At 42.7% G+C, this 115,343-nt stretch carries 116 protein-coding genes, 5 pseudogenes and 2 riboswitches (2 of these 123 running past the window's edge); of the genes and pseudogenes, 50 read left to right on the top strand and 71 right to left on the bottom strand.

The window, feature by feature from the left end:
- Positions 1–60: the 3' end of an oxygen-dependent tRNA uridine(34) hydroxylase TrhO gene (trhO, locus tag MUN89_RS04300; RefSeq protein WP_244711705.1), read on the top strand. The gene continues 882 nt to the left of window position 1, outside the view; the window shows 60 of its 942 coding nt (coding positions 883–942); its start codon lies beyond the left edge, outside the window; it ends in the stop codon at positions 58–60.
- Positions 61–76: 16 nt separating this feature from the next.
- Here the strand turns inward: trhO and MUN89_RS04295 are convergent, their stop codons facing one another.
- The 3 genes from MUN89_RS04295 to thiD (MUN89_RS04285) form a co-directional block, all read right to left on the bottom strand.
- Positions 77–508, bottom strand: coding sequence for a YrvL family regulatory protein (locus MUN89_RS04295; protein ID WP_244711703.1), 432 nt, complete (start codon positions 506–508; stop codon positions 77–79).
- A gap of 34 nt (positions 509–542) precedes the next feature.
- Positions 543–1,067 carry a Type 1 glutamine amidotransferase-like domain-containing protein gene (locus tag MUN89_RS04290; RefSeq protein WP_244711701.1) on the bottom strand — a complete coding sequence of 175 codons (525 nt, stop codon included), beginning with the start codon at positions 1,065–1,067 and terminating at the stop codon, positions 543–545.
- Between the two features lie 120 nt (positions 1,068–1,187).
- A complete protein-coding gene (gene thiD / locus MUN89_RS04285; RefSeq protein ID WP_244711699.1) occupies positions 1,188–1,997 on the bottom strand; it encodes a bifunctional hydroxymethylpyrimidine kinase/phosphomethylpyrimidine kinase in 810 nt (269 codons plus the stop codon).
- 107 nt (positions 1,998–2,104) lie between these two features.
- On the opposite strand from thiD (MUN89_RS04285), the gene MUN89_RS04280 reads away from it, so the two are divergent.
- The 4 genes from MUN89_RS04280 (at position 2,105) to MUN89_RS04265 (ending at position 5,513) form a co-directional block, all read left to right on the top strand.
- Positions 2,105–2,413, top strand: a complete 309-nt coding sequence (locus MUN89_RS04280; protein WP_244711698.1) for an MGMT family protein — start codon at positions 2,105–2,107, stop codon at positions 2,411–2,413.
- 23 nt (positions 2,414–2,436) lie between these two features.
- Positions 2,437–3,378: a PD-(D/E)XK nuclease family protein gene (locus MUN89_RS04275; protein ID WP_244711696.1), complete on the top strand. Its 942-nt coding sequence runs from the start codon at positions 2,437–2,439 to the stop codon at positions 3,376–3,378.
- A 91-nt stretch (positions 3,379–3,469) separates the two neighbouring features.
- Positions 3,470–4,102, top strand: coding sequence for an SDR family oxidoreductase (locus MUN89_RS04270; RefSeq protein ID WP_244711694.1), 633 nt, complete (start codon positions 3,470–3,472; stop codon positions 4,100–4,102).
- A gap of 148 nt (positions 4,103–4,250) precedes the next feature.
- Entirely contained in the window at positions 4,251–5,513 is a 1,263-nt protein-coding gene (locus MUN89_RS04265) for a helix-turn-helix domain-containing protein (RefSeq protein WP_244711692.1), read from the top strand.
- A gap of 49 nt (positions 5,514–5,562) precedes the next feature.
- On the opposite strand, the gene MUN89_RS04260 is transcribed toward MUN89_RS04265, so the two are convergent.
- Positions 5,563–6,441, bottom strand: a complete 879-nt coding sequence (locus MUN89_RS04260; RefSeq protein ID WP_244711691.1) for a 5'-3' exonuclease — start codon at positions 6,439–6,441, stop codon at positions 5,563–5,565.
- 241 nt (positions 6,442–6,682) lie between these two features.
- Between MUN89_RS04260 and exaC the strand changes: the two genes are divergently transcribed.
- A complete protein-coding gene (exaC, locus tag MUN89_RS04255; RefSeq protein ID WP_244711689.1) occupies positions 6,683–8,203 on the top strand; it encodes an acetaldehyde dehydrogenase ExaC in 1,521 nt (506 codons plus the stop codon).
- Between the two features lie 25 nt (positions 8,204–8,228).
- A complete protein-coding gene (locus MUN89_RS04250; RefSeq protein WP_244713564.1) occupies positions 8,229–8,597 on the top strand; it encodes a DUF779 domain-containing protein in 369 nt (122 codons plus the stop codon).
- A 23-nt stretch (positions 8,598–8,620) separates the two neighbouring features.
- On the opposite strand, the gene MUN89_RS04245 is transcribed toward MUN89_RS04250, so the two are convergent.
- The 4 genes from MUN89_RS04245 to MUN89_RS04230 form a co-directional block, all read right to left on the bottom strand.
- Entirely contained in the window at positions 8,621–9,448 is an 828-nt protein-coding gene (locus MUN89_RS04245) for a DUF4037 domain-containing protein (RefSeq protein WP_244711687.1), read from the bottom strand.
- A gap of 17 nt (positions 9,449–9,465) precedes the next feature.
- Complete coding sequence (locus MUN89_RS04240; protein WP_244711685.1) at positions 9,466–9,813, bottom strand: hypothetical protein; 348 nt, start codon at positions 9,811–9,813, stop codon at positions 9,466–9,468.
- A gap of 21 nt (positions 9,814–9,834) precedes the next feature.
- The gene (locus MUN89_RS04235) at positions 9,835–10,566 is read right to left on the bottom strand and encodes an alpha/beta fold hydrolase (RefSeq protein ID WP_244711683.1); all 732 of its coding nucleotides are present in this window, start codon (positions 10,564–10,566) and stop codon (positions 9,835–9,837) included.
- Between the two features lie 98 nt (positions 10,567–10,664).
- Complete coding sequence (locus tag MUN89_RS04230) at positions 10,665–11,372, bottom strand: GNAT family N-acetyltransferase (RefSeq protein WP_244711681.1); 708 nt, start codon at positions 11,370–11,372, stop codon at positions 10,665–10,667.
- Between the two features lie 142 nt (positions 11,373–11,514).
- On the opposite strand from MUN89_RS04230, the gene MUN89_RS04225 reads away from it, so the two are divergent.
- The gene (locus MUN89_RS04225; RefSeq protein ID WP_244711679.1) at positions 11,515–12,522 is read left to right on the top strand and encodes an NADP-dependent oxidoreductase; all 1,008 of its coding nucleotides are present in this window, start codon (positions 11,515–11,517) and stop codon (positions 12,520–12,522) included.
- A gap of 112 nt (positions 12,523–12,634) precedes the next feature.
- Here the strand turns inward: MUN89_RS04225 and MUN89_RS04220 are convergent, their stop codons facing one another.
- The 4 genes from MUN89_RS04220 to MUN89_RS04210 all read right to left on the bottom strand — a co-directional run bounded on the left by MUN89_RS04220 (position 12,635) and on the right by MUN89_RS04210 (position 15,358).
- On the bottom strand, positions 12,635–13,003 hold the full coding sequence (locus MUN89_RS04220) for a thiol-disulfide oxidoreductase DCC family protein (RefSeq protein ID WP_244711677.1): 369 nt from the start codon (positions 13,001–13,003) through the stop codon (positions 12,635–12,637).
- Positions 13,004–13,035: 32 nt separating this feature from the next.
- Positions 13,036–13,590 carry an aminotransferase class IV gene (locus MUN89_RS21950; RefSeq protein WP_318036115.1) on the bottom strand — a complete coding sequence of 185 codons (555 nt, stop codon included), beginning with the start codon at positions 13,588–13,590 and terminating at the stop codon, positions 13,036–13,038.
- Positions 13,591–13,652: 62 nt separating this feature from the next.
- A complete protein-coding gene (pabB, locus tag MUN89_RS21945; protein WP_318036114.1) occupies positions 13,653–14,759 on the bottom strand; it encodes an aminodeoxychorismate synthase component I in 1,107 nt (368 codons plus the stop codon).
- Positions 14,756–15,358: an anthranilate synthase component II gene (locus MUN89_RS04210; RefSeq protein ID WP_244711675.1), complete on the bottom strand. Its 603-nt coding sequence runs from the start codon at positions 15,356–15,358 to the stop codon at positions 14,756–14,758. The genes pabB and MUN89_RS04210 overlap by 4 nt, the downstream gene beginning before the upstream one ends.
- Positions 15,359–15,546: 188 nt before the next feature.
- Here MUN89_RS04210 and MUN89_RS04205 point away from each other — a divergent pair, with 188 nt between their 5' ends.
- The 3 genes from MUN89_RS04205 to MUN89_RS04195 all read left to right on the top strand — a co-directional run bounded on the left by MUN89_RS04205 (position 15,547) and on the right by MUN89_RS04195 (position 18,355).
- Entirely contained in the window at positions 15,547–16,902 is a 1,356-nt protein-coding gene (locus MUN89_RS04205; protein WP_244711673.1) for a sensor histidine kinase, read from the top strand.
- Positions 16,880–17,500: a response regulator gene (locus MUN89_RS04200; protein ID WP_244711671.1), complete on the top strand. Its 621-nt coding sequence runs from the start codon at positions 16,880–16,882 to the stop codon at positions 17,498–17,500. Before MUN89_RS04205 ends, MUN89_RS04200 begins: the two co-directional genes overlap by 23 nt.
- Before the next feature lie 129 nt (positions 17,501–17,629).
- Positions 17,630–18,355, top strand: a complete 726-nt coding sequence (locus MUN89_RS04195) for a Bax inhibitor-1/YccA family protein (RefSeq protein ID WP_244711670.1) — start codon at positions 17,630–17,632, stop codon at positions 18,353–18,355.
- 39 nt (positions 18,356–18,394) lie between these two features.
- Here the strand turns inward: MUN89_RS04195 and MUN89_RS04190 are convergent, their stop codons facing one another.
- Both MUN89_RS04190 and MUN89_RS04185 read right to left on the bottom strand, forming a co-directional pair.
- The gene (locus tag MUN89_RS04190; protein ID WP_244711669.1) at positions 18,395–19,507 is read right to left on the bottom strand and encodes a DUF1648 domain-containing protein; all 1,113 of its coding nucleotides are present in this window, start codon (positions 19,505–19,507) and stop codon (positions 18,395–18,397) included.
- A 1-nt stretch (position 19,508) separates the two neighbouring features.
- On the bottom strand, positions 19,509–19,901 hold the full coding sequence (locus MUN89_RS04185) for a GntR family transcriptional regulator (protein ID WP_244711668.1): 393 nt from the start codon (positions 19,899–19,901) through the stop codon (positions 19,509–19,511).
- Between the two features lie 208 nt (positions 19,902–20,109).
- Here MUN89_RS04185 and MUN89_RS04180 point away from each other — a divergent pair, with 208 nt between their 5' ends.
- Positions 20,110–20,205: a putative holin-like toxin gene (locus MUN89_RS04180; RefSeq protein WP_145956075.1), complete on the top strand. Its 96-nt coding sequence runs from the start codon at positions 20,110–20,112 to the stop codon at positions 20,203–20,205.
- A 140-nt stretch (positions 20,206–20,345) separates the two neighbouring features.
- Here MUN89_RS04180 and MUN89_RS04175 read toward each other — a convergent pair whose 3' ends face one another.
- Together MUN89_RS04175 and MUN89_RS04170 are read right to left on the bottom strand one after the other, a co-directional pair.
- A complete protein-coding gene (locus tag MUN89_RS04175) occupies positions 20,346–20,813 on the bottom strand; it encodes an NUDIX hydrolase (protein WP_244711667.1) in 468 nt (155 codons plus the stop codon).
- A gap of 12 nt (positions 20,814–20,825) precedes the next feature.
- Positions 20,826–21,865 (bottom strand): annotated as a pseudogene (locus MUN89_RS04170) (ATP synthase beta subunit C-terminal domain-containing protein).
- 383 nt (positions 21,866–22,248) lie between these two features.
- On the opposite strand from MUN89_RS04170, the gene MUN89_RS04165 reads away from it, so the two are divergent.
- From MUN89_RS04165 to MUN89_RS04155, 3 genes are all read left to right on the top strand, one after another.
- Positions 22,249–22,968, top strand: coding sequence for a class I SAM-dependent methyltransferase (locus MUN89_RS04165; RefSeq protein WP_244711666.1), 720 nt, complete (start codon positions 22,249–22,251; stop codon positions 22,966–22,968).
- Between the two features lie 62 nt (positions 22,969–23,030).
- Entirely contained in the window at positions 23,031–23,546 is a 516-nt protein-coding gene (locus MUN89_RS04160) for a P-loop NTPase family protein (RefSeq protein ID WP_244711664.1), read from the top strand.
- 262 nt (positions 23,547–23,808) lie between these two features.
- The gene (locus tag MUN89_RS04155; protein ID WP_244711662.1) at positions 23,809–24,441 is read left to right on the top strand and encodes a hypothetical protein; all 633 of its coding nucleotides are present in this window, start codon (positions 23,809–23,811) and stop codon (positions 24,439–24,441) included.
- Here MUN89_RS04155 and MUN89_RS04150 read toward each other — a convergent pair.
- Both MUN89_RS04150 and MUN89_RS04145 read right to left on the bottom strand, forming a co-directional pair.
- Entirely contained in the window at positions 24,421–25,122 is a 702-nt protein-coding gene (locus MUN89_RS04150; protein ID WP_256464025.1) for an aminoglycoside adenylyltransferase domain-containing protein, read from the bottom strand. The genes MUN89_RS04155 and MUN89_RS04150 overlap by 21 nt on opposite strands.
- Positions 25,123–25,236: 114 nt before the next feature.
- On the bottom strand, positions 25,237–25,872 hold the full coding sequence (locus MUN89_RS04145; protein WP_244711658.1) for a bifunctional 4-hydroxy-2-oxoglutarate aldolase/2-dehydro-3-deoxy-phosphogluconate aldolase: 636 nt from the start codon (positions 25,870–25,872) through the stop codon (positions 25,237–25,239).
- Positions 25,873–25,962: 90 nt separating this feature from the next.
- On the opposite strand from MUN89_RS04145, the gene MUN89_RS04140 reads away from it, so the two are divergent.
- Positions 25,963–26,703, top strand: a complete 741-nt coding sequence (locus MUN89_RS04140) for a LysE family translocator (protein WP_244711656.1) — start codon at positions 25,963–25,965, stop codon at positions 26,701–26,703.
- A gap of 50 nt (positions 26,704–26,753) precedes the next feature.
- Here MUN89_RS04140 and MUN89_RS04135 read toward each other — a convergent pair whose 3' ends face one another.
- Together MUN89_RS04135 and MUN89_RS04130 are read right to left on the bottom strand one after the other, a co-directional pair.
- Positions 26,754–27,542: a CAP domain-containing protein gene (locus MUN89_RS04135; protein ID WP_244711654.1), complete on the bottom strand. Its 789-nt coding sequence runs from the start codon at positions 27,540–27,542 to the stop codon at positions 26,754–26,756.
- Between the two features lie 295 nt (positions 27,543–27,837).
- Positions 27,838–28,275 (bottom strand): SRPBCC family protein, encoded by a 438-nt coding sequence (locus tag MUN89_RS04130; RefSeq protein WP_244711652.1) that lies wholly within the window; start codon positions 28,273–28,275, stop codon positions 27,838–27,840.
- A 187-nt stretch (positions 28,276–28,462) separates the two neighbouring features.
- Here MUN89_RS04130 and MUN89_RS04125 point away from each other — a divergent pair, with 187 nt between their 5' ends.
- Positions 28,463–29,881 (top strand): Na+/H+ antiporter NhaC family protein, encoded by a 1,419-nt coding sequence (locus tag MUN89_RS04125; RefSeq protein ID WP_244711650.1) that lies wholly within the window; start codon positions 28,463–28,465, stop codon positions 29,879–29,881.
- Here MUN89_RS04125 and MUN89_RS04120 read toward each other — a convergent pair.
- Complete coding sequence (locus MUN89_RS04120; protein WP_244711649.1) at positions 29,873–30,727, bottom strand: protein phosphatase 2C domain-containing protein; 855 nt, start codon at positions 30,725–30,727, stop codon at positions 29,873–29,875. The two genes, MUN89_RS04125 and MUN89_RS04120, sit on opposite strands and share 9 nt — an antisense overlap.
- A 229-nt stretch (positions 30,728–30,956) precedes the next feature.
- Here MUN89_RS04120 and MUN89_RS04115 point away from each other — a divergent pair, with 229 nt between their 5' ends.
- Entirely contained in the window at positions 30,957–32,297 is a 1,341-nt protein-coding gene (locus MUN89_RS04115) for a sugar porter family MFS transporter (RefSeq protein WP_244711647.1), read from the top strand.
- Between the two features lie 58 nt (positions 32,298–32,355).
- Here MUN89_RS04115 and MUN89_RS04110 read toward each other — a convergent pair whose 3' ends face one another.
- The 8 genes and pseudogenes from MUN89_RS04110 to argC form a co-directional block, all read right to left on the bottom strand.
- Positions 32,356–32,847, bottom strand: a complete 492-nt coding sequence (locus MUN89_RS04110; protein ID WP_244711646.1) for a GyrI-like domain-containing protein — start codon at positions 32,845–32,847, stop codon at positions 32,356–32,358.
- 636 nt (positions 32,848–33,483) lie between these two features.
- On the bottom strand, positions 33,484–34,437 hold the full coding sequence (argF, locus tag MUN89_RS04105; protein WP_244711644.1) for an ornithine carbamoyltransferase: 954 nt from the start codon (positions 34,435–34,437) through the stop codon (positions 33,484–33,486).
- A pseudogene (gene carB / locus MUN89_RS04100) lies at positions 34,434–37,465 on the bottom strand (carbamoyl-phosphate synthase (glutamine-hydrolyzing) large subunit). The gene argF and the pseudogene carB overlap by 4 nt, the downstream one beginning before the upstream one ends.
- Positions 37,458–38,522 carry a carbamoyl phosphate synthase small subunit gene (locus tag MUN89_RS04090; RefSeq protein WP_244711642.1) on the bottom strand — a complete coding sequence of 355 codons (1,065 nt, stop codon included), beginning with the start codon at positions 38,520–38,522 and terminating at the stop codon, positions 37,458–37,460. The pseudogene carB and the gene MUN89_RS04090 overlap by 8 nt, the downstream one beginning before the upstream one ends.
- 98 nt (positions 38,523–38,620) lie before the next feature.
- Positions 38,621–39,799, bottom strand: coding sequence for an acetylornithine transaminase (locus tag MUN89_RS04085; protein WP_244711640.1), 1,179 nt, complete (start codon positions 39,797–39,799; stop codon positions 38,621–38,623).
- The gene (argB, locus tag MUN89_RS04080) at positions 39,796–40,605 is read right to left on the bottom strand and encodes an acetylglutamate kinase (RefSeq protein ID WP_244711638.1); all 810 of its coding nucleotides are present in this window, start codon (positions 40,603–40,605) and stop codon (positions 39,796–39,798) included. The genes MUN89_RS04085 and argB overlap by 4 nt, the downstream gene beginning before the upstream one ends.
- Positions 40,574–41,800, bottom strand: a complete 1,227-nt coding sequence (gene argJ, locus MUN89_RS04075) for a bifunctional ornithine acetyltransferase/N-acetylglutamate synthase (protein WP_244711636.1) — start codon at positions 41,798–41,800, stop codon at positions 40,574–40,576. Before argJ ends, argB begins: the two co-directional genes overlap by 32 nt.
- A gap of 21 nt (positions 41,801–41,821) precedes the next feature.
- Positions 41,822–42,859: an N-acetyl-gamma-glutamyl-phosphate reductase gene (gene argC, locus MUN89_RS04070; RefSeq protein WP_244713560.1), complete on the bottom strand. Its 1,038-nt coding sequence runs from the start codon at positions 42,857–42,859 to the stop codon at positions 41,822–41,824.
- A 257-nt stretch (positions 42,860–43,116) separates the two neighbouring features.
- Between argC and MUN89_RS04065 the strand changes: the two genes are divergently transcribed.
- On the top strand, positions 43,117–43,665 hold the full coding sequence (locus tag MUN89_RS04065; protein WP_244711634.1) for a GNAT family N-acetyltransferase: 549 nt from the start codon (positions 43,117–43,119) through the stop codon (positions 43,663–43,665).
- Here MUN89_RS04065 and MUN89_RS04060 read toward each other — a convergent pair.
- The 9 genes and pseudogenes from MUN89_RS04060 to MUN89_RS04020 form a co-directional block, all read right to left on the bottom strand.
- The gene (locus tag MUN89_RS04060) at positions 43,659–45,170 is read right to left on the bottom strand and encodes a cell wall-binding repeat-containing protein (RefSeq protein WP_244711632.1); all 1,512 of its coding nucleotides are present in this window, start codon (positions 45,168–45,170) and stop codon (positions 43,659–43,661) included. The genes MUN89_RS04065 and MUN89_RS04060 overlap by 7 nt on opposite strands.
- 130 nt (positions 45,171–45,300) lie before the next feature.
- Positions 45,301–46,239: a hypothetical protein gene (locus MUN89_RS04055; RefSeq protein ID WP_244711630.1), complete on the bottom strand. Its 939-nt coding sequence runs from the start codon at positions 46,237–46,239 to the stop codon at positions 45,301–45,303.
- A 14-nt stretch (positions 46,240–46,253) separates the two neighbouring features.
- Positions 46,254–46,700, bottom strand: a complete 447-nt coding sequence (locus MUN89_RS04050) for a DUF4385 domain-containing protein (protein WP_244711628.1) — start codon at positions 46,698–46,700, stop codon at positions 46,254–46,256.
- 53 nt (positions 46,701–46,753) lie between these two features.
- On the bottom strand, positions 46,754–47,260 hold the full coding sequence (locus tag MUN89_RS04045; RefSeq protein WP_244711626.1) for a hypothetical protein: 507 nt from the start codon (positions 47,258–47,260) through the stop codon (positions 46,754–46,756).
- A gap of 94 nt (positions 47,261–47,354) precedes the next feature.
- Positions 47,355–48,041, bottom strand: a complete 687-nt coding sequence (locus tag MUN89_RS04040) for a response regulator transcription factor (protein WP_244711624.1) — start codon at positions 48,039–48,041, stop codon at positions 47,355–47,357.
- 9 nt (positions 48,042–48,050) lie between these two features.
- Positions 48,051–48,962 (bottom strand): sensor histidine kinase, encoded by a 912-nt coding sequence (locus MUN89_RS22070; protein ID WP_396266095.1) that lies wholly within the window; start codon positions 48,960–48,962, stop codon positions 48,051–48,053.
- 770 nt (positions 48,963–49,732) lie between these two features.
- On the bottom strand, positions 49,733–50,140 hold the full coding sequence (locus MUN89_RS04030) for a DUF1259 domain-containing protein (protein WP_244711620.1): 408 nt from the start codon (positions 50,138–50,140) through the stop codon (positions 49,733–49,735).
- A gap of 84 nt (positions 50,141–50,224) precedes the next feature.
- Positions 50,225–51,096 (bottom strand): annotated as a pseudogene (locus MUN89_RS04025) (PhzF family phenazine biosynthesis protein).
- A 63-nt stretch (positions 51,097–51,159) separates the two neighbouring features.
- On the bottom strand, positions 51,160–52,473 hold the full coding sequence (locus MUN89_RS04020; RefSeq protein WP_244711616.1) for a lysine N(6)-hydroxylase/L-ornithine N(5)-oxygenase family protein: 1,314 nt from the start codon (positions 52,471–52,473) through the stop codon (positions 51,160–51,162).
- A 239-nt stretch (positions 52,474–52,712) separates the two neighbouring features.
- Here MUN89_RS04020 and MUN89_RS04015 point away from each other — a divergent pair, with 239 nt between their 5' ends.
- Entirely contained in the window at positions 52,713–53,186 is a 474-nt protein-coding gene (locus tag MUN89_RS04015; RefSeq protein ID WP_244711614.1) for a GNAT family N-acetyltransferase, read from the top strand.
- Position 53,187: 1 nt separating this feature from the next.
- On the top strand, positions 53,188–53,475 hold the full coding sequence (locus tag MUN89_RS04010) for a YciI family protein (RefSeq protein WP_244711612.1): 288 nt from the start codon (positions 53,188–53,190) through the stop codon (positions 53,473–53,475).
- A gap of 51 nt (positions 53,476–53,526) precedes the next feature.
- On the opposite strand, the gene MUN89_RS04005 is transcribed toward MUN89_RS04010, so the two are convergent.
- A complete protein-coding gene (locus tag MUN89_RS04005) occupies positions 53,527–54,543 on the bottom strand; it encodes a Gfo/Idh/MocA family protein (protein WP_244711610.1) in 1,017 nt (338 codons plus the stop codon).
- A gap of 173 nt (positions 54,544–54,716) precedes the next feature.
- Here MUN89_RS04005 and mgrA point away from each other — a divergent pair, with 173 nt between their 5' ends.
- The gene (gene mgrA / locus MUN89_RS04000; protein WP_244711609.1) at positions 54,717–55,706 is read left to right on the top strand and encodes an L-glyceraldehyde 3-phosphate reductase; all 990 of its coding nucleotides are present in this window, start codon (positions 54,717–54,719) and stop codon (positions 55,704–55,706) included.
- Between the two features lie 41 nt (positions 55,707–55,747).
- On the opposite strand, the gene MUN89_RS03995 is transcribed toward mgrA, so the two are convergent.
- Entirely contained in the window at positions 55,748–56,047 is a 300-nt protein-coding gene (locus MUN89_RS03995) for a hypothetical protein (RefSeq protein ID WP_244711607.1), read from the bottom strand.
- A gap of 153 nt (positions 56,048–56,200) precedes the next feature.
- On the opposite strand from MUN89_RS03995, the gene MUN89_RS03990 reads away from it, so the two are divergent.
- The 7 genes from MUN89_RS03990 (at position 56,201) to MUN89_RS03960 (ending at position 64,645) form a co-directional block, all read left to right on the top strand.
- Complete coding sequence (locus tag MUN89_RS03990) at positions 56,201–57,742, top strand: spore germination protein (RefSeq protein ID WP_244711605.1); 1,542 nt, start codon at positions 56,201–56,203, stop codon at positions 57,740–57,742.
- The gene (locus MUN89_RS03985; protein WP_244711603.1) at positions 57,743–58,945 is read left to right on the top strand and encodes a Ger(x)C family spore germination protein; all 1,203 of its coding nucleotides are present in this window, start codon (positions 57,743–57,745) and stop codon (positions 58,943–58,945) included. It begins immediately after the preceding gene.
- A 5-nt stretch (positions 58,946–58,950) separates the two neighbouring features.
- Entirely contained in the window at positions 58,951–59,178 is a 228-nt protein-coding gene (locus MUN89_RS03980; RefSeq protein WP_244711601.1) for a hypothetical protein, read from the top strand.
- 25 nt (positions 59,179–59,203) lie between these two features.
- Entirely contained in the window at positions 59,204–60,355 is a 1,152-nt protein-coding gene (locus MUN89_RS03975; RefSeq protein ID WP_244711599.1) for a GerAB/ArcD/ProY family transporter, read from the top strand.
- Between the two features lie 65 nt (positions 60,356–60,420).
- Positions 60,421–62,466 (top strand): molybdopterin-dependent oxidoreductase, encoded by a 2,046-nt coding sequence (locus MUN89_RS03970; protein WP_244711597.1) that lies wholly within the window; start codon positions 60,421–60,423, stop codon positions 62,464–62,466.
- 69 nt (positions 62,467–62,535) lie between these two features.
- Complete coding sequence (locus MUN89_RS03965) at positions 62,536–62,727, top strand: PspC domain-containing protein (protein ID WP_244711596.1); 192 nt, start codon at positions 62,536–62,538, stop codon at positions 62,725–62,727.
- 136 nt (positions 62,728–62,863) lie between these two features.
- Complete coding sequence (locus tag MUN89_RS03960; protein WP_244711594.1) at positions 62,864–64,645, top strand: methyl-accepting chemotaxis protein; 1,782 nt, start codon at positions 62,864–62,866, stop codon at positions 64,643–64,645.
- Between the two features lie 651 nt (positions 64,646–65,296).
- Here MUN89_RS03960 and MUN89_RS03955 read toward each other — a convergent pair.
- The 3 genes from MUN89_RS03955 to MUN89_RS03945 all read right to left on the bottom strand — a co-directional run bounded on the left by MUN89_RS03955 (position 65,297) and on the right by MUN89_RS03945 (position 69,896).
- On the bottom strand, positions 65,297–66,190 hold the full coding sequence (locus tag MUN89_RS03955) for a vanadium-dependent haloperoxidase (RefSeq protein ID WP_244711592.1): 894 nt from the start codon (positions 66,188–66,190) through the stop codon (positions 65,297–65,299).
- Between the two features lie 171 nt (positions 66,191–66,361).
- Positions 66,362–68,182, bottom strand: a complete 1,821-nt coding sequence (locus tag MUN89_RS03950; protein ID WP_244711590.1) for an ABC transporter ATP-binding protein — start codon at positions 68,180–68,182, stop codon at positions 66,362–66,364.
- A complete protein-coding gene (locus MUN89_RS03945) occupies positions 68,175–69,896 on the bottom strand; it encodes an ABC transporter ATP-binding protein (protein WP_244711588.1) in 1,722 nt (573 codons plus the stop codon). The genes MUN89_RS03950 and MUN89_RS03945 overlap by 8 nt, the downstream gene beginning before the upstream one ends.
- A 362-nt stretch (positions 69,897–70,258) precedes the next feature.
- Between MUN89_RS03945 and MUN89_RS03940 the strand changes: the two genes are divergently transcribed.
- From MUN89_RS03940 to MUN89_RS03930, 3 genes are all read left to right on the top strand, one after another.
- A complete protein-coding gene (locus MUN89_RS03940) occupies positions 70,259–70,450 on the top strand; it encodes a hypothetical protein (protein ID WP_244711586.1) in 192 nt (63 codons plus the stop codon).
- A gap of 27 nt (positions 70,451–70,477) precedes the next feature.
- Positions 70,478–70,840 carry a winged helix-turn-helix transcriptional regulator gene (locus tag MUN89_RS03935; protein WP_244711584.1) on the top strand — a complete coding sequence of 121 codons (363 nt, stop codon included), beginning with the start codon at positions 70,478–70,480 and terminating at the stop codon, positions 70,838–70,840.
- A gap of 169 nt (positions 70,841–71,009) precedes the next feature.
- Positions 71,010–71,699 (top strand): Dph6-related ATP pyrophosphatase, encoded by a 690-nt coding sequence (locus MUN89_RS03930; RefSeq protein WP_244711583.1) that lies wholly within the window; start codon positions 71,010–71,012, stop codon positions 71,697–71,699.
- Between the two features lie 66 nt (positions 71,700–71,765).
- Here the strand turns inward: MUN89_RS03930 and MUN89_RS03925 are convergent, their stop codons facing one another.
- The 9 genes from MUN89_RS03925 to MUN89_RS03885 all read right to left on the bottom strand — a co-directional run bounded on the left by MUN89_RS03925 (position 71,766) and on the right by MUN89_RS03885 (position 81,586).
- On the bottom strand, positions 71,766–72,758 hold the full coding sequence (locus MUN89_RS03925; RefSeq protein WP_244711581.1) for a Gfo/Idh/MocA family protein: 993 nt from the start codon (positions 72,756–72,758) through the stop codon (positions 71,766–71,768).
- A 55-nt stretch (positions 72,759–72,813) separates the two neighbouring features.
- Positions 72,814–73,518: a GDSL-type esterase/lipase family protein gene (locus MUN89_RS03920; protein ID WP_244711579.1), complete on the bottom strand. Its 705-nt coding sequence runs from the start codon at positions 73,516–73,518 to the stop codon at positions 72,814–72,816.
- Between the two features lie 102 nt (positions 73,519–73,620).
- A complete protein-coding gene (locus MUN89_RS03915; RefSeq protein ID WP_244711578.1) occupies positions 73,621–74,337 on the bottom strand; it encodes a CAP domain-containing protein in 717 nt (238 codons plus the stop codon).
- Between the two features lie 154 nt (positions 74,338–74,491).
- Positions 74,492–75,940, bottom strand: coding sequence for an aldehyde dehydrogenase family protein (locus tag MUN89_RS03910; RefSeq protein ID WP_244711576.1), 1,449 nt, complete (start codon positions 75,938–75,940; stop codon positions 74,492–74,494).
- Positions 75,941–75,951: 11 nt separating this feature from the next.
- The gene (locus MUN89_RS03905; protein WP_244711574.1) at positions 75,952–77,004 is read right to left on the bottom strand and encodes a homoserine dehydrogenase; all 1,053 of its coding nucleotides are present in this window, start codon (positions 77,002–77,004) and stop codon (positions 75,952–75,954) included.
- 6 nt (positions 77,005–77,010) lie between these two features.
- Entirely contained in the window at positions 77,011–78,195 is a 1,185-nt protein-coding gene (locus MUN89_RS03900; RefSeq protein ID WP_244711572.1) for a M20 metallopeptidase family protein, read from the bottom strand.
- Between the two features lie 13 nt (positions 78,196–78,208).
- Positions 78,209–79,402, bottom strand: coding sequence for a cystathionine gamma-synthase family protein (locus tag MUN89_RS03895; protein ID WP_244711570.1), 1,194 nt, complete (start codon positions 79,400–79,402; stop codon positions 78,209–78,211).
- Positions 79,399–80,367 carry a cyclodeaminase gene (locus tag MUN89_RS03890; protein WP_244711568.1) on the bottom strand — a complete coding sequence of 323 codons (969 nt, stop codon included), beginning with the start codon at positions 80,365–80,367 and terminating at the stop codon, positions 79,399–79,401. Before MUN89_RS03890 ends, MUN89_RS03895 begins: the two co-directional genes overlap by 4 nt.
- A 16-nt stretch (positions 80,368–80,383) precedes the next feature.
- Positions 80,384–81,586 carry a M24 family metallopeptidase gene (locus MUN89_RS03885; protein WP_244711566.1) on the bottom strand — a complete coding sequence of 401 codons (1,203 nt, stop codon included), beginning with the start codon at positions 81,584–81,586 and terminating at the stop codon, positions 80,384–80,386.
- 211 nt (positions 81,587–81,797) lie between these two features.
- Between MUN89_RS03885 and MUN89_RS03880 the strand changes: the two genes are divergently transcribed.
- Positions 81,798–83,021 carry a threonine synthase gene (locus MUN89_RS03880; protein WP_244711565.1) on the top strand — a complete coding sequence of 408 codons (1,224 nt, stop codon included), beginning with the start codon at positions 81,798–81,800 and terminating at the stop codon, positions 83,019–83,021.
- Between the two features lie 472 nt (positions 83,022–83,493).
- Here MUN89_RS03880 and thiE read toward each other — a convergent pair whose 3' ends face one another.
- From thiE to thiW, 5 genes are all read right to left on the bottom strand, one after another.
- Positions 83,494–84,111, bottom strand: coding sequence for a thiamine phosphate synthase (gene thiE / locus MUN89_RS03875; RefSeq protein WP_244711563.1), 618 nt, complete (start codon positions 84,109–84,111; stop codon positions 83,494–83,496).
- Positions 84,112–84,885, bottom strand: a complete 774-nt coding sequence (gene thiM / locus MUN89_RS03870) for a hydroxyethylthiazole kinase (protein ID WP_244711562.1) — start codon at positions 84,883–84,885, stop codon at positions 84,112–84,114.
- Positions 84,882–85,685 carry a bifunctional hydroxymethylpyrimidine kinase/phosphomethylpyrimidine kinase gene (thiD, locus tag MUN89_RS03865; protein ID WP_244711560.1) on the bottom strand — a complete coding sequence of 268 codons (804 nt, stop codon included), beginning with the start codon at positions 85,683–85,685 and terminating at the stop codon, positions 84,882–84,884. Before thiD (MUN89_RS03865) ends, thiM begins: the two co-directional genes overlap by 4 nt.
- On the bottom strand, positions 85,682–86,368 hold the full coding sequence (gene tenA / locus MUN89_RS03860) for a thiaminase II (protein WP_244711558.1): 687 nt from the start codon (positions 86,366–86,368) through the stop codon (positions 85,682–85,684). Before tenA ends, thiD (MUN89_RS03865) begins: the two co-directional genes overlap by 4 nt.
- A 48-nt stretch (positions 86,369–86,416) precedes the next feature.
- Positions 86,417–86,524: riboswitch (TPP riboswitch) on the bottom strand.
- A gap of 6 nt (positions 86,525–86,530) precedes the next feature.
- Positions 86,531–87,016: an energy coupling factor transporter S component ThiW gene (gene thiW / locus MUN89_RS03855; protein ID WP_244711556.1), complete on the bottom strand. Its 486-nt coding sequence runs from the start codon at positions 87,014–87,016 to the stop codon at positions 86,531–86,533.
- Between the two features lie 87 nt (positions 87,017–87,103).
- A riboswitch (TPP riboswitch) is annotated at positions 87,104–87,213 on the bottom strand.
- Between the two features lie 112 nt (positions 87,214–87,325).
- Between thiW and MUN89_RS03850 the strand changes: the two genes are divergently transcribed.
- Positions 87,326–87,817: a DUF3221 domain-containing protein gene (locus MUN89_RS03850; RefSeq protein ID WP_244711554.1), complete on the top strand. Its 492-nt coding sequence runs from the start codon at positions 87,326–87,328 to the stop codon at positions 87,815–87,817.
- Between the two features lie 28 nt (positions 87,818–87,845).
- Here the strand turns inward: MUN89_RS03850 and MUN89_RS03845 are convergent, their stop codons facing one another.
- From MUN89_RS03845 to ku, 4 genes are all read right to left on the bottom strand, one after another.
- On the bottom strand, positions 87,846–89,525 hold the full coding sequence (locus MUN89_RS03845; protein WP_244711552.1) for a PucR family transcriptional regulator: 1,680 nt from the start codon (positions 89,523–89,525) through the stop codon (positions 87,846–87,848).
- Positions 89,526–89,542: 17 nt separating this feature from the next.
- Positions 89,543–90,508, bottom strand: a complete 966-nt coding sequence (gene eutB, locus MUN89_RS03840; protein WP_244711550.1) for a hydroxyectoine utilization dehydratase EutB — start codon at positions 90,506–90,508, stop codon at positions 89,543–89,545.
- A gap of 189 nt (positions 90,509–90,697) precedes the next feature.
- Entirely contained in the window at positions 90,698–92,203 is a 1,506-nt protein-coding gene (asnB, locus tag MUN89_RS03835; RefSeq protein ID WP_244711548.1) for an asparagine synthase B, read from the bottom strand.
- A 307-nt stretch (positions 92,204–92,510) separates the two neighbouring features.
- Positions 92,511–93,344: a non-homologous end joining protein Ku gene (gene ku / locus MUN89_RS03830; RefSeq protein WP_244711546.1), complete on the bottom strand. Its 834-nt coding sequence runs from the start codon at positions 93,342–93,344 to the stop codon at positions 92,511–92,513.
- A 102-nt stretch (positions 93,345–93,446) separates the two neighbouring features.
- On the opposite strand from ku, the gene MUN89_RS03825 reads away from it, so the two are divergent.
- Positions 93,447–95,216 carry a DNA ligase D gene (locus tag MUN89_RS03825; RefSeq protein ID WP_244711545.1) on the top strand — a complete coding sequence of 590 codons (1,770 nt, stop codon included), beginning with the start codon at positions 93,447–93,449 and terminating at the stop codon, positions 95,214–95,216.
- A 97-nt stretch (positions 95,217–95,313) separates the two neighbouring features.
- On the opposite strand, the gene menE is transcribed toward MUN89_RS03825, so the two are convergent.
- The 4 genes from menE to MUN89_RS03805 are packed head-to-tail and all read right to left on the bottom strand — an operon-like array spanning position 95,314 to position 100,017.
- On the bottom strand, positions 95,314–96,870 hold the full coding sequence (gene menE / locus MUN89_RS03820) for an o-succinylbenzoate--CoA ligase (protein ID WP_244711544.1): 1,557 nt from the start codon (positions 96,868–96,870) through the stop codon (positions 95,314–95,316).
- A gap of 60 nt (positions 96,871–96,930) precedes the next feature.
- Complete coding sequence (locus MUN89_RS03815) at positions 96,931–97,698, bottom strand: 3-hydroxyacyl-CoA dehydrogenase (RefSeq protein ID WP_244711543.1); 768 nt, start codon at positions 97,696–97,698, stop codon at positions 96,931–96,933.
- A gap of 3 nt (positions 97,699–97,701) precedes the next feature.
- On the bottom strand, positions 97,702–98,856 hold the full coding sequence (locus MUN89_RS03810) for a thiolase family protein (protein WP_244711542.1): 1,155 nt from the start codon (positions 98,854–98,856) through the stop codon (positions 97,702–97,704).
- Positions 98,857–98,868: 12 nt separating this feature from the next.
- Entirely contained in the window at positions 98,869–100,017 is a 1,149-nt protein-coding gene (locus tag MUN89_RS03805; protein ID WP_244711541.1) for an acyl-CoA dehydrogenase family protein, read from the bottom strand.
- A gap of 179 nt (positions 100,018–100,196) precedes the next feature.
- Here MUN89_RS03805 and MUN89_RS03800 point away from each other — a divergent pair, with 179 nt between their 5' ends.
- From MUN89_RS03800 to MUN89_RS03765, 8 genes are all read left to right on the top strand, one after another.
- A complete protein-coding gene (locus MUN89_RS03800) occupies positions 100,197–100,439 on the top strand; it encodes a spore germination protein (protein WP_244711540.1) in 243 nt (80 codons plus the stop codon).
- Between the two features lie 15 nt (positions 100,440–100,454).
- Positions 100,455–100,697: a spore germination protein gene (locus MUN89_RS03795; protein ID WP_244711538.1), complete on the top strand. Its 243-nt coding sequence runs from the start codon at positions 100,455–100,457 to the stop codon at positions 100,695–100,697.
- A gap of 22 nt (positions 100,698–100,719) precedes the next feature.
- Positions 100,720–101,166 carry an Hsp20/alpha crystallin family protein gene (locus MUN89_RS03790; protein WP_244711537.1) on the top strand — a complete coding sequence of 149 codons (447 nt, stop codon included), beginning with the start codon at positions 100,720–100,722 and terminating at the stop codon, positions 101,164–101,166.
- Positions 101,167–101,181: 15 nt separating this feature from the next.
- Positions 101,182–101,619, top strand: a complete 438-nt coding sequence (locus MUN89_RS03785; RefSeq protein ID WP_244711536.1) for an Hsp20/alpha crystallin family protein — start codon at positions 101,182–101,184, stop codon at positions 101,617–101,619.
- Positions 101,620–101,636: 17 nt separating this feature from the next.
- Entirely contained in the window at positions 101,637–102,080 is a 444-nt protein-coding gene (locus MUN89_RS03780; RefSeq protein WP_244711534.1) for a hypothetical protein, read from the top strand.
- Positions 102,081–102,305: 225 nt separating this feature from the next.
- Positions 102,306–103,505 carry a S8 family peptidase gene (locus tag MUN89_RS03775; RefSeq protein WP_244711532.1) on the top strand — a complete coding sequence of 400 codons (1,200 nt, stop codon included), beginning with the start codon at positions 102,306–102,308 and terminating at the stop codon, positions 103,503–103,505.
- Between the two features lie 156 nt (positions 103,506–103,661).
- The gene (locus tag MUN89_RS03770) at positions 103,662–104,891 is read left to right on the top strand and encodes a helix-turn-helix domain-containing protein (RefSeq protein ID WP_244711531.1); all 1,230 of its coding nucleotides are present in this window, start codon (positions 103,662–103,664) and stop codon (positions 104,889–104,891) included.
- Between the two features lie 13 nt (positions 104,892–104,904).
- Complete coding sequence (locus tag MUN89_RS03765) at positions 104,905–105,048, top strand: hypothetical protein (RefSeq protein WP_244711529.1); 144 nt, start codon at positions 104,905–104,907, stop codon at positions 105,046–105,048.
- A gap of 36 nt (positions 105,049–105,084) precedes the next feature.
- Here the strand turns inward: MUN89_RS03765 and MUN89_RS03760 are convergent, their stop codons facing one another.
- Positions 105,085–105,831, bottom strand: a complete 747-nt coding sequence (locus MUN89_RS03760; RefSeq protein ID WP_244711527.1) for a Cof-type HAD-IIB family hydrolase — start codon at positions 105,829–105,831, stop codon at positions 105,085–105,087.
- Between the two features lie 325 nt (positions 105,832–106,156).
- Positions 106,157–107,293, bottom strand: a complete 1,137-nt coding sequence (locus MUN89_RS03755; RefSeq protein ID WP_244711525.1) for a cysteine desulfurase family protein — start codon at positions 107,291–107,293, stop codon at positions 106,157–106,159.
- A 102-nt stretch (positions 107,294–107,395) separates the two neighbouring features.
- Here MUN89_RS03755 and MUN89_RS21935 point away from each other — a divergent pair.
- The 5 genes and pseudogenes from MUN89_RS21935 to MUN89_RS03735 form a co-directional block, all read left to right on the top strand.
- A pseudogene (locus MUN89_RS21935) lies at positions 107,396–108,447 on the top strand (FAD-dependent oxidoreductase); the annotation flags it as partial.
- A gap of 198 nt (positions 108,448–108,645) precedes the next feature.
- Positions 108,646–108,954 carry a hypothetical protein gene (locus MUN89_RS21930; RefSeq protein WP_318036134.1) on the top strand — a complete coding sequence of 103 codons (309 nt, stop codon included), beginning with the start codon at positions 108,646–108,648 and terminating at the stop codon, positions 108,952–108,954.
- Positions 108,935–109,801: a carboxylating nicotinate-nucleotide diphosphorylase gene (gene nadC, locus MUN89_RS03745; RefSeq protein ID WP_244711523.1), complete on the top strand. Its 867-nt coding sequence runs from the start codon at positions 108,935–108,937 to the stop codon at positions 109,799–109,801. The genes MUN89_RS21930 and nadC overlap by 20 nt, the downstream gene beginning before the upstream one ends.
- The gene (gene nadA / locus MUN89_RS03740) at positions 109,788–110,894 is read left to right on the top strand and encodes a quinolinate synthase NadA (protein ID WP_244711522.1); all 1,107 of its coding nucleotides are present in this window, start codon (positions 109,788–109,790) and stop codon (positions 110,892–110,894) included. The genes nadC and nadA overlap by 14 nt, the downstream gene beginning before the upstream one ends.
- A 321-nt stretch (positions 110,895–111,215) precedes the next feature.
- On the top strand, positions 111,216–111,674 hold the full coding sequence (locus tag MUN89_RS03735) for a DinB family protein (RefSeq protein ID WP_244711521.1): 459 nt from the start codon (positions 111,216–111,218) through the stop codon (positions 111,672–111,674).
- A gap of 54 nt (positions 111,675–111,728) precedes the next feature.
- Here the strand turns inward: MUN89_RS03735 and MUN89_RS03730 are convergent, their stop codons facing one another.
- Both MUN89_RS03730 and MUN89_RS03725 read right to left on the bottom strand, forming a co-directional pair.
- Positions 111,729–112,439: a DNA alkylation repair protein gene (locus MUN89_RS03730; RefSeq protein WP_244711520.1), complete on the bottom strand. Its 711-nt coding sequence runs from the start codon at positions 112,437–112,439 to the stop codon at positions 111,729–111,731.
- Positions 112,440–112,527: 88 nt separating this feature from the next.
- A complete protein-coding gene (locus MUN89_RS03725) occupies positions 112,528–112,842 on the bottom strand; it encodes a YrhK family protein (RefSeq protein WP_244711519.1) in 315 nt (104 codons plus the stop codon).
- 172 nt (positions 112,843–113,014) lie between these two features.
- Between MUN89_RS03725 and MUN89_RS03720 the strand changes: the two genes are divergently transcribed.
- The gene (locus MUN89_RS03720; RefSeq protein WP_244711518.1) at positions 113,015–114,151 is read left to right on the top strand and encodes a CapA family protein; all 1,137 of its coding nucleotides are present in this window, start codon (positions 113,015–113,017) and stop codon (positions 114,149–114,151) included.
- Between the two features lie 105 nt (positions 114,152–114,256).
- Positions 114,257–114,595, top strand: coding sequence for a winged helix-turn-helix transcriptional regulator (locus MUN89_RS03715; protein WP_244711517.1), 339 nt, complete (start codon positions 114,257–114,259; stop codon positions 114,593–114,595).
- Between the two features lie 158 nt (positions 114,596–114,753).
- On the opposite strand, the gene MUN89_RS03710 is transcribed toward MUN89_RS03715, so the two are convergent.
- Both MUN89_RS03710 and dgoD read right to left on the bottom strand, forming a co-directional pair.
- Positions 114,754–115,017 (bottom strand): HPr family phosphocarrier protein, encoded by a 264-nt coding sequence (locus tag MUN89_RS03710; protein WP_244711516.1) that lies wholly within the window; start codon positions 115,015–115,017, stop codon positions 114,754–114,756.
- 31 nt (positions 115,018–115,048) lie between these two features.
- Positions 115,049–115,343 (bottom strand): annotated as a pseudogene (dgoD, locus tag MUN89_RS03705) (galactonate dehydratase) (it continues 853 nt past the right edge of the window).

The raw sequence follows: 115,343 nt of genomic DNA, 5'->3' as shown, positions 1-115,343 counted from the left end.
AACCGCTGGGATTCCGTACGCAAAAAACAAATTGATAAGTACGATCGTATTTATGACTAGCATTTAAAAACCTCGCCTAACGAAGCGAGGTTTTTTGATTCTTTTTTTTATCATCAAAAAGGTAATCAACTACTACTAATAGGACCGCAAATATCCATTCGCTGACTGCTGTAAGACTTACATGTTTGACAAGTTCATCAACCGTATAGATTGTGAGCCAAGTGAACCCTGTGTCGACGATAGGTTTCCAAATACGCAGTACATAAGGAGAGGGCTTTGCAAGGACACTTAATGCTTTAACCATTTTAGCCATGATTTCAAAGAAAAACCCCAGCAGAAGAACAAGGATAGCAAATAACAAGAGTGACCATGCTGATGTATAGGAAACACCAATAACTTCAAATAACCCTACCATTCCAAAGAAAAAACCGCCAAATATTGCCCCGGCTGTTAGAAGAATGAGGAGAACCACACTCAAAATGGTGATCAAACCAGGATTTTGTTTCAATTCCCTCTCCTCCTTCTGGATCAACGATCGTTTATCAGCCGTTTGTGATAAATTCTACATAACCTTCACATTTCCTCATCTGCTGGTCCTTAAAATAGATGCCTGATTGTTCAGCAATTCCGTATCCTATTTCAGAATTAGTGCGCAAAACAGCTTGTTGTAATGGCTCCGTCTCATTCCACTCTAAATAATGAACGGCGATTACACCATGATGTAACAACCCTAATCCTTTGAGGTACAATTGCCGCTTCTGCTCATTATCTTTAGCAGAAATGACACACTCCTCAGGTGTAAGCAAAGCCCCGGCGGAAAACCCAGCAACGGGAACACCTTCAGAAAATAAAGTGTGAATCATTTTACTAAGCCTGTTTTTTACTATGTAATCATGATAGCGAGCTGTATTTCCTCCTCCTATAATGACCCCTTTACACTTTTTAAGCATACGCCACTCAGCAGCTGTATATGTCATTTGTAAAGGAAGATAAAAAACATCATTTTCTCTAATTTGTAAATTTATAATGTATCTTGTCAGGTATTCTTCAGCCCCTTCACGATCCATATAAAGAACTGCAACTGGACCATTTTCGACTAAAGCTGAAAACTCTCTAGCTAATTGCTCGGTAAAAGGCGGGCTCCCGCCAAATAAAAATAAGTGTGTATTCAAATGTTCCCTCTCCCCTTAAGCAATCCTATGAAAAAAGGCGTGTCGCTGCTTGGTTAATTGAGCCAATCCCCGATTAAAGTCAAGGGCATAACGGATGGCTTGTGTTACAAAGGCTTTAGCCGTCCTTACCGCCCCTTCTACTGTATCTCCTTTAGCAAGCTGGGCTGTAATAGCAGCTGAATACGTACACCCCGCCCCACTGGTATGAATCGTAGCGACTCGTTCTTCTTCTAATACCAACATTTCATTTCCATCAAACATGACGTCAATGGCTGGAAGTCCCTTTAATGCCCCTCCTTTTATTAAGATATACTCCGGCCCCAGTTTATGAAGTTCATAGGCACATTCCTCCATATCCTTCAGGGACTCAGGAGTAGACGTATGTAATATTCGTCCTGCCTCCTCTACGTTTGGTGTGAGTATTTTCGCAGAAGGAAGCAAATAGTTTATTAAGGCATCAACGGCCTCATCCTTTAATAATTGCGATCCCATCTTTCCAATCATTACAGGATCTACGACAATATTGGAAACGCCAGACTCTTCCAAAAGAACTGCTACCGTTTTAATAATATCTTCAGTAAATAACATTCCTGTTTTAACTGCGTCTGCCCCAACGTGCTCTAAAGAGGAGTACACTTGGGCCTTGACCGCATCCAGCGATTGAGTAAAAATACTTTGATCAAGCGTTTGATTAGTGGCAACAAATGCAGTAATCGCACTCATCCCATAAACGTTCAACTCTTGAAATGTTTTTAAATCCGCCTGGACCCCTGCACTGCCCTGAGATGCCGATCCAGCTATCGTTAACGTGCGCGGAAACTTCATATCATTCTCTCCTTCCAAAGAAATTGTATCAAACTTCCATTTGCAATTCCTAACGAATGAAACTTTGTTTGAATTATCATAAACTAAAGAAAGAAGGAGTAAACATTATGCAGCCTTTTACAAAACGAACCCTAACGATCATCAAGCAGATCCCAGAAGGTAAGGTCATGACGTACGGCCAAATTGCAGGTCAGGCAGGGAACCCGAGAGCTGCAAGACAAGTGGCACGGATTCTGCATTCTATGAGTGCTAAGTATTCTCTGCCGTGGCATCGTGTAATCAATTCAAAAGGGCAAATTGCCTTAGGAGACCCTGATGGAGCAGAAATCCAAAGACTGTCCCTTGAAAGCGAAGGAGTCACGGTTATTCATCGAAAAGTTAATTTAGAAGACTTCCAGCTTAAGGACGAGCGCTGAATCTTGGGAATATGGAGGTACCTATGTTTGAAATCAAGCATTACCCGGAATTATCCTGGTCTTTATCCAGGCATAAAACCTTTCTTACCTGTTTAAGAAAGTATTGTTATGACTACTATACTTCTCACAATGGGTGGTTAAGAGATGCGGACTCTCTTGCCCGCCAAGCCTACAGGCTTAAAAAAATTACGAACCTGGAGATGTTCTTCGGGAGTATCATTCACGATATGATCTATCAAACCATTCAAGATGTTCTTTCAAATCGGTCCGTCATTGATGAATCAAAATTCGTAGAAGAAGTCCGCCGCCACCTCAACCGCGGGTTTATTGAATCTACCAGAAAAGAACATCTTTGGCAGAACCGTCCTAAACATTACACGATGTTTCACGAAATTTATTACAGTCAGTCGGACACACTACCCGATAAAAAAGTTAAAAAAATCACCGATCGCCTTCACAAGACAATTCAAAATTTCTACGCAAGCAAGTCCTTTGCTGAAGTGCTCAATAAAGAGCGTATGCAATTTATGGAGTCGGAAAAGTTCCGGTATATGACAGTCAACGGCATAAAAATTTTCGTTGTGATGGACTTGTTATATAAAGACTTACAAAACAATAAATGGATTATTGTTGACTGGAAAACTGGTAAATCTTCAGACGAAGACCGTAACCAGTTAGCACTGTATGCTTTGTATTTACGTCAAAAATTCAACATTGGGTCCTTGGATGATATCATTATTCGAAATGAATATTTACTCGAAGGAACGCATATTGAACACAAGCTTACCGAACAAGATTTAATAAATGTCCAGCACCTTTACCAAATCAGCATGGAACAAATGCAGATGCAGCTCATGGATCCGGAACAAAACAAACCCAAAAGCTTCGAACAATTCCCGATGCAGGAGGATCCTAGAATCTGTTCCCAGTGTAATTACCAGGAACTTTGTTTCCCTTCTCTCTAACGTCATTCCCTATCCTCTATGTTTAGTTTTGACTGCAATCGGCAACATAATGGGTGAAGGAGAACTATAGACGGAAGGAGCTTGAGAGTTTATGGAAGTACTCGTAGCAGGAGCAAATGGCCACACGGGCCGTTTACTGATTCAATATTTAAAAGAAGATGGTCATGTCCCTTATGGCATGGTCAGAAAGGAAGAACAAAAGGCTAAAATTGAAGAACTAGGAGGCATTCCTGTTCTTGCCGACTTAACGGGAGACGTCGGCCATGCGGTAAAAGGAAAAGAAGCTGTCATTTTTGCCGCCGGCTCAGGCTCCAGCACCGGACCTGAGCAGACGGAGCTCGTGGATCGTGATGGAGCGATAAATTTAATTAAGGCAACAGAAAACTTTGGAATGAAAAAATTCATCATGCTCAGCGCCATTGCGGCAGGACAGCCAGAGCGCGGCAAAGAAGAACTACAGCATTATCTTAAGATGAAAGGCGAAGCTGATGAATATCTTCAAGGTACCGAGCTCAATTATACAATTGTACGACCCGGCGGCTTAACGCATGAAGAAGGAACTAGTAAAGTCAATGTTGGAGAAACCGTAGACCGCGGTACGATTCCAAGAGCGGACGTCGCTAAAACGATGATCGCCTGCCTGAGAGAACCAAACACTTATAACAAGACGTTTGAATTAGTCTCCGGCGATACCCAGATTGAGGAAGCTCTTAAAACGATATAATTCTAATAAGCAGCAGCCATCCCCTCTACTGGATGGCTGTTTGTTTTATTTTTACAAATTTTGGATCAGTCGACTATAATTGTATTTTTTCTCGGTCTATTATATTGTGTATACTTGAGTGCTTTAAAGAAGAGGGGAACGGTTGACAATGAAGGGCACATTAATTAAACAGCACCGAAAATATAAAAATATGACATTAGAAGATTTAGCTTCAGGCATCTGTTCTGTGTCCTATTTAAGTAAGATCGAGCACAATTCTATTAATGCCAGTGATGAAATCTATCGTCTGATCGGGGAGCGGCTGAAGATTACCCTCACAAACATTAATGAAGAATTTGACGAGGACATCTATCAGAATCTCCATGATTGGCATGAAACCATTCAATTAAGAGATTTTACTCTGATGAAAAAACTTAAATCCGAGATAGAAAAAGCGTTAGCCAATAACCAAAATATTGAATTAGGGAATTTATACAAAGTCATTCTAACCCGTCATAAAATGACTTTAGAGGAGATCTTAATCCCTGATGACACTCTAAAAGAGTTTGATGCCATCTTCCCTCAGGCAACAAAGGAATTTCAATTTTTCTATTATAAGACGGTCGGCCTCCACTTATTTTTAAAAGCAGAATTGCGTCAAGCCCTGAACTATTTTAGAAATGCATCACAAAAGATGAACGAGCTCCCACTCGAAGACAGTGAAGTTTATTTCCATTTAGCACTAACGTACTCTCAAACAAGAGCAGCTGTAGAATCTACCTACTACGCGGAAAAAGCATTAAAAGGGTACAAGGATTCCCTTCAATATTCCAGGATTGTAGATACTTATATGATTATTGCGATCAATTATCGTTTTCTCAATATCCACGATATTGCTCAAGAATATTTTTTAAAAATATTAAAAGTTGCCAAGTATCATTTAACTTTTTTAGAAAAAAGAAGAATTTATCATAATTTAGGCTATATCAACATCAATATGGAAAATTATGATAAAGCGATCGAGTTTTTAGAACAAGCGGAAGGTATTGAAACGGATGATACCTACTTCCAGTCAGGAACCATCTACCTTCTAGCTTTAGCGCACTACTATAATGAAAACATTGAGGAATGCTGGTCTTATATCTTGTCAGGAGAAAAAATGGCGGACAAGCAAAATGACCTACAATTCAAGCACAAATTTTATATATTAAAGCATAATTTGAACAAATCAACTCAAGAAGAAGAATTCATACACGAACTAGAACATGTAATCATCCCCGACCTGAGGGAATTAAATATTTACGATGATTATAAAGATGCTCTGGAACTGCTCGCAAACCTTTACTACAACAAACGGATGTACAAGAAATCTTCCATGTATTACAGAGAAGCGAACCAATATAAATTCACTCAGAAAAAAGATCTTCTTTAAAAGAATCGTGTGCATAAGAAAGTCGGTAGCATAAGCTACCGACACACCGTTAAGATACCCCTATAATGTTCTTTCTCCAATTTCTAAACTCAAGTTCTTCAAATTTATCTCTCATTCGCTCGTCATCAATGTAAAACAAAGCATCTTCCAATGAACAATTAACGTCTGCTTCACAATGAATACGGGCAAGTTTCCGCGACAAATGAAGCATTTCCAGTCCTTCTTCTATTTTTGACCGCTGGCCTTTGGTCAAGGCATCTAGATTTCCCAAAATTCCTTCGATTGTTTGGTGCTTCATAAGCAGCTTGAGGGCTGTTTTTTCCCCTATCCCTTTAACACCGGGATAATTGTCGCTCGTGTCCCCCATCAAAGCTTTTAAATCTACCATTTGAGCAGGTGTAATCCCCTTCTCTTCATAAAAAGAATCCTCGTAATATTCCGCATAATTGCCATACCCTTTTTTAAGCAGCACGACAGTCGTATTTTGCTTTAAAAGCTGAAGCATGTCCTGATCACCGGTAAGGATAAAAACCTGGGAATGCTCGCTGTATTCTTTACTAAGTGTACCAATACAGTCATCTGCTTCAAAACCCGCAACCCCGACATTAGGAATATTTAATGATTCTATCGCTTCTTTTGCAAGGTCAAATTGGGGAATTAATTCAACAGGAGGTTCTCCTCTGTTTGCTTTATAGTCAGGAAACATGTCATTACGGAATGTTTTGCTCCCCATATCCCAGCAGCAGACGACATGGGTAGGCTGATAATGATTAATAGCAGTAAATAAGTGCTTCAACATTCCATAAACTCCATTGGTAGGCGTACCTTTACTATTTACCATAAAATAATTGCTCATTGCAGTAGCATAGAAGGCCCTGAACAAAAGAGCCATACCATCGACAAGCATAATTCGATTTGTACTGGTCATCGTTTAGAATCTCCTTCTTTTCCAGATGAACTTATTATAACAAAAAACCCTTCTCCCTACATATAGATCTCATATGGAAGAAACTTATCTAAAGGTAAAAAATTGTCAATATTTTTATAAAAAGTCAAATAATTGACAAAATTCTGTGATGGTGGTAGCTTCAAGTTAAGTGTAGCGTATGTTTACATACCACCATTTGTAAGCGCTTGCACTAATAGTACGTACAGGAGGAATCAATCAAATGGTTTATGCATTTCCAAACACTGAAGGAGCTATAGTCCAGTTCAAAGACCGGTATGACAACTTTATTGACGGAAAATGGACAGCTCCTGTAAAAGGACAGTATTTCGATAATGTCACCCCTGCTACAGGAAAACCTTTCTGCCAGGTAGCGAGATCTACGGAAGAAGACATCGAGCTTGCCTTGGATGCTGCTCATAAAGCTAAGGATGCATGGGGAAAAACCTCTGTCACTGAGCGTTCGCTTATATTAAATCGAATTGCTGATCGCATGGAGGAAAACCTCGAAAAACTGGCAGTAGCAGAATCGTGGGAAAATGGTAAAGCAGTCCGTGAAACCTTGAATGCGGATATTCCTCTAGCAGTCGATCATTTCCGCTATTTCGCTTCTGTGATCCGCGCTCAGGAAGGTTCAATTGGAGAAATTGACCAGGATACCATTGCTTATCACTTTCATGAACCTCTTGGCGTAGTCGGTCAGATTATTCCTTGGAACTTTCCAATTCTCATGGCCACTTGGAAAATCGCTCCTGCTCTTGCAGCTGGAAACGCGATCGTATTAAAACCAGCCGAACAGACGCCTGCTTCACTTATGTATTTAATTGATATAGTTGGAGACCTGCTTCCTGATGGTGTATTAAACATTGTGAACGGGTATGGGTTAGAAGCAGGGAAGCCATTAGCCTCCAACCCCCGGGTAAACAAGGTGGCTTTTACCGGTGAAACAACTACCGGAAGAATGATCATGCAATACGCTTCCCAAAATATTATTCCAGTCACATTAGAGCTTGGCGGCAAATCGCCTAATATTTTCTTTGAGGATGTCATGAGTAAAGATGATGACTTTCTGGATAAAACAATTGAAGGGATGGTTTTATTTGCTCTTAATCAAGGTGAAGTCTGCACCTGCCCTTCCCGCGCATTGATCCACGAGAGTATATACGATAAGTTCATGGAGCGTGCTCTTGAACGAGTAAAAGCTATTAAGACAGGGAACCCGCTTGATCCTGAAGTGATGATGGGAGCACAAGCGTCTTCGGAACAAATGGACAAAATCATGTCTTATTTATCCATTGGTAAAGAAGAAGGAGCAGAATGTCTCGTGGGAGGCGGCAGAAACAAGCTGGAAGGTGAGCTTTCAGAAGGTTATTATATAGAACCGACCATCTTTAAAGGAACGAATGATATGCGCGTATTTCAGGAAGAAATTTTCGGGCCGGTCCTGTCCGTAACTACGTTTAAAGATGAAGAAGAAGCGATGAACATCGCCAATGATACTCTTTATGGTTTAGGCGCCGGCATATGGACCCGTGATATGAATACGGCCTATCGTTTCGGGCGTGGAATTGAAGCGGGAAGAGTTTGGACAAACTGTTACCATTCCTATCCTGCCCATGCTGCGTTTGGCGGCTATAAAATGTCCGGAGTCGGACGTGAGAATCACAAGATGATGCTCAGCCACTACCAGCAGACCAAGAATCTGCTTGTAAGCTACAGCCCTCAAAAGCTGGGATTCTTTTAAATTACATGAGAGGAGGTGACCGATGTTGGTTGAACGTGTAACCGCTACGGATTCTGCCCTCCAATTGATTCATAATCTGAAAGAAAAACATGGATCTTTAATGTTCCACCAATCAGGTGGCTGTTGTGATGGCAGTTCCCCTATGTGTTATCCGGAAGGCGATCTTTTTCTAGGAAGTCAGGATGTGCTTTTAGGAAGCATTGGTGACACACCTTTTTATATTAACAAGAGTCAGTATGATTATTGGAAGCATACCCAGTTAATCATCGATGTGGTCGATGGCAGAGGCGGCATGTTTTCCTTGGAAGGTGTTGAAGGAAAACGATTTTTATCGCGCGCCCGTGCTTTTACAGACGAAGAATACCGCGAACTGAAAGAAGAAGGAATGGTCTAATAAAAACAACAGCCGCACAGAACCTAAAACTGGTTTTTGTGCGGCTGTTGTTTGATCTCCTTATGGCTTACCTCTCTTGGAGATTGCTCATTTACTAGTTTTTCCACGTCTGCCGTTAACTGTTCCAATATTTTCATGCCTTTCTCAGGCTCTGTTAAAAATACACTTTCCATCCGTTCACAGGCCCTCATAGGCTTGATTGAAAGTTTATTCAAAGATTGTTTCTGCCACTTAAACCCTGGATGGTGGACATATTCATGGTTCAGTGCAAATAATAAAGCCATGATTTTTTCAGAAACGTCAGCCATCGTCGAATAAAGGATTAAAAGATCTCTGCGCTCAAGCAGAGTAGAACGGCTCTTCCAACGGTTTCCAAAATCCAAATTTTCCTCAACCATCGCCTCTTTTAAACCTTGAGGGTACGTATTTACAGTATTCTTCCACTCGGAGATAACGGTCTTACCATGCAGCACAATGCCGTCCTGTATGGCAGAAATAAGACACTGGTCTTCCAAATTCGTGGAATAGTCACGGATTACACGATTTACTACCATGTCAATTGTGCTCCCCAGAAAATGACTTAACTCCATTTTCACGCCGTCACACAAATAGCTTTCTGACCATTCATCATCCTCGTACGGATAAAAAGTAAGAAGGGTTCCCTCTGCCTTTTCTATCAACTGCAGACGCTCACTTTCAGTCGGGGCTTCTTCCCAAAATACATGCAGTTCTATATCTGAGCGTGCATCCTGCCAGCCTCTTGAGACAGAGCCTGCTAATAGAACAGCTTTTATTTTTTCGCAGGCAGCATAATACCCGCCTACTGTTTCTGCAATTCTCATCCATGTCATTCTACGTTTCTCCTAATCTAATAATTGTCAGTATTGTATTTCCCTGATAACCGTCTTTCAAATAAATAGTAGGCAAGCAAACGGTAAATCACCGGGAGAAGAAACAATAAGGAGAGCCACTTTGCCAATCCTTCTACAAATAGGAGGACTCCCGCAAAAAGGAGAAGGCCAAGGAGCGTTAATAAATTTCCAACCCAGCTGTTAATGGGCTGATTATTGATAAATAGCACAGCCGGTCCCCTTAGTTCTTTGGCAAAACATTCTTTGTGGTAAGGAACCATCACAAAAAGTACGCCTGCAACGACCAAGTTATCCTTCGTCTTTATCTGACGGGAGCATCTGCGGCAATATACACCTTCCTGCAATCTTTGTCCTCCCCCCTTTTGTCATTCCAGCTCTTCTTCCTTTTGTAAAGCTGTCTTATGAAGAAAATTCTCTAAGATTTTCGTATAGATTTCGGGTTGTTCTGAGTGGACTAAGTGGGAGGCAAACGGAAGCACAGATACATGAACCTTACTGTATTTAGGATAATAAACGGCTCCTGTGACTTCATGAGCATTTCCCTCTCCTACGATGTAAAGAATCGGGGCTTTAATATCGGCTAGAGAGTGTGTCTCCTCAAAGGGATACCAATTGTCCTGCCTCACTAAATAAATCAATTCACGCCAATTTGTGTTATGAAGCTGATTGAAATGGCTCACAAGGTTTTGATCTCTCAAGAGCTGCCTTTGAAAATCAACCTCTTTTTCATGGATGTCCTCCCAGTTTTCCGGCTTCGTCGGAGTGACTCCGGAAATCACCAGGCTTCTGACATAATCAGGATAATATTTTGCAAAAATTATGCCGACAAGTGCTCCGAGTGAGCAGCCGACAATTTGAACGGAAGGGATATTTAAGTAGTCCAGCGTTTCTTTTAAATCCCTTGCCGTATCATAAAAATAGTCGTTAAAATCCTCACTGAATGAATTTCCGTGTCCTCTTAAATCAGGACAGACAAGCTTGTAATGCTCTCTAAAGTACTCCCGTTGGTATTCGAAATCGGTAGAGCCTGTCTGGAGGCCGGTGTGGAGAAATACGAGAGGATCCCCTTCGCCAGTAAGGTGGGTATGTAAAATCATGAGAAATTCCTCCTGTAGACTGCTGATAATAAGTAAAGTGGTGTATTACTTGCTAAATTCTAGAAAACTTTAAAAATTCCTCCTGTACGGTTCTTTTTCTATCCTTTATGAGTTCGCTTAAACACTTTGTAGATCCCCGTTGTTTCGCAGCCGTTCTTTTGAAAAACTCTTCGCATCGGCAGATTGTTCAGGCTCGTTGCTCCAATCGCATAGGCTGCTCCGAACTCAGCTTTGAGAAGAGTTAACGCCTGGTTGTAAAGCGGCACACTCTTTCCACGGCCTCTGAATTCCGGAAGTAGCCCGAAGTAAAACAACCTTCCTTCTTCTTGTGTGTCTGGTTCAATATGCGGCATGACAACCCCGATTTCCCGCTCCCCTTCATAAGCAATTTGACAGGTGCGTTCATAACCCTCCCCCAATTCTTTTTTGACACTTTCCATCTGCTCATCCATATTTAAATAAGCTGCTGAATTGAAGGAGTCTTTCATACACTTTTTCCACGTTTTTTTAAAGAAATTCTCCTGGACTTCCGGAATGGTTTTCAAGCAATAAGGAGAAGGGCCCGGCTTATGTTCTGCGAGCTCTTTTCTGACGAAAATCAACGTATCATGGACTGAAAACCCGGAATCCATCAGTTTCCTGTCGATATCTTGTGGAAAATCATCGCGGATTAACAAAGACAGATGGCCCACTTTGTTTAATTCAGGGTCCTTGGCAGCTATCTTAATAAATGCACGTAATTCATAAGCTGTCAGCCGCTCCAAATCCTCAATCGTAATAAAATTTTCCCCTTTGACAAATTTCACCTTTCTGTAGAGCTGTCTCTGTTCGTCCAATATCCTTTCCTCTCTCCCTGTAAGTCTAGATTATTCAAACATTATATTTCCTTATTGAAAGGCTTTCACGTTAAAATGAATAGTGAATTTTCCATTGGAAGGAGATGTCAAAATGAACCGTGAAATCCACCTAGTCAAGCGACCGGAAGGCACCCCGGGTCATGAACACTTAGCCGTTGTTGAGAATCCTCTGCCGGAGCCGCAAGCAGGAGAAGTCTTACTAAAAACTCTTTACGTTTCTGTAGACCCTTACATGCGCGGTCGTATGAGTGACGGTAAATCCTATGTCGCACCTTTTGAACTAAATGAACCTTTAGATGGCGGCGTAATTGCTGAAGTTACAGAATCACAGGATGATCATTTTAACGTCGGCGATATCGTTACAGGAGTCCTTCCTTGGCAGGAGTATTCAACTGCCAAAGCCGAAAGCCTCCGTAAAATTGATCCCAGTCTCGGGCCAGTTACAACTTCTTTAGGGATCCTTGGAATGCCTGGATTAACGGCCTATTTTGGACTGACTGATATCGGAAAGCCAAAAGCCGGGGAAACTTTAGTCGTTTCAGGCGCTGCAGGAGCAGTAGGCTCTACCGTTGTACAAATCGGGAAAATCTTGGGCCTTAGAGTCGTAGGAATTGCCGGAACTGACGAAAAAACGTCTTATGTAACTGAAAAATTAGGGGCAGATAAAGCGATTAATTATAAAACAGAAGATGTACGTAAAGCCGTTAAAACAGCTTGTCCGGATGGAGTCGATCTTTATTTTGATAATGTAGGAGGATCGATTGCAGATGCTGTTTATCCACGTCTCAACAAATTCGCACGAATCATTCAGTGCGGAGCTATTTCTTCCTACAATCTTACGGAAGACAAAGGCCCAAGAATCCAAACCTATTTAATTAAATCAAGCGCGCTCATTCAAGGATTCATAGTTGCAGATTATCAAGAAAGATTTAAAGAAGGCTTTCAACACTTGTCTAAATGGCTGAAAGAAGGACAGTTAACTTACGAAGAGACCATTACAGAAGGCTTCGACAACATTCCTGATGCTTTCTTCGGCTTGTTTAAAGGAGAGAATATCGGGAAGCAGCTCGTTAAAGTGGCAGAGCCTGGTCCACAATAACTTTTTAATGATCTTGATTAGCGATCGAATATGAAAGATAGACAGACTGTCAAAAGGTAATCCTTACTTTTGACAGTCTATTTTTGTTTAAAACCTTGATTACATTTGTAAATTAAGAATACCTAGGTATATCATATCTGCCGAACCAATCATAGCGGTGCCCTGAAAACCATCGATAGGCTGGAGACCCAAAGAGCTTCATACCCGGCAGATATAAAAGCAATCCTATAAGAGCAAGGGGCGGCAGTACAGAAAGCAGCTTTCTAATCGAATCGAAACCTTGCTTAATTTCCCCTTCTTTTGTCAGCATGTGAATCTCGTCGAGCGTATTCCGCCCTTCCAAATAAGGGTATTTACCGCTCGCTTCTACTTCTTGAACAGACACCCATTTAATCTTATTTAACCAGTCAAATTTACGCAATACACGCTTGACATTGAAGCAAAATGGACATTGCGCATCATAAAACACGATGTGTTTCATCCATATCTCCTCCTCTTAGTTAACACGAAAGTTTACGTAAGAAAAACTTTTACCCAGCCACGCAAACCATTTACCATCCAGATTTCCTCAAAAGTTGAGAGATCTTTTTTCAACAGCACTTTTTCTTTCACTTTCGCCTCTTTGAGCAAACACGCTCTGAACGTGCCTGCAAGCAAACCTGAGGAAACAGGGGGTGTATAATACTCTCCTTGCTGCTTAACTACTAAATTAGCGATCGTGAATTCAGTCAGCTCTTTTTTGCTGTTCCAAAGAAGGACAGCAAAGCCTGCGGCGTGGGAGTGCTCGTTATAAATTTCCCTATGAGTCGTCTTATGAAACAGAAACGGGTTGTTTTCATCAACCGGAGACAAGGCTAGTTTACCATTGATCTGCTCACGCAAACCTTGGATTTTTGTCGTTTCAATCGTACTAGCTCCCGTCTTATCAAGTAACAGCCTTACTTTAAATAGTCCTTTCGGGTGAGCTTCAGATTCCGCTTGTAGTTTTTTCAAGATTTCCCCTTCAAAAAATGGGCGTTGAAAGTAACGGGAGGAATCACGGGCTCTCTTGACGTGAAACTCAAGCAATGGATAGTCCCCGTTCTCGAGTTTTATCGTCTCGAGCAGTTCAAATTCCGGTCTCTTTTCAGTTAAAAGTTTCGCCTTCGTCTGGATTTCGGCAAACTCACCTTCCGGGGTGGAATCCCACGTAACCCCGCCCCTGAACCGTAAACTGCTTCCTTCGATCCGTGGTCAAGCATGACTGTTCGAATGGGTACATTAAAAACAGCCTCCCTTTCAGGTGTCATAAATCCAATCGCACCACAGTAAACATTTCTCGGAGCTGTTTCTAATTCAGCAATGTACTGCATTGTCCTTACCTTAGGCGCCCCTGTGATCGAACCACAAGGAAATAAAGCCTGAAAAATTTCATACATCGTCACACCTCTTGGCAGCGCTGCTTGGATCGTGGAAGTCATTTGGTGTACAGTTGGATAAGTTTCCAATTCAAACAGACGAGGAACCTGGACAGTTCCCGGCACAGCCATTCTTCCTAGATCATTGCGGAGTAAATCAACAATCATTAAGTTTTCTGCTTTGTCTTTTTCAGAGAGGGTGAGTTCAGATGCCAGCCTTTGATCTTCCTCTGTCCAACGTCCCCGCTTCGCAGTGCCTTTCATTGGTTTTGTTGTAAGCTTATTTCCATCCATGCGAAAAAACAATTCCGGGGATGCAGATAATATTCTCCGCTCCCCTAATTGTAAGTAGGCCGAATAAGACGCATGTTGGTTAGCAGCGAGCTGCTTGAAAAAGGAATAATCGTTCCCTTCAAAATGCGCTTTAAGCCGGGATGTATAATTTACCTGGTAAGTATTCCCCTGTTCGATAGCTTCTTTAATGGCGTCTATCCCTTTCTGATAGTCGGAAAAGCGTCCGTCAAGCTTCCAGTCGGAAACATGAAAATTACCTTCATCCGGCTCCGGGCCATCATGGGGATGCTCGAAGACTCCGAACCACACTAGCGGCCAATCTGTTTTTGAATAAGTTTTAAAAGCTTCGTCAAAAGCGGGGGCTGCTTCATAGCTAACATATCCTGCCACAAAACGGCCTTGATTTAATGCTTCTTCTGCTTTAGCGAAAGCCGGCTGCACCTGTTCCAGCTTGTAAGCCGTAATGATCGTCACTGGATGTGAAAAAGCCACCTCCTGCAGACTGCCTTCTGAATTGGCAAATTGGTATAACAAGTAGGGATTCATTTGATCAGCCCCTTTTTGTTTTGTTGATAGGCCATTGCTCGCCGGTATGCATTTTCAAGCATTTGAAAACCATATTCCGTTAAGATCGATTCGGGATGGAACTGCATCGATTCAATCGGATGCTTATGATGGCGGACAGCCATTACGACACTATCTTCAGACATGGCACTAATCTCAAGGCTGAGCGGCATGTCTTCCGCAGGCGTCTGCAGGGAATGATAACGCGTTACCCGTACTTTATGGGGAATATTTTCAAACAAAGATTTTCCATCGTGCGTGATACATGTTACCTTGCCATGCATCGGGTTCTTTCCCTTCTCTACTCTTCCCCCGAAAAATTCAACAACAAGCTGATGCCCAAGACAAATTCCTAAAATAGGAGTGTTCTGATAAAAGGCAGAGATGATTTCCCGGCAAACCCCGGATTGTGCAGGAGTACCCGGCCCAGGGGAAATCACAATTAAATCAGGAGCCAGATTCCGGACTTCTTTTATTGTCACCTGGTCATTTCTAAAAACTAGAACTTCTTTATCGAGCTGTTTAAAATATTGGTAAATGTTATAAGTGAATGAATCATAGTTATCGATCATTACAATCATGAAAAGCACCTTCACTCTGTTTGAAAATTATACGTACTTATTATACAAGTTCCAGAAGTGTAAGCACAGAAAATTCAAGGAGGAAGTATCTTCCTTATGATTAGTGCTTTTAAGTAAAAAAGGATCGAAAATCTTGTCCGCGTATATTAGAATGAAAGAAATGAACGTTCGAGTTAGGGGTATTTGTCATGTATAGGCTAGTACTAACATCAAAAAGCATCTGGGTAAGTGTCATCTTTATATTTATTGGAATCTCCATGCCTTTATGGCTGAGTCCTGAGGTGATTGGACTTACCCGGCTGATGACTGACCTGTCAAAGTCACCGTCAGGCAGTACGTTGATGATTGCTGCGTTTGTTCTTGTACTCCTTAATACATTAAGAGCACTGCCCCATTATATAGGAGCGCTGCTTTTAGGAGATCAGCTTGGTTCCAAGCTGAACATTGCCTGGTTAAAAGTAGTAGTCCCTATCGTCATCATTCCTCTTGTTTATCTCATCATAAACGGGTACAATTCTATGAACTATGATTTCGGAGGACCTGCCCTCCTGCTTCTGTTATCCATTGCTGCCCTGCATTTGCTAGGAAAAGGACAGCTTAGACCTGTGTTTAAAGCTGTCGTTTTGTCCCAGCTGCTTTTCGGATTTCAGTGGCTCGACACGGTTACTTTCCTTACCTACTTGGGGTTTGGCAATGGTCCAATTTCGGCAGAACTGAAAAGCATTGCCATTGATCTAGGCTTTGGAACAACCTTGTCCTTTTACAGCATCGTCCTGTGCGCCGTATTTATTATAAATGCTGGGATCCTTGCCATCTATTTAACGGTCTCTGAACAAAAGTGGAAAATGCTCCAGGACCTTGACGTAGCCAGATTGGAAATGGTTGAAGCAAGATCAGGAAGAGAAGCTCTCCATTTAGTACACGATTTAAAAACACCCTTAGCTCTTATGGAAGGGTTGAATTCTTTAATCGAATTAAAGGCCAAGGATCCGGAAATTTTGGAATACACATCTAAAATCGAATCCTCCATACAATCTACCAATGACATGGTGTCAGAGATTCTGTACCACGAGAAAAGACACTGGTGCACTCTCAAAGTCCTCATTTCATATATGAGAGCGAATAAATTATCTGAGTCAGCAACGATTTACGAATTTGATTTACAAGCTGAAGAATCCATTGAAATTTACATCAATAAAATTCGAATGACACGCGTCCTCGTAAACTTAATCGATAACGCCAGTGATGCCGTTGAAGGACAAGAAAACGCAAAGGTTACCATTCGAACAAAGGAAGAAAATGAGGGGGTCCTGATAGGTATAGAAGACAATGGACCCGGGATCCGGGAAGAAGACCTCGAAAAAATTTGGAATGCTGGTTACAGTACTAAATCACACCCAGGGGTAGGACTGGCATTTGTAAAAAACGTGGTAGAAGAACACGGAGCCGAGTTAAATATTAATAGTAACAGCCAGGAAGGCACGACGTTTTGGATCTATTTTCCGAAGGAGAGAGTACGTTATGAAGATACTGATCATAGATAATGATGAATCCTTGCGCTACATGCTTACAGAATTTTGCAAGCATGCCGGCTGGGAATCAGACACAGCAGAAAATGGCCGTGAAGGTATAAAGAAATTTCATCAGGATGAATATGATATCATTCTCGTCGATTACCATATGCCTGAAATGGATGGCCTGCAAACGGTACGGGAGATCCGCAAGCATAACGAGTATATTCCTATTCTTGTACTAACCGTTGATGAACGTCAGGAAGTTGCCGATAAGTTTTTGGAAGAAGGCGCTACAGACTTTGCCTTAAAACCGGTGAAAGCTCCTGACATGATCTCCCGGATCAAGCTGCACGTTCAGATTGCTAATATGAAGCATGTTCAGGAAGAAGAAGAAGATGTATTTACTACAAAAGGGATTAGTAAACAAACCTTAAAATCGATTGCCAACTATCTCCAGAATCACCCGGGTCCAAGTTCCGTTGATGTCATTTCCAAACAAATTGGTCTTGCCTATCCAACAGTCTATAGATACTTAATGCATTTGCTCGAAGAAGGAAAAGTAAAGCAAATCGTCAGCCATCAGAAAATTGGACGCCCCAAGAAACTCTATAAATGGTATTCCAACTAATCACTTCTACATACAAACAGCGTTGAAGGTTTTTCTTTGATAAAATACAGGTAAACATGGGTATGAAACCTTTTTGACCTTCCTATCGTAAAGAAACAGACGGTCTACTTAAAAGGAGTGATTTTATTTATGAGATCTGGAAATCCAGTATTGAGAGAAGATACATTCAGGAAGGAACGGGCTCAAGGAAAGCCCATGACACTGGGTGGAACGGTCGGAAAAACGACCGTGCTGTTTTTATTTCTACTAGGATCAGCTCTATACACTTGGTACCAATATTCACAGGGCATAGATATTACATTAATGATGGCCATAGGTGCGATAGGCGGTTTAGTCTTCGCCCTCATCACGGTATTCTTTAAAAAGGCTGCCCCTGTCACAGCCCCGATTTATGCAGCCCTGGAAGGCTTCTTAATCGGAGGACTGTCTTCCTTTTTAGAGGCACGCTATCCGGGTATTGTTGTCCAGGCCGCTTCCCTTACTTTTGCAGTAATGGGAGTACTATTGTTTCTTTATGCAACGCGGATTATTAAGGTTACGAAGAACTTCCGCCTTATGGTCATTTCAGCTACCTTAGCCATTTTCGTCGTGTATTTGGTAGATTTTGTACTCAACGCATTTTTTCAAAATTCCGTACCTTATCTGCACTCCAGCGGCTGGATCGGAATTGGAATCAGCGTATTCATCGTTGCCGTAGCCGCTCTTAACCTTGTCCTTGACTTTGACTTTATTGAATCAGGTGTTCGAGGAAGAGCCCCTAAGTATATGGAATGGTACGGAGCATTCGGCCTCATCGTCACACTTGTCTGGTTATATATTGAAATCCTTCGTTTATTGCAAAAGATAAGAAGATAAAAAAACAGGCGGGAGACAAAATCCCCGCCTGTTTTTTCATTATCGGCCGAGTACAAGAGGAATACCAGCTGCCAGCACAACAATCACGATTAAAATAATCCAGGCCGTCGGACGCCCAAAATTGATCGTCCAGCCTATGCCGAATCGTTTTTCCAGAAAGAGAGCAGGATCGTTCCTGTTATAATAAAACTGGCCAAGCTTCCAATAGCGGTCATCATCGCGATCCATTCTCCCGGCTGTCGTTGTTCCTTGACCCGTTTTCACCCTGCTCCCCCCTTGCCCGGTCGTAATCGACAGAACGATTGAAGCAGCCACAACAGCTAACGTAAAGATTAATGTGACGACATTGATTACTACAGGACTTACAGTATAAATAAAGGTATATTGCACAAACGAAAAAAGAAGAGTCAACGCGACACTTGTCAGGATAATAAAGGCCGACCACCTTCTCCGAAAGACGACATTCTGCTTTCTTGAGTTTTCCGGATCTTCTGCACTCACCTGCTGTTTCGCTTTTGCGATCATCACATTAATAAATAAAAACAAAACTGCCATATAAAGCTGCATTACAGGCATTACAAGGACGGTACGGTAAGACTTTTCCGCCCAATTCGTCACCTCTCCGGAAAAACTGTATTGCATCGGAAAACGATCAGGAATCTGATCATAGAGTTGGAAGGTAAACCCGATGGTCAAGAAAGCGATTAGAAAAGGAACTGCAAACCACAAATTGGAATAAGTCAGACGCTGCTCACGGAATTGTGTGTCCACCACTACCCCTTGCGGCCTGACCTTCTCCCACTGCTCCTCTTTCTTCAACTTTTTCATTTTCCGGTGGAAAAACAAATACACAACAAACGTTCCGGCAAGATAAACAAAGATAAGAATGCTGAACCCAATAGCTGCCCGTTGCTCATCTATTGTGAAATAACCTGCCAAAAAGAAAAGCAGCGCTGTTAACCCAGCACTTAGTAAGCCTGTATAAAAGGCATATCGTCTTCGAAAGGATTGAATATCCCCTCGCGCATAAAATTTTTCAGGAATGGAAACGCCGAAGCTTTCCGTTTTTCTCGTCCAAAAAGGAATAAACATGACTGAAACGTAAACCGGGATCAGGATGACAATTAGGAATAACGCCATCATTACATTCATTCTACTTTCCCCCCTGCTTTTCAAACTCTTTAAAAATTTCACTGCACAAATCCACAAATTCTTCCCGTTTTATTCCCCTGCAGACGGCTTCCGCGATTAATGGATGAAGTGTCTTTTGGAGACCTTGCCAATACTCCTCATCTGCCTCCGGAAATCCATCCGGTTGCACGACGACTCCTTTTTGGCGGTGAATCAATATAAATCCATCCTGCTTCAGCTGCTGATAGGCTTTATTAACCGTATGAAGATTAATTCCTAAATCCTGGGCAAGAGCTCTTACCGATGGCAATCTTTCTCCAGGAACAAGCTCCCCCTTGGCTATACCAGCTATGATTTGATTTTTCAATTGGTTATAAATAGGGTCTGAGGCTTCTAAATCTAAATGGATGAGCACAAATAACCCACATCCTCGCTGTTTTATTTGTTATATATATAATATAACAGTTATCACAAAATGACAATATTTTTTTGATAATGTACGAAAGGCAGGGAAATTCCGACCATATCCCTACCTTAGGCTGTGATACAATGACCATTAGATAGTGATCCTTCCACGGAGGTCGGCTGCCCCCTTAGTTCAAGGAAAGGGGGTGATGCCTTAAGTGAGTATCTATGAGGTCTTTATGGTTCTGTTTTCTTTCGGAACTTTCCTTATTGCTCTGCTTGCGTTGGTCATAAAAATGACCAATAAAAAATAGACCTCCTGTCTGCAAACGGGAGAGGTCTATTCCTCAATGAGTAGCCGATCCCCGAAGGAATCGTTATCGGTAAGACCGCAGTGAATGCTGCGGTCTTTCTTATTCTATTTACAGTGTACCATATTTTATGCACCAGTTCACTAACCAATGACAGGTCCACTTGGATATTCGATATAATCGTTAATAAACCTTTGATGTTTTTCAAGCATAGGAGCAGGAAGCTGATCTAAAGGGAAAAAACGGGCATCTAACGTTTCTTCATCTATGCTATTCGCTTTTCCTTTAAAGTCTCTGCAAGTAAACAATATTTGGACAAGGGCGGCTTGATCTCCATTGGGAAAGGTTTTATGGAAGTCCTTCCCTGAATAGATTCCATAAAAATCGAGCTTTCCTAATTCAATACCTGTTTCTTCATAAGTTTCTCTTCTGGCGGTCTCTTCCACATTTTCGTCAAGTTCCATAAACCCACCCGGGATTCCCCATGAATGGGTATCAGCTCTATGCTGAAGCAGGATTCGTTTTTGGTCATCGAAGATCAGTGCACCACACACAGGCATAAGCACTTTGTTCTTTCCTACCATCGATCTTAGATAAGTAATATAATCCACAGGCCCACATCCTTAAGATAGTTTGCCGATATAGGTTAACTCGCCTGGCTCTTGAAGATCAGCTGAACCATCTAATATTTTTCTCACATCCTCTAATGTTTCGTTAAGCGGCACAGTTTCTCCTCCCTGTCCTGTAAAGTCTTCCGCTACGTAGAAAGGCTGTGTTAGATAGGCTTCCAAGCGTTCCCCTCGCTTAAATGTTTCACTATCTTTGTCATTCAAAGTCTCTAATCCTCTTACATTAACGATTGAACGAAGCTCCCGGAAACGACGCAGGAGTTGTTTACCTCGCTGCTGAATGGAAAAATGCATCTGATCAAGATTTGCTCCTTCTAAAACTGTGGATGTAGAGTAAAGGGGGTGGATCGCTGGATATAAATGCCGGGCACTCAGTTCACTATCGAATTGCCATAATGTTTCTAATGGTCCGTACGGAAGGTCTTCATCAACCGCCTCGCCTTTAAGATCCAGAAGAAAAGTAGTAACAGCATTGAGACCCTTCCATTTTTCCTGCAATTGTGCAAGTTCTCCTGTTAACACATAGGAGCGATCTGCAGCGAAGGCTACCCCCCTTTCTTCCCTTGTGCTAACACGATTGCCTCCACTTCAGTTAAACTGGTGCAGAAGTCATCAATATATTCAGCAATATCGCTAAGTTCTGGATGGTTGCCCTCAGGTTGTAAAAGAACAATACGGCATCCTTCCTGCTTCATACGATGAAAGATTTCAGCAAGTACAACGAGCTGTCCCATTCCAGGACGCGCTACGAGACCTACTGTTCCCCCTTTTGTTAATGGGGCAAAAAGATCCAAAACTTTGATACCCGTTTCTACCATTTCAAATCGCTCCCCTCTGATAATTAATTCGTCTAAACTACAGTCTGCAAGGGCCGCAAGAGCTACTAACGTCCTTACCTCTGTCCGGCTGATTGAGATTTTTCCAGTACAAAGATTAGAAACTGTAGCTGGACGCAATCCGACATTCCGTGCTGCGGTTGTAAGGTTTGGGACTCGTCTGCGGAGCAAAGCTACATTCAGGTGAATTTTTTCCAATTTCATCCTCCTCTATTACTTTAAATAGTAATTTATTTTTCGCTTTAATGCAATAGATAAAAATAAAATTGGGAATATCCATAAAAAGAAGCCTGTGTTTCACAAAGCCACAGAAGAACGGTTAACTTGATGAGTTATGCAAAAAAAAGACTGACCTCCGACAAGCGATTCTTGAAATTCAGAGGCAGACTTTAACAGCATCTCTAAATTGGAAAAGCGTCGTTTTTCACTATGTAACTTAATAAAGGTACGGAACATCAATTAAGAAAGTAAATTTTATTACTTTAAGGTTAAATAAAAAAATTACAATATTACCAATTATTCAATAATGTTATGATGGTGTTAACGGTTTCATTAACGAGTCAGCTTCTGGAGGTGCAGTCATGAAAGAAAAAATTTTGAATAACCAGGATCTATATCAAATGCTGGATTCCCTTATAAGAAAACCTAAACCGTTTTGGGAAGAATTTTATGAAGATCGGGATAAAGAAATTCCTTTCTTCCAAACGAAGCAGCCTGATGAAAACTTAGTTGAATACTTTCATCATTACATAAAGCCACGAACGGCATTGGAACTTGGATGCGGACCGGGCAGAAATGCTATCTACATGGCAAGGCAGGGATGCGAAGTTGAAGCCGTGGACATTTCAGAAAATGCCATCGAATGGGCACAGGAAAGAGCAGCGGACGAGAACCTCCAAATAAGATTTCGCTGCGGGGACATTTTTCAGATGAACCTTCAGGAGGATTCCTACGATTTCATCTATGATTCGGGATTACTCCATCATCTCCCTCCCCACCAGCGGATGAAATACATTGCATTTATCTGCAAAGTATTGAAACCAAAGGGGCACTTCGGACTCGTTTGCTTCACTCCTGAAGGCGGTGCTGATATTACGGATTGGGAAGTTTACAGACATTACAGCATGCAGGGTGGAATCGGCTATGAAGAAGAACGGTTAAAGGAGTTATTTAAGAAAGAATTTCACTTTCACACTTTTCGCCGGATGAAAAAGATGGAGCAGTCAGATGACTTATTTGGTGAGGATTTTCTTTGGACTTCCCTAATGGAACTCAGGCCTTCCTTAGATGATTTTATCTAACCAAGCATTAAACGGTTTTTTATATAAATGAAAACCGGGAAAATACTTGAGGAGTGAAGGACATGAAGCCAAATCGTATTTTCATTACTGGAAGTATAGGGAGCGGCAAAACAACGCTTGCCCGTTATTTATCCAACCAGCTGTTTCTTCCATTGTATGAGCTGGACGATTTTGTTTGGGAACACTCCAATTTCGAAGAAAGCCTTAATTCTGTCAAAGACAGGAACCAAAAATTTCTGTACACTATTCATACGAATCAATGGGTGATTGAAGGAAAGGCAGAAGACTGGATTGGCTCAGGTTTTGCCAAAGCAGATGAAATTGTGCTCCTCCTTCCATCCAAATCCACAAGAAACTACCGGATTATAAAAAGATTTCTGAAGCAGTTTATTCAATTCGAGAGGAGCTCTTATCTTTTAACTCTACACGATTTGAAGCACCAATTGATCACCAGCTCCTCGTTTGAAGAGAAAACTTTTCCATTCCTTCAGAAATCTCTTAAAACCCATAGTGAAAAAACCATTTCGATCCGAACTCAAAAACAGCTTGAAGAATACATTGTACATAGACAGGGATAACTGTTTTTGATCTCCATACATGCGTTCGCCATTCAGCACTAGAAATAAATAAGTATTACAGAGGACAGCTTTTCTCCTAAAGCTGTCTTTTATTTTGAAAAGTTTTTAACGAGCAAAAATGACCTTTTAGACAAATCCGGAAAGATAAATAAAAGAAAAAAACCCTTAAACTGACATGAAAGAGTTTGAATTCGGTGCTATTGCGTTTATATACCCAGTAGAAGGGAATATTATCGCCAAAGATTATAGGAGATGATAAAGAGTGCAACAGACAATTAGTCGTTACAGAAAATACCTGCTCCCTGCGGCTCTTGTACTCACAGTCAGTTTAATTGTGATCATTAATCTATTTAATGAGCGTCCTTTAGAAAACCTTTCCCGAAGTTTAATTGTGTTTGCTGCTGTCCCGCTCTGGATATTGTACGCAAACCAACACCAGCTTTGGTTTAGAAATAAATTGAGATGGATGATCAGGGCCAGTAACCGTCTTCTTATAAATGCTGCCGTATTTTTTGTAGGTGTATTAGCGAGCTATGAAGTCTTTCTCATGCTCCCCTACTCTCTAGGAGTAGTTTTTCACTTAACGACTCTTACGATTTGTTCATTCTTTTACTGGCTGCCTTTATTATTACACTGTACTTTTTCCAGGCGCCGGCCGCATATGCAAAGGTTAGGCTATTTCGCCTTAACGAGCATGCTGTTTTTTGTTTATCACATGGTTAGTTTTCAATACTATGACGGGACTCCAACACAAGGATTCTTAGTTTCTGGATTATTTGTAATGCTGCTGACTTTGATCTATTTATTCCAGGATTGGTCAGTGACTGAAAAAGAAGATGACCGGACAACAGTGGAGGGGTATGTACGTCCTGTTTCAAAAGAGCGGAAGTTTTAAATCTTCGATTGTGGAATGCATAGCGGAAGCAAAACCCTTTAACAATCTACGGTTAAACGTTGGGTTGGAATCGGGGTTCAAATAAGCTTGTAAGCATTGGCCAAGCAAATCATAGTAATGATGCGGCAAATTGGCCAATCCCCATTCCCCTCCTTCCTTTTTGGAGAGAATCTTCCCTTCCTTTAAATAGGCGGCTGTCCTGCATAAATTTAGTACATAATAAACAGGAGCTTCTAAAATTTTTTCGGACGCATCGTCAATATCAAAGCAAATCGATTGCACAAAATCTTTCTTGTCAGGTTCGCCAATCACAAGCCTGACAGGTTTACCATACAAGCATTTCCCACGTCTTCTCGTAACCATTAAATGAGCTGCTAGATCCTCATCGCAGCCTCCTCGGCAGAAATAATGCTCGTCCCTTAAGTACTGATGCTTATGATATTCAGAATAATGAAGGTCAAAATAGACGGGATGTACGGGGTGAAGGGAATCTTCTTCGAGGAGCACACTAAATTCAAGCGGATATTCTGGATACTTGGCCTCAAAGGAAACCGCTTTTTCAATAACCATTCGTTGCTGAAACTCTGTCAATCCCTCTTTAACAATAACCAGAATGTCCACATCACTCTTTCCGAGAGTAAATCCATTCATCGCTAATGAACCATGTAAATAAACCCCGATAAACGGGCACCTATGGAACGAACAAATACATCTGCAACCTCTTTATACAAGCTCTCCATTCACTTTTCCCTCCAAATATAAATAAAATTCCCCTGACTCAGCAGGGGAAGTGGACTAAAGGGCTTGGGAAATTTTTTTCATATAAGTCTCAGCTAATTCAGCTAGACGATCATAATCGCTCTCTTCCTTGTAATTCTCCGGCTTCACGAGCTGACTCCCGATGCCGGCAACTTCTGCACCATTGTCAAAATAAGTGTTCATGTTATCAAGGTGGATCCCTCCGGTGACCATGACAGGAATATGAGGAAGCGGTCCCTTAATGTTTTTGATGTATTCTGGTCCGAGTACACTTGCAGGGAAAACTTTCACCATTGACGCGCCATTTTCAAACGCTGTTACAATTTCAGTCGGAGTAAACACCCCGGGGATACACGGTGCCCCGTAGCGATTTGCCATTTTAATCGTCTCTACATTCAGAGAAGGTGCCACAATAAATTCTGCTCCAGCCAGCAGCATTTGGCGTGCCGTTTCCCCGTCCAATACGGTTCCTGCGCCAACCAAAACTTTTTCACCATATTCCTCTTTGACGAGCTGAATCATTTCATCTGCCTGCTTACTTTCCGCAGTAATTTCGATCGTTGAAATCCCCCCTTTAAGAAGAGACCCTGCAATTGGCAGGATGTTATCTACACTTGCTTTTCGAATAACCGGAACTATTCTGCCTTTCTTAATCCGTTCTACGATACTCATTTTTTCACCTTCTTTTATGTATGGTTACCCCGATTTTAAAGCATCCACTTCATAAACCGGTTTACACTACTAAATATAAAAGGAAACCCAATGGATTACAACCAAAAAAGAAATGTCATAGCTTGTCCCCCCTTCACATCTAATAGTAAAGACAAACTGTTTATGAAAGGGTTGGGGCTGTTGGTCACTCTTCTTATCAGCTATATTATATTAGGTTTATCAATCGCTGCGCCTATCGGCCCAATTAATATTGAAATAATAAAAAAAGGATTATCCTATGGATTTTGGCCGGCACTGTGCGTGGGGCTTGGCGGCATGTCCTCCGATTTAGTGCTCATGGTCCTCATGTTTCTGGGAGTGTCTTATTTCCTCGCTATTTGGTGGGTAAAAATGCTGCTCATGATCGCTGGATGTTTTCTATTGATTCAATCAGGATGGTCAAGCTTAAACGCTGCTGAACCTTATCAACAAGAGAACCGTGTTGGAAGTTCCTCCAGTCCTATCCTAGCCTCCTATTCCAGAGGCTTCTTGATTGCCGGAACCAATCCTATGAACTTATTGTTTTGGATTAGTATTTATGGTTCCATTCTAAGCAGTTCTTTTGAAAAAACAGACATGCTCCATTCTTTTTTAATGAGCACTCTCGTATTTATTGGCATCGGATTGTGGAATTTAAACTTAGCTTTTACCACTCATTTCAGCCGTTCGATTGCTAAACCATCTTTCATCAAAATCATAAACGTGTGTGCGAGCCTTATCCTTATTGGATTCGGCCTTCGTTTCGGCTACCAGGGCATTGCCCTTGGAATCTCGAAGCTTTATTTGCAATAAAAAAACAAAGACCGGCTTCATAAAGAAAGCCAGCCTTTGCCGTTATCGTTTTATTGAGGTGTAATGAACTCCTGTGTCCAATAAGTTCCATACTGACCGGAGCCTTCTACATAGCCTACACCAATTTCAGTAAAGTTTTCGTTTAGAATGTTTGCGCGGTGGCCAGGGCTGTTCATCCAACCTTGCACGACTTGTTCCGGAGTTTTCTGACCAGCGGCAATATTTTCTCCAGCGGCTTTATAAGTAAAGCCGAACTGCTTCATCATATCAAATGGAGAACCATACGTTGGAGATGTGTGGCTGAAGTAATTGTTATCAGCCATGTCCTGAGATTTCTTATGGGCTAGCCCGCTCAGGCGGTCGTTCATTTTCAAAGGATCCAGTCCTTTTTTAGAACGTTCTTCGTTCACTAATTTAACGACTTGTTTTTCATATTCTGATGGCTGATATTGGTCAATAGAATCAGAAGATTGCTTGGATTCAGCTTGCTTTTGTTCCTGCTTAGGAGCACTTTGTTCAGCTGAGGTTCCCTGTTCTTTTTCAGCTTGTTGAGGCTGCTCAGCTTTAGCAGGCTGTTCCTTCTTAGGCTGCTCAGCTGATTGATCTGCTTTCTGTTGCTGCTTTATTTGAACATACTTATTAATTTGTTCCATAAGTTTGGACTGGTCAATTTGAACATTGTTTTCCTTTAACCAAGATTCAAGGTTTTTGGAAAACTGCTGGCAATCCACCGATTGCTGTTGATTTGTATTGCCTGTAGATTGCGCGGATGCGGCTGGAGCTGATGCTGCCAAGATTGCTACTGCGGCTACTACAGCGAAAAGATATTTCCTTAACATGTGTTTCATCCTCTCCCTTGTTTTAGGCTTACAAAACGAGTATGTCATGGATGGTGCCAAATCAACAAGAGACGATTGTTATCCATAAACCTGCCTTATTCCATTAATTTTTGTCCATAATTTTCTGAAAGAAAGGACTAAAGTCCCGATTAGGATAAATAAGCAGGAAACATGTACCAATGTTTCAGTATGGATTCATTTTTCAGGAAGAACGAACCACCTTTTGTAATCTTTTTGAAAAAAACATATCTCAAAGAACCATTCAAGACTATCCATCCTTTATTAGCGGGTATGATCAGCTGTTTTCAATAAATTTCTTCAAATGATCTAAATGATCTTCATCTTCCTTCTTGATCACCATTTGCAAAAATGGCTTCGTGAGCTTATTCCTCAGCCCCTCCGTATAAAGCTCCCCTGTAAAACTTACCTTTGTTCCTTCCGTTGTTTGGGTAAATGCATAATGATACCTTAAATCTATCCCTTGTTGATTGCTTCTCACAGAATACCTTTCCCCAGGTTTGTACTCGGTCACCTCGATCACGGAGGGAACCCTCCTCCCGCGAATCTCCCGTACTTCTTTAAACTGATACCCTTTTTTTACGGGGCCATCAGATAAAAGTTCCACTTCAACGACCGCATCCATAATTCGAGGACTCTGTTTAAAATCAGTAGCTTGAGCAAAAACCTCTTCAATTGGCTTTTGAATCACAACGCTTTTTTCCATAAAACCCATTGAACCCGCTCCTTTTAGTGAACTTGAAAAATTACGTACCTACCCTGTTCGTCAATTGTTCTTCATAATCCTTCTTATGAGAGCTGTGAACCATGATTTCAAGGAGTTTCTACGCTTTAAAATGGCGCATACTTTTTTTACCTACACACATGCTAAGAGAAGCATGGTAAAGGAAAGAGGCAATGAAATGAACTGGATTCCCGTCATCCCTTTTTTAGTTGTGATAGCTGCTGCTATTTGGACAAAACAAGTCATTCCAAGTTTATTGTTTGCCGTTATTGTAGCAGGATATTTAGTCGAGCCCCACTGGCTTACCGGCTTAACAAAGGCCCTGGATTTTGTAATTCAAGGCTTATCTGACAGTAACAATTTAAAAATAATTATTTTTTTGTATGCCTTTTCTGCCTTAATTGGTCTGATTAAAATGTCGGGCGGAATTAAAGGGTTCGTGCGCGCTGCTGCATCAAAGATTACAGATAAGCGCGGGGCTTTTATCTTAACATGGCTTTCCTCTGTAGGTACTTTCAGTGCACCCAGCTTTCGAATTGTAACTATTGCACCCGTTATGAAGGCCATGCGGAAAAAGATTCCCATGACAAAGCAGGAGCTTGGTTTTGTTATTGAAACCACTGCTTCCCCACTTGTTGTCATTATTCCTGTTGCGACTGCTTTTGTCGGTTACATGACCTCTGTAATCGATTTGTCTTTACAGCAGGCTGATGCTTCAGGGGACGCTTACTCTCTTTATGTAAGGAGCATTCCTTTTAATTTTTTTGCTTTATCCATGCTGCTGCTTGGATTTTACTTAAGTTTTTTTCATAAATCTAAGGCTCAGGCACACGGTGCCGAAGAAACACATGAGGAATTAATCGAAGAGGAAGAAGATGACGACCGCTGGGAAGACTGTCATCCCGCGGTAACGAAAGAACTTCCTGCCCGACCTTGGAACTTAATTGTGCCGCTGGCTGGAGTCATCATTTTTACTTTTTTCCTTATGTACTTGCTAGGTGTACAAAAAAATAAATCCGGGTTAGAGGCACTTATCAACGCGAACGTACTTGATGCTATGGTGCTCGCTGTCATCTTAACCATTATTGCCTTTGTCATTTATTTAAAGCTCAGTCAGCTTTCGCTGCATAAAATGATGAACGCCTTAATCGATGGAGGAAACGACATGATGGGGGTCATCCTGCTGTTAGCGTTAGTATGGGGACTTGGAAAAGGATCTGAAGCCTTACACTTTGCCGATGCCATTTCCGGTGCCTTTAATTGGATACCTCCACAATTTGTCGCCGCAATTATCTTTATTCTTGGCTGCGCCTTGTCTTATTTCATAGGATCTTCATGGGGTACTTGGGGCATTCTTATGCCGGTGGGAATTTCAATCGCCACAGTTGCCGGAAGTTCTCTACCGATCGTAATCGGAGCAGTTTTTGCAAGCGGCACATTTGGTGCGTTTTCCTCACCTTTGAGTGATAATACGAATACAACAGCAGGAATTTTAAAACTCAATACGATTCGGTATGCTAAGTTTAAATTGAAGCCAGCCTTAATTGCCGCCGGCGTCTCCGCATGCCTCTATTTTGGTTTGTCTTTCTTAACGTAAGTGAAAAATTAAGCCTGTTTTATCATCCGACTTTTTAAATCGTGGATAGGCTAAACATTCCGGATCACCTTCCTCCAATTGAACCATACGTTCAGCATAAGTTTCCAACCCTTCCTGAAGGAGCAATTCCGCTGTATACTCCCAGTACCCACGTCCTTTTGCAACGAGCTCTTCTGGTAAAAATAGTCCGTCACTTAATACGATGAGTTGTTTTAGCTGGCTGGTATTGATCTTCCCGTACTCGACAAAATCCATAGCCTCAGGTTCTCCGTTCAATACCCCATAGCCTTTATCTGTATTGCTCAAGTGCCGGTTCGATTTCAGGCCGGTGCTTATATATTTTCTCAGTTGTTTTCTGGTAGTTAGTCCGCTCTCTACCCCTTCCTTCCATTTTTCAAGAGCTCGTGCTTCTAAATGGATCACTTGTCTTCTGGAAAGCAGACGTACTTCTTCATGTTCATAGATTGCGAGCCCCATGCAATCTCCGGTTTGTATGTACTCCAAACCGTGGTCAGTCAGCTGGAAAATAAACAATGCCGTTCCCCACAATTGATCCTTATCAGCCAGATCAATGGAATAGCCCATCATTTCTTCTCTTATTCGTTCATTGATTTGTTGAACAGCAGAAAACAGAGAAGTCTTACTTTCCATCTGTTCAAAGGTTGATTTCACAGTCTGAGCAGCTAAATAGCCCCCAGTCAAACCATCCTCGTTTTTAAAGTCCCCTAAGGAAGTTACTCCATCGGCCACCCCGTAAATACCAAGGGACTTATTTAAAACAAGAGCGTCTTCATTCAGTTGATTTTCACCTCTCAAAGTAAACGAATCTATCTTTCCCTTATTCATCAAAATCCTCCCCTTTTGTTACTACTATTTTTTATATAACATGTTCTCTTTAAACTGGCATCATTTTTTTATCTATTTCATGTTAATTTCTACTTTTAGAGGAGCTCCCTTATTGACCAAGTACTTTTTTCATGGAAATCTTCCTGTTTCATCCTACGTAATGTTTGGACTCACAAGCTCCGTGGAAAATAATGGGGTGCAGAGGCTAAAAAGCTATGGAGGTTATTATATGTATAAAAATCTAAGCAAAGGTTGGATATTCTTCTTTGGAGCCTTGGGAGGACTGTTGTACGGGTATGATACCGGTGTTATTTCCGGCGCCTTATTATACATTACCGACGACATCCCCCTTACGAACTTCCTCCAAGGGTTAGTCGTGAGCTCCCTGCTCGTCGGCGCCATTGTTGGGGCTGGGATGAGCGGTTACGTATCTGATAGGTTCGGAAGACGAAGAGTTGTTTTTTCAATCGCCCTTATATACTTAGCCGGAGCAATTACATTGGCCTTCGCTTCTAATGCAGTTGTACTGGTGATAGGACGTGTGATCCTCGGGCTCGCGGTTGGTGGTTCAACAGCGATAGTTCCCGTATATTTATCTGAAATGGCCCCAACCCGCTCTCGCGGCGCCTTATCCTCCTTAAACCAGCTGATGATCACGATTGGAATTCTGATCGCTTATCTTGTCAATTACGCTTTTGCACCTATCGACGGCTGGAGATGGATGCTCGGACTTGCTTCCGTACCGGCGATTCTGCTCATGATCGGCGTCTTGTTTATGCCCGAAAGCCCACGCTGGCTGATTAAAAGGAACAGAGAGCAAGATGCACGCGAGATTATGGCGCTGACAAGACAGCAAAGTGAGATTGATGAAGAAATAGATGAAATGAAAAAGATCGAGCAAATTGAGGAAGGAACGATGGACATCCTGAAGGCTGAATGGGTGCGTCCGATGCTGGTCATAGGTTCTGTCCTGGCACTATTCCAGCAGCTTATTGGAATTAATGCTGTCATCTACTATGCTCCTACGATTTTTACAAAAGCGGGGCTTGGAGATTCAGCCTCTATTTTAGGGACGGTCGGAATTGGTGCTGTAAACGTTCTCTTAACACTGGTAGCGATCGCTACGATCGATAAGCTGGGCAGAAAGAAATTGCTGTTAATAGGAAATGTAGGGATGGTGATCAGTTTAGCCGTCTTGGCGACGATCCTTTTTACTGCCGAGCTTACCAACGCCATAGCATGGCTGACAGTAATATTCCTAGGGTTGTTTATTGTCTTCTTCTCAGCAACGTGGGGGCCAGTAGTCTGGGTAATGCTGCCTGAACTATTCCCTTTAAAAGCTAGAGGAGCAGCAACAGGAATTACGACGTTGGTTCTTTCAGCAGGTAACCTTGTCGTTTCCCTGTTTTTCCCAGTCCTCCTTGGAGTCATGGGAACTGCAGGAGTTTTTGTGGTTTTTGCAATTCTTGGCGTATGTGCATTTCTATTTGTTCTTAAGTTTGTACCGGAAACAAAAGGACGGAGTCTTGAAGAAATTGAAAACGATTTACGAGGCCACTCAGCTTCATAAAGCTCCTCCCTCCCTTGTTGTTCATAAAACGAGGGAGGTTTTTTTGGCGAAGAAGCTATTATTTTCTTTTAACAGGAAGGTGCAAGGTAAATTTAGTATCTGCTCCCGTGAAGGGATGGTAGCTCTCAAATCCAAAACCTTCAATAAGCTGGTACTCATGCTCTTCAGCCCACCGATGAAGAAATGGATAGGGATTTTCAGCATGGATTTCCGGATCATAATCCAAAACGGCGTAGGTATAAGCAGGAATGTTCTTTGTGAGAAAGCCTGAAGGAAGCTCCTCAGCCCCTTCCACCTTCACTGCAGCTATCCATGTAAAAGGGTCAATTTCCTCATTCCAATTAGGCGGATCTACAAACAAACCGAAGGAAACGGGAGCATCAATACGCTTCTTTAACTGATGTAAATATAAAGCGTGAAATTGCTCCATTAATTTTGGAATTTTAATTTTTCTTTCCTCCATCATCGTCTCGCAGGAAATGCCCGCAATTTGAAAAGCATCCTTTTTGACGATTTTAGGTCTTAACTCTACCTGCATGTAATTTTCCACAGAATACCTCCCATTCTTAAAGTATTACTCTTTTACCCTTTCAACAGAAACCGCTTACTTTCCTTTTTTAGGAAAGTAGATCATTTTTATCATTTTTCAATGTCTTATTTAAAAAGTGCTCAGAATTCTTTATAGAGATAATCTGGGAAAGCAGGGACTTTTCGAAAAAACGAAAAAATAACAGCCTTGAAGGAGCCCCTGAAGAACTGCTAACTTATTGAGTTATGCAACGAAAAAACTGAACGATAATCATAGTCCAACTCTTTTTTCTACTATCGATGAGACATGTCGACCCGAGCACTTTTATATATTCCTTTCAGTGTGTAACAAAAAAGAGTAATTTTCTTAGATTAAGCAAAGAAAATCACTCTTTTTAGATTGACCTCTGTTCATTCAAAGATGAACGATGGAGGTCGCCTGCGGAAACAACGCGAGCCGAAGATCCACTTGGTCAAGTAATCTTCTTGACCAAGTTATCCGGGGCCGTGTCCGCGGAAATCATCCACCGACAAACGATTCGTGAGAATCAACGACAACCTAAACAGCAGCTCTAAATTAGAAAGAATTTTTTCAGCGCCCCCTGGAAGGAGCTGCTCTTTTTTAACCTTTTATTTTAGGGAATTCTACACTCCCTTTTCACCCATGAATCACTGATAGAAGGATGGCTTTTTGAACGTGAAGCCGGTTTTCTGCTTGCTGGAAAACCGCTGAATGAGGTCCATCAATGACCTCTGCAGTAACTTCTTCCTCCCGATGGGCTGGAAGGCAATGAAGAAACGATACATCCTCCTTTGCTTTCGAAAGCAGGCTTTCGTTTACCTGATAGGCTTTAAAAGCGGTGAGACGCTCTCCCGCTTCCTCTTCCTGACCCATACTCGCCCATACATCTGTATAGATGACATCAGCCTCTTTTACTGACGTCTCTGGATCATGACTCCATTTCACAGCACCTTGATGCTCAGCTGCTATCGCCTGGGATTTGTTAAAGATGGTTTCGTCGGGTTCGTACCCTTCAGGGGTAACGATTGTAATATCCATTCCCATCATCGCACAGATGATCATTAGTGAATGAGAAACATTGTTCCCATCCCCGATATAAACAACCTTCACTCCTGAAAGACGGCCTTTTAATTCCAGGATGGTAAAGATATCAGCCAGAGCCTGGCAGGGGTGATACTTATCGCATAATCCATTGATTACAGGGATAGAGGCATTTTCAGCAAGGTCCTGGAGCTTTTCATGAGAAGACGTTCTGTACATGATCGCATCGACATAACCCGATAGTACTTTTGCCGTATCGGCTATCGTTTCCCCGCGGCCGACTTGAATATCCCGTGTATTTAAATACGTCGCATGGCCGCCAAGCTGGACCATTCCTACTTCAAAGGAGACACGTGTTCTCGTTGATGATTTTTCAAAGATCATTCCTAATGTCTTGCCGCTGAGAATGTTGGAGTATGGATTTTCCTTTACATCCTGAGCTAGAGCAAGCAGCTTGGAAACGTCAGACTGGGTAAAGTCAAGCCAAGTCAGCACATCCCGATCCTTCAAAGAATATGTCTGTGTCATCATTTGTTCCATTAAATTCATCCTGCATGCACTCCTTCTTTTTGGCTTCCCGGCAATGAGACAGGCATCGTGCCTTTTGCATTCAACCCATCTAAATAGGCCTTAAACGTATCTTTTTCGCTGAATACTTCGATTCCATATTTCAGAGCCTGCACTCTTTTTTGCTTCGCTTCTTCCGTATGAGCTGTGTTTACATATATACTGGCTTCTTTTGTTTCCAGCCAATCTTTAAAACCAAGTGTCGTCATTGGAACGTCGAGCTCATAATCCTCTATAAAACAGACGTCCTTATCTAGATAAACATTAGGAAGTGCTGCAAAAACCTTGGACATAGCTTCTTCTACAGAGCTGCCAATACACATACCCTCTCCGGTAGACTTCATGTTCGGCCCTAGTTTATGGTCTAGTTCAGGCATCGCATGAAATGAAAATAAAGGATACTTCACAGCGATATGCTCAAAAACAGGCTCTGGCAGGTCACCAAGTGGTGAAGGTAATTCATTTACGAGAATCTTAGTCGCTAAATCGATTAATGAAGTACCCGACACCTTACTGACAATCGGGACGGTCCGGCTGGCTCTTGGATTCACCTCCAGCACATAGACGGCATCGTCGGTTAAGAGGAATTGAATATTCATAATCCCTTTATAGTTGAAATAATTTACGATCTTTTCAGCAAAAGAATAGATTTTTTCTTTTACTTTATCCGGAAGCTGTGATGGAAAGACCGCCATGCTGTCACCGGAATGAACGCCAGCGGGTTCAATATGTTCAATGATTTCAGGAATAAACACTTGTTTTCCGTCGGCAGCCAGATCGACTTCCACTTCTTTTCCAGTCATAAATTGGTCAAGGACGATGGGATAGTGGCGTTCGTCCGTTTGAATAAGAGCTTGTTTTAATTCTTGTTCCTTATTTACAGTCATCATACCCTGGCCGCCGATGACATAGGAAGGACGGCACAATAATGGATAAGTGTATTGACTGGCTGCAGATACAGCCTCGTCAAAAGTGTGACAGACTGACCCGGGGATATGAGGAATATCTAATTCTTTAAGCGCTGCATAGAAACGTTCGCGATCTTCAAGCGCTTCAAGAACATCTACTTTGACTCCGGCAAGCGGCAGGTCAAGCTTCTCCAGTTCTTCGGCGATATTGATGGCTGTCTGGCCGCCATACTGGGTAAACACAAGATCTATTTGTTCGTGTTCAACTATAGAGGCAATCACTTCAGCTGTAACAGGTTCAAAATACAAACGGTCGGCTGTTTCATAATCCGTACTTACAGTTTCAGGGTTATTGTTGATCATGACCGTTGTCCAGCCAAGCTTTTTCAAACTTTCAATGGCTTTGACTGCACTGTAATCAAATTCTACCCCCTGCCCTATTCGAATGGGACCGGATCCGACGATCAACGCCTTTTTCCCTTGAGGAAGAGGTGTGATTTCATTTACTCCGGCATAAGTGGCGTATACATAATTAGTTGCTGCTTCGAATTCCGCTGCACAAGTATCTACCATTTTATAGCTTGGAGTAATCTTATACTCTTTACGAAGCTGAGTGATTTCCTCCTCGCTGACATTCATCAGCTGAGCAATAGCTGCATCTGTAAAACTAAATAACTTGGCTTGCTTAAGAAGCGATTGCGGCAGTTGATCGATAGAATACGATTGGATTTGCTGCTCCATATCTGTGAGATTCTTCAGCGTGTGCAGATAAAATAAATCGATTCCAGTAGCGGTTTGAAGATTCTCAACCGTTTCTCCCATTCTTAAGAGTTCTAGAAGCGCAAAATATCTTAAATCTGTCGGCTGCTGCAGGTGGCCCATCAATTCATCAGCCTTAAGCTTAGGAATGGTTTGGTCCAGTGAAGCAACCGCCTTCTGGAAAGCTCCTTCCAGAGAACGATCAATCGCCATAACTTCCCCGGTTGCCTTCATCTTCGTTCCCAGCTTCCGTTCGGCATCTGGGAATTTATCAAACGGCCAGCGAGGGAATTTAACTACGACGTAATCCAAAGCGGGTTCGAAACTGGCATAAGTATTACCCGTCAAAGGATTCTGCAATTCATCGAGCGGATATCCAAGGGCAATCTTTGTAGCCATTTTGGCAATCGGATAACCGGTAGCCTTGGAGGCTAAAGCAGAAGAACGGCTTACCCGGGGTTTACTTCGATCACATAATAATTGTGGCTGTATGGATCGAGCGCAAGCTGTACGTTACAGCCGCCGACTACTCCAAGGGCAGATACGATGTCTAAAGAAGCAGTACGAAGCATTTGGTATTCCTCATCGGTTAACGTCTGTGATGGTGCTACAACAATGGAATCTCCGGTATGAACCCCGACAGGGTCAAAGTTCTCCATGTTGCAAACCGTAATACACGTTCCTTTGTGATCCCTCATGACTTCATATTCGATTTCTTTGTAACCGGCAATACTTTTTTCAATGATCACTTGAGATATCGGACTTGCTTTTAGACCATTTTGAATGAGTTCATCTAATTCATGCTTTGTTTGGGCAATCCCCCCACCTCGACCGCCGAGTGTATAAGCCGGACGGCTGATGACAGGGTAACCCACTTTATCAGCGAACACCCGGGCTTCTTCAACATTTGTAATCGCTTCGCTCTCCGGCACAGGCTGGCCAAGCTCATTCATTAATTCCCGGAACAGCTCGCGGTCTTCTCCTTTTTGGATGGAGTCCACGCTGCTCCCTAGAAGCTTCACGTTTTCCTCTTGAAGTACTCCTTTTCTTTCCAGCTCTACGGCCAGATTTAAGGCTGTTTGACCGCCTAATCCCGCCAATAGAGCATCAGGATTTTCTTTTTTAATAATCGCTTGAATGCTTTCAGCCGTAAGCGGTTCGCAATAAACTGTATCTGCAATCTCCGTATCGGTCATAATGGTTGCCGGATTGTTATTTACGAGTACAACATGGCACCCTTCTTCCTTTAATGCCAGGCAGCCCTGGGTTCCGGAATAATCAAATTCTGCTGCCTGCCCTATAAGAATGGGGCCGGATCCAATAACAAGCACCTTCTCAGGCATAAGCCTTCACTCCTTTCTTCACGGAAATCAGGGAAAAGAAATCGTCAAAGAGCCATTCGGCATCTTCAGGTCCTGGATTTGCTTCCGGATGAAATTGTGCTGAAAGGATAGGTTTATCCTTATGAGCGAGCCCTTCAACCGATTGATCGTTTACATTATAAAACCGCTTTTGCAAGTCTGTAAGAACAAGACTTCCTTCATCGACTACGTAGTTATGATTTTGCGATGTTAAAAACACACGTCCCGTATCCACGTCTTTGACTGGGTGATTAGCCCCGCGATGTCCGAAAGAAAGCTTTAAGGTGTTGCCGCCGTAAGCAAGTGCAATGATCTGGTGGCCGAGGCAAATGCCTAACGTAGGGCTGCTGTCAATCAGATGCTTGATCTCCTTCAGGAAATGCTCAGCGTCTTTAGGATTACCCGGGCCGTTAGATAGAACGATGCCGTCAGGGTGAATATCTTTCATAGCTTTAAGTTTTGTAAAAGGAACGACAGTGACACGCGCTCCTTTTTTAAGCAGTACAGATAAAATCGATTGTTTAAGACCAAAGTCGATTAATGCAATGTGAGGACTGCCTGAACCATGCGTTTCTACTTCATCGCCGGAGGCCTGAAACATCTGCCCAACCATCTCAGTATCCGAACAATCAACCGGCTGGTTGGCAATGACTGCCTGACTCGTTCCATTTTGTCTGATGGCTTTTGTCACTTCTCGAGTATCCACACCGGTTAAATAAGGTACGTTATATTTATTTAAATACTCTTTCAAGGACAATGTTGATTTATAATGAGATGGAAACTCCGCACAATGAAGCATGATCACCCCGCTCACCTGAGGCTTGACGCTTTCTGAATCATCTTCATTCACGCCGTAGTTCCCAATTAACGGATAGGTAAATACAACAATCTGTCCTCTATAGGAAGGATCAGTAATAACCTCCTGGTATCCTGTCATTCCTGTGAAGAACACGATTTCTCCTTCTATGGGGTGTTCCCATTCTTTTGATGCCTCACCGGCAAATTGCTGACCGTCCTGTAAGCTTACATAACCTTGCATGATGACACCTCGCTGTATGAATAATTATTATATTTAAAGTATTTTTATACAAAAATTTGCTAGAAAAAAGGAACACGATAAGGTTGTGTACCTGTGGTTTACTTTTTAGATCCTGTTGTTTGTGAATAAAGCGAATCTTGATACTGCTTAATTGCTGTTTCCAAAAGCTCGGAAGCTTGATTTAATTCGCTTTCTGTTACCGTTAACGGGGGCAGCAGACGGATTACATTCGGCCCCGCCAAGACTGTCATCAGCCCTAATTCCTGCAGTTTTTGCAGGAGCGGCATGGCTGCTTCTTTAAGCACAATCCCAATCATTAAGCCTTGACCACGAATGGTCTCCACTAAATCGAACGGTGCCAGTTTAGTTTCAAGTGTCTGCTTAAACGCTGCTCCTTTATCTCTTACTCCTTTGAGAAAGCTGTCATTGAATATCGTGTTCAATGTAGCTGTAACTGCTGCTGTAGCAAGCGGGTTGCCGCCAAAAGTTGTTCCGTGAGCCCCAGCTGAGAAAGAGGCTTTGAGCTTCGATTTACCGAGCATCGCACCTACAGGGAATCCGCTCCCTAATCCTTTGGCTGAAGTTACAATATCCGGATCCAGGTGGTGATGCTGGTAGGCAAATGGATAACCGGTCCGCCCGATTCCCGTCTGGACTTCATCAATGATCAATAAGCAGTTCAGCTGTTCACATTTCTTCTGCACCGCTTGTAAAAATTCGCTCGACCCTGGAATCACTCCTCCCTCACCTTGAATCACTTCCACCATAATGGCTGCTGTATTTTCATCTGTAAGGTTATTGACAGCCTCCGGATCGTTGTACGGAAGGTATTCAAATGTAGGAAGTAAAGTACCATATCCCTGCTGGATCTTTTCCTGCCCGGTTGCACTCATTGTCGCAAATGTGCGGCCGTGAAACGACTGTTTGAAACTGTATATTTTCTCTTTTCCTGTATACTTTCTAGCCAGCTTGATTGCTGCTTCATTTGCTTCGGCTCCACTGTTGCAGAAAAATACATGATCAAGCTCTGTAAACCTCGTCAGCCAGGAAGCTGCTTCCTCCTGCTCCGGCAGCTGATACAAATTTGAAACATGCCAGATTTTCTCCATCTGGTCTTCAACTGCTTGTTTGACATTTTCCGGGCAATGCCCTAAGTTACAGACGGCAATACCGGAAACAAAGTCTAAATAGTCTTTTCCATTTTCATCCGTGACTACAGTTCCTTTGCCGGATACAATATTTATTGGAAACCTTTTATAGGTCGGAAATAAATTCACTCGACTCCTTCCTTTCTTTTCGCACAAATTTTAGTCCCTGTCATTACTCCGTTTTCGATCACTGCCTGCTTGCCGCTCACAATCATCACTTCTGCCAGCCGCTCGGAAAGAGCTTCGACAGCCGATTGAACCTTTGGAATCATTCCCCCGTATATCCCCCCAGTTGAGATAAGCGCAGAAATTTCATCCGGCGTGGTTTCTTCAATCACCTCACCGTTATGCATAATTCCAGGTACATCTGTCACAATCAGCAGTTTTTCTGCATTCATCGCTTTTGCAATAGCAGATGCAGCGATGTCCGCATTGATGTTTACGGTCCGGCCATCCAGCATTTTTCCTAACGGAGCGATGACTGGCATATAACCTCCTCGCAGACAATTGGTTAAGAAGGTGGTTTCTACTTCATCTACTTTTCCAACTAATCCTAGTGTTTCTGAATCTATCAGGCTAGCCGTTATTAAATTTGCATCCGATCCCTTCAAACCGACAGCGCGGACCCCTTGCTCTGCCAGTTTGGATGTTACGTGGGCATTTACCTTTCCACCCATGGTCATTTCTACAACCTCAAGGGTCTCCGGGGTCGTTTTCCTTAACCCTTCGTGGAATTCGCCTTGAATATTCAGCCGCTCCAGCATGGAAGTAATGGCGGGGCCTCCACCATGTACAATAATACATTCGTAAACATCGGTAAGCTTTTTCAAACTTGCATAAAACTGCTCCGTTAATTGACTGATCATACTACCGCCTAGTTTGACAACGATCACCGGTTTATAATTATGAGCGATAGCTAGCGTTGATTTTGACATAGTCATAGGTTAGATCACACCCCCAAGCCGTTCCGAAGCCGCCGCCTTCAGATAATAATATTTCTATTTTCACTTTGTCCTTCCTTAGTGCCTTTGTTGCTTCTTCTTCAGAAAATAGACAAGGTGTCCCTTGACTAAATACAAGCTGGTCTTCGATGTACACCTCGCAGGCTTCAGGGTTGACTTTTGCTTCACTATGCCCGACCGCACCAATAATTCGACCCCAATTGGCATCCTGTCCGTAGACGGCCGTTTTGACTAAATTCGAGCCTACGACTTTCTTCGCTATAATTCTTGCTTCTTCATGAGAATAAGCCCCTTGTACGTTCACTTCGACCAGCTTCGTAGCTCCTTCTCCGTCTCTGGCAATTTGTTTAGCCAGATCTTCACACACGAGCTGCATCGTCTGCACAAAGGTTGACCAGTCTTTATGAGCTGGACTTAATGGCTGGTGATTAACTTCACCATTCGCGAGCGTCAGTACCATGTCATTTGTCGACGTTTCCCCATCGACCGTAATTTGGTTAAAAGACTTATCAATGCAGCTTTTTAAGGCGTTTTGTAAATGACAGGATTCAATGTTTGCATCGGTCGTAACAAATCCGAGCATCGTTGCCATATTAGGGTGAATCATGCCGGATCCTTTCGCCGCCCCACCTATCGTAACGGTATGGCCGTCGACCGCTAATTGATAACAGGCTGCTTTCTGGCACGTGTCGGTTGTTAAAATTGACTTTTGAAAATCTTCTGCGCCTGTTCTCGTTGGTACGACTTGATCACATCCTGTCTTGATTTTGTCCATAGGCAGCTGTTCTCCAATAACTCCTGTAGAGGCTACCGCGACATATTCCGGGGGTAATTGGAACCTTTCTGCGATCCATTGACGCATTGTATAAGCATTCGATAAGCCTTCTTTTCCTGTACAAGCATTGGCCACTGCACTGTTAATCACTACTGCCTGAAGTTTCTGTGATGCCGCAATGCTTTCCTGCGTTACTTTTAACGGGGCAGCCTGGAAATGACTCTGTGTGTACACGGCCGCACAAGAAGCAGGATGGTCACTTAATAATAAGCCGAAATCTTTCTTTTCCCGTCGAAGGCCACTATGGAGCCCTCCTGATTTATAGCCCAATGGAGATAATACTGTCCCACCGTCCAGCTTGCTGATCTTGTGCTTATCCGTGGTTTGCAGCACTCATACTCATCCTTTCTTACTTTATGGATAAAGAGGCAGTCCTTGTAAGCCTGCCGTTTCTTCGATCCCAAATTGAAGATTCATATTTTGCACAGCCTGACTCGCTGCGCCTTTCATTAAATTATCAATCACCGAGACAATGGTTACCCGATTTGTCCTTGAATCTATCGTTAAGCCGATATCGCAATAATTCGATGCATAGACATGTTTGGTACAGGGAAATTGACCTTCCTGCCTTACTCTTACAAACGGATGCATAGAATAGTAGTTTTCATACAGCTGAAGCAATTGTTCTGTAGTTTGTGGTTCGCTTAGCTTAAGATAAATGGTTGCCATGATTCCCCGCGTCATCGGAACGAGATGGGTAGAGAACGTTACTGTTGACATTTCGTCATTCCATGTCTTCAGCTGCTGTTCAATTTCTGGAATGTGTTTGTGCTGATTGACTTTATAAATTTGAAAATTTTCCTGTGCATGACCAAAGTGCGTAAGAGGATTAGGGTTTTTTCCCGCTCCTGAAACCCCTGATTTCGCATCAATGACCACCGTTTCAGGAATAGCGAGCCGCTCTTGAATAATCGGGCCTAGTCCCAGCAGGGATGCTGTAGGATAACAGCCGGGATTGGCAATAATATCCGCTTCTTTGATTTTCTTTTGATTCCATTCACTGAGTCCATACACAGCGCGCTCAAGGACTTCCTCCGATGCTGCCTCTTGTTTGTACCATTCGGTGTACTGTTGCGGATCGGTTAAGCGAAGATCTCCTGATAGATCAATGACCTTAAGTCCTCGACCAGCTAATTTCGGAGTAAGTTCGCGTGATACTCCCGGAGGTGTAGCCAAAAAAACAATATCCAACCTCTCCTGCATGGATTCAGGATTAATTTCTTCAAGTTTTTGAGTGATTACTGTATTCATGTGACTGTATAAATTTTCAAATGACTTCCCAGCATCCGAAGTGGAGTATAACGTGAGGCTTTCCACTTCTGGGTGGTCAGATAACAGCCTGATCAGCTCTAAACCACCGTATCCAGTGGCTCCGACTATTCCTGCTTTCAACATCAATTCCCCTTTCCAAACCTTATGTATAAATATAATAATTACCGTATATTTATGCTATTATTAACCTTTATTGAATAGATGTCAACACCGTTTCGAAAAATTTCTCAAATAAAATATAAACCACACCCTTTTCAACGATATTGGTAATGGGATCAAGACGGAAAAGTAAGTTTTTTCAAAATTCATGGTTGAAATTTCGAGGAATTTCAGCGATAAAAGAGAAAGGAACGCACTCACTTTTTAGGAGCGATCAAATGACAAGAATAAAAGGCAGTAAATTAACGTTAAGAAAAGCCACTCAGCAGGACGCATATGATATGTATTATTGGAAGTTTGAAGACCCGGTAAAAGAAGCAAAGGAATGGAATGGTCCATACATACCAGAAACCTTTCATGAAAAAGAGGAATTCCTTAAAGCATGGGATCCTGATGAAGAAATTATGCCAGGAACGCTGGACATGCTGATTATAGAAGTAAACAGCCATTTTATTGGGGCAGTGATGGCCTATTGGATCGACAAAAATACCGACTGGCTCGAGACAGGAATTGTTATTTACGATCCGCAGTATTGGAACGGCGGATACGGATATGAAGCTTATTATCTATGGCTGGACTACTTATTTCAGACGACAGGTCTCCACCGACTGGGGATGTCCACCTGGTCGGGCAATCACCGGATGATGCGTGTCGCAGAAAAAACAGGGATGATAGAGGAGGCGCGTATTCGTCAAGCCCGCCAAGTAGAAGGAAAATATTATGATGCGGTCAAAATGGGAGTCTTGCGTTCAGAATTTTATCAATAAAAAAGGTGCGGCCACAATGGCGCGCACCAGTTATTGAACCAGCTGTTTTTCCACAGAAGTCGATACGGCTCCTCTTCCCCAAGAATGGTGAAATAGGAGGAGTTATTTTCTTCCATTAAATTCTTCACTTCTTTTGGTATTTCATCTTTTTTTACAAGAACGAGCGGCTCCTGCCATTTGGCTGCCAGGACAGATCCTGTTAAAGCGTCAGCATAGCTTTCCCCTGTAGCAACCGTCATAAAGTAGGCATCCATGCCTAACTGCTCCACAATTTGAGCAGAAGTATCATACCTGTTTTTCCCCGCAATTCTAACAGGGTGATGAGCTTGAATCTCATTCTTCACTTGATTGCTGATTACTCCGCTTCCGCCGACGATAATGGTGTCATCGACTCCTTCAAGGGAGATCGTTGTTGCTTTTGGCACGTTGTTCTTTTCTGTCAGTAAAACCGGCATCCCGTTTACTGCAGCATAGGAAGCAATCGACAAGGCATCCGGATAATTTCCTCCATATGCTAAGACAGCAGAATCATAATACCCTAATTCGTCAGCTATTTTGCCAGCTGTCTCGTATCGATTGGTACCGCCGATTCTCTTTGTCTTAACATGTAGTTTATCTTTTAGTTCCTTCTCCACGCTTGCCGATATAGCCCCTGTGCCTCCAAGAATAATTACTTTGGATGCACCAAACTCCCGAATCGCATCTCTCACTTTTGGATGCAGCTTGTCTTTCGGATTTAACAGGATAGGCGCATCAAGTCTATAAGCTAACGGGGCCCCTGCAAGGGCATCCGGAAAATTAAAGCCTCTCGCAAGAATGATTGTATCGGCACCTTCAAACCAGCCGTTTTCAGCAATTTCAATCGCCGTTTCATAGCGGTCTGCGCCATTAATTCTCCATACTTCTTTTTGCGGAGTCTCTCCAAAGAAATAAGCAGAAAGGACATAAGCACCATCTGCCCCCCCTCCATTTAAATCCAGGGCTTGAATATAATAGACGCCGGGTTCAACCGAATACGTTTGCGAATAAACGTGATCCTCATAATAATAGGAGGTTAACTCAACCACCTCTCCGCTGCTGTCTAATAAAAGATAGCCAAGGTCAATGTTATAGTCGGCTGCCGCAGTTATGTATAAATCTCCGGGCTCGCTGATCTCCACCTTATACATATCCAAATCCTCATAGGAGAAGGAGCCATAAACGTAATCATCCAATCTTAATGAATTGGCTTGATCCAGGCTGTCATTCGGTTCTTTTTCCAGCATCTCTCCGAGCAATTGGAATTTTGGAGCAGACGATGGTGAAGGTGACAGCAATTCTTTAAGCTTAGCCGCTTTTTTTGCAGCGTGCTTTGAGAATTCTATCGAGTCGTCGGCATCAGACGTCTCTAGATTGATTTCTGCTTTGATATGTTCATAATCAGCTCCCAATTTTTCTGCTGCTTCTGCTTTTTGGAAAGGAAGAAATACAAGGATAAATAAAATTGTACACACGAGCTTTTTCATAGACTTTTCCTCCGTCACAATTTTGTCAATGTTTGGTAACGAGGTTAATTATAGTCCAGAAAAATCTATGAATGCTATAAGAAGTTTTGTCGAGAAGGCATCTATCTTCTTACAAAAAGCGGCATCATTGCTAGGAGATCCGGCCAAATGACCGCAGCAGTTGATATCTTTTCAAGGTGAGTATCCCTTGCCACTGTCTTTTTGCTACCGCAAATTCACGGTCATAATCTTCCCATTCCCATGATACATCCCAAATTCCTTCCTGGTTTAATTGCTCGATATAAAAATCGAGGTTTTTGTCTAAGAGCGTCCCAAATTTTTTACATAAAGGATGATGAGGGCCGTCAACGAAATCAAGAGGCATGGCCTGATAACCTGCCAGCCATTCCGAAGGCGAGTGGTTTGCACAATCATAGGCAAGCTGATTCACTTTATTCTGTGCTTCTTCTAAAGAAGAATCCATCGTTTCTTCAAACAACTGCCGGTGGTCCTCAAGTAGATCAAGTGCCTTCTGGAAATTGTTAATTTCATGCATATCCATGTCATCGACCGATTTTACATACACGATGGCTTTTTTCAGAGCGGTCCAGCCCGTTTTTGCTGTTGAAGATCTCTCAGGTGACCAGTGGATTAGAAAGGCGGCAAGCTCAACACTCGGATTATACATCCAATTGGATTGTACACCTTCGCGCCAATGCCACCACGGGGCATGAGGATACTGATTATTTTCCGGGAGTACCGAGCTCCACATGGCCCCCTCCTGTTTGGAAGCATTCATCAAATAATCAAGAAGAGAGTGGACCACTTGTTCATCAGCCTCTGCATTTGCTTCGACCAATACCTGTCCCGCTGCCCATGTGGCCATCGGACTAGATTTAGGCAGCCAGAAATCTGGTTCGATGCCGTGACCAAACCCGCCATCATCATTTTGGAAGGAAGCCAGCACTCGAATGACCTCTTCCCTGCTTCCATTTGCAAAGGAATGCTGCCATCTGGCTGCTTCTAAAGGGCGGGCATTTCGATGAATCCAAGCAGCGGAACGATGAAAAGTCTTATGAGATATTTCCATTTCCTTTGACCTCCTCATCCATATTTCTTTTGATGCTCCTTCTTTTTCGACAAATAGATTTCATCTGTACGGACTCTTTTCCACATGTCTTCAAAAATTCTTGCAGATTCTGCTTTTTCATCATCTATATGTCTTTCCTTGCCGTTTCCATTGGTATCGTATTTTTTCCCGCCTTTAAAATTCGCATAGCGGCGTGATCGAGTATAACCCATTTGTATAAATTTACGGGCCATATCCATTCCTACCAAGTCTTCTCGATTTTTGTATGCTTCAAATAACTCAAAGATTTTACAAGCAGACTCAGCGGCGTCCTCTGGTGTTTTAAAGCGCCAATATGGGAGAATTTCACTTTTATAAGGTTCTACAAGCAGGACTCCTTGTTCTCCACGGCCGACACGATAAAGCTCCGGTTGTTGTCGAAAATCAACGCTGTCAAAATCCAAGTCATAGTCAAACCCCATGTTCGTCCCTCCTTCAAGCCTTTCATTCCTCACAAAACCTGACTATAAACGAATCAATCGGCTCTTTTTCTTTGGCCCCATGGTTTAAACACCGAAAGGATCATCATCACTGCCAAGGAAATAATTTGAAGGATAATTCCAAAGAAGAGTTGAAGTCGATTCACAAGGAAGTCAGAATTCTCCATCGCTGCCATTCCTGCTCCTGCACTGATATGAAAAGCTTCACGGGTCCAGATCAGCATTCCGATCAGTCCTAACCCAATTGAAATAAGCGTTAATACTTCTTTCACGATGATCCAATAAAATTTAAAGAGTCCCCATTTTGTCCAAATTGATAGCGCAATACCGGTAACTACTGTTCCGATCGTTGACACCCGCAGCGAGGTAGTTGAAAGAATGTACATACTGGAGTAGCACCCTTTTAAAATAGTTCCATCTTTTGTAGCAGCAGCTGTAATACTTAAAACTAGAAAACCTACGGTGATTCCAAATAATATCGCTGCAAAAATTAAATGAAAGGTTACCAGCCATCTCTTAGGTTTAAGTGAAAGGTATTTCATGCCTGCCATCTCCTGTCTCATAAGCTATCTATGATTACAGGATATGGACCATTTCTAAACACGTCCTAAAAGAAATCTAAACGATTTATTAAATTTAACTTTTGAATCGATAACCTGCTCCCCACACCGTTTCAATATACTGGGGATGCGATGTATCTGCTTCGATTTTTTCACGTATTTTTCTTACGTGAACAGTCACTGTTGCCATATCCCCCATAGAATCCAGCCCCCATATCCGCTCGAATATATGATCCTTGGCAAACACACGGTCCGGATGAGAAGCCAGGAAAAAAAGAAGGTCAAATTCTCTGGTAGTTAGAGTCACTTCCTCTTGATTTACGTGCACCCTGCGTGAGGCGCTGTCGATCACTAACCCCCTGATCTGCAGAATGTCCTTCGGCTTTTCTTTGGTTACCAGCCGTTCATACCTTGCCAAATGGGCTTTGACGCGGGCGACCAGCTCACTGGGACTGAATGGTTTGACAATGTAATCATCTGCTCCGATCCCGAGACCCCTGATCTTATCGATGTCCTCTCTTTTAGCTGTAATCATCAAAATGGGAATATCCCTTTCCTGTCTAATTTTCCTGCAGATCTCAAAACCATCCATTCCAGGAAGCATGACATCAAGCAGGATTAATTGATAATCCTCTTTAACCGCCTTATGAAGCCCCTCTGTGCCTGAGGCCACTATTTCTGCTTGAAATCCCTCCACCTCTAAATAATCCTTTTCCAGTTCTGCGATGGTCTGTTCATCTTCAACGATGAGTATTCTTTTCATGGAATCACCTTATTTCCGTGAACTTTTTAATGTGAAAAATATCGTTGTTCCTTTACCTAATTCACTCTCCGCCCAGATATCTCCTCCATGTTCTTCGATAATACGTTTGGCAATTGCCATCCCAAGCCCGCTGCCGCCTGTGTCCTTATTTCTTGAAGGATCCCCGCGGTAAAACCGTTCAAATAACTGTCGGATGGTGTTTCCATCCATCCCTTTCCCGTTATCTTGAATGGCAGTCAGTACGAACTCTTTTTTATGTTCAAGCTTAATTTCAATGTGCTTTTCATCTTTATCCATATATTTCAAACTGTTTTGAATAATATTGTTTACCACCCGCTTCAAGTTATCACGGTCTGCAACCGCCGAGTAGTCTTCAGACGGGTTGTCGTCAAAATAAATCCGCGTATTCTGCTGAGGCAATTCCAACTGGAGGTCTTCAAGATAGTCTTGGAAAAAGCTTCTTAAATCAATGGTTTCGAACTGAAACGGTACACGCTTCAGGTCTAATTTAGAATATAAGAAAAGCTCGTCGATTAAGCGATCCATTTCATCTGCTTTCGTGAAAATGGTTTGTGTGTACCTGTCCATTTTTTCAGGTGAACTGGCCACACCATCTCGAATCCCTTCTACATAACCTTTTATCGATGTTATTGGGGTTTTCAAATCGTGTGTAATATTAGCAATCAGCTCTTTTCGATTTTCTTCGTATTGAAGCTGTACTTCAGTTGATTGCTTTAATTGCTGCCTCATTGCCTCGAAGGCTTCACACAGCTCTCCTAGTTCATCATTGCGAAACTTTTCGATCTGATAATCTAAATTTCCCTGTCTGATTTCTTCTGCCCCTTTTCTTAAACTGCTCACTGGCGTCAAAATACTTTTAGAAACAAAATAAGACAACACCCCATTCGTAATGATTAACATCATAACTAAACTACCGAACAAAATGGGGAAAAACTTTTTTATAAAGCTGGCATCCCGCAGCAGTAAAAGAGTACCAGCAGAGCCGTCACTAAAGTAAAAGTCGTAGCTTTGCAATGAAAATAACCGTCCATGAATACGATGAATCGGGCGGTTCTCATTCTCAAGTCCAAAGGCAGGAAGTTCATCTACGCTTACTTTTTCAAGCTTTGAGGAACGGTACACGATGCTGCCTCCCTTTCTTATCAGCAAGGCTGCGCCCTGGTTGGAGAGGGTTTCCCCAGCTTCATTGATAAATGTACGCTCCAGGAGTTTGTGAGGATTCAAGGAAGCTGTCTTTTTCAAATGGTTAAACTCCTGACTTGCCTTTTCCTCCCCTCCACTTGATGTCCACCAAAAAGGCTGCGATTCACCGAAGAATAGAAACAAGAGTACAGCTGCCGTCAAAATAAAAAAAATCACTGGCATTGCTACCATTGCTATATGGGACAAGATTAACCGTTTCCGTATTGACATCAGCGCACCTTCTTTGTTCAAGCTTGGTTTGATTCTATGATACCGCCTAAATCTTAATTTTTTATAAACATCCGTCTCTTTTTTATATCTTTTCCTACCTTTTTAACGATTAATAAAAAAAAGGAGCACTCTCTAGAGAAAGTGCTTCTCAGCTTGTAGAGAAACGACATGGGGTTTCTCTAAGATGTTTTTTTATGCCCGTGGGGACAAAACTATCACTTCGCTTTCCACGGACGAACGCCCGAGCTTCCTTCATTTTATTGCTGAACGGGGTAGCTGGTCAGGTGACTCAAAGCATACCTGAGCTTTTTAGCAAAGGAAAGCGGTGGTTCTACGGATTGTAGATGAATATACAAAATAAAAGGAGTGATAAAAATCCAATGATTATGAAGGGCGCTGATGATTAAGCCTTGCTGGACAGCCGCTTGAGTGAATGAAGGTATTTCTTCCTGTAGAATAGCGATTTCAGCTAAATTAAGAGCATTTCCTTCGTTGTCCATCGATTCAAAAACGGCTCCTGCAGGTAATACAGACGTACTTTGCCTGCCTTGGACGAACACCTTCATCTTTCTGTGTAAATTTACAGAACATACCCCGTTCTCCATTTTACCTTTTCCACCAATAATATGACCAAACTGTTCACAAATCGCAAGCTTATCGTTCATCTAACGGACAGCCCCCTTTTCAAAAAAAGAGTATGATTTGCTGTCCCTTTTTATTCCGGCTACACTACAGGAGGTCCCGCTCGGTTAAATGGCAAGTTCTCCATTTGCAATAGGCTGGCATATTCCTGCAACTTCCAATTGCTTTCCGATTATTTGCAGATTTAATACACCACCACGTTCAGAAGCCTGATAAGCATAAAACTCCCGCTTGTTCAGTTTCTCACTCCAATAGGAAGCTAAAGCACAATGGGCAGAGCCAGTGACGAAATCTTCTGTAATGCCGAGCTTGGGGCAAAATAACGGGAGATAAAATCATACGGTGGTTTCCCTTTGCTTGTAATAACAAGACCAGCCCCCTTCAACTCCTCTACCGTCTCTATAATCGGCCGCGCCCGGTAGACCATTTCTTCCTTCTCAAACTCAATGATGTAACGGTCTCCTGCCCATGCCGCTTTGTGAATCGGATAATCGACCACCTGTTTAAGCTCAGGCGTGACTTCCACTTCACGGACTGGTTTAAGATCAAGGGTAAGGATAACCTGACCCTCCCTTAGTCCGGCTTTTAGTTTTCCGCCCTTGGTTTGAAAATAGATCGGTTCCTGTCTCGAATGAAAGCCATCATTCCATAAGACAAATGCTGCTCCTAACGTGCCATGGCCGCATAGGGTTAATTCCTTCACAGGCGTAAACCAGCGAAGCTGATAATCGTTTTCTTCCTTTATTAAAAAAGAGGTGATCGGCTGGTTAAATTCTGCGGCAGTCTTTTGCAGCCATTCATCCGACCGGTTACTTTCCAATATGACGATAACGGCAGGGTTTCCCATGAACTCAGCTTTTGCAAACGCGTTAATGAAATAAAATTGATCCGGCAATATCAACCTCTCCTTTTCCTTCTCATAAGTAAACCTTAAATAAATTTTGTATTCCAACAGCCGTAACCGTACTACCAAAATCATGATTGGAACCCATTCGTTAAAAAGTAATAAGCAAAAAAAGCCAGCGAAGATCGCTGAGCTTTTTTAAACAGTAAAGGACTGGAAGATGCTTTGTTTTGGAAGTGGATAGACTTCCCGCCCTAATAAATGATTAATGATCACCTTATTACGGTGAACAGAGAGTCCTAAATTGGTAGAGCCTACCCCGTGTGTATGGGAAATGCCGCTATGCACATAAATCTCATTCTCTGTCGTTTTCTGTTTCTTTAAACGGTAATCTGACGTCACTTTGTAGCGGCCGTCATCATCCCATTCCAGGAAGTCTTCAAGGTGATGGACAAAGTCCGGCACGTAAGGCTTATACCCGGTGGCTGCTATGACAATATCACTTTCATGTGTAAATTCTTCTTTCTTTTGCCAATGATAACACGTAAGTTCATAGCCGTTACCCTCATTCTTAGGCTGAATATCTCTTACCTCACTGAGTACCTGTAAGCCGACTTGCAGTTCTTCCTGACCAATCGAATACTCATACAGCAAGTTATAAATATCGTTAATCGTATGGTTGCTGATGCCTTTATAATAAAGCCCTTGATTCGCAAAGATTTCCTCTTTCTGGTGCTGAGGCAGTTGATAAAAGTAATTCACATAATCCGGGGAAAAGTGTTCAAGGCTGAGTTTGGATTCTTCCATCGAGGCAAAGCCCGCTGAACGAGTAATCCAATCTAAACGGAATCCGCAATCCCGCTGTTCCTTCAAAAGCTCACGGAAAGTCTCCGCCGCACTTTGTCCTGAACCGACAACGGTTACAGAATTCGCCGCCCGGCAGCGCTCCTGATTAGGAAGGAAATCAGCTGTATGAAAGACATCCTGTTTAGGAAGCCCTCTAAACGACTTAGGCATGACCGGTACACTCCCCGTCCCCATGACGAGATTCCTTGCCCGATAGACAGACGTTTCATCTTTAGCAAGATCATGAACAGCCACTTCGAAATATTCTCCATTATCTTTTATATGCCTGATATCGGTAACCCTGTGGTTAAACCGGCAGCTCTCAAGCTGGTTTGCCACCCACTGACAGTAATCGTTGTATTCCCTGCGCGGGATGTCGAGCCGCTGAAGAAAATAAAATTGATACATTCTGTCATTTTTACTGATGTAGTTAAGAAAACTGTATTTGTTGGTAGGGTCAGCCATCGTTACAAGATCCGCAATAAACGGCACTTGCATTTTTGTACCTTCAATTAACATCCCTGGATGCCAATTAAATTGCTCCTTCTGTTCGAAAAAAACCTTGCTGACATCTTCGATTTCGTCAAGCAAAGCTGACAAGGACAAATTAAACGGCCCTATTCCAACCCCGATTAAATCATGCATTTTCTCTTGTTGATCCATCATTTCACTACTCCTTGTACTGAAAAAAAACAGCCATTCAGATATCTTTTTCTAGTTTCATGTTACCATACTCCCCGTTAAACGATAACAGGAGTTTTCGCCGTCACAACATCGCGCTTGTTGTATTTAGCATAACCTCTCTTGAAGTTTTTACTTTAAAAAAACGATTCATTTCCTTACCCTTTTGTAAACAAAGTCGTGTAAAATTACAGTACACTCAAAGTACGTGAGGAGAGTTTTCATTGCCAGATCAAAAGGAGATCTTTCTCCGAGAAGTGCAGGATCGAAGTGATTTTCTGCCACTGCTTTTAATCGGAGACGAAAGTGAAGAAATGGTTAAAGAATATATGGATACAGGGGATCTTTATGAGATCATCTTTAAAGGAAAGGTAGCAGGCGTTTGTTTATTCACTTACTTCGATCATCATGTCGTCGAGTTAAAAAACATCGGAATTCTTCCTGAATATCGCAGTAGAGGGTTAGGCAAAACCGTGCTTCATCAAGCCTGTCACCTGTATAAAAATAAAAAAATGACAGAAATGATCGCAGGCACTGCAAATTCAAGTATCGAAAACCTTGCCTTTTATCAAAAGGCTGGATTTCAATTTGCTGAAATTCGTAAAGGTTTTTTTCTTCAATACCCTGAGCCGATTTTCGAAAATGGGATTCAAGCTGTCGATATGATTCTCTTTAAGAAAGGATTAAAGGAGGAGTAAGATGAAAAAATTTGTCGTCCATCTGTTTAATAAACAACCCTCACTTATGACAGATCAACTGATAAACGATCATGTAAACCATTTAAAAAAACTAAAGAAAAAAGGTGTTCTTCCCTTCTGCGGTCCTTGTGCAGATGGTACAGCTCTCATGATTATTGAGGCAGCCTCTGTCGAAGAAGCAAACCATTACGTAGAAGAAGACCCTTTTTCAAAACAGGATTATTATAAAGATAGAAAAATAGTAGAAATTACGGAAGCTACCGTAGAGAACAATTTCTTAATGGAGTAAATGTGAATTTAATATACACCCCGGTCCCTTCCTGGAATCCGGGGTCTCAACTTATAGCCTTATCTTCTTGCTTAACTTTGCACTTTCCATCGCGGCAAATACCATTTGCATGCTTTTAATGTTGTCTCGGCAGTCCGTTTCAGCCCTGCGTTTTTCTTCAATCGCTGAAAACATTTCGTCCAGACAACCCCAATGTCCTTCAAAGCCGCTCCAATCCGGATAGCTCTCCTTTTTCTGTACAGGCACTAAAAAATCCTCGGATGCTGTTTCATCCATGACTTCATAAGCCGGAAGACCACTCCCATCCCAGCATGCACTACCACGACTTCCCGTGATCCGCCATTCTGCTTCCCAGGAGGTAGGCATGCCAATGGCACTCCATGAGCCTCTATAAGTGAACACTGCCCCATTGCTCATTTCAAAAATACAAACAGCCGAAGCATTGCCTTCATACCAGGAACCAGGCGGATTATATTCGTGGCAGTAAACAGAGACCGCATCCGCACCGGTAATAAAACGTGCCTGATCAAACGTATGGATGGCCATATCCATAATTAAAGGGCTTGCCATCTCTTCGCGGAAACCTCCGAATCGCGGAGCTAAAAAAAAGTCAGCGTTGATGGATCCTGTCTCTCCGATTTCATTATTTGAAAGCAATTCCTTCAAAGCACGAATCGTTTTTAAGTATCTGCGATTCTGCATGACGGAATAGCTTTTGCCTGTTCTTTCAGCTGTCTCTACTAATGATTGCGCATCCTCAAAAGATTCTGCCATAGGTTTTTCTCCAAATACGTGACACCCTGCTTCCAATGCAGTCGTTACCACCTGTTTATGAGCTGCCGGGATGGTCACATCAAAAACGATATCCGGTTGTACTTGTTCAATTGCCTCCCTCAGCTTAGTAAAGACAGGAACATCGGCCTTTCTCATTTCAGCGAACGCTTTTGCTGTCTTAAGGTTCACATCTACAAGCCCTACAATGTCTACATCATTCCGTTGATCGGTATAGTCGATCCAGGTGTTTGCCATGCTTCCGCAGCCGGCAAGCACTACTTTATATCTGCTCATCCACTCTCCCCTTTCATGAACTTTCAGGCATATGACTGTTTAATCGTTTAAACCTTATGTAAGATAATAAATAGACAGAGTTTTCTAACAAAGGAGGTGCTCGTTGATTTAGTTATATCAATGAATCCACTTTTTGAAAAGGCTTTCGAATCAATCATTAAGGAGAGTGACGGATGACTTATCAAGCACATAAAGAAAGATACGATCGGATGCAATACAATCGATGTGGACGATCAGGCCTGCTTTTACCGGCAATTTCATTAGGGCTGTGGCACAATTTCGGGGGAGTAGATACATACGAGAACGGCAGATCCATGCTCAGGCGGGCGTTTGATTTGGGGATCACTCATTTCGACCTTGCCAACAATTACGGTCCCCCGCCAGGATCAGCTGAGGAAATGTTCGGTTCACTGTTAAAAAAAGACTTTGCTCCATACCGGGACGAACTGATTATTTCTTCAAAAGCGGGCTATCGAATGTGGGACGGTCCCTATGGAGAATGGGGATCAAAAAAATACTTAATCGCTAGTCTTGATCAAAGTCTCAAACGCATGGGGCTTGATTATGTGGATATTTTTTATTCCCACCGGCCGGATCCTGACACCCCAATGGAAGAAACGATAGGAGCGCTGGACCAGATCGTGCGTCAGGGAAAAGCTTTGTATGCAGGAATTTCGAGCTATAGTGCCCCCCAGACAAGAGAGGCGGCAGAAATTGCTGAGCGGCTCGGGACACCTATTCTTATCCATCAGCCGAAATATTCGATGTTTGACCGCTGGATAGAGGATGGCCTGCAAGATGCGCTCGAGGAAAACGGAATCGGTTCTATTGCTTTCTGTCCTTTGGCTCAAGGCCTGTTAACGAACAAATACTTGTCCGGAATTCCTGAAAATTCACGAGCTGCAAAATCAACTGGGGCTCTGGATGAAAGTGAAGTAACTCCGGAGGTTGTGCAAAAGCTGCAGCAATTGAATACGATGGCAGCAGATAGAGGTCAGAGCCTTGCCCAAATGGCACTTGCCTGGGCGCTGCACCAGGGCAGGCTGACTTCTGTTTTAATAGGGGCAAGCCGTGTCAGTCAAATCGAAGAAAATGTGGCCGCTCTTGAAAAGCTTGATTTTCAGCGTGATGAGCTGGACGCGATCGAGGATATATTAAATTAACATAAAAATAACCCTGTCCTTTTGGGCAGGGATTCTTTTTCCTATTTGTCTACTCCATCTTCATAGTGTTTCTCCCAGTTTTTGTAGCCTTTATGCTCTATATCTTCCACCGTTTTTTCCAGTTCAGCGAGCATAATCTGTTTCAACTGGTTCATATGCCTGTAAAAATTCCGCTCTTCTTCCCCATCTGGCTTGATGCCGGCTGTGGCATTTAAGGCTGTAACTCTCCGGTGCTCGTTAATTACCTTATTCACCGCTTCAAATACATGCTCGGTGTATTTAGCAAGGTCCTTATGGCGTTCCGGCACACGATCCTGTAATTCCTTCAATCTTTCTTCCATTGTCATCCCCTCATCTCAATAAAAAATTTTCTCTAATGCTATTGTACCACTTCTATGTAAATTTATAAAAAGGCGATTATCTCTGCCTGCCCACCAATTTTCATAAAAACCTTTAAATCGTGCAACCTAACTACAAAGTCTGAGCAGAAGGAGATGAACAGAGTGGCAGGCAAAGAAAAACAATCGAAACAGCCGTTGAAGCTTAAAGTCAGTGAGCCCGTCCCTATATATCCCCGAATCGAAAAAAACCTTGTCTATTTAAAACATATCCTCGGAAACAGCTCAGACTTAGTGCTGCGCACCTTTGCTTTAGGAAAAACTGAATGTGCAGTTTTATTTATTGACGGGATGGTCAACAAAGATACCGTGCATGATTTCATTATGGAAGCTTTAATGCTTGAGCTTCCCGATAAACGTCCAACCATTCGGCACTTATACACGACCATCAAAGATACTTCGCTCCCCATTGGAGAACTGAGCGAAGTCAATTCGATGGATAACCTGCTGCAAAAAGTACTGGCAGGAGAAACGATCCTCCTCGTAGATCACCAGACTCAAGCCTTATCTGCAAGTACAAAAGGCTGGAGAGACCGCGGCGTTCAGGAGACAACATCAGAAAGCGTGATTCGCGGCCCTAAAGAAGCCTTTACAGAAACTTTAAGAACGAACACAGCGTTATTAAGAAGAAAAATCCGCAGTCCTCACTTGCGCATTGATGCTAAAACGGTCGGGGAAGTGACGAATACAGATGTCGCCATCGTGTATGTAGAAGGAATTGCAGAAAAACAAGTCGTCCAAGAAGTTCACAAGCGCATCGATGACATTCGAATAGATGGAGTACTGGAAAGCGGTTACCTGGAAGAATATATTCAAGACGCACAATACTCGCCTTTTCCTACGATTTATTATTCTGAAAAACCAGATGCCATTGCAGGGGGACTGTTAGAAGGACGCATCGCGATTATCACAGATGGGACACCAGACGTTCTGCTTGTGCCTGCTTTATTCGTCAATTTTATGCAATCCAGTGAAGATTATTACCAAAGAGCAGATATCAGTACACTCATTCGTTTATTACGGCTGTTCTGCTTTTCGATCGCTTTATTTATGCCGTCTTTATACATTGCTTTTACAACTTACCACCAGGAAATGATCCCGGCACCTTTATTAGTCAGCTTAGCAGCTCAGCAGGAGGGCGTTCCTTTTCCAGCTTTTGTGGAAGCGATCATTATGGAGGTTACCTTTGAAATCCTCAGGGAAGCCGGGGTCCGTCTACCAAAAAACGTAGGTTCTGCGGTTTCCATCGTCGGTGCCCTCGTAATCGGACAAGCAGCTGTACAAGCGGGACTTGTATCTGCCGCAATGGTTATCGTTGTAGCCTTAACCGCGATCAGCAGTTTTGTTTTTCCAGCTTATAATATGGCGATTTCCATCCGAATTCTTAGGTTTGGCTTTATGATTCTTGCCGCAACCTTTGGACTTTACGGTGTCATATTAGGACTGCTCGCTATGGTCTTACATTTATGCAGCCTGCAGTCGTTTGGAAAAGCGTACATGTCCCCTTTTGCTCCGTTTATACCGAAAGACCAAAAGGATGTGCTCATCCGCTTTCCACACTGGGGCTTACTTTCTCGTCCTAGCAGCATGGTTCAATACAATGAAAAACGGACGAATTCAACTTCTAAGGAGAAATAAATGATGTGGAGGAAAAAATGTCAGCTGATATGTATGTTCATCGCTTGTGTGTTCTTATTAACCGGGTGCTGGAACAGCCGGGAGCTTGATGAATTAGCCATTGCTGTCTCACTTGGCATCGATAAAAATGATGATGGCGAGTATATGCTTTCCGTACAGGTTATTAATCCGTCAGAAATCGCCACCGATGCCCCAACAACACGACCGCCGGTGTCTACTTATACGACAACGGGAAAAACATTATTTGAGGCATTCCGTAGGATGACGACTAAATCTCCAAGGCAAATGTACCTCTCCCAGCTGAGACTGCTTATTTTCGGCGATAAAATTGCTGAAGAGGGAGTGATGCAAGCCATGGATTTATTATACCGGGATCATGGATTTCGGACCTCCTTCTACGTGACTGTAGCGAAAAACGCTTCCGTAGAAGACATATTAAGTATTATCACCCCCTATGAAAAGATACCGGCCAATAAAATTATGAACTCCATTGATAATGTTGAAAAAAACTGGGGTGTTTCAAAATCGGTTTCCATTGATGAAGTCATCGCAACGATCCGCAGCAAAGGACAAGATCCGGTGATGTCTGGGATCGTATTTTTAGGTAATGAAGACATCGGAACGAATATTTCAAACGTTGAAAACGTCGATGCACCTACGAAATTAGAGATTAACGGTCTTGCAGTCTTCAAAGGCGACAAATTAACCGGCTGGTTAACAGAAGATGAGAGCCTTGGCTTTAATTATGCAAATGGCAATATGAACAGTTCGATTGTCACCCATCCGTGTGAAAAATCGAGTGGCTCGTTAAGCATCGAAATCCTGAGAAGCCAGGCATCCAAAGACGTCAAAATGGAAAACGGACGTCCAGTCGTTACCATGACTATTGAAACCGAAGGAAACATTGGCGATGTCGATTGTAATATCGATCTAACCAATCCTAAGACTCTGGAGAAAATCAACCGTGAAGTCGAAGGAGAGATTGAAAAAATGGTCAAACAAACGATTAAATCAACACAGGAAAAATACGACAGCGATATTTTCGGCTTTGGCAGTCTGATTAACCGTAAGGAACATAAATATTGGAAATCGGTTGAAAATAATTGGGAGGAAGAATTTAAAAATGTTGAAGTGAAAGTAAAGGCAAAAGCAAAAATCAGACGTTCAGGGAAAATTAATCAGCCATTAGACCGGAAAGGATAATGCTTATGTGGGCAAGTATAGCCATAGTAATGATCGGGGCTGCCATTTTTTATTTTGAATTTCGTTTGCTTAAAAAGAATAAAAGAAAAAAACGGGAAATTTGGTACGTTGCCATCATCCTAGTTCCCTCTACGATCGCAGCCGTAATAGAAAGCCGAGGCTATCAATTAATTAACCCGCTCGATTACATTGAAGCGATTTATTCAACTACTTTATCCTGGATCGGATTATAAACGATGAAAGAAAGAAGGATTACTGATGGACAATCAAACGATCAGCCCCCGCCAGTTTATGTTTCTTGTGATGATGTACACCATAGGCAGTTCCATCCTCATTATTCCCACCCCGGCTACAGCCCAGGCGAAGCAGGACGCGTGGATGTCTGTTATCCTTTCTATACTCATCGGGTTGCTGCTGATGCTCTTCTATAGCAAAATTGGTTCAATGATGAAAGGAAAGACTTTCGTTCAAGGAGTAATAGAGACGTTCGGCGGTTTTTTCGGGCGTATCCTCTGTTTCTTTTACCTTTCATTCATCTATATTCTGGCGGCATTAGTGCTGCGGAATATCGGCGATTTTATGACGACACAAATCATTCCGGATACACCGCTGCAGTTTACACATATCCTGTTTCTTCTCGTTGTAATTTGGGGAGCTTGGCTTGGAATTGAAGCGATCGGGCGGACCTCTGAAATATTTGTACCATGGATCATCCTGTTATTTTGCTTTTTATTAGCCGCTGTATCTCCGCAAATCAAAGTAGATAATCTTCAGCCTATGCTTGGGGAAGGTTTGACACCTGTTTTAGGGGCTTCAACGGTTGTAATAGGAACTCCGCTATTAGAAATGATCATTTTACTAATGATTTTCCCTTACGTGAAAGAAAGAAAAAAAGCCATTCATGGTTGGCTTCTCGGTGTTTTATTGGGAGGCGGGGTTCTGGTTGCTATCACATTATTGAGTATTCTTGTGCTCGGCAGCGATCTTACGTCCATCAATAATTATCCAAGTTATGTAATTGCAGAGAAAATTAACATTGCAGGTTTTCTAGAAGGTTTGGAAATTATTGTCGCGATTATTTGGATGCTCACCATTTTTTTTAAGCTTACAATCCTTTACTATGCCTGCACCGTAGGAATTGCTCAATTTCTAAAAATGGAGAATCACCGTCCCTTACTGTTTCCGATTGGAATAGGAATCATCGTTCTTTCTATCATTGCTTATCCTAACGTGGCTTACTACGAAACATTCGTAAAAAATACGTGGTTTCCATATGCTTTGACCCATGGTTTAGTCCTTCCTTTATTCGTATGGGCCGGCCTCTCTATTAAAAACCGGATTCGAAAGAAAAACACCCCATCTGAAAATGGGAAACAAAATCAAACAAATGAGAATCAGGCAACTACTTAATCTTATCGCTTGCATCATATGATACCATGAATAAAACTGCGTTAAGGCAAGGGGGTTGCTTATTTATGAATGACTACAAAAATGAACGTAATGGAGTTTTCCCTTCCGTTTGTTCATTGGATTGTCCCGACCAGTGCGGTCTTCTCATCCATAAAGAAAATGGAAAAATCACAAAAGTAGAAGGAGACCCCGGCCACCCCGTAACCCAAGGGAGCATCTGCAATAAAGTCCGTCATATGACAGAACGATTATATGATGAAGAACGACTCACCTGCCCACTTAAGAGAATCGGCAAAAAAGGAGAAGCCCGCTTTCAGCCAGTAACGTGGAAGGAAGCCATTTCAACGATCACTGGTCGTTGGAAGGATCTCAGTAAGAATTACGGTGCTGAAAGCATTTTGCCGCACGGTTTTTACGGGAATATGGGCCGAGTGAATGCAGAAGGGATGGACCGTCGCTTTTTTAATCGCTTAGGGGCCAGTCAATTGGAGCGTACGATCTGCTCTTCAGCAGGAGCTGCAGGATACACCTATACGATGGGCGGCGGGTTTGGTACAGATCCTGAAGAAACGATCCACTCAAAGCTCATCATTTTTTGGGGGATAAACGCGGTTAGTACCAATATGCATCAAGTAGCTCTTGCTCAAAAAGCCAGAAAAAATGGAGCGACCATCGTGACCATCGATGTACATAAAAATAAGACCGGACGCTTTGCAGACTGGTTTATTCCCGTAAAACCGGGAACCGATGCTGCTCTTGCCTTAGGGCTTATGCACGTATTGTTCAGAAAGAATCTGCAGGATGATCAGTTTCTTCATTCCTTCACTAAAGGACACCAAGAGCTGAGGGACCACGTCAAAGATTACCCGCCGGAAAGAGTGTCTGCCATTACTGGAGTTCCTATTGAAGACCTTTACCGCTTAGCGGAGCTTTACGGAGAAACCTCTCCTGCTTTCATTCGAATTGGCAACGGCATTCAGCATCATGATAATGGAGGCATGTGTGTCAGGACCATCGCCTGCCTTCCTGCGATTACCGGTCAGTGGAAACATAAAGGCGGAGGTGCAATTAAATCAAATTTAGGTTACATGCAATTAAATGAATCCGCTCTTCAAGCAGATCATCTTCGGCCAGACCATGAGGTTCGCTCGATTAATATGAATACTTTGGGAAAAGCTTTGTTAAGTGCCGAACCGCCAATTAAATCGTTGTTTATTTATAATAGTAACCCGGCCGTAGTTACTCCAGATACGAATAATGTCGTGAAAGGACTAGAACGGGAGGATTTATTTACTGTTGTCCACGATCTATTTTTAACGGAAAGTGCGCGCTACGCTGATATTGTTCTACCCGCAACATCTTCTTTTGAAAATATGGATTTGTACACATCATACTGGCACCATTACCTTCATCTTCAAGCGCCTGTCATACCTGGTTATGGGCAAAGCAAATCAAATGCTGAGGTTTTTCGTCTGCTGGCAGAAGGTATGGGGTATAAAGAACCTGCTTTGTTTGAAAAGGATGAGGATTTAATCTATTCAGCGTTAAATAACCCGGAGAACCCTTATTTTACGGAGGATTTATGGACAAAGCTCAAAGAAGACCACTTTGCTAAGAGGGAAGGCTCGATGCCTATAGGCCGTTTACCGACACCCAGCGGAAAAATAGAGCTCTACTCTGAAACGATGGAAAAAGACGGACTTCCTCCTCTTCCCACTTATGTTCCAAACCAAACGGAAGAAGGCTATGAATATACCTTCATACCTGGTCCGAATCACAGCTTTCTGAATTCTACTTTCTCAAGTCAGGAAAAACACCAGCAGCTTGAAAAAGAGCCCAAGCTGTTCATTCATAACAAGGACGCAGCGCGGGAAGGCATTGAAAGTGGAGATTCGGTAATTGTCTGGAATGATCGTGGAATGTGTGAGCTCCCTGCAGATGTCGGTGATCATGTATTGGAAGGAGTTCTCGTATGCCAGGGATTATGGCCGAAAGCGCCGGTCAATGCGCTGACGCCCGATCGGATAGCAGATATGGGTGGAGGTGCCGTATTTTTTTCCGGAAAAGTAAACATAAAAAGCAAAGAGAACGGGAATAGCCCAAAAAAGTGACATACACGCTGCCTTTGGGGACTACAATTTCCTAAGTAAACAAAGGGCATGTAAAGGAGTGTTTATTTTATGAAAAAGCTTTATAAGTCAACGAGCAACCACCAGCTTACAGGAGTGCTGGGAGGAATCAGCGAGCTGTATAATCTTGATGCAAGCCTCCTCCGAATCATATTTGTTCTCTCTGTTATTGTAACAAGCGGCTTCACACTGCTTGTTTATATTGCAGCGGCGATCATTATGCCAACAGATAAAGAATTATAAAAAACACACGTCCAGCACGTGTGTTTTTTACTTGCCGTAAAATTTAACAAAAATATCATGTATCTTTACTTCCCCTTAACAGGAATTTGGTAGCATATGTACGGGACTTAGTAACTACAAACAAGGGGGAGACTTCATGATCAATGCCATAATCAATCGGTTAAAAGGAAGCATAACAAACCTGCCGCGTCTTAATAATGCAAAATACCTAAACCAACTTAAGCTATTCACTAAGCTGAACCTAAAGAAGAAGGTACTGCTTATGTTTTTACCTATTCTGCTTGTTTCAACGTTGAGTTTTCTATTAATTATTTATCAGATCCAATCTCTTAAAGAAGATGTGAATGCCTTAAAAAGCAGTTCGAATTATATTTCGCAGCTGTCTAATATTCAGTCCTTTTTCCAAAAGGAGACCCTTTTGCTAAACCGGTTTGCGATTAACCAGGATGATTCGTTTGTCAACGAGTATAAGAGTGCTGAAAAGGAATTTGAACAGCTGATTTCTGCTCTGGAATCGAATCCACTCGCCAAGTCACAGGCCTCCTACATAAACAGTATTAAAACAAACCATGAAGAAATGAAGACAATTATTTTAACTGGATTAATTCCTCAAATCATTACCTATAACCAGAGTGGAATGGAAGAGTCCCAACAAGAGCTTGAAAACAAATCCAATGCTATCTTCGCTGACTTCAGTAAAATGATTGAGGAAACGAAAAATCAAAACGACGCCATCGAGCTAAGTTCATCTGGAAGCTTTCAGAAGGTTATTGTTTCTTCGATTCTTTCATCACTTATTCTCATTGCTTCTCTAGGTCTTTTGTATTGGTTTTTTTCTAAAATGATTGTGAAACCTATTATCCAGCTGTCTGCATTAACTGACCGTATTTCAGAAGGAGATTTAGGTTCAGAAAAGGTCAAAATCAGCTCGAAAGATGAGATTGGAAGTTTGCAGAATTCTTTAAACTCAATGATAGACCATTTAAAGGAAATCATTCAGCAATCGCACGAAACAGCTAATCACGTGTCTCATTTTTCAGCAGAACTTAACAAAGGTGCAGAGGAAATCTATCGGTCTACTTCCCACGTTTCAACTGCAATTGAACAAGTCAATGAAGGTGTAGAACAGCAGCTTTCGCAAAATGAAAAGAATCATGAAAAATTCCATAGGATATTAGCAGAAGTGGAACAGATTAAAGACAAGTCGAATTTCGTTTTTGAACAATCCAGCTTGGCAACAGACGAAGCTGAAGACGGAAATTCTTTAATCGTTACGACTGACAATGACATGAATGAAATTTCCCAATCGGTACAGAAATTTTCTGAAGTTATTCAAGAGCTGGAAAAACGATCGAATGAAATCTCTTCCTTTGTGGAAATTATCAATAAAATATCTAAGCAGACTAATTTACTAGCGTTAAATGCCACGATTGAAGCAAGCCGGGCAGGAGTACATGGAAAAGGTTTTTCAGTAGTCGCAAATGAGGTGAAGGATTTAGCGGAGAAGTCAAGACTGTCTGCAGAAGAAATTACAGAAGTAATCGGATCCATTCAGAATGATGTTCAACAATCCTCAGAACTCATGAGTGTAGTGTTACGTAAAACAGAGCAAGGGATTACCAACATCAATAAATCCGGGAAAAAGTTTGACCAAATCTATGCTTTAATTAAGAATATTACGAGTAATATGAAAGGAGTATCCCACTCCTCAAATGATATCTATACAAACTCTCAGGATGTCCTGTACTCTTTAAAAGAATCCACTTCCAGTGCTAAGGAATCCAAAAGCCAAATGAATCACGTTTCCGCTTCTTCAGGCCAGCAGCTTTCATTTGCAGAGGAGATCTCGCATTCCATTGTACAATTAAACAATTCCTCGCAAGAGCTGGAAAAACTATTAAGCCGTTTTTCAGTCTAATGCTATTGCGGGAAAATGTAACTTTTCTATTTTAAGTTATTTGGAATGATCAATGACCCATTTTATCTAATAAAAAAGCTGTCGACTCCACAGCTTTCAGCTTGTAGAGAAACCTCGTGTTTTCTACAAGTTTCCTTACCGCCAGGAGCGATTGCACCTTCCCATTCCGCGGACGAGCGCCCGAGCTTCCTCGCGAAACCCACGCTCGGCGGTCTCGGCTCACTCGTTCTTCCGCAGGAGTGGAAGGGACCTCGTTCCTTGGTATTCTTTAAAGACAGAAAAAAGACTTCCTTCACCTATCTCACCCTAGCTAGATGGAGGACAATCTTTTTCATGTTCTGACAGGCAGCTGTCATCAGCGCCTGTTCCTTTACTTTTTCTTTTCCACGCAAACAGCAGTAAAGCAGCGCATACAGTTCTTTTTTTCTAACACTAGTTCTTCAATCGTTCCGATTTCCATTTCATGTTGTCGTGCTTTTCTTGATTGAGGCAAAAAATCAAGCTGCTGAGACTTTTCGACAGCCTGAAATCTGTGGACCTCACAGCTTCTTTTGCTTGCTAATAATCAGAAAGGAAGTTGAATTCTGATCATGTAGTCCTTTCTACTTTGCCTTACTCACCCACTAGCCTCGATCTATAAGAAAGGTTCGTTTAGTAAAATAACTTTGGGTCCGGCCAGTCCGTTTCGGATTCTTCGTCGTCTCTTCCCAATAACAGTGACGGACAGTTATCAGGATAATCATAAGGTATGACCTGTTCGTAATCTTCCGGTAATAGCTCAGCATTCCTATACAATTCAAATGGACGGTCTAACGGATGACCATCAGCCCTGTCTTCTTTTAATTGTTCCGTAACAATCCTTCCTATCTGCCTTCCAAGCCTTAGTCCCTGTTCATTGTCGGCTGGAAAGTGAACGCCTGCATAAAGCCTTGAATTCGCACATTCTTCCGCTAGCTGCTGGAGCTTTCTTCTTTCTGCTGGAAAGAAGTAGCTTAATATGACTTCTGCAGCCCCTGCAACAGTAGCATGGCCCGAAGGATAGGTCGGATGGTTTGGTGTGCATAAATACGTAGCAAGATGGCGGTCATACTGATTAGGGCGCGCAACCAGCCATTTATATTTCAAATGCCAGCAAACTACAAAGGCATCATTGATCCCAGCAAATAAGCCAGCCAATATCCGGGCAGCTCGAGGAGCTTCCACGCTATAGGTATCAATCAAACGATCTACTATCGGGATCCACTGTTTTGAAGGTGGTCCAGACCCCCAATAAGCTGCAATTTTCTTTTGACGTTCTGTTAAGTTTTTCAACGTTTTCTGGACTACCTTCAGCTGCTCGCGCCAATCAATCGTTTTAGGATCACGAATCGCTAAGCGGATTGGTCGGCCATCCAGCTTTTCAAAACCATGCCTTTTGCTATGCTTAATAAAATACGTCCGCCAATTCCCAGCCGTTGGTTCTACCCCTCCCGAAATAGTCGGCGGTACACTCTCCCCTGCATAAGGGACATCTGTCCAGCGGATATAATCTCTTTCGCTTGACATCCCTTCACCCCCTTTTACTCTTATCGTATGTTCATCATCTTTAAATGGTTTAGACCTTGTCAGCATTTCAACATAAAAAAACTGGGGAGAATTCTCTCCACAGTTTTCGATAAATAAAGGAGGTACGTATCATCACACCGACAGCCACAAGGATGAGTCACTTTTATGTGTTTACATCGTAGCCTCGTTTTCTGCACGTTGGGCTGCTACAAGCTCCGCATAAAAGCCACCTTTCTTAAGAAGCTGCTCATGGCTTCCTTTCTCAACTATTTCCCCTTGACGAAGCACAATGATGATATCGGCCGATCGAATGGTGTTGAGCCGGTGAGCAATTACGAAACTCGTTCTCTTTTTCATCAGCTTTGAAAGTGCGTCGTTAATTTTCATTTCTGTCACTGTGTCAATACTGCTTGTCGCTTCGTCCAGAATTAAAAGCGCAGGGTCTGCAAGCATTGCTCGTGCAATTGATAAAAGCTGTCTCTGTCCATGGCTGACCCCTTTCCCATCAGAATCAAGGACCGTATCATACCCTTGGGTCAGGTTGATAATAAATTCATGAGCATGAGCAGCTTTGGCAGCGTGCTCTACCTCTTCATCCGATGCTTTCAGCCGTCCATATCTTATATTTTCTCTAATTGTTGTATGAAACATGGTGGAGTCCTGGAGAACTACCCCCATCTGGCTCCGCAAGCTGGTTCTTGTGATTTGTTTAATACTTCTGCCATCCACAAGAATTTCTCCTGAGTTGACATCATAGAACCTGGATAATAATGAAATGATCGTCGTTTTCCCTGCTCCTGTCGGTCCTACCAATGCTACGGTCTCCCCTGGTTCAGCGGTAAAGTTAATATGGTTCAGCGTCTCTTGTCCACTCTCATACGAAAAATGTACATCCTTAAATTCTATCTTCCCTTTCATGCCAGTTATCGCTGCCGCTTCAGATTCATCCTCTTTTTCTTCCTTCTCATCAATGATTTGGAAGACACGCTCGGCTCCTGCAACTGCAGAAAGGATCATATTAAACTGGTTTGCAAGATCATTGAGCGGGCGGGTAAATTGCCGCGAATAAGTGGTGAACGTTACGATCACTCCAATAGACACCGCTCCATTCAATGCAAGCAGCCCGCCTGCCCCTACGATGATTGCAAAGCTCACGTTGTTCAGCATATTCATCAGCTTAGGAATAAAACCCGTATAGACCTGAGCCCAATACCCTGACTCTCTTAAAGCATCATTTTTTTCTTCAAAGTCTTCCATAACTCGTTCTTCTCTGGAAAACATGGAAACGATCGTTTGACCAGAAAACATTTCTTCCACGTAACCATTGACGACGCCCAGATTTTTTTGCTGTTCTTTAAAGTAGCGCCCTGTCCGTTTTGTAATCCACTTCATCCCAAAGTACATGCCAGGAACAATTGTAAGCGTCAATAGAGTGAGCAAAGGACTCAGCCAGAGCATGATTACGATCGTACCCGTAATCGTCAAAACGCTCGTCACAAATTGAATGACAGCGTTGTTCAAAGTTCTGCTGACATTATCCACATCGTTAGTCAGTCTGCTCATTAATTCGCCTTGTTGATTTTCTTGAAAAAATAAGATCGGAAGCTTTTGTAAATGTGAGAATAAGTGGCTCCTCATATCAAAGACTGTGTTTTGTGCAATACTAATCATCCAATAATTTTGCAGCCACAAACATACCGCTTGAAAAAAATAAATTCCAAACAAAAACGTAAGCATCTTCCCTAAAGTATCAGCAGCAGGGTCAGCAATGACTTTGTCTACCGTAAGGCCGAGTATGTAGGGCGCTAGAAGCGACAGACCTGAACTGGCAATAATAAATCCAAGAACTATGAAGAACAGCTTCTTTTCACTTGCCATATATGTCCAAATTCGCTTTAAAGTTGAACGGATATCGTCTACTTTCGGAGGCGCCGTTCCGAATCCCTGATGGCGCCTGATTGGCGTACGATTCGTCTTGTTAACTTCAGCCATGGCCGCTCACATCCTCTTTTTGCGATTGGGATTGATAGACTTCTTGATAGGTTTCACTGTTCATCAATAACTCTTCATGACTTCCCCTGGCGATAATTTCCCCTTTTTTAAGTACTAAAATTGTATCGGCTGCTTTTAATGAACTGATTTTTTGAGCGACCATAAATACCGTACACTGCAGTTCTTTTAGTGCTTTTAATAACCGTTCTTCTGTTTGAGCATCCAGGGCACTTGTACTGTCATCCAGGATAAGTATTTTCGGCTCTCTAATTAAAGCCCGCGCTATAGAAATACGCTGTTTCTGTCCTCCGGAAAAGGTCACTCCCTTTTGAGCAAGCCGCGTATCATATCCATTGGGTAAAGTCCTGATAAAGTTATGAATTTGAGCGGCTTTGGCGGCTTGAACAATCTCTTTCTCCGTTGCGTCTTCTTTTCCCCAGGCAATGTTTTCTTTAACACTTCCCGAAAAAAGATGGACTTCCTGAGGGACAAGACTTATTTGTTGTCTTAGTGATTTCACATCAATTTCACTAATCTCCCAATTATCCAAATAAATCTTCCCTGATTTCTTTTCATAAAGACGGGGTATAAGGTTTAAGAGAGCCGTCTTTCCAGCACCTGTTTCGCCTATAATTCCAACGGTATCCCCACCGCTTGCTTCAAAGCTTATCCCTTTAAGTACGTCTACAGAATGGTGGGCAAAGCCTGCCTCTTCGAAACGGATGCTGCCAGAAAGCTTTACATCTTTACCCTGCTTTTCCAAGTAGGCCGGTGTACGTTCTTGAAGTACGTCGCTTAATCTCCCAGCAGAAGCATTTCCGCGGGAAAAAACGAGGATAAGGAAGGTGAATGCTGAGAAGGTGAACATGATCCGCGTAGCGTAATTCACCATAGCAACAACTTCTCCAGGTCTTGCTCCGCCATTTTGCAGTTGGGCTGCACCAGCCCATATCACTACGAGGATGACGATATTCATGCCGAGCATAATTGTAGGCATAGCGAGTTCCATCAGCCATAATGCACGCTTGTTTTTGTCCATTAATGACTCGTTTACCTGCTGGAACCTGGATTCTTCATAAGACCCACGGTTAAACCCTTTAATGAGGCGGATGCCGGTCAAGTTCTCACGGATCACTGTATTCACTCGGTCGAGCTTATTTTGTACATCTTTAAAAAGCCGGATCCCTTTAGACAGCACCCATATTAAAAACAACAGCAAGGCAGGGACAGTAACCACGAGAATTGCTGCAAGCTTCACGTTAATTGAAAAAGCCATCACCATGGCAAAAATAATAAATAATGGAGCTCTCAAAGCAATCCTGACAAACATGAACAGCAGGTTTTGGATCTGGGTCACGTCATTTGTCATTCTAGTAATCAAACCCGGAGTGGAAAAGGACTGAAAGTTTTCATTAGTAAACCTTTGTACTTTTTTAAAGAGATCTCGTCTCAGGTCAAATCCGACTCCCTGACTGGCTTTCGCTGCGAAAAATGAATTCGTAATTCCAGCGGTAAAGGCTAGTAAGGAAAGCCCTATGAGCACGGAGCCCCAAACCGAGACATAAGTAAAGTCCTGATTTAGAATTCCTTCGTCAATGATCCTCCCCATCAGCAGCGGCTGCAGCAATTCAACGGCCAGCTCTACAAGCATGAGCAGCAAAGCGATGACGGCTGGGGATTTATATGTATAAACATAAGATAGAATGGTTCTCACGGATTGTTCCTCCATTGCCTGAAAGTTCCTATAATTATACAGGATATGCAATGGATAGAGAACTAATCCGATTTACGAATATACGCAACTCGAAACAATACAAAAATACGGACTTATTCCAGCTTTCATTTTTTAAATATAGTTTTCTTCCTCCAAAAGTTTTTAGAGCATCAAGCTTTCACATAGAGGCCATAAGAAAGGAGTTAATGAACGTGAATTAATTCATAAAATTACGTTTCTTTCATGTTTTTCTAATTTGTCATTTTTTTATAGTTACAATTTTGTAAGTACTTGTCGTTATAAAGAAAACGCAATAGAATTATATCAGAAATGTTTTCCGAACTAATTAGGAAGGTGATAACATGAGGAATAACATTAAACCTATCTTTCCACTCTCTGAAGAGTTCCTGGAATTGGTAGACTTATTAAACCAAATTTCCGATACTGCTGACGACGAAATCATTCCTCAGACGATGACCGTACTAAACAAAGTATATGCTCAAGGAATAATGGAAGGGTATCAAAAAGCAATTGATAAACAAAGCAAGGCATAAACTATCAAACAAACCGAGGTGAATCAGGTGAGGGATTATGAAACAGGAATAGACACCTCTCTCGAAGTCGTGTGCGGAAAATGGAAAGGGCTGATCTTATGGGAACTTCTCCATACTCACAAACTGCGATTCAATGAATTGCGACGCGCAATTAATGGCAATATCTCCTCCCGGATCCTGTCCCGTGAACTGAGCAAGCTGATTGAGGATGGGCTGGTAGAGAGGATTGATTATCAAAAAGTTCCTCCTAAAGTTGAATACCGCTTGACCCCTTACGGAAAAACGACTACTCCCTTTCTTAAGGCCATGAATAAATGGGGACTGGAGCATAAGAAGTATCAGTTATCCAGGCAGGAGATGGCAGAATTGGTAAATGACGAGCAAGGATAGCAGTAAGGCTTCAATTCAGTATTTATCAAGTTTATAAAAGCAGATCCTGGTATTCAGGGTCTGCTTTTTTCATAAAAGAGTTAAAAGTTGATTGTGGTACACTGGATAAACAGCGAATGAATTTAACTGCATCTATAAAAGAGGGGAACCATAAAAGGCGGGGAGAGCTTTGAAGAAGGTTAAAGGAAAAAAAGCTGCCGTGTGCTGGAGCGGAGGAAAAGACAGCTCACTAGCTTTATACCATGCTGTAAAGGAAAACAAGAATATCGTTTGTTTATTATCAATGGTATCAATACGTGATGAGCGTAATCATGCCCATGGAATAAAATTGGGGATCTTAAAATTGCAGGCCGAGGCTTTAAGTCTGCCTTTAATTTTAGTGGACTCCGCAGATCACTATGAAAGCTCCTTAATCTCGGCGCTTAAAGATTTAAAACTCCAATATGGCATAGAGGAAATAATTTTCGGAAGTTTATATGCGGAAGAAGACAGAAAATGGAATGAGCAAGTGGCCCGCAAAGCGGAACTCGAGCCTTTATTTCCAATCTGGATTGCAAAAGATAAGGCCCATAAGCTTCTTGAGGAATTTATTGAGCTTGGTTTTTCAGCAATCGTCTGCCGTGCTTCTGAAAAGCATTTTGACCAAACATGGGCAGGCCGGTTTTTGGACTGGCATTTTTTTAACGATATTCAGAATATGGATGTTTGTGTTATGGGTGAATACGGGGAATACCATACATTTGTATTGGATGGTCCTATGTTCCAAAACAAAGTAATCCTTACCCACTCTCAAATTATACTGAATGCTGGGCTTTGGTCTTTGGATATCACTCAGGGGCAATTGGATGATCGTGCATAACTCCATAGAAAGTGGTCTGCCCGTGTTTTTGGTGTATTTCCACGCCAAAAACACGGGCTCACTTTTTTAAACCGTATGATGATCAGCTGGAAAGCTGATTCCAATTTGATGGCGTGCCTCCTGAATGATTTGAGCCGTAATCAAACTGTTTTCTAACGAATTCACTTGTGACTGATCTTTCCCTTCTTCGACGATCTTAATAAATTCTTTCATTTCATAATACATAGGATGCTGTAAACCATCAGATGAGAATTCTTCCTGTTCCCCATCTGTATACTGAATGCTAACTTCTTCCGGCTCAGAAATATTCGGTATGATCATGGTTCCTTTTTCTCCCTGGATTTCAGAAGCAGAAAAAGAATTTATTATTTTTGAATGCATGATGACAGCTTCCATATCGTTATAGGAAGCGAGAATACTTCCTTCTCCATCTACACCAGATTCAAGCTTCACTCCACTTGCTTGAATTTGCGAAGGCTGCCCAAAAAGAACGGCCATAGGATAAATTCCATACACCCCTAAATCCATAAGCGACCCATTTGAAAATTTAGGATTAAAGGCATTAAGTATAGTTCCCTCTTTATACGCATCATAACGGGAAGAATATTTACAGAAGTTCCCTACGTATCGGCGGATCTTTCCAAGCTTATGTAAGTTCTCCTGAACAAAAATAAATCCTGGATGAAGCGTTGATTTAACTGCTTCCATCAACACCACCTTGTGTTCTTTCGCAGCTTTCATCATTACAGCAGCTTCCTGTTGGTTGGAAGCAAGCGGCTTCTCACATAGGACATGTTTTCCTCGGCTCATACAGGTCACTGCCTGTTCTGCATGAAATGCGTTGGGACTGGCAATATAAACTGCATCAATGCTGTCACTATTGGCAAATTCCTCCACGGATGTAAATGTGAATTCAGCTCCATATTTCCTGGCAAACGTCTTCGCCTTTTCCTCCGTCCGTGAGTAAACAGCGGTAAGCTTAAACTCTTCCATCGTACTTGCAGCTTCTAAGAGTTTTTCTGTAATAGTATTTGTCCCGATGATTCCAAACCGTATCATTAGTTATCCTCCTAACCTTAAAGTTGTTAAGAGTATTATAACACTGAATTCATTTTCAGCTATGCAAAGCCCTCAACCCAATTCTGGCTAATACCTTCTGCCCTTCCGATGTTGGGTGCACATCTTTAGGGAGAATATATTCCGGATGACCTTTAAAAGCCTTATATGCGTTCACAAGCTTTACTTCAGTAAAATGACTTAATAATTCAACTAAAGAGGCATACTGCTTGTTGATGTAGCTTAACGGCGTATTTAACTTATCTCCCGCAGCAGGATATGGATTGTATATGTTGTATACAATGATTTTGGCATCCGTGAGTTTATCGAGGGTCAAAATCGTGCCGTATACATTAAAAAGTAAGTCTCTGATGACTGGAGCAATTTCTTCAACCGTTACATTTTTTAAGCCTTTGTTCTTTTTGACTACATTAAGTAAATCATTTCCTCCAATATATACGAGCACGTAGTCTGCGTCTCTAATGGTTTCACGGAAAACCTTATTTGTTTTTACCGCTTGGAGCAATTCTTTAGAAGTAAGACCGGGTATTCCTAGGTTTGTCACTTCAAGTCCAGCTTTGTTACCTATTAAGTAGGGAAACGCCGCACCTGAAGGCATTTTATTATCCACAGTTAAATTATATCCATAAGGAATTGAATCGCCGATCGCAACAAGATGACCTCCTTCTTTAGCTTCCGCTGAAAAGGGAGTTAACAATTGGGTGATCATAAGTATAACTAGGATTACTTTCATCGGCTTCATAACCATACTCCCCTTCCAAATGCGCCTTTCTTATGTTTCTCATTTTTTCTCAGCTCATGAATTTTAAGATAGAAAAGCAAGACGCAACATGCGCCCTGCTTTTTATTTGCCTATAAACATTTGGGACCAGTATGAACCATCTTCGGAATAACCTACTCCAATATGGGTTAAGTTTTTATTCATGATATTTTTACGGTGTCCCGGGCTGTTCAGCCAGCCTTTTACTACTTGATCTGGTGTCTGCTGTCCTGCAGCGATATTTTCCGCAGCTGTACGATAATCGACTCCAAATTGTTTTAGCATTTGGAATGGTGAACCGTAAGTCGGAGACGTATGGGAGAAATAATTCTTCTTAGCCATATCATCTGTTTTCTTTTGGGCTACTTTAGCGACTTCCGGATCAATTTTTAATGGGTCAAGCCCTTGTTTTTTACGAGCTTTGTTCGTTAATTGGACAACTTGCTCTTGAAAAGCACCATTGACTTGATCGACACGGTTTTCATTTGTATTGACTTGGTCACCATTTTTATCATATTGCTCCGCTTGATCAAACTGGTTCGGCGTTTGAGTCGTTCCATTAGGATTTAATCCTTCATATGGAATGTTTGCATCAAAACGATTCTGCCCAGGGATAATCCGCTGAATATACCCCTGCTGGCGATCACTGTACTGACCTGGCTTTCCTTGGTTTTGAGGTCCATAGTTGACTTGATTATAATCGTATTTTCCACGATCCATAGCACCTTCATTGGTGTTACAAGCTGCTAAGACACTTACCATAAACACTAAGGAAAGGATCGAAAATAGTCCTTTTTTCATGTTGTACTTCCTCCTTAGGAATTCATCACATTTAATATTTACTTTCGTGACGAACTTATCCTATAAGGATCTTTCCAATTTTTCACGAAAAAAGTCAGGATGTAAATATCTAGCTTTGTTTCCAATAAGAAAGGACGCCGAAGCGTCCCATTGGTTACAGCATATTTTCTTGTAATCGGAAGCATACGACTTTTTGCTCTGTCATCGTATTCATGGCATATTGGATACCTTCTCTGCCGATACCCGACCGTTTCGTACCACCGAAAGGCATCGCATCAATCCGATAATCACTGCTGTCATTAATCATAATGCCTCCAACATCCATATGCTTAATGGCATAGAAAGCATGATTGATGTCAGCTGTAAAAATCCCCGCCTGCAATCCGTAATCGACGTTATTTGATTTTTGGACGGCCTCTCTCAAGTCAGATACGGATTCAATTAATACGACCGGTCCAAAAATTTCTTCTTTTGAAATTTTTGCAGTTTCCGCTACACCCGTTAATACAGTAGGGGAATAAAAGGCACCGCTCCGTTTTCCACCAGTTTCAACTTTTGCACCGGTTGAAACGGCTTCTTCCACCCATTCTTCCACCCGTTCGGCTTCTGTTTCATTAATCATCGGCCCGATATCAGTCAATTCATCCATCTTATCTCCAACATTTAATTCTTCCGTGCGGCTGACAAACGTATCCAGAAAGGAAGAATAAAGCTCTTCTTCAACATAAATCCGCTGTACTCCAATACAATTCTGCCCTACAGCTGAAAAGGCTCCTGACACACAAGATTGCACAGCATCGTGAAGGTCCGCGTCTTTTAATACGATCACTGGGGAATTTGATCCCAGTTCCATACTCACTTTTTTCGTTCCGGCCTTTTGAGTGATTTTTTCCCCTGCATTTGGTCCGCCGGTAAAAGAAATGACTTGAACAGCTGGATGAGTGACGAGTTCTTCCCCAATTTCTCTTCCCGAACCTGTAATTACTGACAAAAATCCTTCGGGCAGACCTGCTTCAACAAAAGCTTCTGCCAGCAATAAGGCACTCAACGGTGTAACCGAAGCTGGTTTTACAACAATCGCATTACCAGCTGCGATAGCCGGACCTATTTTGTGAGCCACTAGGTTGAGCGGGTCGTTAAAAGGGGTGATTGCCCCTATAACACCTACAGGAAATCTGTAATGATACCCTACTCTATTTTCACTTCCTTCATTCTGGTCAAAATTAATGGTTTCACCATTCAGCCTTCTTGCTTCTTCTGCACTGATTTGAATGGTTTGTGCTGCTCTTTTAACTTCTCCGCGTGCTTCATTAATCGTCTTGCTTCCTTCGGAGGCAATGGTTTGGGCAAAAGTCTCTGCATGCTCCTTCATATAAGCGGCTACTTTATTCAACACCTTAATGCGTTCATGAGTCGGCCATACTTCGGTATTGCGAAAAGCCTCATCTGCTTTTTCTATAGCCGTAATCATCTCTTTCTTTGAGGCCAAAGGAACCGTTGCAATCGGCTGGTTATTCTGAGGATTACACACTTCGAACGTATCTTCAGCATGTACCCATTTTCCAGCCAGCAACATTTTAACGGCTTTTACTTTTGTATGCATAAGACCCCTCCTCAGATTTTCGCAAAGCTGTTCTGCTTCTGAAAATGAATCAAATCAATAAGCAGGGAATAACCGGTTTCTTTCAGCCCTGCTCCAGCCCCTGTGAGCATAATCGGTCCTGCTAAATCACAGTCATAAAGAATGGCATTGGTTGACCCTGTTACCGCAGCGAGTGGATCATCAGCCGCCAATTTCTCTGGTTTTACACTTGCTGACACTTGACCATTACTAAGCGTGACTCTGGACAGCAACTTCCATTTCGCCCCTTCTTTAAGAGCCTGCTGCACGTCATCTACAGTTAAGTTGGTAATTCCGGCACATTCCACTTCAGTATGAGAAAGAGGAACGCCCATTATATAATTGGCTAAGATGGCGGTTTTATAGCGGGCATCAAACCCTTCCACATCACTTGTAGGATCAGCTTCGGCATAACCAAGCTTTTGAGCTTCGCTTAAGGCTTCTTCATAAGAATGCCCTTTTTCCATTTCTGTCAAAATGTAATTGGTCGTACCATTTAGAATTCCTTTAATCTCGGTGATTTCATTTCCAGCAAGCGCAATCTTTGGCATACGTAAGGCAGGTGTCCCGCTCATGACCGTTCCTTCAAATCCAAAATAAACTCCGTGATCAGCTGCCATTTCCGCAAGTTCCTGATAAGCAAGCGCGATCGGTCCTTTATTTGTTGTAATCACGCTTTTTTGGTGCTTAAAAGCAGTGCGACAGTGTGAAATAGCAGGTTCTCCCGTTTTTACATCCGTAAAAGTGACTTCAACAATAATATCGGCGTTCGTTTTTTCGATGGTTTCAAGGCTGGTCATTCCTTTCACCGTATGCGCTCCGTCTGAATAAGCTTCTACGCTTCCCTCTTCGCGAACACAACGGAGAAGTTCAGTTATCTCTAAGCCACCCGGGTCGTACACCGCACCTTTTTTCATATCTGCTACTGCAACGACCACCGTTTCAAGTCCGTGTTTATTATTTAAATCCTCCCTCCGTTCTTCCAGAATTTCCGCTAATGCCTGGCCGACGCCACCAAAGCCAATAAAGGCAATTTTTGCAGCCATTCGGACTCACTCTCCTTTCCATAAGAGGTGTTGGATACTCTTCATAAAAATCGTTACTCCGTGAACCATGGCCCGTTCATCTATATCAAATTCAGGGTGGTGCAGACTTCTTTCTGGATCTAAGCCGCATCCAAGAAAAAACAGTGCACCAGGATATTTTGCTGTCATGTGGCTGAAGTCTTCACTTCCCATGCCAAAGGGTTCCTCGACGATCCTCAACCCTTCAGCAGCTTTTCTAATCACTTGGTTGATTTCCGGGTGATTAACAAGAGCAGGTTCTCCCTTTTGAATATCCAGCTCAAAACTTCCTCCCATCGTTGTTACAATTTGGGCCGTCTGTTTGAGCTCTTGAACAAGCAATTCCCGAACCTCACTAGTGTAGGAACGCATCGTCCCCTTGATGTTCACTGTGTGAGGAATCACATTATTTGAATGGCCGGCGTGGATCTCCCCAACACTAAGTGTGCCAACGTCGAGTGGGTTCACTTTCCGGCTGTTTAAGCTGTACAATGCCTGCAGAATAAACGTTGAGATCCACACAGGGTCAGTAACATGCTGAGGATAGCCTGCATGCCCCCCGCTTCCGTTAATCGCGAGTTCGAAATTATCATTATTGGCCATGCTTGGGCCGTCATGAATCTGGATGCTTCCTGTTTCTCTCCACGGGCACATATGAAGGGCTAAAACACGGTCTAACCTTTCAAGTTTTCCGGAGTTTAACATCTTTACTGCTCCAGTATCGCCTTTTTCATCACAATCTTCTTCGGCCGGCTGGAAGATCAGCTTAACGGTGCCTTGAAGAAACTCCGAATGGGCTGCTTCAGCAAGTAATTTTGCCGTTCCTAATAGAATGGCCATATGAGCATCATGACCACAGGCATGCATCACTCCTGGATGCCGCGAAGTAAAGGACTCTTTGGACTGTTCCTGGATCGGTAAAGCATCCATATCAGCTCTAAGGCCGATGATTGGACCTTCCCCCATATTCAAGGTGGCTATAATTCCGTGCCCTCCGACTCCGCTTTCTATTTCAAAAGCGTCCAGTGCTTTTAGCTCAAGAAGAATCTTTTCGCTGGTCATTCTTTCTGAAAAGCTCAATTCAGGGAAGCTGTGAAAATGACGCCGCAGTTCCACAAGCTTTGGATATAAGTCTTCGACCTGGGAAGCTAAGTCCGTCACTTTGATCGTCATCAGTCTACCACTCCTAACTTTGAACGGTTGTATGAATCGCTTGAAAAGCCTGATGAAGATCCTGCTTTAAGTCTTCAATATCCTCGATGCCTGCTGAATAACGAATCAGCCCTTCCGGAATTCCCATAGCCGCCCTTTCTGCCGGTGTACATTCCACGTGGCTTGTAGTTCGCGACGGGCCAACAACCGTTTCTACTGAGCCCAGGTTTGCTGCCCGGTTGGCGAACTGTAATTGCGGAAGGAATTGACGCACGGTTTCTACTCCTCCTCGCACAGCGAAACTGAGGACGCCGCCGAAGCCTTTCATCTGTGTCTTCGCAATATCATGATTTGGATGATCAGGCAGACCTGGATAATAAACACCTTCTACAAGCTCAAAACCTTTTAGATACTCTGCGATTTCCTGAGCATTTTTATTTTGCTGCTCGACTCTAAGCTTCAGCGTTTTCATCCCGCGGAGGAGCAGATAAGCAGCCATAGGGTCCAGCGTCGCTCCATTGATTTCACGGTAATGATACACCGCCTCAACAAGCTCTTTGCTGCCGCAAACAACCCCGCCGAGGGCGTCTGCATGACCGCCAAGGAACTTGGTTGCACTATGAATAACTAAATCTGCCCCGAGCTCAATTGGATTCTGGTTGACTGGGGTTGCAAATGTGTTATCAACAATTACAGTGGCACCGACGGATTTGCCTGCTTTAGCCATGCGCTTAATGTCTGTAATCTTAACTGTTGGGTTCGTAGGGCTTTCCAAATAGAGAACTTTACAGCCTTTCGCTATTTCCCGTTCGATCGCTTCATGATCCCCTGTATCGCAAAGCATAACTTCTATTTGCTGTTTAGGAAGAAACTCAGTAAAAATTTTATTGGTTCCGCCATACGTATCTTTGATGGACACGACACGGTCACCAGGAAACAGCAGCGTACCGAGGGTGTTGCTGATCGCAGCCATTCCCGTTGAAAAGCTCGTTGAAGCTTCCGCATTCTCCAGGATTCGGACTTTTTCTTCAAATGCCTGGACGGTAGGGTTTGTGTTTCTGCCATAAATATGTCCTGGTTTATTTCCTATTGCCACTTCATACCATTCATCCATATCTTCATAACCAAAGGAAACACTGTGCACAACTGGAACTTGAGTAGCTCCAAATGCTAAAGAATCCTTCTCGCCAGCCCAAATTGATTTTGTACCAAACTTTGTCTCTTTCATCGATATACGCCCCCTTTAGAATCTAAAAGTTCGAAAGCAAATCGTGCGATCGCAGTATCCTGAACTCCCGTTCCTGTTAGATCACAGATGGTTATTTGTTCGCTATTCGAACGCCCTTGTTTTTGTCCACTGGTGATTTCACCTAATTCCAAAGCCTGCTGTATCGCTTTATCATTTTCATGGACCATCCGCATCTCTCCAAGTCTTAACGACTGGGATTTCACATCACACGTAAACAGATCAGCTGAAAGAACTGCTTTCGCTTCAAGCTCCTGTTTGTGTTCAGCATCAGACCCCATGGCCGTGATATGAAGTCCGGGATGCATCCATTCTGCTTTTATAATGGGTTCTTTAGCCGGTGTAGTGGTCATCACAATATCGCTTTCAGTAACCACAGTTTCAGGTGAACGGCAAACGATCACGTCCACCCCAAGCTTCCGTTCCATATCCTCTTTATAGACATCTGCCTGCTCCTGTCTCCTTCCAAACACAAGCACCCGTTCAATGGAACGCACTTGCATGAGGGCTTCCAGCTGTAAACGGGCCTGGGCTCCTGCCCCAATGACTCCCGCAGTTTTACTATCTTTCCTGCTCAAATGTCTGGCGGCAACAGCTCCAGCAGCAGCAGTACGAATATCCGTCAGCAACCCGTTATCTGCAAGCACAGCCTTAGGCATCCCTGTTTCTGAGCTAAGAAGGATCATTAGTCCATTTGCACTTGGCAGTCCCTTTTGCGGGTTATTAAAAAATCCGGAGGAAAGCTTCACGGCAAAGCTGTCATACCCGCTGATATAAGCGGATTTAATGTCCACCTCTCCGTTATGCTCAGGGACATCCACTCTCATAATCGGTGGCATTTGGACAGATTTAGTCTGTAATGCTGTAAAGGCATCCTCAATAACTTGAATCACTTCTTTATTTAACTGCACGACTTTTTCAATTTGATCCCTGTTAAAAAGGTGCATCTCAGCCACCTCCTCTTTAACTGATTTGTCCGCTTAAATCCAGATGGTCGCGAACGATTAACTCCTCTGGATAGGTAGTAAATTTTTCGCAGCCTCTATCTGTAACCCTGAATGTCGAGCTTATTTCTATGCCGTCCGTATCAAACCACAAAGCCGGAATCAGGTGAAAAGTCATATTCTGCTTTAACACTGTGGTATCTCCTTTGCGGATGCTCGCGGTATGCTCACCCCAGTCCGGCGGGTAATTTAAACCGACAGAATAGCCTAATCTCGATTCCTTTTCAAAACCGTATTTCTTAATACTCTTGCGCCATACTTCTTCTAAGTCACTGCACGTGACCCCTGGCTTTGCAGCTGTAAGAACGTTTTGGATTCCTTCTAAAACAACAGGAGCCAAATATTGCAGCTTTTCGCCAGGTTGGCCGATAGACACGGTTCGTGCCAGTGGCACATGATAACGTTTGTAGCAGCCTGCCAGCTCTACAATGACCGCATTCCCTTCCACAAAAGGCCGTTCTGTCCAAGTTAAGTGGGGAATGGACGTCTGGTCACCAGTTGGTAAAAGAGGGACAATCGCTGGGTACTCGCCCCCATGTTCAGGGGTTCCTTTTACTAAGTGATAATAAATTTCAGCCGCTGTATCGCATTCGCGAACTCCAGGGCTTATACTTTGAACACCTTTGGCCATCGCGAGGTCTGCTATTTTAGCAGCCCGTCTCATATATTCAATTTCCTGGTCTGATTTCACAATTCTCACTTGATTTACGATCAGGGTTCCATCGTGAAAAGCGGCGTTTGGCAGCCCTCTTTTTAACCGTTCCAAGGCCATGCCCGTGAAATAATAGTGGTCCATTTCCACCGCAATATTCCGGTTCCCCTGTCCTATTTGCGAAAGAATCTCCGCAATAAAATCCATCGGGTGGTAGGTCGTCGAATGAACATAATAATCTGGGTAAGCAATCACATTTTCATCATAGATCCAAGTGGTGGCGCGGGCTCCATTGGCATCCTGAAACCTTCCGATCCAAAGTGGCTGTGGTTCATCGACAATAATTACCATCATCTGGTGTACATAAAAAGACCAGGCATCATAGCCGGAAAGGTAATTCATGTTTGCCGGATCTGTGATGAGCAGTACTTCGATTCCTTTTTCCTCCATACGCTCTTTGGTCTCTTTAAGTCGCTGATGATATTCTAAAATATCAAAAGGAAGCACCATTGTTATTCCCCCTCCTACCATTTATCTGAATATTAAAATAATGGTACTTTCATTGTATTCAACGAAATTTATGAATGTAATGTAAAAAGTGTATGAATTTTTTAAGAGACGTTTTATACAAATTAGCGTGTCCGCAGCGAAACAGGCTTTCCCAAGTCAGCAGCCGAGTATGATAGGATGGAAGAAAATATACTTAATTAAGGGGATGAACATGAAGTATAGCTATGTATCTCACTTGTCCTGTCCAAAGTGCTCGATCGTCTATTCTTGTGATGAACCACAACATTTGTGTGAAGCGTGCGGATCTCCTTTGCTCGTCGGTTACGACCTTTCTTCTCTTAAAACCGATTGGTTAAAAGAAGATTTAACTACGAGAGCTCCTGACTTATGGCGCTATCATGAGCTGCTTCCCGTTCAAAACAAAGCCCACGTAGTTACACTCGGTGAAGGGATGACACCATTGATTAGACTCTCCTCACTGAGTAAGGAAATAGGAATTGAACCGCTGTTTTTGAAAGATGAAGGAGTGATTCCAACAGGGGCATTTAAAGCAAGAGGGGCTGCTGTAGGCGTTTCTAAAGCGAAGGAACTTGGGGTTGAGGAGATCGCTATGCCAACAAACGGAAATGCAGGAGCTGCGTGGTCTTTATATGCAGCAAGAGCAAATATTAAATCAACGATCGTCATGCCGATTGACGCGCCTAAAATCACCCGCAATGAATGTGCAGTTTCAGGGGCCGATTTGTTTCTTGTGGACGGCCTGATCAGTGATGCAGGAAAAATTGTCAGCCAGGCTGTAAAAGAACGCGGAATCTATGATGTATCCACTCTCAAAGAGCCGTACCGGATTGAAGGAAAAAAAACGATGGGTCTTGAAATTGCAGAGCAATTAAATTGGGAGCTTCCAGATGTCCTTCTCTACCCTACAGGGGGAGGAGTCGGCCTGATTGGGGTGTATAAAGCCTTTAAGGAGCTTCAAGCGCTCGGCTGGCTGAAAAATGATAAGCTTCCCCGATTAGTCGCCGTTCAGTCTTCAGGATGTGCCCCGATTGTCGAAGCATGGAAGGAAGGCAGACGTGAGTCCAGCTTTTGGGAAAACTCAGAGACGGTTGCTTTTGGCATCAACGTCCCTAAAGCAATTGGAGATTTTCTTGTGCTGGATGCTGTTTACGAAACAGAAGGCTGTGCTGTTTCAGTGGATGACTCCGCTCTTTTACAAGAACAAAAACTGGCAGCTGAAAAAGAAGGTACGTTTATATGCCCGGAAGGAGCCGCCTGCTTTGCTGCTGCCCGGAAATTAAGAGAGGAAGATTGGATTAAAAAAGGAGAATCGGTAGTGGTTCTAAACACTGGAGCTGGGATAAAATATCCAGATACGGTCGATTTAGACGTTCCTACGCTGGGACCAGACGAATCCATTCCCGCTTCCTCCTGAATCAATAGAGCGCTGGGACATGATGAAAAGCATCCCAACTAAAGACGACCAATGAACGGTAAGAAAATTATAAAACCACCAATGGTTCTGAATATTGATAAGAAGAAAAGGGTCAGGGAAACGCTCGCTTTCCATGGGCGACGGCAAGTCTCCTCAGCCTGCGGCTTCCGGAGCCTTTCCCTGTCTTTTTGTTCCCATAAGAGTCTCTCGTTTCCCTTCCCTTTTTACAAAATAGAAACTTTCATCCTCTTATCTCAAAAGCTTAAGCAATTAGAATTCAAAAGAAAAGCAAGTTCCAACTCTTATTATCATGAGATACTTCCACAGGGATGAAAAACACAGTAAAGTAAGCTTCTTGATGCCAGTCAATACTAAGGCGAATCCAATTCAGTTGTACTTGTATTTGCCTCAAAAAAACTGTCTGACAGTTCGACAATCTAAAGATGCGATCTTTGATTAGATCGCATCTTTTTCATAGATTCTCTACAGCTTCTTTCACATTTGCAGCTTTCGTTATGGCTGATACTACGGCTACACCATCTGCTCCCGCATTTATTACAAAACGGGCGTTTTCGACAGTGATGCCCCCTATTCCTACAAGAGGAAGATGAGGATGAGAACTTCTAAGGCTCTCCAGCCAGCTTGTTCCGACAACCGGGCTTGCATCATGCTTGGTCGTAGTTGGAAACACAGGCCCTGCCCCTAGATAGTCGACTAATTCAACTGGACTTTTTTCTACTTCTTCATCATTGGACACAGAAAGCCCAATAATGAGATCCGGATATTTCGGCCGCAGGTCGTTCACGCTCTGGTCGTCCTGTCCTACATGAATACCATCCGCTTGTAATGCATGGATTAATTCGACGTCATCATTCACGATGAACAATACGTCATGCTTTTGGCAGAGAGCCCTTAGCTTTAACCCCAGTTCTATTTTTTCTTCTCCTTGAAGCGAATGGGGGCCTTTTTCACGGAATTGAAAAGCTGTAATTCCGCCAGCAATCGCCTCTCGTAAAATTTCTTCAGGATTTCTTGAACAGTCCTGGCTGCCCATGACTAAATACTTTCTAAGCCTCAAGGAAAGGTCCATTTACATTAGTCCCTTCTCTAGAGTATCCGGTTCCATAGTCAGCGCATCCAAAAATTGCGGAAGAAATGTACCAGGTCCGTTCACACCGCTTTGAGAAGCAGCATACGCAGCTGCCATACCGTAATATTTCACAGCGGCATAAGCCTTCTCTAAATTCTCTCCTTCAACGGAGAGACAGGCTGTAATAATTGATCCGAGCAGGCAGCCCGCGCCTGTCACTTTAGAAAGCAAAGCATGGCCTGTCTCATTCGTAAGGGTCTGCTTTCCATCACTTACCGTGTCGACTTTTCCAGTTAAGACGGCTATCGTTTGAAAGTGTACGGCTACTTTTCCGGCAATTTCCTGACTGTTCCCCTCGCCAACTGCATCGACACCTTTGGTTTCCAGCTCGATTCCGACTAGATGAGCAAGCTCACCTGCATTCCCCTTGATCACATCGGGGTGAACCTGCTCTACGATTCTTTGAAAAGCCTCGGTTCTAAAATTGGTTGCGGCTACACCAACTGGATCAATCACGACCGGGATGCCTGCTTCATTTGCAGCCTTACCAGCTTCTATCATGGCTTCAAGCTGGGCTTCAGTCAAAGTGCCGATATTGATAAGCACCCCATTTGAAAGCTTTGCCACATCTGCTGCATCTTCTTTAGCATTTGCCATAATCGGGGAAGCTCCAAAAGCAAGCAGCCCATTTGCGCTAAAATTCATCACTACTGCATTTGTTAAGTTATGAATCAAAGGTTCCTGCGCTCTTACTTTCTGTACAATCTCATTCATTTATGACCTGCCTCCTCACGAATAGCCCAATGATTAGTTGGTCCGCTTCCTGAACCAATATTAAAGGAAGAGCGGATAGCTGCAGTAACAAAGTGTTTCGATTGATCAACCGCCTGAACAAGATCACAGTCTTGGCTTAAATAAGCGGTAATCGCTGCAGAATACGTACAGCCGGTTCCATGAAGGTTTTTTGTCTCTATTCTTTCTGCTGAAAAGGAATGAATCTTATCGCCGTCAAATAGGAAATCGACCGCTTTCCCGTTTAAATGGCCCCCTTTAACAAGAGAAGCACCGGCTCCCAGCTTCGTCACAATTTCTTCAGCCGCGATTTGCATATCTTCGGTCGTTTCAATTTTTTTCCCAAGCAAATCCTCTGCTTCTGGAATGTTTGGGGTTACGACTGAGGCAAAAGGAAGCAACTGGTCTCTCAACCACGTTCTCGACTCCTCCTCAATGAGCGGATCCCCACTTTGTGCAACCATCACCGGATCCATGACATAAGGAGCGGAAACTTCGGGGATCCAATCAGCAATAGCTTTCATCATTTCCTTACTGGCGATCATCCCCGTTTTAAACGCGTGAATGGGCATATCCGATGAGATGGACTCAAGCTGATTTCTCAATATTTCAACCGGCAGGTGATGTACCGCTTGTACGCCTGTCGTGTTTTGGGCAACAACAGAGGTTATAACGGACATCCCGTAACTCTTTATTTCCTGAAAAGTTTTTAAATCGGCTTGTATCCCAGCCCCGCCGCTGGGATCAGTACCGGCAATCGTTAAAGAACAAGGAATTCTCATTTTACCACCACCTTTTCGGAAGGCCATTGCTCACAATTATAAGCCATATCCCAGAAGGCCCATTCTAACTGGCAGCTCTTGCGGAAGGCATCTTTCAACCTGGCTTCCTTAGCTTCAGACACGTTTTCTGCTAACTCATCCAGCCGGCTGCGCAAATGGTCCGTTAACTCTTCCATTTCCCCATCTGCATAAAAGTGAATCCAAGGGGAAAAAGGATGATCTTCGCCAGGCTGGAAGCGGTCACGCAGATGCTTACCGATTTCCAAATACGTCCATGGACAAGGAAGCTGAGCTGCTAAAATTTCACTTAAGTCTCCGTAATGAGCATGATAAAGCATATGCTTCACATAATGATCTGCTGTAGGAGGCAGAGCGTATCCTTGAAGGTCTTCATAGCGAATTCCGATAACCTCACAAAGGTTACGGTGAGGGTGGATTTCGCTGTTTAAGACAAAATTAATTTGTTCGTTATAAAATAGGATATCCTCCCGGGCGGAAGACTTGGAGATCGCTGTTCCATAAATTTGCATGAAAGCATTCAAGTATTCATAATCTGCTTTTACATAATGGGCAATGGACTCAGCAGGAAGATTCCCTTCGCCAAGCCCTCTAACAAATGGATGATCAAAAATTGCTTCGAATAAATCATTATTTTCTTTTCTTAGTAATTCTGTAAATGTCACAAATATGGCCTCCTTCATAAAGTTCGGAAGCTACTAGTGGAGAGATTTGGAGAGATATGACTACTTTCCTCCGCTGGCATAATCCAGATCAGGTAGTAAGGGACAAAGGCTTGATCAGCCTTATCTCAGCGAATCATCGCGCCCCTAGTAGTTTCCAATAGATTAGAATGTTGGTAACGCACGACTTGGCTTCATGCGTACGACAAGAAACCAGCCGATTAATGCTCCCGTAAAGCTGCTGATTAAAAAGGAAGGGAGAAAAACAAAAGCTCCTCCAGCGCTTCCCATAAGGACGTGGGCATAAGGTACAGATACTAAAGAACCGATTAAACCTGTGCCCATGACTTCCCCAAGCGCGCTGTAAATCGGCCTTTGAAACAGCCGGTAAAGAATGCCTGAAAGGAATGCTCCAATCATTGCCCCAGGGAAAGCAAGCAAAGTACCGATCCCCAACAGATTCCTTAATACTCCGATTACAAATGCGATACCGACAGCCGGCAGCGGGCCAAGTGTAACCGCCGCAATCACATTAACAGCGTGCTGAACAGGATAGGCTTTTGCAATACCTGCTGGAAACCACAGCCACTGAGAACCAAGGGTCCCGATAGCTGCCAGCACAGCCATCCTAGTTAACGTGCGGGTTTTCATTGTCATTTACCTCCCTTTCTAAGGGACAAGACGAAAAAAAACCAGATTCAAAAAGAATCTGGTTTTGAAAAGGCAGCGTATATCGTAAAAGTCGATTTACTACTTCCCTCCGCTGGTCTTAACCAGATCAGGTTTGTAAGAGTCGGAAAGCTTCATTGCTTTCCTCTCAGCCCGTTCAGGCCCCCCTAGTAGTTTTGCATGGTTATTCACTTGGTATTTTCATCTTAACAAAGAAGGCACCAGCTGTCACTTTGTAACCATTTCAAACTCTCAACGACTAAATAAATAGACAGGCAGGGAGGAATTTGCATGAAGATGAATCGATTATCCATTTTATTTGGAATGATCACTTTATTAGCAGGATGTCAGACTGACGCGAAAGAAGAATCCACTCCTATCACTGGTTTTGTGACCGACCAAAAAGAAGACAGGATTTTAATTACGGAGTCGCCAAGTTCAAAATCAAACAGCAATCCCAGAGCGGTTTGGGTGGCACAAGTTCCGGAGAAGGAATGGGAGGGGTATAAGGTTAAGGTATGGCTGGAAGGTCCTGTGCAGGAATCTTATCCTGAACAGGCAGAGGGAGGAAAGGTGAAAAAGGTAGATGTCTCAAGGAATGAAGAAACTGATTTGACGCAGCAGGAAGCGTTAAAGAAGGCGCTTGACCTTAACCAGTCTGCCAAAGAAGCATTTGCAGTAGAGTCGATCAGTTACCAGCCGGAATTAGATCGATGGAAAATTGCTCTGCAGAAAATTGTATCTGCTGGGGAAACCGTCGTGGAAGAAATTCCTGATCAATAAAAAAGAGCGTTTCCCAACAGAGAGACGCTCATTCCTTAACTTTTTTCAGCATCCATAATCGTACGCTTAACTCTAACAGAAATAAATCATCCGCATTTAAGAGAGACAGCCCTGTTAATTGTTCGATATTCCTCAGCCTGTGCAGCAAAGACTGCCGGTGAAGATTAAGGGCACGGGCGGTCTGACTGACATTGCTGTTGTATTTATTATAAATAATAAACGTATGAATTAAGTCCGTCTGCCGTCTTTGATCGTAGTCGATCAGCTGCGCCAGGGTGTCTTCCACGATGCCTTCTACCCCTTTATCATGAGAAAGCCGCATTAACAGCCGGTTCATCTTCGTATCACTGAAAAATGTACGTTCCCCTTCTTCATGCTGCTGACGCCCAATATTTAATGCGGTTACGGCTTCATCATAGCTTTGATAAAAAGTGTAAATTCCCTCTTTGTGAAGAGATATTCCCCAGGAAATAACAATCCCGGCCAGCAATTCATTCAACCGCCGCTCTACTAAGTCTAAAAACTGATTAGCCGTTTCCGCATAGGGGTGAGAATCAGCTTCTAAATAGACAATCACTTCCCCATTTTCAAACGTCGTCATCGTTCTACGGTTTAACACATCTCCTGCGTGAGTAACTTCTTTTTGAATATAATAGTTCCTGCTGTGCATGGAAGAAGATTTCACCGGGTGGTCCACTGAACCGATATGGGCATCCACTTTTTTCTTAAATCGAATGTTTCCGACAAGACAAATGTACGGACGGTTCAAATCATAGCCGAGCAATTGAGCTTTTGATAATAAATGGTCATCGATCTCTACTCCGGATTTAGCTAAATCAAGTAAGAAATTATCCTTTAAGCGGATTTCCGTCATCTCGATGGCATTTTCTTTGACAAAATAAAGGGCGCATGCGGTTAACGCATGCTCGAGAATATTCAGCACAACCCAGCTTAACTCCCGGTCATCTGCAGGTTTAAACAACAAATATCCTTGCTTTTTATAATTCGATAGAATGGTTAATTGATAACATTCTTCCTCTTTAAAGCGGTATTTTTCAATATAATGATATAAAGGATGTTCACTAAAAGGGATTGGAGGAACAAGTTCATACTCTCCGTTCACCTCTCCGTTTAAAATATCAATTAACCGTTTATCAAAATGATGATTGGCCCGGATGACTTTATTATGGTCACTGATGGCAACAGGAATTTTTGTGTTTTCATACAAAATCGTCGTAATTTCCTGTAGTCCTTTTCCATTGAGAACACAATTAATTAGTTCCTGCCGCAGTTCTTCCGCCTGTTGTTGTTCTTCTTCTTTTTCTTTACTTATTTCGCGCAGTACTTCCTGAATTACATCACCAAACCTCACTTCCCAAGGGATCTCAATGACGACCAGATCATTCTGTTCAGCTAATTGTTCAATCCGATCGGGTACTTTGTAAATGTATCTTCCTGTCGCAAACGCAAGAGCAGACGCTCCGGAATGAATGACATCTTTTACGTATTCTTCGAGGCAAATCGGGTCGTCTCCGCAGCCGATACCTGTACTGAGAACAAACTCATTTCTCCGCACAAAGTTCTCTACAGGAGTTTCGATAACCGATATCCACTCTACCGCTTTTTCATCTTTGATCGATTTTCCTGCCAGAATTTTGGCTTTTTCCAAGACCGGCAGCTGCAAAATTCTCTCCACTGTGATCCCCATGTTCTCACCCCTATAGGTTAACTAGTCTTAATCACCTGCTCGATGGTCTGGTGATCGACATTATTGCCGCTTACAATTACAGCGATATGCTGATTCCTTAATGATTTCTGTTCCAGCAGCCATCCTATTCCAGCAGCCGCCGCTCCTTCAACAACCATCTTATGAAGATCCATTAGTGTTAACATGCCGCGGGCAATCGAGGTTTCTGGAACTAGAACCCCTTCATCCATATACTCCCTTGTCATTGTAAAAGTATATTGGTTGCTCCGTCCTAAACCACCTAGAAGACTATCTGCCAGCGTTTCTGCCTCCTGCATAACGATAGGACTGCCTTGCTTCAGGCTTTCATACATAACGGCGGATTGCTCCATAGACACGCCTGTGACTTGAATAGAGGGATCAATATTCTTTAAAGCGAACCCGACTCCTGAAAGCAGACCTCCTCCTGACAGAGGGACAATCACTTGCTCTAAGTCCGGACATTGCTCCATCAGCTCTAATCCAATTGTTCCCTGTCCGGCAATAATTTCTAAATCATCAAAAGGTTTGATGATATTGATTCCCTGCTCTTTTTCCAGCTGATAACAGTATTCTTCTGCGTCATCCTGACTACTGCCCACAATTTTCACTTCTGCTCCTAACCGCTTCAAACGGTTCACTTTTTCTTGAGGAACGCGGTTGGAAATACATACGGTCGCTTTAATCCCCATCTGCTGTCCAACATAAGCTACAGCAATCCCGTGATTCCCTGTTGAAAAAGTAGCGATTCCTTGCTTTTTTTCTTTATCCGATAAGGATAAAATCTTGTTTGCAGCTCCTCGCAGTTTAAACGCACCTGTTGGCTGGTCATTCTCCAGCTTCAAATAAATATGGGATTCCAACTGTCGTGATAAGGGCTCCGAGTACAAAAGCGGTGTATAGGAAGCGAGTGAAGAAATTCTTTTTTTTGCTTTCCAAAGGTCGCGTGGGACCAGCTGTACCATCAAATTCCTCCTTTAGTCAAGTATATGAACTTATTATTCAGATTTTTCTGATAAAAAAATCGAAAAAAAGATCGATTTCCTTAATTATAATTCAATTTCTGCAGGGAAGAAAAGAAACGGGGAGAATTTCTAACGCTCCAACCATAAAGAAAACTGCCAGAGCTGTAAAGCCCTGGCAGTTTCATAAGACTAGGCTGTCGCCCAGCGTCCGACAGTTTCAAGCATGGCCGGATCTTTAAAATGGTGAGTAAAAATTTTATAATAAAAAGCTTCCTGTTTGGAACGAATATCAATAGGGGCTTTAGACTGAAGCGCCTGCATTTCATCATCCGAAATGTTTTTCTCAGCATACTGATCCAATAAATCCAGCGCTCCGCTTCCTTCAGAGAATTCCGCCTTCTTCCTCCAGAGGACCTCATCAGGAAGTTCTCCGTCAAAAGATTTTCTTAAGAGCCATTTTTCCATGCGCTCCTCTTTGTGAATCTTTAATCCAGCTGGAATCTTCAATGCGTTCTCCACGACGTCCAGATCAAGGAAAGGAACACGCAATTCAAGGGAATGCGCCATGCTCATTCGATCCGCACGCTGCAGGTTGACATGGTGAAGCGTATTTAAGATCCGAATAATTTCCTGGTTAAGATCCGCTGTCTCCTGGTACTTTTCCATATAGGCGTATCCAGCAAACAGTTCGTCCGCTCCTTCACCAGACAGTATGACCTTCACATGCTGGGCTGCGAGCTTCGATACAAAATAATTGGGAATGGCACTTCTTACTAATGAGGGTTCATATGATTCGAGATGGTATATAACATCAGATACGGCCTCGATCAATTCCTCTTCAGTGTAAATGTATTCATAATGCTCAGTTCCGAGTGCTTCAGCAACGATTCGTGCATTTCGTACGTCCGCACTGCCCTCAGCTCCTACACAGAAGGATTTGAGCGGAAATGGCCCCTTGTGATATTTCTTTGCTATAGCAGCGATCAAACTACTGTCCAGTCCTCCACTGAGCAGTACACCTACTTCTACATCTGCGACAAGCCGTTTTTGAACGGCAATTTCAAGGGTCTGACGGATCTGATGGTTCACATCAGAAAGTTGATCTGTACTATATTCATGTTCAGGTTCTGCTATTTTGCGGTAGCAGACAAAACCTGATTCTGGAGTAAAGTAATGGCCATGAGGGAACTCATGGGCTTCTTCTACAAACCTGTAGATCGCCTTTAATTCAGACGAAAAGACATATTTTCCTTGTTCATCTCTTCCATAATATAAGGGCTTGATCCCTAACGTATCCCGGGCAACGATAAAACTGTTATTTCTTTGATCAGCAATAAAAAAAGCAAACATTCCGTCCAGCTGATCGATCGCTTCTGCCCCTTGAGTTTCCACAAGTTTAAGAGCAACTTCACTGTCAGAATGAGTTAGGAAATTTGTTTCACTCTGTAATTGCTCCTTAATGGATGAATAATTGTAGATTTCACCATTGCAAACGATCCATTGATCCTTTTTTTCATTATGAATCGGTTGGATCCCGTCTTCTAATCCAATAATAGACAAACGGCGGTGGCCGAGCTTCACATTATCCAGCACAACGGATTTCCCTTCGTCCGGCCCCCGGTGATAAAGCAAGTCTAATACTTCATCCATTTCTTTCTCTTCTATTTCACCCATGGAAACAAATATCCCACACATAAATTCTAAATCCTCCTCGGCATAGACAACCTTGTTATTTGAATCGATTACTAATGGTACGCTTGTCCATATGATTCTTCAACACGGGTATACCACCAAAAAAAGAAAACAATGGGCATATGAGACTATCGCTTGGAAATATTGGAGAGTACTGCAAAATCCTTTTAAATACAAGGACAGACTCGTATATCCTTCAAATGTGTCGATCATCACGTTTTTACACGACTGGTTCGGGATGAGAAACTGGCAGGAACAGCGTACAGCCCAAAATACTGAATGACTGCACGCTCGTTTTGACTATCCCAGTTTAAGATGTCTTTTTCTTTGTTTTGGACACTGTTTTTCGCTTTGTTGTTTTCTTTTTGTTTCCTTTCGTTGATTCCAGTGATTTTTCCAATGCCTCCATCAAATCAGTGACATTGGCTTGCTTCGGCTTCACTTTTGCAGTAGTGATTTCTTCGTTGTTCCGTTTCGCTTCAATGAGCTCCATTAAAGCTGTCCGGTATTCATCCTGGTATTTATCTGGGTCGAACTCAGCAGTTAACTGGTCAATTAATGATATCGCTGTGGTGAGTTCTTTTTTGCTTAGCTCCGTATTTTCAGGAACATTAGGTACATCCTGTACATTCCTCACTTCATCAGGGAAATGAATCGTCTCCATTAAGAGTGTGTTTTCGTACACCCGGACAATCGCTAATTGTTCCTTTGAACGAATGATAATTTTTGCGATTCCGATTTTCCCAGTGTCTTCAAGAGCTTGCCGAAGCAGTCCATAAGCCTTCGATCCTCCATCATTGGGAGAAATAAAGTAGCTGTTCTCAAAATAGATAGGGTCAATTTCTTCTAATTTTACAAAATCAAGAATCTCCACGGCTTTGTCTTCCTGTTCCTTCTTTAATGCTTTTAAATCTTCGTCATCAAGCACGACAAACTTGTTTTTGGCATATTCATACGCCTTCACAATTTCATCTCGCTCGACCTCTCGTTCACAAACGGGGCACCTTTTCTTATATTCGATTGGGGATTGGCATTCTTTATGAAGCTGTCTTAGCTTAATATCTTTATTTTCAGTGGCCGCATGCAGCTTGATCGGGATATTTACTAACCCAAAGCTGATAGACCCTTTCCACATAGTGTGCATAGCTATAGCTCCTCCTTTTTCTTTAGCTTTTGTTAAATGACAGCAAATATGACTAAAAGGGATTGACTGATATAAACTAAGAATGAAAAGGAGGAAGCCACCTTGATTAAGCCGATGCTGTTAACGATGTCAGATGATGTCCCGGAAGGAAAGGACTGGCTTTATGAAATTAAATATGATGGATACCGCGCCCTTTTATTTTGCACGGAAAGTGACTGCCGGTTGATCAGCCGGAATGGCAAGGATTTATCTGCGCAATTTCCTGAAATTATTGAAGCAGCCGCTCGTTTTAACCATACTCATCTGCCACTAACGCTGGACGGGGAGCTGGTCATTTTGAACAACCCCTATCAAGCAAACTTTGCACGACTCCAGCAAAGAGGACGTTTACAGAATCATGATAAGATTATTGCTGCGTCACAAAGCCGCCCTGCTACGTATATGGCTTTTGATTTCCTTACCGATAACGACCATCCTTACAAAAAGAGAAAAAAGCAGCTAGCCTCGTTTTTGAAATCCTTCCCCTCTTCCCGCATTCAATATGTAGAAACCTACGACGATTCAGAGGAAATCCACAAGATTGCTTCCCTGCACCTGTCGGAAGGAATCATTGCTAAGCATAAACAGAGCCGTTATGAACCTGGCCATCGGACGAAACAATGGATCAAGACAAAGCTTTGGAAAGATGTGTCTGGGTTTTTAACAAGATTTGATCCCCAAAACAGCTACTATCACATGGAAATATGGGACAAAGGGCAGCGTGTTCCGCTTGGATCCGTTAAAAACGGTATCGAATCAGAACAGTCTCAGACGCTGCGTACATTTTTTAAAAAACATGGAACCCAACGAGGGAAAAAGTGGGAGCTTGCACCGAGCATTTGTGCTGATGTTCACTGTCTGGGGGCTGAAAATGGGGAACTCCGCGAACCAGTATTTTCACAGTTTCGTTTTGACCTCGAACCTGATGACTGCACTGTCGAAAAAAGAGACTTTGATTTAGCTGTGATTCCTGAGGAAATCGGAGCTTCTAAATTAGAAAAAGAGCTTTGGCCGAGGGTTACGAAAAGAGACTACTTGATCTACCTAAGGCATATTGCTCCTTATCAGCTTTCATTTCTAAAGCAGAAAAAAGTCACGCTGATTCGTTATCCTGACGGTATTGGTGAACATTCTTTTTTTCAAAAGCATAGACCGGACTATGCTCCTGAGTTCATTGAATCCTGGGAGAATGATGGGGAACAATTCATGTTATGCAACGACCTTTCCTCGTTATTATGGATGGGAAATCACGGTGCTCTCGAGTTTCATATTCCTTTTCAAAAGGTTTCTTCCTCCTACCCAGATGAAATTGTCTTTGATCTAGACCCTCCAAGCAGAAGCGAATTCAGCCTGGCTGTCACCGCTGCACAACTGATTAAACATTTGATGGATCAACTTGACATGATAAGCTTTGTTAAAACCTCTGGAAATAAAGGGATGCAGCTGCATATTCCCATTGAAGAAGGGGCGCTTACCTACGAGGAAACAAGGGGTTTTACCGAAGCTATTGCCCGGCTCTTAGTAAAGGAAAAGCCCGATATATTTACGATTGAGCGTTTGAAGAAAAATCGGGGAAATCGGTTGTATTTGGATTATATTCAACACGCAGAAGGAAAAACGATTGTGGCTCCTTATTCAGCACGGGCCACCGAAAAAGCCACCGTTGCAGCCCCATTATTTTGGGAGGAATTAACGGAGGATTTATCTCCTGAATCATTTACGATTCTAAATACAATTGCGCGGATTCGTCAGCGTGGATGCCCTTTTAAGGATTATGACCGTGTTAGAAAACAACAGCCTGTCGAGCAAATAAAAAAATGGTTCCTTTCATGAAATTTGTCGAATATTGCCCGGGAAATAAATTTGAAAAATGTCGGAACGATAAAAAAACTGCGAACGGATAAATATCCATTCGCAGTTTTTGATGGAGTCATTCTAATATATGGGTGGCTTTTTCACGCAATTTAAACTTTTGCAGTTTGCCGCTGGCATTTCTCGGCAATTCATTAACGAATTTGTAATGGCGCGGCCGTTTGTACCTGGCAAGCCGCTCTTCTGATTTGCAAAATTCATCAAGGATCTGCTCATTTAAATTTTCATCTTTTTTAACAATATAGGCCGTTACCTTTTCCCCCCAGGTTTCATCGGGTTCACCGACTACTGCTACATCGAGAACCCCCGGGTGGTCGAAGAGGGTATCTTCCACCTCCCTTGAATAAATATTTTCTCCTCCGGAAATGATCATGTCCTTAAGTCTGTCGCGCACCCATAAGTAGCCGTCTTGATCAAAGGTACCGATATCTCCAGTATGGTACCATCCTTTGAACAAAGCTTCCTGGGAAGCCTCCGGCCGGTTATAATACCCCGGCATCATACTCGGTCCCCGTACGATTATTTCTCCGAGCTCTCCTTGTTGACAAGTATCATCTGGTTCAGAAGGCCACCCCTCCCTCGTACGAACGACTCTGACTTCATGGTTCATAAGCGGCCGTCCGGCTGAACCCGCTTTTTCAAGCTGCTCGTCTTCAGATAAGACTGTAATAGCCGGACCCATCTCCGTCATTCCATACGCCTGAAGAAGCTGTATACCGATCGCTTCATGCAGACGTGTCGTTAAGGCTGGGGCCATCGGTGCTCCACCATATAATCCTTGGCGAAGCGTCTGGAAATCTTCTTTCGTAAAGTCTTCCTGCAGCATCATATTCCACATCGTTGGAGCTGCAAAGAACGTGGTCACTTGCTCTTCTCTTACCGTCTCGATAACTTTATCCGCTTCAAAATGATGTAAGATGACTGTGGTACCTCCGATTAATACTCTCGGAAGAAATGCACAATGAAGCTCTGCACAGTGAAACATAGGAGCGACGGATAAGCCGATGTCTTTCTTAGTAAGTCTCATCGAAGCTGTCATAATCAGGGCTTGGTCCATCATGTCACGATGGGTATGGATCACTCCTTTAGGAGATCCGGTTGTTCCTGACGTGTACATAATGGAATAGATATCATCCTCATCCAGATCGCAATCCGGACGCTTATTAGACACTTGATCAATTTGGTCATAATAATTTACTGCATAGTCGAGGTCGTGTTCGTCAATAGACCAGTACTGAATAAACGATGCTTCTTTCGCCAGAGGCTTTACTCTCTCCGCTGTTGCTTTTTCAAAGATCAGTAATTTTGGCTTGGCATCCTTGACGATAAATTCAACTTCTTTGGCAGAAAGCCTGAAATTAATCGGGTTAAAAATCGCCCCTATTTTCATGCAGGCGAAGAGAGTAGTGGCAAACTCAGCTGTATTGAACAGAAGGGTAGATACTTTATCGCCTTTTTTAATGCCGTTTGCTGACAGAGCATTGGCGAGTTTATTCACCTCCAAGTTCCACTGGTAATAGGTCCACCTTTGACCGATACGGCTATCGACTAACGCTTCTTTTTCTGGATATTTTGCCACCGTTTGCTCAAACATACTTCTTAAAGTTGGTCCCATTTTTTAAAATCGACTCCTTTGTATGATTTGACACAAGACATGACCTCTCACCCAAGACAGTTATTTCGGCTGCATACGTATTGCTCCGTCGAGACGGATCACCTCCCCATTAAGCATTGGGTTATCCAAAATACTTATCACTAATTTCCCGTATTCGTCTGGTTTGCCAAGACGATTCGGGAACGGAGTCATCTTCCCAAGCGTTTCTTTTGCGGATTCCGGCAGCACGCTGAACATCGGGGTTTCAAATACTCCAGGTGCGATAGTCATTACCCGTATACCATAACGAGCGAGTTCTCTCGAAATGGGAAGGGTCATACTGGCCACGCCTCCTTTTGAGGCACTGTAAGCCGCTTGTCCTATCTGTCCTTCAAAGGCAGCTATAGAAGCCGTATTAATCATGACACCGCGTTCTCCATCGCTATTTGCCGGGTTGTTTTTCATGCTGTCCGCAGCTAACCGAATCACGTTAAAAGTGCCAAGCAGGTTCACTTCAATGACTTTAGAAAAGCTCTCGTAAGCATGTGGTCCATCTCTGCCGGATACTTTTTCTGCAATTACAATTCCTGCACAATTAACCACTGTATTTACAGGACCAAATTTATCGGCTGCTGCTTCGAGTGTGTATGCAACATCCGTTTCTGAAGTAACGTCGACCTCTTGAAAGAGTACTTGTTCCCCTAACTCTTCCGCTAACTTTCTCCCTTTGTCTGCATTAAGATCTGCAATTACTGCCCTGCCTCCGCCAGCTGCGATCTTTCTGACGGCAGCCTCTCCTAATCCTGAAGCACCACCCGTAACAACGGCTATGACGTTCGCAATGTCCATAAGTTAATCCTCCAATCTTTCAATGATTGTAGCATTAGCCATACCTAATCCTTCACAAACCGCCAGAAGGCCATATTGTCCTCCTGTGCGTTCAAGTTCGTGTATTAAAGTCGTCATCAGTTTCGCTCCAGTTGCCCCAAGTGGGTGACCAAGTGCAATAGCTCCGCCATTCACATTCAGCCTAGCCGCTGAGGCACCCGTTTCCTTAAGCCAATATAACGGAACAGAGGCAAAAGCTTCATTGACTTCAAAAAGGTCGATATCGCCAATACTCAGTCCGGCTTTTTGTAAAGCTTTATATGTAGCTGCCACCGGCCCCGTAAGCATTAAAGTAGGGTCTGATCCAACCACTGCCCTCGACCGAATTCTAAAACGCGGCCTTATATTTAACGACTCCGCTTTCTCTTTTGACATTATTAGCACCGCAGCCGCTCCATCACTAATTTGGCTTGCATTACCAGCCGTAATCCGTCCACTTTCTTTAAAGGGTGGCTTTAAGGAAGATAGAGCTTCGATTGAAGTTCCCGGCCGCGGACCTTCATCGATAGTCACAGCCTTCGTTTTTCCTTCTTCGTTTACTACGTGGACCTCCATCGTTTCTTTTTCAAATCTGCCTTCCTTAATTGCTTGCAGCGCCTTTCTATGACTTTCGACCGCAAATTGATCCAATGATTGTTTACTCAGGTTCCATTTTTCTGCAATTCTTTCAGCTGACAACCCCTGATTGATCATTTCATACTGCTCTGTCAGCTGACGGCTGTACTCGCTTCCTTGCCGGTTTGAAAACATAGGCACCCGCGACATGCTTTCCACCCCGCATCCAATCACTACATCCATATCTCCGCTCACAATGGCCTGGGAGGCAAAATGAATGGCTTGCTGGCTTGACCCACATTGACGGTCAATAGTGACCCCTGGAACTTCCACGGGAAAACCGGCACTTAAAGCAGCTATCCTGGCAATGTCCCCCGATTGTTCCCCTACTTGAGATACACAGCCGGCAATAACGTCATCGACTTCCTCCACGTTGATTCCGGACCTGTTTATCAATTCTTTTAAAACCAGCGCTAATAAGTCATCTGGTCTTGTGTGGGCAAGAGTTCCATTCCTCTTCCCAACTGGAGTACGCACAGCCTCCACGATTACTGCCTCTCTCATCAACTCAACTCCTTAAGAAAGTCCCATTTTCTTCGCGATGATCGTTTTCATAATTTCATTGGAACCTGCATAGATCGCAGCGACAGGTGCATCCCTGTACCTTCTTGCAATCTCATATTCTTCCATATATCCATAGCCTCCGTGTAATTGCATACAGGTAGCGGCCGTCTTCTTTACTAAGTCTGTAATCCACCACTTTGCCATCGACACTTCTTTTACGACCTCTTCTTTATTCATATGCGCCTCTATTGTGCGGTCTAAGAAAGCACGGCCGATTTCCACTTCCGTTTGCAATTCAGCCAGCGTAAACTGGGTGTTTTGAAAAGCCGCAACAGGTCGTCCAAATGCTTCTCTCTTTTTCACATAATCAATCGTGATTTCAAGCATTCTCTCACAGGCTGCAATTCCACCAATAGCTACAATCAAGCGTTCCTGCTGCAGATGTTTCATTAGATAATAAAAACCTTCTCCTTCACTGCCAAGGAGATTTGTGACTGGCACTTTAGCATCTTCAAAGATTAATTCAGCTGTATCCTGACTATGCAGGCCGACTTTAGATAGTTTATTTCCTTTCGTAAATCCCTCTGTATCTTTCTCCACGAGCAAAAGACTGATCCCTTTGTGAGCGGGGCTGGTTTTAACATTTGTCTTACACACGAGCAGGATCAAATCTGCATGCTTTCCATTTGTAATAAATGTCTTTTCCCCATTTACTACATAATGATCCGCATGCTTTACTGCCGACGTCCGTATAGCTGCAAGGTCAGATCCTGCTCCAGGTTCAGTCATCGCAATAGCGGTAATAATCTCTCCGGTTGTACATTTAGGAAGCCATCTCTCTTTTTGTTCTTCCTTTCCATATGCCATTAAATAGGGGACTACAATATCGCTATGGAGGCCAACGCCAATCAAACCTGTGCCGACCCTTTCAAGTTCTTCATTAATGATGACGGAATAACCAAAATCCGCTTCAAAACCACCGTATTTTTCAGGAAGCCACGGACACAAATATCCTTGGCCGCCAAGCTTTTTCCAAAAGCTTCTCGGAATCAGGCCGTTGTCTTCCCATTCCTGAAAGGAAGGATAGGCTTCCTTTTCAAGAAACCTGCGAAGAGATTTTCTTAGGATTTCATGTTCTTCCTGTATGTAAGAAGCTTTCATATGTGCCTCCTCATAAGCCATCGTTTTGGGCGTAAACTTTTCCTTACTTGCTTATTCTTCCTTTCTAATGCAATCTCCTGCTCGAAATTCGTAAACGCTTTCAACAAGTTCTTATAACGTTCCCCAAGAAATTCGCATACATTACAAGAGATTAGGGAGAAAAAGGAGGAGTTTGACAGATGCCGTCCATAAATAACATTTATAACATTAAAGTTAACAGCATCTCTCATAACGGCTCGGTCAACATAGGCGATGCCCTCCATAATTCCCCTACTGCCAACTCAAAAGCCACCGGTCAGAATACTTCCTACGGGGACGCAGCTCCTGCCAGCGCAGGCATGGAGAATGTATATATTGATCCTGATGTTGAGGATCAAGGACAAAGCGGAAACTCCGCCGATGTTAATGCTACGCAGCAATAAGAAAGGAGGGAGCTTATGCCGTTTCTAATCAACGTATTTAACGTGAAGACGAACGGAGTTACTCAAAACGCAAACCTAGATTTTGGAGGCATCGTTCAGAACAGTCACACCGCAAACTCGAAAAATATAGGCATCAACTTTTCAAATGGAGACCTTTCTTCCTCAGCCTCTTGTATGGCGAATAGTTACTTCGATACATCCTTAACAGATCAAGATCAAAATGCCAACCCATCCCCTCCATTCACAAGTCAATTTTAGCGGATAGAAAGAAGGAGATCTTATGAATCCATTTCAATCGATGTTTCCTTTTGGCGAAGATGCCCAAAAATGGATGAAAGCTGCCCAGTCTAACGATATTCATAAGTTCGTTAACGGAGTATTGGAAAATTCCATGCCTGCAGGATTCGCTCATATGGGCGGACTTGCTGCTCCGGCAACACCAAGAGAAAAGAACCTCAATGAAAGCGTCTTTGATACTCATGACCATGTGTATATAAAGATCCCTGTCCACCCCAGTGATTCGCTTGAAGAATTGAAAATTTACCACAAGTCCTACCAATTGATGATTGAAGGATTTCCAAAGCCTGGAGACCTTCATACAATTACACTTCCCGCCCTAGTAAAGAAAAAAGGCGCGGTCGCCAGGTACAGCGATGAAGAACTACAAATCAGGCTTCCGAAGAAAGTCGATACTCAGTATTCTGAAATCAATGTCAAAAGGGATTAGCAGGGAGGGTTTTGAATGGAGTCCGATAAGCTTCACCAGTGGATGGATATTGCCAAACAATATCAAACAGGAGATTTCTGGACCCACGTTTTTGAGAAAGACGGAAATATGGTTGAAATCGATAAGCAGTCCACAAGCCCTGCCTATCCTCCGGCTGATATACACACAACAGAAGAAGAGGTATATGTATTTATTGAACTTTCAGGGGTGCATAAAGAAGACATTGAGCTTACAATTACTGAAAATAAGCTAAGAATAAAAGGGATTGTCCATCCTCTTCTTGAAGGACACAAAACCATTCAACAAGAACGGAAATACGGGGAATTCGAACGGACCATCATCCTTCCCGAACCGGCGGAAGATGTACCTTTGCAAACCAAATATGTAAATGGCCTTTTACTCATCCGTTACATGCGAATCCAAAAACCAGAACGCAGAATTATGATTGAATAAACTATGAGGTGAGACCTATGTCTCTTTTTCAAAAAAAGCCTTCATCTTTAAGTGAACGCGTTAGCGAAGTGGAAAATAAATTAAAGCAGCTACGGTCCCAAGAAGTTCACATGAAACGACAGTTGGAAAAAGCGGCAGCACCTCATGACTTCCTTTCAGAAATTGAAATAAAACAGTACATTGATCAAACCATACAAAAACAGACATCTGTGTTATATAAAAAGTTGAGTTCTCAACTCAATCGAAAGCTGCACGTAATCGAAACCGAAGTTAAAGAGATTAAAGAAAAATTAAATTCTACAGATTGTCAAAGGAACCAGAGCCCATCCATTTATGTAGATCAGCTTTTCTTAGAAAAATTTGAGAATGTCAACAATATTGAGCAAATCGGAGTAAGGGATTTAAGCGGACAATTAAATATTGGCACCAGTCATAATTCTCCCAGGCAAAACGAGGACTAAACAGCTTTTCATTCAGCCTGCTTTAGAGAGGTGGAGAAAAAAAAGGGTAAACATGTATTTTAATAGAATCTTTTATCGTTTTTTTCTCAATACCCCTTGAGATCAAGCGATGATACAATAATGATTACAAAGATTGAATATTCAGATATTTTTCAAGGGGGTGTACCTAAAGGACAAGCATCGGATGTTCAGCTTAGGAATAATAAATATGTGAGGTGGAGAAAAATGAAGAGCGTTTCATTACTAAGCCATTTGTTCCTAGTAGTTGCAACGAAAATTTCCTCTGTTCTTTTCTCCGATGAAAAACATAGCAGAGCAAATAAGAAAACCATCCGTGTCCTTATTCGAGAAAATCAGCCTAGTCCTCAAGTAAAAAAACAGTATGGAGTACGTTGGAATTTTGATAAAAGTTTCTCAACGACGGTAAGTGAAAAACAATATCAACTATTGAAAAAGAAACAAAACATAAATGTTGAATTAATACCCAAAGTTAAGCTTGAGCCTGGCCTTTCTTCAGACACTTCTCACCACTCAATGCCAAAGGATCGGATTCCAAGAGGTGTGAAAACGTTGTACCAGGAAGCAGGGATGAACGGAACTTCTGGACGGGGCAGCGGAGTTAGAGTCGCTATTCTCGACACCGGCGTGTATATCAATCACGTCGATTTAGCAGAAAATGTCGAGCAATGCAAAGACTTCAGCAGTGCAGAGCACTCTCTTAGAAACCAATGCCATGATGAGCACGGGCATGGAACCCATGCAGCAGGAACTGTATTAGCAAATGGAGGATCCGACGGATTAGGAATCTTTGGGATTGCTCCTGGAGCTAAATTATGGGCATACAAAGTCCTTGGCAAAAACGGAAGCGGCTATTCTGATGACGTTGCTTATGCCATCCGCCATGCCGCCGATCAAGCTGAGAAAGCGGGGACAAAAGTAGTCATATCCATGTGCTTTGAAGAAAGAGACGCTCTAATCTCACAAGCGATCACTTATGCGAATCATAAAGGTGCCCTTATCATTAGAGGGGCTAACGAAGGAAGTAACCGTGCGAAAATTTCGCCAGGAGAGATCAGTTATTTATCTGGTCCAAATACAGTCACTTCTCTTAGATCCAATAATAAACACCCACTTATAAAACAAACTGGCGCTGGTTACGAAATTATTGATGGCGAGATCCACGTAAAAGCTCCGGGTATAGGGATTGAATCCACTTGGAAGGATGGAGGTTATCGTACATTAAGCGGGAACAGCACGGCTCCCCCTCATATCGCCGGATTAGCTGCGGGAATTTGGAGCCAGGATTTACAAATGTCGAACCATTCCTTGCGGCTTAAATTAAAAGCGTTCGCAGAAGCTCAAAACAAAGAACGTAGTCCATGTAATGATGAGCAATTGGATGGCCGGTTTGCCCTGGTAAAGTGACTTGATTCTTCGCTCTATTGTTCTTTAGGACAATGGAGCGTTTTTGGGTCTTTTTTGGGTCTAAGGAAGGAATTTATTACAGATTGGTAGGATTCAGCCAGGTCTCCATCGAATAGAACATACATTCCCCATTTTCATTAAAGGAGTTTGATGGCTATGGAACTTGGACATTTAATTCACTACTTCCGCCGAAAATCCGACCTCACTCTCGAACAATTGGCTGACCAGATATGTTCGATCACTTATTTAAGCCAAATCGAAAACGGAAAAAGAATGCCACGGGAAGATGTGCTCGCAAAGCTCTGCACCCGTCTCGGTCTTGAAATCCATAGAATCTTTCAAGCCGACTCCCTCTTATTAAGAAAAGAACTCTTTTCGTTCTACTCTTTTACTCAGCAAAGGAACGAATTAGAAGCTGATAGAATGTATCACCAGCTGAAAACTGAATTCTCAGAAGCTGAACTCAGTTATCATATGGAAATCTATTTTGAATTATTTTCCCTTTACTATTTTTTCTTCAAACGAGAGATAGAGCTTTATCAAAGGCAGCTTCACGAGCTGGACCCTATGAAAACGCTGATGAATGAAGAACAACGGTATTATTTTGAGTTAATTAAAGGGACTGCTGCTCTATCCTTTTTCCAAGCTGAAGAAGCCATTCATGCCTTCCACGCAGCTCTATCCTTTGAAGGTCCAAAGAAGCAAGGGGACCTTCGCTATAAGCTGGCCATTGCTTACAGCCGGCATAACAAGCTCATTCATTCGAATTCCTACGCTGAGCAGGCAGTCATACTGTTTCAGGATCAATTGGAATACCGACGGATCATGGACTGCTATATGATTCTCGGGATTAATTACAACCTGTTGGGAGAGTATGAATTATCAAAGGATTATTTCCAAAAAATGATGGACCGTCCTTTTGAAGATATTGACATCTCTTTCAAGGGAATGCTCTATCATAATTTCGGCTATCTATTATATAATCAGCAGCACTATGATCAAGCTCTTCTTTACTTACAAAAAGCGATAGATATCCTTTCTGATTCTGCAAGTACACAGCTGGGCTCTCTATTTTTAATGAGCAAGTCCCATATGGCTATGAATAATTCAGAAAGTGCCCGCATATCTATTAAGAAAGGAAAGGAATTGGCTGAGAAGAACGAAAATAAAGAATATCTTCTTAAGTTTGAATATCTTTCCTGCCAATTAAGAGAAGCTGATCATCATGAAATAGAGGTATTGTTAAAAGATCATATCCTTCCCTATTTCTCAAAATATGGAGATAAGGACGACCTTCACTTTTATATTAAGAAACTTGCAGACCTCTATTATGAGGAACATAAATATAAATCAGCTTCTGACTACTACAAGCAGATCATCAGCTAAAGGGGGAATGACGATGAAAAAAGTAACTGCCTTCATCGCAGCTGGAGTGTTCGCCATTGCCTTAAGTTTTGGCTATGGGTACTCTTCTGGATGGCAAGATACCGCCGGCAACGCCTATCAGCCTGACAATGATGCCATTTATCCACCGGTATCCTGAATCAAAAAACCAGACCCCGGGAGGAGTCTGGTTCTTTTACTTCGTAAACAAGCTCTCGATGGCCTCGGCTACCCCATGTTCATCGTTTGTTGAAGTTACCCAATCTGCTGCTTCTTTCACTTTCTCCTGCGCATTTCCCATAGCTATCCCAATAGATGCTTCACGGATCATGGCAATATCATTCATGCTGTCTCCAACAGCCATGACATGATCCATGGAAAGGTCCAGCCACCGGCTCACTTTTAAAAGAGCTGCTGCTTTATTAATTCCTTGTGCATTAATTTCAATATTCGTTGGACTTGAATTCGTTAACTCAAGATCATCATTCTGGTTTAATTCTTCAAGGACCATTTCGCGGACTTCATCATCTTCAATATCAAAACCAAATTTCAGCCATTCATAATCCTCAATTTCTTTTTCGAACGGAGACTTGCTATTAAACAACCCTTGTACGGTGGAGGTCCAGAAATGGAGGTCATGCTTTTCCTTCAGTTCCCATAAGCGCTTCACATGCTTATGGTCAAGAAGATTTCTCTCTACCAGTTCAAAATTATGATTATATATTTCTCCACCATTAATCGTTACGATATACGATGATTCTCCAAGCGATTCCGCAATGGCTTTACAGCCCACTAACGACCGTCCCGTGCTTAATACAACATGAAAGCCTTTATCCTTCGCCTTCTGAATGGCCGCCCTGTTTTCTTTTGATACTTTGCCATTCGAATTCACTAATGTTCCATCCATATCTAAAGCGATCAGCTGTATATTTTGCTGTGTCATGTACCCACGTCCTCTCTTTTGCTCCCTCTATTTTAATACATTCTATAAAAGAGATACAATGTTTCAGCAAAGAGGCTTGTTTCCGTGATTGTTTGAGCTGTTAATTCCCCAACAGATAAAATTTCAGTAAAAATCTCTATAAATATGTTTCGTTCAATATTATTTTGGGAAAATGTATTAAATATCCAATAGAACCTAGAAAAGAGTGATACAATGGAAACTGTTTTTATAAAAAGAATTATAGAAAAACGCACCACAAAAAACAGTAAAAAAAGTAAACGATAAAAAAAGGCCCGTCCGGGTCTTTTTTTTATGATTCATACGATTAATTAGATTGAAAAGTCATCCTTTGTCTTTCCATAATCATCGTTGTGAGACAAGCCGCTAAATCGATCACATCCTCTTTTGTTTGCTCCTTGCCAAACGAAATGCGGATAAACGTTTTTGCTTTTTCTTCCGGATACCCCATCGATAACAGCGTGTGCGCTGGAGACTGAGAAACAGCCTTGCAGGCACTTCCAGTAGAGATAGCAAATCCTTTCCGATTAGCTTCCATCATCGTCCATTGTCCATCTGTTTCCTTTATACATAATCCCACGATTGAAGAGGCATGGTGCAGAAGCGGTTCGCCGACCAATTGGATAGCGGCCCCTGCTTCCTGGATTTGCTCGATAAACACTTCCTTCAAAAACTTCATATGCTGTTGGTGATTTAAATCCTTCTCAAACTTTTCCACTGCAACAGCAAAACCAGCGATTGCAGGCAGATTTACCGTTCCAGGACGCATTCCTTTTTCATGAACAGCATTAGGAACAAACGCACGGGAAGTAAGCGAAGGCTTAATATAAAAGGCCCCGACTCCTTTCGGACCATATATTTTATGACTGGCTATTGAAAAACTGTCTAAAGGAGTGAAATCAAACCCCTTTCCCATAGCCTGGACGCAATCACTATGAAAATAGACATTCTCCTGATTACAAATTTCACGTATTTCTTCTACAGGCTGAATCGTGCCGATCTCCCCATTAACCGATTGAATCGATACGATTCCAGTGCTGTCATTCACCACTCTTTTAAGCTTCGCTAAATCGATGACCCCTTTTGAGGTGAAAGGAACCTTAACAATTTCAAACCCGTCTTCTGCAAGCTTTTCCAAGGCATGCTGAATAGAAGAATGCTCCGCTTCTGAAGTAACGATTCTTTTTCTTCCTCTTGCCTTTGCCAGTCCGTACAAAGACAGGAAATTACTTTCGGTACCTCCACTGGTGAAATAAATACCAGAGCTTTCCACTCCAAGCGTTTCAGCGATAAGATTTCGGCAGTGCTCCAGCAGTTTATCTGCCTCTGTACCAATATTATGCAAACTGCTGGTGTTTCCAAAGTAATGTAAGGCAGCCTGCTGATAAGCATCCAAAGCAGCGGGATCAATGGGACACGTCGCTGCATAGTCAAAATACTTCATCTTTTCCTCTCCCTCACGTAATTTCGATAAAACACTTGTCATTAGTGTAAATGTGTGTAAATATAGGTGTCAATACATGTGCAATTTACAGGAGGCATAATAATGAATAAAGCCGACGTTATCATCATCGGCAGCGGGGTTGCGGCTTTACAGCTGGCGGTTCATCTACGTAATGATCTTAATGTGATTGTTCTCACAAAGTCTGCCCTGAAAAGTAGTAACTCTTCCATTGCTCAAGGCGGTATTGCAGCTGCTCTAGGCAAAATGGATGATCCCTCCCTTCATTTTCTTGACACGATCGAAGCGGGCCGTTTTCACAATGATCCATCTAAAGTTAAAAAGCTAGTAGAAGAAGCCCCATGGTCATTAAAGAATTACTGGATCATGGATGCCAATTTGATGTTCATAAAGATGGCACGCTTTGCCTTGGCAGGGAGGGTTCCCACCGTCATCACCGTATCGTACACGGAGGCGGTGACCAGACAGGGCAACGGATGATAAATTGTTTAATCTCACGTATTGGCAGGAATGTTCACCTTTGCACAAACCACTTTGCTTACGATCTATTAGTCAACAGGAACGGAGAGTGCACGGGCATCAAAGCTAAGGACGCAGATGGTAATAATCAAACCTTTCACTCCCCTCACGTTGTGCTAGCGACTGGCGGGGCTGGACAAATTTATTCATTAACTTCGAATGCTCCTTCAGTGACAGGCGACGGATATGCACTGGCATTTAGAGCAGGCGCTGAACTCTGCGATATGGAATTTGTCCAATTTCATCCCACTCTCTTAATTTGCAACGGAGAAGGAAAAGGACTTGTTTCTGAAGCTGTAAGAGGAGAAGGCGCCTTACTCGTGGATGAAACAGGCAGAAGAATTATGGAGGGGAAACATCCACTCAAAGATCTCGCTCCTCGTCACGTTGTTTCGAAAAGCATATACGAGGAGATGAAACAGGGCAGAATGATTTACTTAGACATTTCTTCCATTCCTCATTTTGAAAAGCGCTTTCCAGCCATCACTCGTCTTTGTAGAGCAAATAATATCTCACTCTCAAAGGGCAGAATTCCCGTTGCTCCAGGCTGTCATTTTTCCATGGGTGGAATTCGGACTGATGAATTTGGCCGCACAACTATACAGGGACTGTATGCAATTGGGGAGGCCGCTTACACAGGCATTCACGGCGCCAACCGATTAGCAAGCAATTCCTTACTGGAAGGGCTTGTCTATGGCAAAAGTCTAGCTGGGTATTTAAACCAACGTTCTTTTCTCTTGCGTAGTGAAGAAAGCTCCCTTCGTCAGTTCCGTCATCCCCGCCGCTTCCCTCCCATCGATGAGCTCCGGAATAGAATGATGGATGCTGTTGGAATTGAAAGAACGGCAGAAACACTGATGCGTCAACTCCATTGGCTGGAGAGCTTTCAGATCAATGATTGGATGTCAGGTTCTTTAGATAGATTTACAGAGAAACAAATTACGGCAGGATTTATGGGACTAACCTCCTGGCTGATCACTACTTCAGCTCTGAAACGAACAGAAAGCAGAGGAGGCCATTATCGAAGCGATTTCCCTGAGGAACGGGACGAATGGAAATTAACACATATTGTGAGACATCGAACAGAGAAAAGGAAGGGTATGTATGAACAGCTTAAAGCTTAAACAAATGCTGGAACATTTTTTCATTGAAGACATTGGGGAGCACGATGTTACGAGTGATCTATTATTCTCAAAAAATGATAGCGGAGAAATTGCTTTTGTTGCTAAGCAGGATGGGATTTTATGCGGTGGAAGTATAATCACTACTGGATTTCAACTTTTAGATCCTGCAATAGAAGTAACCCTTACGAAAAAAGACGGGGAACATATCCGCAAAGGAGAAACCTTTGCCTCTGCTGCAGGCACTCTATCCAGTCTCTTAAAGGGGGAACGCGTGATTTTGAATCTCCTCCAGCGTATGAGCGGAATTTCAACACTTACGAATGAAGCAGTGAAGGCTTTAAACAGTTCTCATACAAGAATATGCGATACACGAAAAACTACCCCGGGATTACGGATGCTCGAAAAATATGCAGTCCGCACTGGAGGTGGTTATAATCACCGGCACGGCCTCTACGATGCAGTCATGATTAAAGACAATCATATTGCTTTAGCCGGATCACTTACTAAAGCTGTCAGCCGGATAAAAAATCAGATCGGTCATATGGTCAAAATTGAAGTAGAAACTGAAACGAAAGACCAGGTATTAGAAGCGGTCGAGAACAAAGTAGATTGTATCATGTTTGATAATTGCACAGTGGAAGAAACGAGGCAGTTTGTACAGCTTGTTCCTCCTGCCATTGTAACAGAAGCATCAGGCGGGATCACTATCGAGCAACTGCCTGCTTACACCAATTCAGGGGTCGATTACATTTCTCTCGGTTTTCTCACTCATTCTGTACCGTCGTTGGATATAAGCGTGCAAGTCCATACGCACGTCAAAGGAGGATTTTCCTATGAATCTATTTGATACACTTAAAGCTCAAAAGCCTGAAATGCCTGATAATTACAATCAATTAACTGAAGCAGAACTCATCGAAAGAGTAGAAGATGTAAAAGCGAAAATGGGAAGAAAGCTCTTCCTGCCCGGACACCACTACCAAAAAGATGAAGTCATCCGCTTTGCCGATGCCAGAGGAGACTCTTTGAAGCTTGCCCAGATCTCTGCCAGGCAAAGTGAAGCAGAAGCGATTGTTTTTTGCGGCGTCCACTTTATGGCGGAAACCGCAGATATTTTAACACGGCCCGATCAGGAAGTATTTCTTCCTGATATGAGAGCTGGATGTTCCATGGCAGATATGGCGGATTTAACACAAACGGAAAAAGCCTGGGAAAAGCTTCTCGAACTTTTTGATGATACAATTCTCCCTCTAACCTATGTCAACTCTACAGCAGCTATTAAATCATTTGTAGGGCTGCATGAAGGGGCGACTGTCACTTCTTCCAATGCTGAAGAAATGGTGTCATGGGCCTTTTCTCAAAAGGAAAGAATACTATTTCTGCCTGACCAGCATTTAGGGAGAAATACAGCTTACAACCTCGGTGTTCCTCTCAAACAAATGGCTGTCTGGGACCCAATTGCTGAAACTCTTCTTTATGAAGGAGCCATGGAGGATATTAAGGTTATTTTATGGAAAGGCCATTGTTCTGTTCATGAGAACTTTACGGTCCAAAATGTTAAACAGATTCGCCGTCAGTATGCCGATATGACCATCATTGTTCATCCGGAATGCCGTCGTGAGGTGGTAGCGATCGCGGATGACGCCGGGTCTACCAATCACATTATTCAAACGATAAATAACGCTCCAGCAGGGACCTCCTGGGCGATTGGGACGGAAATGAATCTTGTAAAAAGAATTATTAAGGAACATCCTGACAAGCATATCGTTTCATTAAATCCCAATATGTGCCCGTGCCTCACGATGAACCGTATCGACCTTCCGCACCTTGCCTGGTGCCTTGAAACGGTAGAAAAAGGAGAACCTCATAATACGATTAAAGTCGATCCAGCTATCGCCTTCCACGCGAAAAAAGCGTTGGAACGCATGCTTGCACGGGTATAATGAAAAGCAGAAAAACCTCTACCCGGACATACGGTAGAGGTTTCAGCTTGTAAAGAAACCCCATGGTTTTTCTAAAACCTTTTTATGCCCAGCAAAAATTCACTTCGCGGCACGATGAAAGGTCGTTCGATGTTGGCGGAGGACCTCCCTAATTTATTCGAACTGCCTTCATAAAACTCCAAAAAAGTAAGATGGCTAATCGGGCTGAAAAATAGATAAATAGTACTAATATAGCTGCATTAGAAGGTTTATTGTTTGAGAGCTTTTTATGAGAGGAATATCCTTAATGCTGAATGGAAGATCTATTGAGGAGGGTATATAATGAGCAGAAGTGAACAGTTTATCAACTATTTTCTATCTCATCGGGAAGTGTTAAATGAATTAATCGAAAAGATTGAACACGAGCATTATACGTATAAACCTACTCCTACATCAATGGAAGCACAGAAGCTCGTCAATCACATCCTGGAAAGCATGTATATGTTTGCTAACATCGCGAACAAGCAGCAGCCAGGTAAACTTTATGAAGAAGAAGACAGCACTCCGCTCCCTGAACGCGCCAAGAACTATACGGATAAAACAGTGGAATTAATTCACGCTCTGTCTGATGAAGACATGGAAGAAATTGTGGATGTCAAAAAAATGCTTGGCCGCGATATTCCAGCCGGTAGTCTGCTTCATTTAGGATTGGATCACGAAATTCACCATAAAGGCCAATTATTTGTTTATGTTAGAGAAATGGGCCATACTGAGCTTCCATTTTATATTAGAAATGAATAATCACAAAGCGTGCAGGGAGAACCTTGCACGCTTTTTACTGCTTTTCTAGATTTCTTAACAAATACATGTTTTTCTTTTTTTACCAATCGCGTTTCTATTTTCAATTTTCTCAATATAATCAGGGGCATACGGAACTTTACAAGCTGTCTTTCCCATATTGACATGAACCTTACCAATGGATTCTGCTGCTCTCTTTGCTTCCTCATGGAGCGGCGGATAATAAGCTCCCACGGCAATTACGAATCCATTCATCACATACCTCACTCGATTGGGCTGATCATGAATCGTTTGTTCCACCTTCTCAAGCAGCTGTTTGACTTCATTAGGATGAATGTCTTCATCAGGAGTGATCGACAAATAATTGGAATACGTACTCCAGCCGGCAGTTGCCACTCCCTCATTTCCCGAGTTCATCCACTTACGAGCAAGTTCCAGAGCATAAGGAGATTCCGCTGCCACTTGAGCTACCGTATATTCATGAATCATGTACCAGTTCGCAAGCTTGACCCACTGCTCAAGTTCCTCTCTGGAAACGAGTTTAGGATTTACCGTCAGCCCTGCCAGGTACATAGCATCACTGTTGCCCGAGCGAAATAAGGAAAGGGCCAGCTCCTGATCTTTCTTCACTCTTTTGACAAGGTGTTTTTTTAAATCCCCTACTTTCACACCCAACACAGGTTCTTTGGCTCCATGACGTTTAAACGTTTTTTTCGTTTGTTCATCTCCTAATTCTTCAAGCTTTGTCAATACTTCTTCATAAGTCAATGCCTTCTCCCCCTTCGACAACTGTTCTTACTTGGTACATTCTCCTTCAACGATAAAATCCCCTGCTTTATCAGCAGAGGAATCGATGTTAATTACGCTTCTGTTCATACTCATTTTTGTAATAACTACGCATGTGGAAACGGTGAATCAGCCTGATTGTTGGTCGTATTAACAGCTGGACACTTCCTAGAACAAATAAAGTGACGCCCCACGTCTGCAAGCTTTCAAAATAGAAAAAAATACTTCCAATTAAAAACCATATGCCAATGATAAAGTCGTTGATGGTATAGAGGACATCGTAACCTTTTTTAAAAAAGATATCGTGACGCCCCATTTTTATGTCCACATACTGCTCTTTACTATGAAAATCTGCATCAGCAGCTTCTGTATTTTTCAAGCTCATGACATCTTCCTCCTTCGTGCATTCCTCTCACTTTTTTGAATACCCAAAAATTGCCGTTATAAATCTGTCATCATATGGAATTTATTTGGATATTTTTGTTATAATAATCCTATAAACGGAGATAAAAGTCCTATATTGACTGATTTTGAAAAATCGATGGAGATGATAGCAGATGCGCCTTTTACTAGCGATCGCAAACCTGGTACTCATATGCATGCTCATAACTGCTTGTGCCGAGAAGCCTTTAAACACCATTGATTCCAAAAACATGCCGAATCTCACCAACACCAGCCTTCATAAAGATGCTCCCGCAAATATCCGAGACCCTCTAACGATTTCTGCCATTGGAGATATCCTTATCCATAAGCGAGTTTATACAAATGCAAAGACGAAAAGCGGCTACGATTTTCTGCCGATGCTCGATCAAGTCAAGCCTTATTTAACTAAATCTGACATTACGATTGCCAATGAAGAAACGATGATCGGCGGCAAAGAGCTCGGGCTTTCCGGATATCCATCCTTTAACTCTCCTAAAGAGGTAGGCGAAGCCTTAAAAGCGTCAGGGGTCGATATCGTTTCTATCGCAAACAACCATAGTCTCGACAAAGGAGAAACAGGCATTCGACATGCCATTAAAAACTGGGAAGATTTAGGAATGATGTACACAGGAGCGTACAAAAGCCGTAAGGACCAGCAGCAGATCCGCGTCTATAAGACTCCTGCCCAGCCGAGTGTAGCCTTTTTAAGCTACACTTACGGAACCAATGGAATTAAAACCCCTGCCGGTAAATCTTATCTAGTTAATCGAATCAACTACTCTGTGATAAAAAGCGATATCAACAGAGCTAAAAAACGAGCCGATGCTATAGTTATAAGCTTTCACTTTGGAAAGCAATACCACCCTTTACCGACTCAGGAGCAAAAGAAGCTGTCTCAATTTGCAGCTGACCAGGGGGTGGATGTGGTAATCGGACACCACCCTCACGTGCTGCAGCCACTGGAATGGCTGACCGGTAAGAACGGAAACAAAACACTCGTTGCTTATTCATTAGGTAATTTCTTCTCTGGACAAGATGCTTTTCAAAAACGGATCGGAGGTATGCTAACCTTTGACCTGGTCACTACTTCTAATAAAAAGGATCCAATCCAAGCTGAGGACCCCAGATTTCTTATTACATTTGTCAGCTCTGAAGGCGCTTATAAATATGAAGTCGTGCCGATGGCATCGTTAAAAAAGTACAGCGGTGACTACGAAGAAACAAAAAAACACCTTTCCCAATGGATGCCTGAACTTTCCTTTATAAACTAGAAAGCTTTAAACGATCGATTACAACTTACTTTTAGTAAGTTAGTGATTGTATTTCATTTAATTACAACTGTGAATATGCTATGATAGTCGTAGGAGTGATGAAACATGAATAAATCTTCCATATGCCCGCGCTTCGAGAAGGCCATTGGTCTTTTGAGTAAGCGTTGGACTGGCTTAATTATTTACCATCTGTTAGACGGTCAACAACGATTTTGTACAATCGAGTCAGCTATTGGAATCAGCGGAAAAGTACTTTCAGACCGCTTAAAAGACATGGAAAAAGAGGGGCTGGTGAAGCGTGATGTTTATCCGGAAACTCCAGTCCGAATCGAATATTCTTTAACGGAAAAAGGACGATCCCTTAAACCGATCATGGATGAAATAGAGAAATGGTCACATGCCTGGCTTTCAGAAGAAGGAGACCACCCTGCAGCAGCCAAATAAAAACTTTGCTTACACAGCAAAGTTTTTTTCTTTTATCAGCCCGCACGCAACGTCTATTCTAATGAGCTTACCCGACAGGAATATAGAGAGACTGGTTTGGACAAAAAATAAACTTGCAGAGAAACGAAGTAGTTCTCTGCAAGTATGACTTCTACTACTTATGGCTTTAAGAAGGCTTCTACTTCCTTCAAAGCATCTTCGGCATCCTCGCCAATACATTCCACAATGACTTCATCACCATCATGAAGCTGCAGATTAATCAAACCAAGCAGGCTCTTTAAATTGGCTTCATAAAGGCTGCCATTCACATTTTTCTTTAAAATGATTTCAGAATCGTACTGCTGGATGATTTGGCTTAATTCCATAATTGTTTGTGATTCTTGAATCGAAACGTTCATCGTTTTATTTACTTTTTGCTCCATATCCTTCACCCCTTAATCAATAAATAATACTCTACCACTCTGCAACGCTTCCATCCTTGTGCCGCCATACTGGATTACGCCAGCGGTGACCTTCATTCGCCATTTCCCTGACTTTTTCTTCATTAATCGTTACGCCAAGGCCCGGCCCTTTCAGCATTTCCACTTGCCCATCCTCGTAAGAGAAGATAGAAGGATCTTCAAGGTAGTCCAGTAAATCGCTGCCTTGATTGTAATGAATGCCTAAGCTTTGCTCCTGGATAAAGGCATTATGGCAGGTCGCATCAACCTGCAGACAAGCGGATAACGCAATAGGTCCAAGCGGACAG

Source organism: Halobacillus salinarum (genome assembly GCF_022919095.1).
In the GTDB taxonomy this organism is placed as follows: domain Bacteria; phylum Bacillota; class Bacilli; order Bacillales; family Halobacillaceae; genus Halobacillus_B; species Halobacillus_B salinarum.
The sequence above is the reverse complement of the archived record's forward strand: the minus strand, read 5'-3'. Positions and strand labels throughout refer to the sequence as shown.

Bases quoted from the DNA above. Each gene is read 5' to 3' on its own strand.
- MUN89_RS04235 (WP_244711683.1), bottom strand. From the start codon at position 10,566: ATGATTTTACATACCCACCTTACTGGCGAAGGGGATCCTCTCGTATTT.
- MUN89_RS03920 (WP_244711579.1), bottom strand. From the start codon at position 73,518: ATGAAGCCGATGAAAGTAATCCTAGTTATACTTATGATCACCCAATTG.
- MUN89_RS04200 (WP_244711671.1), top strand. From the start codon at position 16,880: ATGAAGATACTGATCATAGATAATGATGAATCCTTGCGCTACATGCTT.
- MUN89_RS03780 (WP_244711534.1), top strand. From the start codon at position 101,637: ATGTCTCTTTTTCAAAAAAAGCCTTCATCTTTAAGTGAACGCGTTAGC.
- MUN89_RS03995 (WP_244711607.1), bottom strand. From the start codon at position 56,047: ATGGAAGAAAGATTGAAGGAATTACAGGATCGTGTGCCGGAACGCCAT.
- thiD (WP_244711560.1), bottom strand. From the start codon at position 85,685: ATGAGAATTCCTTGTTCTTTAACGATTGCCGGTACTGATCCCAGCGGC.
- MUN89_RS04160 (WP_244711664.1), top strand. From the start codon at position 23,031: ATGAAGCCAAATCGTATTTTCATTACTGGAAGTATAGGGAGCGGCAAA.
- MUN89_RS04130 (WP_244711652.1), bottom strand. From the start codon at position 28,275: ATGGGTTTTATGGAAAAAAGCGTTGTGATTCAAAAGCCAATTGAAGAG.
- MUN89_RS04195 (WP_244711670.1), top strand. From the start codon at position 17,630: ATGAGATCTGGAAATCCAGTATTGAGAGAAGATACATTCAGGAAGGAA.
- MUN89_RS03905 (WP_244711574.1), bottom strand. From the start codon at position 77,004: ATGGCTGCAAAAATTGCCTTTATTGGCTTTGGTGGCGTCGGCCAGGCA.
- MUN89_RS03755 (WP_244711525.1), bottom strand. From the start codon at position 107,293: ATGAAGTATTTTGACTATGCAGCGACGTGTCCCATTGATCCCGCTGCT.
- MUN89_RS03980 (WP_244711601.1), top strand. From the start codon at position 58,951: ATGTGGGCAAGTATAGCCATAGTAATGATCGGGGCTGCCATTTTTTAT.
- MUN89_RS03765 (WP_244711529.1), top strand. From the start codon at position 104,905: ATGAAAAAAGTAACTGCCTTCATCGCAGCTGGAGTGTTCGCCATTGCC.
- MUN89_RS04290 (WP_244711701.1), bottom strand. From the start codon at position 1,067: ATGGATCGTGAAGGGGCTGAAGAATACCTGACAAGATACATTATAAAT.
- MUN89_RS22070 (WP_396266095.1), bottom strand. From the start codon at position 48,962: ATGTTAATCATTACGAATGGGGTGTTGTCTTATTTTGTTTCTAAAAGT.
- MUN89_RS04050 (WP_244711628.1), bottom strand. From the start codon at position 46,700: ATGGGGTTTGACTATGACTTGGATTTTGACAGCGTTGATTTTCGACAA.
- MUN89_RS04280 (WP_244711698.1), top strand. From the start codon at position 2,105: ATGCAGCCTTTTACAAAACGAACCCTAACGATCATCAAGCAGATCCCA.
- MUN89_RS04030 (WP_244711620.1), bottom strand. From the start codon at position 50,140: ATGAACGATAAGCTTGCGATTTGTGAACAGTTTGGTCATATTATTGGT.
- nadC (WP_244711523.1), top strand. From the start codon at position 108,935: ATGAACAGCTTAAAGCTTAAACAAATGCTGGAACATTTTTTCATTGAA.
- MUN89_RS04220 (WP_244711677.1), bottom strand. From the start codon at position 13,003: ATGAAACACATCGTGTTTTATGATGCGCAATGTCCATTTTGCTTCAAT.
- argF (WP_244711644.1), bottom strand. From the start codon at position 34,437: ATGAATTTAATGGAACAAATGATGACACAGACATATTCTTTGAAGGAT.
- thiE (WP_244711563.1), bottom strand. From the start codon at position 84,111: ATGGACCTTTCCTTGAGGCTTAGAAAGTATTTAGTCATGGGCAGCCAG.
- MUN89_RS03940 (WP_244711586.1), top strand. From the start codon at position 70,259: ATGAGGAATAACATTAAACCTATCTTTCCACTCTCTGAAGAGTTCCTG.
- MUN89_RS04275 (WP_244711696.1), top strand. From the start codon at position 2,437: ATGTTTGAAATCAAGCATTACCCGGAATTATCCTGGTCTTTATCCAGG.
- MUN89_RS03895 (WP_244711570.1), bottom strand. From the start codon at position 79,402: ATGAAAGAGACAAAGTTTGGTACAAAATCAATTTGGGCTGGCGAGAAG.
- ku (WP_244711546.1), bottom strand. From the start codon at position 93,344: ATGCACACTATGTGGAAAGGGTCTATCAGCTTTGGGTTAGTAAATATC.
- MUN89_RS04265 (WP_244711692.1), top strand. From the start codon at position 4,251: ATGAAGGGCACATTAATTAAACAGCACCGAAAATATAAAAATATGACA.
- MUN89_RS03805 (WP_244711541.1), bottom strand. From the start codon at position 100,017: ATGAAAGCTTCTTACATACAGGAAGAACATGAAATCCTAAGAAAATCT.
- MUN89_RS04225 (WP_244711679.1), top strand. From the start codon at position 11,515: ATGAACCGTGAAATCCACCTAGTCAAGCGACCGGAAGGCACCCCGGGT.
- thiD (WP_244711699.1), bottom strand. From the start codon at position 1,997: ATGAAGTTTCCGCGCACGTTAACGATAGCTGGATCGGCATCTCAGGGC.
- MUN89_RS04165 (WP_244711666.1), top strand. From the start codon at position 22,249: ATGAAAGAAAAAATTTTGAATAACCAGGATCTATATCAAATGCTGGAT.
- MUN89_RS04005 (WP_244711610.1), bottom strand. From the start codon at position 54,543: ATGAGCAGATATAAAGTAGTGCTTGCCGGCTGCGGAAGCATGGCAAAC.
- MUN89_RS04040 (WP_244711624.1), bottom strand. From the start codon at position 48,041: ATGAAAAGAATACTCATCGTTGAAGATGAACAGACCATCGCAGAACTG.
- thiW (WP_244711556.1), bottom strand. From the start codon at position 87,016: ATGAAAACCCGCACGTTAACTAGGATGGCTGTGCTGGCAGCTATCGGG.
- MUN89_RS03955 (WP_244711592.1), bottom strand. From the start codon at position 66,190: ATGTCAAGCGAAAGAGATTATATCCGCTGGACAGATGTCCCTTATGCA.
- MUN89_RS03950 (WP_244711590.1), bottom strand. From the start codon at position 68,182: ATGGCTGAAGTTAACAAGACGAATCGTACGCCAATCAGGCGCCATCAG.
- MUN89_RS03725 (WP_244711519.1), bottom strand. From the start codon at position 112,842: ATGAGCTTGAAAAATACAGAAGCTGCTGATGCAGATTTTCATAGTAAA.
- MUN89_RS04140 (WP_244711656.1), top strand. From the start codon at position 25,963: ATGGATTACAACCAAAAAAGAAATGTCATAGCTTGTCCCCCCTTCACA.
- MUN89_RS04190 (WP_244711669.1), bottom strand. From the start codon at position 19,507: ATGAATGTAATGATGGCGTTATTCCTAATTGTCATCCTGATCCCGGTT.
- MUN89_RS03965 (WP_244711596.1), top strand. From the start codon at position 62,536: ATGAAAAAGCTTTATAAGTCAACGAGCAACCACCAGCTTACAGGAGTG.
- MUN89_RS04125 (WP_244711650.1), top strand. From the start codon at position 28,463: ATGAACTGGATTCCCGTCATCCCTTTTTTAGTTGTGATAGCTGCTGCT.
- MUN89_RS03850 (WP_244711554.1), top strand. From the start codon at position 87,326: ATGAAGATGAATCGATTATCCATTTTATTTGGAATGATCACTTTATTA.
- MUN89_RS03785 (WP_244711536.1), top strand. From the start codon at position 101,182: ATGGAGTCCGATAAGCTTCACCAGTGGATGGATATTGCCAAACAATAT.
- MUN89_RS03975 (WP_244711599.1), top strand. From the start codon at position 59,204: ATGGACAATCAAACGATCAGCCCCCGCCAGTTTATGTTTCTTGTGATG.
- MUN89_RS04115 (WP_244711647.1), top strand. From the start codon at position 30,957: ATGTATAAAAATCTAAGCAAAGGTTGGATATTCTTCTTTGGAGCCTTG.
- MUN89_RS03715 (WP_244711517.1), top strand. From the start codon at position 114,257: ATGAATAAATCTTCCATATGCCCGCGCTTCGAGAAGGCCATTGGTCTT.
- nadA (WP_244711522.1), top strand. From the start codon at position 109,788: ATGAATCTATTTGATACACTTAAAGCTCAAAAGCCTGAAATGCCTGAT.
- mgrA (WP_244711609.1), top strand. From the start codon at position 54,717: ATGACTTATCAAGCACATAAAGAAAGATACGATCGGATGCAATACAAT.
- MUN89_RS04065 (WP_244711634.1), top strand. From the start codon at position 43,117: ATGACAAGAATAAAAGGCAGTAAATTAACGTTAAGAAAAGCCACTCAG.
- MUN89_RS03960 (WP_244711594.1), top strand. From the start codon at position 62,864: ATGATCAATGCCATAATCAATCGGTTAAAAGGAAGCATAACAAACCTG.
- MUN89_RS04205 (WP_244711673.1), top strand. From the start codon at position 15,547: ATGTATAGGCTAGTACTAACATCAAAAAGCATCTGGGTAAGTGTCATC.
- MUN89_RS04010 (WP_244711612.1), top strand. From the start codon at position 53,188: ATGAAAAAATTTGTCGTCCATCTGTTTAATAAACAACCCTCACTTATG.
- menE (WP_244711544.1), bottom strand. From the start codon at position 96,870: ATGGGACCAACTTTAAGAAGTATGTTTGAGCAAACGGTGGCAAAATAT.
- MUN89_RS03720 (WP_244711518.1), top strand. From the start codon at position 113,015: ATGCGCCTTTTACTAGCGATCGCAAACCTGGTACTCATATGCATGCTC.
- MUN89_RS03790 (WP_244711537.1), top strand. From the start codon at position 100,720: ATGAATCCATTTCAATCGATGTTTCCTTTTGGCGAAGATGCCCAAAAA.
- MUN89_RS03795 (WP_244711538.1), top strand. From the start codon at position 100,455: ATGCCGTTTCTAATCAACGTATTTAACGTGAAGACGAACGGAGTTACT.
- MUN89_RS03990 (WP_244711605.1), top strand. From the start codon at position 56,201: ATGAACAGAGTGGCAGGCAAAGAAAAACAATCGAAACAGCCGTTGAAG.
- MUN89_RS03985 (WP_244711603.1), top strand. From the start codon at position 57,743: ATGATGTGGAGGAAAAAATGTCAGCTGATATGTATGTTCATCGCTTGT.
- MUN89_RS04055 (WP_244711630.1), bottom strand. From the start codon at position 46,239: ATGGAAATATCTCATAAGACTTTTCATCGTTCCGCTGCTTGGATTCAT.
- MUN89_RS21930 (WP_318036134.1), top strand. From the start codon at position 108,646: ATGATGGATGCTGTTGGAATTGAAAGAACGGCAGAAACACTGATGCGT.
- MUN89_RS03925 (WP_244711581.1), bottom strand. From the start codon at position 72,758: ATGATACGGTTTGGAATCATCGGGACAAATACTATTACAGAAAAACTC.
- argB (WP_244711638.1), bottom strand. From the start codon at position 40,605: ATGTCAAAATCAACGCTAGCTATCGCTCATAATTATAAACCGGTGATC.
- MUN89_RS03815 (WP_244711543.1), bottom strand. From the start codon at position 97,698: ATGGACATTGCGAACGTCATAGCCGTTGTTACGGGTGGTGCTTCAGGA.
- MUN89_RS04020 (WP_244711616.1), bottom strand. From the start codon at position 52,473: ATGATGGATCAACAAGAGAAAATGCATGATTTAATCGGGGTTGGAATA.
- exaC (WP_244711689.1), top strand. From the start codon at position 6,683: ATGGTTTATGCATTTCCAAACACTGAAGGAGCTATAGTCCAGTTCAAA.
- MUN89_RS04045 (WP_244711626.1), bottom strand. From the start codon at position 47,260: ATGAAATACCTTTCACTTAAACCTAAGAGATGGCTGGTAACCTTTCAT.
- eutB (WP_244711550.1), bottom strand. From the start codon at position 90,508: ATGGTACAGCTGGTCCCACGCGACCTTTGGAAAGCAAAAAAAAGAATT.
- MUN89_RS04145 (WP_244711658.1), bottom strand. From the start codon at position 25,872: ATGAGTATCGTAGAACGGATTAAGAAAGGCAGAATAGTTCCGGTTATT.
- MUN89_RS04060 (WP_244711632.1), bottom strand. From the start codon at position 45,170: ATGAAAAAGCTCGTGTGTACAATTTTATTTATCCTTGTATTTCTTCCT.
- MUN89_RS03735 (WP_244711521.1), top strand. From the start codon at position 111,216: ATGAGCAGAAGTGAACAGTTTATCAACTATTTTCTATCTCATCGGGAA.
- MUN89_RS04210 (WP_244711675.1), bottom strand. From the start codon at position 15,358: ATGATTGTAATGATCGATAACTATGATTCATTCACTTATAACATTTAC.
- MUN89_RS03845 (WP_244711552.1), bottom strand. From the start codon at position 89,525: ATGGGGATCACAGTGGAGAGAATTTTGCAGCTGCCGGTCTTGGAAAAA.
- MUN89_RS03890 (WP_244711568.1), bottom strand. From the start codon at position 80,367: ATGCACCTTTTTAACAGGGATCAAATTGAAAAAGTCGTGCAGTTAAAT.
- asnB (WP_244711548.1), bottom strand. From the start codon at position 92,203: ATGTGTGGGATATTTGTTTCCATGGGTGAAATAGAAGAGAAAGAAATG.
- MUN89_RS03900 (WP_244711572.1), bottom strand. From the start codon at position 78,195: ATGACGATCAAAGTGACGGACTTAGCTTCCCAGGTCGAAGACTTATAT.
- MUN89_RS03915 (WP_244711578.1), bottom strand. From the start codon at position 74,337: ATGAAAAAAGGACTATTTTCGATCCTTTCCTTAGTGTTTATGGTAAGT.
- MUN89_RS03970 (WP_244711597.1), top strand. From the start codon at position 60,421: ATGAATGACTACAAAAATGAACGTAATGGAGTTTTCCCTTCCGTTTGT.
- pabB (WP_318036114.1), bottom strand. From the start codon at position 14,759: ATGAATCCCTACTTGTTATACCAATTTGCCAATTCAGAAGGCAGTCTG.
- MUN89_RS03760 (WP_244711527.1), bottom strand. From the start codon at position 105,831: ATGACACAGCAAAATATACAGCTGATCGCTTTAGATATGGATGGAACA.
- thiM (WP_244711562.1), bottom strand. From the start codon at position 84,885: ATGAATGAGATTGTACAGAAAGTAAGAGCGCAGGAACCTTTGATTCAT.
- MUN89_RS04260 (WP_244711691.1), bottom strand. From the start codon at position 6,441: ATGACCAGTACAAATCGAATTATGCTTGTCGATGGTATGGCTCTTTTG.
- MUN89_RS03910 (WP_244711576.1), bottom strand. From the start codon at position 75,940: ATGCATACAAAAGTAAAAGCCGTTAAAATGTTGCTGGCTGGAAAATGG.
- MUN89_RS03800 (WP_244711540.1), top strand. From the start codon at position 100,197: ATGCCGTCCATAAATAACATTTATAACATTAAAGTTAACAGCATCTCT.
- MUN89_RS04090 (WP_244711642.1), bottom strand. From the start codon at position 38,522: ATGCAAGGTTATGTAAGCTTACAGGACGGTCAGCAATTTGCCGGTGAG.
- MUN89_RS03770 (WP_244711531.1), top strand. From the start codon at position 103,662: ATGGAACTTGGACATTTAATTCACTACTTCCGCCGAAAATCCGACCTC.
- MUN89_RS04120 (WP_244711649.1), bottom strand. From the start codon at position 30,727: ATGAATAAGGGAAAGATAGATTCGTTTACTTTGAGAGGTGAAAATCAA.
- MUN89_RS04270 (WP_244711694.1), top strand. From the start codon at position 3,470: ATGGAAGTACTCGTAGCAGGAGCAAATGGCCACACGGGCCGTTTACTG.
- MUN89_RS03775 (WP_244711532.1), top strand. From the start codon at position 102,306: ATGAAGAGCGTTTCATTACTAAGCCATTTGTTCCTAGTAGTTGCAACG.
- MUN89_RS04245 (WP_244711687.1), bottom strand. From the start codon at position 9,448: ATGACATGGATGAGAATTGCAGAAACAGTAGGCGGGTATTATGCTGCC.
- MUN89_RS03710 (WP_244711516.1), bottom strand. From the start codon at position 115,017: ATGGAGCAAAAAGTAAATAAAACGATGAACGTTTCGATTCAAGAATCA.
- MUN89_RS03885 (WP_244711566.1), bottom strand. From the start codon at position 81,586: ATGGTGCTTCCTTTTGATATTTTAGAATATCATCAGCGACTTAAAGAG.
- MUN89_RS03810 (WP_244711542.1), bottom strand. From the start codon at position 98,856: ATGAGAGAGGCAGTAATCGTGGAGGCTGTGCGTACTCCAGTTGGGAAG.
- MUN89_RS04135 (WP_244711654.1), bottom strand. From the start codon at position 27,542: ATGTTAAGGAAATATCTTTTCGCTGTAGTAGCCGCAGTAGCAATCTTG.
- MUN89_RS03880 (WP_244711565.1), top strand. From the start codon at position 81,798: ATGAAGTATAGCTATGTATCTCACTTGTCCTGTCCAAAGTGCTCGATC.